The 109,775-nt window shown below is 69.6% G+C and carries 112 protein-coding genes, 2 tRNA genes and 5 pseudogenes (2 of these 119 only partly in view); 56 read left to right on the top strand and 63 right to left on the bottom strand.

Translation table 11 applies throughout. The annotated features are described in order from the left end of the window. The 11 genes from pstB to mshD all read right to left on the bottom strand — a co-directional run. Window positions 1-528: the 5' portion of a phosphate ABC transporter ATP-binding protein PstB gene (pstB, locus tag OG609_RS18985; RefSeq protein ID WP_093899726.1), read on the bottom strand. It extends 249 nt beyond the left edge of the window; only the first 528 of its 777 coding nucleotides appear in the window; it begins with the start codon at window positions 526-528; its stop codon lies beyond the left edge, outside the window. Window positions 529-556: 28 nt separating this feature from the next. After that, window positions 557-1,642: a phosphate ABC transporter permease PstA gene (gene pstA, locus OG609_RS18980; protein ID WP_327273921.1), complete on the bottom strand. Its 1,086-nt coding sequence runs from the start codon at window positions 1,640-1,642 to the stop codon at window positions 557-559. After that, complete coding sequence (pstC, locus tag OG609_RS18975) at window positions 1,639-2,634, bottom strand: phosphate ABC transporter permease subunit PstC (protein ID WP_327273920.1); 996 nt, start codon at window positions 2,632-2,634, stop codon at window positions 1,639-1,641. The genes pstA and pstC overlap by 4 nt, the downstream gene beginning before the upstream one ends. A gap of 184 nt (window positions 2,635-2,818) precedes the next feature. Then, window positions 2,819-3,955 carry a phosphate ABC transporter substrate-binding protein PstS gene (gene pstS, locus OG609_RS18970; protein WP_327273919.1) on the bottom strand — a complete coding sequence of 379 codons (1,137 nt, stop codon included), beginning with the start codon at window positions 3,953-3,955 and terminating at the stop codon, window positions 2,819-2,821. 242 nt (window positions 3,956-4,197) lie between these two features. After that, window positions 4,198-4,596: an NUDIX hydrolase gene (locus OG609_RS18965; protein ID WP_327273918.1), complete on the bottom strand. Its 399-nt coding sequence runs from the start codon at window positions 4,594-4,596 to the stop codon at window positions 4,198-4,200. Between the two features lie 11 nt (window positions 4,597-4,607). After that, window positions 4,608-5,606 (bottom strand): CHAD domain-containing protein, encoded by a 999-nt coding sequence (locus tag OG609_RS18960; protein ID WP_351265352.1) that lies wholly within the window; start codon window positions 5,604-5,606, stop codon window positions 4,608-4,610. Next, on the bottom strand, window positions 5,593-7,848 hold the full coding sequence (locus tag OG609_RS18955) for an RNA degradosome polyphosphate kinase (protein ID WP_327273916.1): 2,256 nt from the start codon (window positions 7,846-7,848) through the stop codon (window positions 5,593-5,595). The genes OG609_RS18960 and OG609_RS18955 overlap by 14 nt, the downstream gene beginning before the upstream one ends. A 276-nt stretch (window positions 7,849-8,124) precedes the next feature. Continuing rightward, window positions 8,125-9,123: an ABC transporter permease gene (locus OG609_RS18950; RefSeq protein WP_327273915.1), complete on the bottom strand. Its 999-nt coding sequence runs from the start codon at window positions 9,121-9,123 to the stop codon at window positions 8,125-8,127. After that, complete coding sequence (locus OG609_RS18945) at window positions 9,120-10,016, bottom strand: ABC transporter ATP-binding protein (protein WP_327273914.1); 897 nt, start codon at window positions 10,014-10,016, stop codon at window positions 9,120-9,122. Before OG609_RS18945 ends, OG609_RS18950 begins: the two co-directional genes overlap by 4 nt. Further along, a complete protein-coding gene (locus OG609_RS18940) occupies window positions 10,013-10,423 on the bottom strand; it encodes a GntR family transcriptional regulator (protein ID WP_093899758.1) in 411 nt (136 codons plus the stop codon). Before OG609_RS18940 ends, OG609_RS18945 begins: the two co-directional genes overlap by 4 nt. A gap of 90 nt (window positions 10,424-10,513) precedes the next feature. After that, the gene (mshD, locus tag OG609_RS18935; protein WP_327273913.1) at window positions 10,514-11,437 is read right to left on the bottom strand and encodes a mycothiol synthase; all 924 of its coding nucleotides are present in this window, start codon (window positions 11,435-11,437) and stop codon (window positions 10,514-10,516) included. Window positions 11,438-11,734: 297 nt separating this feature from the next. Between mshD and OG609_RS18930 the strand changes: the two genes are divergently transcribed. Continuing rightward, complete coding sequence (locus OG609_RS18930) at window positions 11,735-13,573, top strand: bifunctional metallophosphatase/5'-nucleotidase (protein WP_327273912.1); 1,839 nt, start codon at window positions 11,735-11,737, stop codon at window positions 13,571-13,573. A 114-nt stretch (window positions 13,574-13,687) separates the two neighbouring features. Here the strand turns inward: OG609_RS18930 and OG609_RS18925 are convergent, their stop codons facing one another. Further along, entirely contained in the window at window positions 13,688-15,181 is a 1,494-nt protein-coding gene (locus OG609_RS18925; RefSeq protein ID WP_327273911.1) for an MFS transporter, read from the bottom strand. A gap of 259 nt (window positions 15,182-15,440) precedes the next feature. Between OG609_RS18925 and OG609_RS18920 the strand changes: the two genes are divergently transcribed. Together OG609_RS18920 and OG609_RS18915 are read left to right on the top strand one after the other, a co-directional pair. Then, complete coding sequence (locus tag OG609_RS18920) at window positions 15,441-15,812, top strand: YciI family protein (protein ID WP_327273910.1); 372 nt, start codon at window positions 15,441-15,443, stop codon at window positions 15,810-15,812. After that, on the top strand, window positions 15,809-17,029 hold the full coding sequence (locus tag OG609_RS18915) for an RNA polymerase sigma factor (protein ID WP_327273909.1): 1,221 nt from the start codon (window positions 15,809-15,811) through the stop codon (window positions 17,027-17,029). Before OG609_RS18920 ends, OG609_RS18915 begins: the two co-directional genes overlap by 4 nt. Before the next feature lie 328 nt (window positions 17,030-17,357). Here OG609_RS18915 and OG609_RS18910 read toward each other — a convergent pair whose 3' ends face one another. Together OG609_RS18910 and OG609_RS18905 are read right to left on the bottom strand one after the other, a co-directional pair. Continuing rightward, the gene (locus OG609_RS18910; protein ID WP_327273908.1) at window positions 17,358-19,634 is read right to left on the bottom strand and encodes a DUF7507 domain-containing protein; all 2,277 of its coding nucleotides are present in this window, start codon (window positions 19,632-19,634) and stop codon (window positions 17,358-17,360) included. A gap of 258 nt (window positions 19,635-19,892) precedes the next feature. After that, window positions 19,893-20,597, bottom strand: a complete 705-nt coding sequence (locus tag OG609_RS18905; RefSeq protein ID WP_327273907.1) for a DUF6333 family protein — start codon at window positions 20,595-20,597, stop codon at window positions 19,893-19,895. A 234-nt stretch (window positions 20,598-20,831) separates the two neighbouring features. Here OG609_RS18905 and OG609_RS18900 point away from each other — a divergent pair, with 234 nt between their 5' ends. After that, entirely contained in the window at window positions 20,832-23,102 is a 2,271-nt protein-coding gene (locus tag OG609_RS18900) for an LPXTG cell wall anchor domain-containing protein (RefSeq protein ID WP_327273906.1), read from the top strand. Window positions 23,103-23,223: 121 nt separating this feature from the next. On the opposite strand, the gene OG609_RS18895 is transcribed toward OG609_RS18900, so the two are convergent. Next, on the bottom strand, window positions 23,224-23,688 hold the full coding sequence (locus OG609_RS18895) for a hypothetical protein (RefSeq protein ID WP_327273905.1): 465 nt from the start codon (window positions 23,686-23,688) through the stop codon (window positions 23,224-23,226). A 214-nt stretch (window positions 23,689-23,902) separates the two neighbouring features. Between OG609_RS18895 and OG609_RS18890 the strand changes: the two genes are divergently transcribed. After that, on the top strand, window positions 23,903-24,796 hold the full coding sequence (locus OG609_RS18890) for a phosphatidylinositol-specific phospholipase C (protein ID WP_327273904.1): 894 nt from the start codon (window positions 23,903-23,905) through the stop codon (window positions 24,794-24,796). A 224-nt stretch (window positions 24,797-25,020) separates the two neighbouring features. Here the strand turns inward: OG609_RS18890 and OG609_RS18885 are convergent, their stop codons facing one another. The 6 genes from OG609_RS18885 to OG609_RS18860 all read right to left on the bottom strand — a co-directional run bounded on the left by OG609_RS18885 (window position 25,021) and on the right by OG609_RS18860 (window position 30,582). Beyond that, on the bottom strand, window positions 25,021-26,448 hold the full coding sequence (locus tag OG609_RS18885; protein WP_327273903.1) for a sensor histidine kinase: 1,428 nt from the start codon (window positions 26,446-26,448) through the stop codon (window positions 25,021-25,023). Further along, window positions 26,445-27,173 (bottom strand): response regulator transcription factor, encoded by a 729-nt coding sequence (locus OG609_RS18880; protein ID WP_327273902.1) that lies wholly within the window; start codon window positions 27,171-27,173, stop codon window positions 26,445-26,447. Before OG609_RS18880 ends, OG609_RS18885 begins: the two co-directional genes overlap by 4 nt. 60 nt (window positions 27,174-27,233) lie before the next feature. After that, window positions 27,234-27,422: a hypothetical protein gene (locus OG609_RS18875; RefSeq protein WP_327273901.1), complete on the bottom strand. Its 189-nt coding sequence runs from the start codon at window positions 27,420-27,422 to the stop codon at window positions 27,234-27,236. Window positions 27,423-27,432: 10 nt separating this feature from the next. Continuing rightward, window positions 27,433-28,554: a S1C family serine protease gene (locus tag OG609_RS18870; RefSeq protein ID WP_327273900.1), complete on the bottom strand. Its 1,122-nt coding sequence runs from the start codon at window positions 28,552-28,554 to the stop codon at window positions 27,433-27,435. Between the two features lie 159 nt (window positions 28,555-28,713). Beyond that, window positions 28,714-29,757: a LacI family DNA-binding transcriptional regulator gene (locus OG609_RS18865; protein ID WP_327273899.1), complete on the bottom strand. Its 1,044-nt coding sequence runs from the start codon at window positions 29,755-29,757 to the stop codon at window positions 28,714-28,716. Window positions 29,758-29,781: 24 nt separating this feature from the next. Then, entirely contained in the window at window positions 29,782-30,582 is an 801-nt protein-coding gene (locus OG609_RS18860) for a response regulator transcription factor (protein WP_327273898.1), read from the bottom strand. Window positions 30,583-30,896: 314 nt separating this feature from the next. On the opposite strand from OG609_RS18860, the gene OG609_RS18855 reads away from it, so the two are divergent. The 8 genes from OG609_RS18855 to OG609_RS18825 all read left to right on the top strand — a co-directional run bounded on the left by OG609_RS18855 (window position 30,897) and on the right by OG609_RS18825 (window position 36,491). After that, entirely contained in the window at window positions 30,897-31,793 is an 897-nt protein-coding gene (locus tag OG609_RS18855) for an alpha/beta hydrolase family protein (protein ID WP_327273897.1), read from the top strand. 41 nt (window positions 31,794-31,834) lie between these two features. Further along, window positions 31,835-32,089 carry a MoaD/ThiS family protein gene (locus tag OG609_RS18850; RefSeq protein WP_093899708.1) on the top strand — a complete coding sequence of 85 codons (255 nt, stop codon included), beginning with the start codon at window positions 31,835-31,837 and terminating at the stop codon, window positions 32,087-32,089. Window positions 32,090-32,099: 10 nt separating this feature from the next. After that, window positions 32,100-33,560 (top strand): hypothetical protein, encoded by a 1,461-nt coding sequence (locus OG609_RS18845; protein ID WP_327273896.1) that lies wholly within the window; start codon window positions 32,100-32,102, stop codon window positions 33,558-33,560. Window positions 33,561-33,692: 132 nt separating this feature from the next. After that, complete coding sequence (locus OG609_RS18840; RefSeq protein ID WP_327273895.1) at window positions 33,693-34,382, top strand: LmeA family phospholipid-binding protein; 690 nt, start codon at window positions 33,693-33,695, stop codon at window positions 34,380-34,382. A gap of 209 nt (window positions 34,383-34,591) precedes the next feature. After that, the gene (locus tag OG609_RS46205) at window positions 34,592-34,699 is read left to right on the top strand and encodes a putative leader peptide (RefSeq protein ID WP_350983699.1); all 108 of its coding nucleotides are present in this window, start codon (window positions 34,592-34,594) and stop codon (window positions 34,697-34,699) included. A gap of 158 nt (window positions 34,700-34,857) precedes the next feature. Continuing rightward, window positions 34,858-35,703 (top strand): sulfurtransferase, encoded by an 846-nt coding sequence (locus tag OG609_RS18835; RefSeq protein WP_327273894.1) that lies wholly within the window; start codon window positions 34,858-34,860, stop codon window positions 35,701-35,703. A gap of 51 nt (window positions 35,704-35,754) precedes the next feature. Beyond that, a complete protein-coding gene (locus tag OG609_RS18830) occupies window positions 35,755-36,042 on the top strand; it encodes a DUF1416 domain-containing protein (RefSeq protein WP_018490348.1) in 288 nt (95 codons plus the stop codon). Between the two features lie 191 nt (window positions 36,043-36,233). Further along, the gene (locus OG609_RS18825; RefSeq protein WP_093899704.1) at window positions 36,234-36,491 is read left to right on the top strand and encodes a DUF3099 domain-containing protein; all 258 of its coding nucleotides are present in this window, start codon (window positions 36,234-36,236) and stop codon (window positions 36,489-36,491) included. A gap of 19 nt (window positions 36,492-36,510) precedes the next feature. On the opposite strand, the gene OG609_RS18820 is transcribed toward OG609_RS18825, so the two are convergent. Further along, the gene (locus OG609_RS18820) at window positions 36,511-36,873 is read right to left on the bottom strand and encodes a DsrE family protein (RefSeq protein WP_093540233.1); all 363 of its coding nucleotides are present in this window, start codon (window positions 36,871-36,873) and stop codon (window positions 36,511-36,513) included. A gap of 106 nt (window positions 36,874-36,979) precedes the next feature. Here OG609_RS18820 and OG609_RS18815 point away from each other — a divergent pair, with 106 nt between their 5' ends. The 6 genes from OG609_RS18815 (at window position 36,980) to ygfZ (ending at window position 42,363) form a co-directional block, all read left to right on the top strand. After that, window positions 36,980-37,933: a hypothetical protein gene (locus OG609_RS18815; RefSeq protein ID WP_442817978.1), complete on the top strand. Its 954-nt coding sequence runs from the start codon at window positions 36,980-36,982 to the stop codon at window positions 37,931-37,933. Further along, window positions 37,930-38,766, top strand: coding sequence for a hypothetical protein (locus OG609_RS18810; RefSeq protein ID WP_327273893.1), 837 nt, complete (start codon window positions 37,930-37,932; stop codon window positions 38,764-38,766). The genes OG609_RS18815 and OG609_RS18810 overlap by 4 nt, the downstream gene beginning before the upstream one ends. Continuing rightward, on the top strand, window positions 38,763-39,653 hold the full coding sequence (locus tag OG609_RS18805) for a hypothetical protein (protein ID WP_327273892.1): 891 nt from the start codon (window positions 38,763-38,765) through the stop codon (window positions 39,651-39,653). The genes OG609_RS18810 and OG609_RS18805 overlap by 4 nt, the downstream gene beginning before the upstream one ends. 333 nt (window positions 39,654-39,986) lie before the next feature. Continuing rightward, on the top strand, window positions 39,987-40,559 hold the full coding sequence (locus tag OG609_RS18800) for an FABP family protein (RefSeq protein ID WP_114245760.1): 573 nt from the start codon (window positions 39,987-39,989) through the stop codon (window positions 40,557-40,559). Window positions 40,560-40,630: 71 nt separating this feature from the next. Continuing rightward, a complete protein-coding gene (locus OG609_RS18795; RefSeq protein WP_327273891.1) occupies window positions 40,631-41,101 on the top strand; it encodes a Fur family transcriptional regulator in 471 nt (156 codons plus the stop codon). A 296-nt stretch (window positions 41,102-41,397) separates the two neighbouring features. Continuing rightward, window positions 41,398-42,363, top strand: a complete 966-nt coding sequence (gene ygfZ / locus OG609_RS18790) for a CAF17-like 4Fe-4S cluster assembly/insertion protein YgfZ (protein ID WP_327273890.1) — start codon at window positions 41,398-41,400, stop codon at window positions 42,361-42,363. 90 nt (window positions 42,364-42,453) lie between these two features. On the opposite strand, the gene dtd is transcribed toward ygfZ, so the two are convergent. Continuing rightward, window positions 42,454-42,903: a D-aminoacyl-tRNA deacylase gene (gene dtd, locus OG609_RS18785; protein ID WP_327273889.1), complete on the bottom strand. Its 450-nt coding sequence runs from the start codon at window positions 42,901-42,903 to the stop codon at window positions 42,454-42,456. 234 nt (window positions 42,904-43,137) lie between these two features. Here dtd and OG609_RS18780 point away from each other — a divergent pair, with 234 nt between their 5' ends. The 3 genes from OG609_RS18780 (at window position 43,138) to OG609_RS18770 (ending at window position 46,019) form a co-directional block, all read left to right on the top strand. Further along, the gene (locus tag OG609_RS18780) at window positions 43,138-43,674 is read left to right on the top strand and encodes an RsiG family protein (protein ID WP_327278104.1); all 537 of its coding nucleotides are present in this window, start codon (window positions 43,138-43,140) and stop codon (window positions 43,672-43,674) included. 46 nt (window positions 43,675-43,720) lie between these two features. Continuing rightward, window positions 43,721-44,704 (top strand): asparaginase, encoded by a 984-nt coding sequence (locus OG609_RS18775; RefSeq protein ID WP_327273888.1) that lies wholly within the window; start codon window positions 43,721-43,723, stop codon window positions 44,702-44,704. A gap of 64 nt (window positions 44,705-44,768) precedes the next feature. Beyond that, window positions 44,769-46,019 (top strand): GNAT family N-acetyltransferase, encoded by a 1,251-nt coding sequence (locus OG609_RS18770; RefSeq protein ID WP_327273887.1) that lies wholly within the window; start codon window positions 44,769-44,771, stop codon window positions 46,017-46,019. A gap of 51 nt (window positions 46,020-46,070) precedes the next feature. Here OG609_RS18770 and OG609_RS18765 read toward each other — a convergent pair. Beyond that, window positions 46,071-46,241 (bottom strand): annotated as a pseudogene (locus OG609_RS18765) (ABC transporter); the annotation flags it as partial. Between OG609_RS18765 and OG609_RS18760 the strand changes: the two are divergent. After that, complete coding sequence (locus tag OG609_RS18760; RefSeq protein WP_442818079.1) at window positions 46,159-46,599, top strand: TetR/AcrR family transcriptional regulator C-terminal domain-containing protein; 441 nt, start codon at window positions 46,159-46,161, stop codon at window positions 46,597-46,599. The pseudogene OG609_RS18765 and the gene OG609_RS18760 sit on opposite strands and share 83 nt — an antisense overlap. Before the next feature lie 132 nt (window positions 46,600-46,731). Here OG609_RS18760 and OG609_RS18755 read toward each other — a convergent pair whose 3' ends face one another. Next, a complete protein-coding gene (locus tag OG609_RS18755; protein WP_327273886.1) occupies window positions 46,732-47,016 on the bottom strand; it encodes a hypothetical protein in 285 nt (94 codons plus the stop codon). Between the two features lie 41 nt (window positions 47,017-47,057). Between OG609_RS18755 and OG609_RS18750 the strand changes: the two genes are divergently transcribed. Then, entirely contained in the window at window positions 47,058-47,738 is a 681-nt protein-coding gene (locus tag OG609_RS18750) for a TetR/AcrR family transcriptional regulator (RefSeq protein WP_382906902.1), read from the top strand. 137 nt (window positions 47,739-47,875) lie between these two features. Here the strand turns inward: OG609_RS18750 and OG609_RS18745 are convergent, their stop codons facing one another. The 10 genes from OG609_RS18745 to OG609_RS18700 form a co-directional block, all read right to left on the bottom strand. Further along, window positions 47,876-48,772 carry an oxidoreductase gene (locus OG609_RS18745; protein ID WP_327273885.1) on the bottom strand — a complete coding sequence of 299 codons (897 nt, stop codon included), beginning with the start codon at window positions 48,770-48,772 and terminating at the stop codon, window positions 47,876-47,878. Between the two features lie 255 nt (window positions 48,773-49,027). Then, window positions 49,028-49,732, bottom strand: coding sequence for an alpha/beta fold hydrolase (locus tag OG609_RS18740; RefSeq protein WP_327273884.1), 705 nt, complete (start codon window positions 49,730-49,732; stop codon window positions 49,028-49,030). 76 nt (window positions 49,733-49,808) lie between these two features. Beyond that, entirely contained in the window at window positions 49,809-50,432 is a 624-nt protein-coding gene (locus tag OG609_RS18735; RefSeq protein ID WP_327273883.1) for a hypothetical protein, read from the bottom strand. Window positions 50,433-50,538: 106 nt separating this feature from the next. Continuing rightward, complete coding sequence (locus OG609_RS18730; RefSeq protein ID WP_327273882.1) at window positions 50,539-51,774, bottom strand: MFS transporter; 1,236 nt, start codon at window positions 51,772-51,774, stop codon at window positions 50,539-50,541. A gap of 67 nt (window positions 51,775-51,841) precedes the next feature. Then, window positions 51,842-52,756: a LysR family transcriptional regulator gene (locus OG609_RS18725; protein ID WP_327273881.1), complete on the bottom strand. Its 915-nt coding sequence runs from the start codon at window positions 52,754-52,756 to the stop codon at window positions 51,842-51,844. Between the two features lie 14 nt (window positions 52,757-52,770). After that, a complete protein-coding gene (locus OG609_RS18720; protein ID WP_327273880.1) occupies window positions 52,771-53,001 on the bottom strand; it encodes a hypothetical protein in 231 nt (76 codons plus the stop codon). Between the two features lie 133 nt (window positions 53,002-53,134). After that, window positions 53,135-55,525: an excinuclease ABC subunit UvrA gene (locus OG609_RS18715; RefSeq protein WP_327273879.1), complete on the bottom strand. Its 2,391-nt coding sequence runs from the start codon at window positions 55,523-55,525 to the stop codon at window positions 53,135-53,137. Window positions 55,526-55,679: 154 nt separating this feature from the next. Next, window positions 55,680-56,171 (bottom strand): pyridoxamine 5'-phosphate oxidase family protein, encoded by a 492-nt coding sequence (locus OG609_RS18710; RefSeq protein WP_327273878.1) that lies wholly within the window; start codon window positions 56,169-56,171, stop codon window positions 55,680-55,682. Further along, a complete protein-coding gene (locus OG609_RS18705; protein ID WP_327273877.1) occupies window positions 56,168-56,524 on the bottom strand; it encodes a VOC family protein in 357 nt (118 codons plus the stop codon). The genes OG609_RS18710 and OG609_RS18705 overlap by 4 nt, the downstream gene beginning before the upstream one ends. Before the next feature lie 198 nt (window positions 56,525-56,722). After that, on the bottom strand, window positions 56,723-57,403 hold the full coding sequence (locus tag OG609_RS18700) for a class I SAM-dependent DNA methyltransferase (RefSeq protein WP_327273876.1): 681 nt from the start codon (window positions 57,401-57,403) through the stop codon (window positions 56,723-56,725). A 426-nt stretch (window positions 57,404-57,829) separates the two neighbouring features. On the opposite strand from OG609_RS18700, the gene rox reads away from it, so the two are divergent. After that, a complete protein-coding gene (gene rox, locus OG609_RS18695) occupies window positions 57,830-59,269 on the top strand; it encodes a rifampin monooxygenase (protein WP_327273875.1) in 1,440 nt (479 codons plus the stop codon). Window positions 59,270-59,641: 372 nt separating this feature from the next. Here the strand turns inward: rox and OG609_RS18690 are convergent, their stop codons facing one another. Together OG609_RS18690 and OG609_RS18685 are read right to left on the bottom strand one after the other, a co-directional pair. Beyond that, complete coding sequence (locus OG609_RS18690) at window positions 59,642-60,721, bottom strand: MerR family transcriptional regulator (RefSeq protein ID WP_327273874.1); 1,080 nt, start codon at window positions 60,719-60,721, stop codon at window positions 59,642-59,644. A gap of 145 nt (window positions 60,722-60,866) precedes the next feature. Beyond that, a pseudogene (locus OG609_RS18685) lies at window positions 60,867-61,388 on the bottom strand (ATP-binding protein); the annotation flags it as partial. Between the two features lie 263 nt (window positions 61,389-61,651). Between OG609_RS18685 and OG609_RS18680 the strand changes: the two are divergent. The 3 genes from OG609_RS18680 (at window position 61,652) to OG609_RS18670 (ending at window position 63,272) form a co-directional block, all read left to right on the top strand. Beyond that, the gene (locus OG609_RS18680; protein ID WP_327273873.1) at window positions 61,652-62,155 is read left to right on the top strand and encodes a helix-turn-helix domain-containing protein; all 504 of its coding nucleotides are present in this window, start codon (window positions 61,652-61,654) and stop codon (window positions 62,153-62,155) included. Between the two features lie 27 nt (window positions 62,156-62,182). Next, window positions 62,183-62,815, top strand: a complete 633-nt coding sequence (locus tag OG609_RS18675) for a hypothetical protein (RefSeq protein ID WP_327273872.1) — start codon at window positions 62,183-62,185, stop codon at window positions 62,813-62,815. 121 nt (window positions 62,816-62,936) lie between these two features. Beyond that, window positions 62,937-63,272, top strand: coding sequence for a DUF2516 family protein (locus OG609_RS18670; protein ID WP_327273871.1), 336 nt, complete (start codon window positions 62,937-62,939; stop codon window positions 63,270-63,272). Here the strand turns inward: OG609_RS18670 and OG609_RS18665 are convergent. The 3 genes from OG609_RS18665 to OG609_RS18655 all read right to left on the bottom strand — a co-directional run bounded on the left by OG609_RS18665 (window position 63,254) and on the right by OG609_RS18655 (window position 67,037). Then, window positions 63,254-64,618 (bottom strand): PP2C family protein-serine/threonine phosphatase, encoded by a 1,365-nt coding sequence (locus tag OG609_RS18665; RefSeq protein ID WP_327273870.1) that lies wholly within the window; start codon window positions 64,616-64,618, stop codon window positions 63,254-63,256. The two genes, OG609_RS18670 and OG609_RS18665, sit on opposite strands and share 19 nt — an antisense overlap. A 319-nt stretch (window positions 64,619-64,937) precedes the next feature. After that, window positions 64,938-66,026, bottom strand: coding sequence for a C40 family peptidase (locus OG609_RS18660; protein ID WP_327273869.1), 1,089 nt, complete (start codon window positions 66,024-66,026; stop codon window positions 64,938-64,940). A gap of 219 nt (window positions 66,027-66,245) precedes the next feature. Continuing rightward, window positions 66,246-67,037 carry a class I SAM-dependent methyltransferase gene (locus OG609_RS18655; protein WP_327273868.1) on the bottom strand — a complete coding sequence of 264 codons (792 nt, stop codon included), beginning with the start codon at window positions 67,035-67,037 and terminating at the stop codon, window positions 66,246-66,248. A 221-nt stretch (window positions 67,038-67,258) separates the two neighbouring features. Here OG609_RS18655 and mshA point away from each other — a divergent pair, with 221 nt between their 5' ends. From mshA to OG609_RS18640, 3 genes are all read left to right on the top strand, one after another. Then, window positions 67,259-68,611: a D-inositol-3-phosphate glycosyltransferase gene (gene mshA, locus OG609_RS18650; protein WP_327273867.1), complete on the top strand. Its 1,353-nt coding sequence runs from the start codon at window positions 67,259-67,261 to the stop codon at window positions 68,609-68,611. After that, window positions 68,604-69,131 carry a YbjN domain-containing protein gene (locus OG609_RS18645; RefSeq protein ID WP_327273866.1) on the top strand — a complete coding sequence of 176 codons (528 nt, stop codon included), beginning with the start codon at window positions 68,604-68,606 and terminating at the stop codon, window positions 69,129-69,131. Before mshA ends, OG609_RS18645 begins: the two co-directional genes overlap by 8 nt. Before the next feature lie 149 nt (window positions 69,132-69,280). Continuing rightward, window positions 69,281-71,068 carry a glycosyl hydrolase family 28-related protein gene (locus OG609_RS18640; protein WP_442818078.1) on the top strand — a complete coding sequence of 596 codons (1,788 nt, stop codon included), beginning with the start codon at window positions 69,281-69,283 and terminating at the stop codon, window positions 71,066-71,068. 20 nt (window positions 71,069-71,088) lie between these two features. Here the strand turns inward: OG609_RS18640 and OG609_RS18635 are convergent, their stop codons facing one another. Further along, window positions 71,089-72,111 (bottom strand): phosphotransferase family protein, encoded by a 1,023-nt coding sequence (locus OG609_RS18635; RefSeq protein ID WP_327273865.1) that lies wholly within the window; start codon window positions 72,109-72,111, stop codon window positions 71,089-71,091. 182 nt (window positions 72,112-72,293) lie between these two features. Between OG609_RS18635 and OG609_RS18630 the strand changes: the two genes are divergently transcribed. Beyond that, window positions 72,294-73,085 carry a hypothetical protein gene (locus tag OG609_RS18630; RefSeq protein WP_327273864.1) on the top strand — a complete coding sequence of 264 codons (792 nt, stop codon included), beginning with the start codon at window positions 72,294-72,296 and terminating at the stop codon, window positions 73,083-73,085. A gap of 49 nt (window positions 73,086-73,134) precedes the next feature. Here OG609_RS18630 and OG609_RS18625 read toward each other — a convergent pair whose 3' ends face one another. Beyond that, the gene (locus tag OG609_RS18625; RefSeq protein ID WP_327273863.1) at window positions 73,135-73,377 is read right to left on the bottom strand and encodes a hypothetical protein; all 243 of its coding nucleotides are present in this window, start codon (window positions 73,375-73,377) and stop codon (window positions 73,135-73,137) included. Then, window positions 73,374-73,622 (bottom strand): hypothetical protein, encoded by a 249-nt coding sequence (locus tag OG609_RS18620; RefSeq protein ID WP_114245784.1) that lies wholly within the window; start codon window positions 73,620-73,622, stop codon window positions 73,374-73,376. Before OG609_RS18620 ends, OG609_RS18625 begins: the two co-directional genes overlap by 4 nt. 135 nt (window positions 73,623-73,757) lie before the next feature. On the opposite strand from OG609_RS18620, the gene OG609_RS18615 reads away from it, so the two are divergent. The 3 genes from OG609_RS18615 (at window position 73,758) to OG609_RS18600 (ending at window position 75,739) form a co-directional block, all read left to right on the top strand. Further along, complete coding sequence (locus OG609_RS18615) at window positions 73,758-74,402, top strand: AAA family ATPase (RefSeq protein WP_327273862.1); 645 nt, start codon at window positions 73,758-73,760, stop codon at window positions 74,400-74,402. Window positions 74,403-75,046: 644 nt separating this feature from the next. After that, window positions 75,047-75,121, top strand: a tRNA-Trp gene (locus OG609_RS18605). A 165-nt stretch (window positions 75,122-75,286) separates the two neighbouring features. Further along, the gene (locus OG609_RS18600; protein WP_327273861.1) at window positions 75,287-75,739 is read left to right on the top strand and encodes a hypothetical protein; all 453 of its coding nucleotides are present in this window, start codon (window positions 75,287-75,289) and stop codon (window positions 75,737-75,739) included. 60 nt (window positions 75,740-75,799) lie between these two features. Here OG609_RS18600 and OG609_RS18595 read toward each other — a convergent pair whose 3' ends face one another. Then, a complete protein-coding gene (locus OG609_RS18595) occupies window positions 75,800-75,964 on the bottom strand; it encodes a hypothetical protein (RefSeq protein ID WP_385649199.1) in 165 nt (54 codons plus the stop codon). On the opposite strand from OG609_RS18595, the pseudogene OG609_RS18590 reads away from it, so the two are divergent. Further along, window positions 75,960-76,161 (top strand): annotated as a pseudogene (locus tag OG609_RS18590) (replication initiator); the annotation flags it as partial. The gene OG609_RS18595 and the pseudogene OG609_RS18590 overlap by 5 nt on opposite strands. 95 nt (window positions 76,162-76,256) lie before the next feature. Here the strand turns inward: OG609_RS18590 and OG609_RS18585 are convergent. After that, entirely contained in the window at window positions 76,257-76,886 is a 630-nt protein-coding gene (locus OG609_RS18585; protein WP_385649204.1) for a DUF4360 domain-containing protein, read from the bottom strand. Here OG609_RS18585 and OG609_RS18580 point away from each other — a divergent pair. Then, on the top strand, window positions 76,789-77,580 hold the full coding sequence (locus OG609_RS18580; RefSeq protein ID WP_327273859.1) for a ribosomal protein L7/L12: 792 nt from the start codon (window positions 76,789-76,791) through the stop codon (window positions 77,578-77,580). The genes OG609_RS18585 and OG609_RS18580 overlap by 98 nt on opposite strands. Before the next feature lie 19 nt (window positions 77,581-77,599). Here the strand turns inward: OG609_RS18580 and OG609_RS18575 are convergent, their stop codons facing one another. Beyond that, a complete protein-coding gene (locus OG609_RS18575; protein ID WP_266747618.1) occupies window positions 77,600-78,361 on the bottom strand; it encodes a phosphoglyceromutase in 762 nt (253 codons plus the stop codon). A 205-nt stretch (window positions 78,362-78,566) separates the two neighbouring features. Here OG609_RS18575 and OG609_RS18570 point away from each other — a divergent pair, with 205 nt between their 5' ends. Further along, window positions 78,567-79,916 carry an MDR family MFS transporter gene (locus OG609_RS18570; RefSeq protein WP_327273858.1) on the top strand — a complete coding sequence of 450 codons (1,350 nt, stop codon included), beginning with the start codon at window positions 78,567-78,569 and terminating at the stop codon, window positions 79,914-79,916. A gap of 592 nt (window positions 79,917-80,508) precedes the next feature. On the opposite strand, the gene phoU is transcribed toward OG609_RS18570, so the two are convergent. Continuing rightward, window positions 80,509-81,186 (bottom strand): phosphate signaling complex protein PhoU, encoded by a 678-nt coding sequence (gene phoU / locus OG609_RS18565; RefSeq protein ID WP_327273857.1) that lies wholly within the window; start codon window positions 81,184-81,186, stop codon window positions 80,509-80,511. 197 nt (window positions 81,187-81,383) lie between these two features. Between phoU and OG609_RS18560 the strand changes: the two genes are divergently transcribed. Both OG609_RS18560 and OG609_RS18555 read left to right on the top strand, forming a co-directional pair. Then, window positions 81,384-82,658, top strand: a complete 1,275-nt coding sequence (locus OG609_RS18560; protein ID WP_327273856.1) for a sensor histidine kinase — start codon at window positions 81,384-81,386, stop codon at window positions 82,656-82,658. After that, window positions 82,655-83,335: a response regulator transcription factor gene (locus OG609_RS18555; protein WP_003968183.1), complete on the top strand. Its 681-nt coding sequence runs from the start codon at window positions 82,655-82,657 to the stop codon at window positions 83,333-83,335. The genes OG609_RS18560 and OG609_RS18555 overlap by 4 nt, the downstream gene beginning before the upstream one ends. Window positions 83,336-83,411: 76 nt before the next feature. Here the strand turns inward: OG609_RS18555 and OG609_RS18550 are convergent, their stop codons facing one another. After that, window positions 83,412-84,074 (bottom strand): DUF461 domain-containing protein, encoded by a 663-nt coding sequence (locus OG609_RS18550; protein WP_327273855.1) that lies wholly within the window; start codon window positions 84,072-84,074, stop codon window positions 83,412-83,414. A 620-nt stretch (window positions 84,075-84,694) separates the two neighbouring features. Here OG609_RS18550 and OG609_RS18545 point away from each other — a divergent pair. From OG609_RS18545 to OG609_RS18515, 7 genes are all read left to right on the top strand, one after another. Further along, the gene (locus OG609_RS18545) at window positions 84,695-85,177 is read left to right on the top strand and encodes a CarD family transcriptional regulator (RefSeq protein WP_006380568.1); all 483 of its coding nucleotides are present in this window, start codon (window positions 84,695-84,697) and stop codon (window positions 85,175-85,177) included. A gap of 333 nt (window positions 85,178-85,510) precedes the next feature. After that, window positions 85,511-86,257: a 2-C-methyl-D-erythritol 4-phosphate cytidylyltransferase gene (ispD, locus tag OG609_RS18540; protein WP_327273854.1), complete on the top strand. Its 747-nt coding sequence runs from the start codon at window positions 85,511-85,513 to the stop codon at window positions 86,255-86,257. Next, entirely contained in the window at window positions 86,247-86,750 is a 504-nt protein-coding gene (gene ispF / locus OG609_RS18535; protein ID WP_327273853.1) for a 2-C-methyl-D-erythritol 2,4-cyclodiphosphate synthase, read from the top strand. The genes ispD and ispF overlap by 11 nt, the downstream gene beginning before the upstream one ends. Window positions 86,751-86,884: 134 nt before the next feature. Further along, a complete protein-coding gene (locus tag OG609_RS18530) occupies window positions 86,885-87,289 on the top strand; it encodes a PPOX class F420-dependent oxidoreductase (RefSeq protein ID WP_327273852.1) in 405 nt (134 codons plus the stop codon). 82 nt (window positions 87,290-87,371) lie between these two features. Then, entirely contained in the window at window positions 87,372-88,775 is a 1,404-nt protein-coding gene (gene cysS / locus OG609_RS18525) for a cysteine--tRNA ligase (protein ID WP_327273851.1), read from the top strand. Between the two features lie 84 nt (window positions 88,776-88,859). Further along, window positions 88,860-89,816, top strand: coding sequence for a 23S rRNA (guanosine(2251)-2'-O)-methyltransferase RlmB (gene rlmB / locus OG609_RS18520; RefSeq protein ID WP_327273850.1), 957 nt, complete (start codon window positions 88,860-88,862; stop codon window positions 89,814-89,816). Window positions 89,817-89,930: 114 nt separating this feature from the next. Then, on the top strand, window positions 89,931-91,559 hold the full coding sequence (locus OG609_RS18515) for a DoxX family membrane protein (RefSeq protein ID WP_327273849.1): 1,629 nt from the start codon (window positions 89,931-89,933) through the stop codon (window positions 91,557-91,559). A 79-nt stretch (window positions 91,560-91,638) separates the two neighbouring features. On the opposite strand, the gene OG609_RS18510 is transcribed toward OG609_RS18515, so the two are convergent. From OG609_RS18510 to OG609_RS18500, 3 genes are all read right to left on the bottom strand, one after another. Then, window positions 91,639-92,349, bottom strand: a complete 711-nt coding sequence (locus OG609_RS18510; protein ID WP_327273848.1) for a nucleotidyltransferase family protein — start codon at window positions 92,347-92,349, stop codon at window positions 91,639-91,641. Between the two features lie 34 nt (window positions 92,350-92,383). Then, entirely contained in the window at window positions 92,384-92,797 is a 414-nt protein-coding gene (locus tag OG609_RS18505) for a hypothetical protein (RefSeq protein WP_327273847.1), read from the bottom strand. Between the two features lie 225 nt (window positions 92,798-93,022). Next, entirely contained in the window at window positions 93,023-94,159 is a 1,137-nt protein-coding gene (locus OG609_RS18500) for an ABC transporter ATP-binding protein (protein WP_266359268.1), read from the bottom strand. A 179-nt stretch (window positions 94,160-94,338) separates the two neighbouring features. On the opposite strand from OG609_RS18500, the gene OG609_RS18495 reads away from it, so the two are divergent. After that, window positions 94,339-94,412, top strand: a tRNA-Thr gene (locus OG609_RS18495). Between the two features lie 128 nt (window positions 94,413-94,540). On the opposite strand, the gene OG609_RS18490 is transcribed toward OG609_RS18495, so the two are convergent. From OG609_RS18490 to OG609_RS18465, 6 genes are all read right to left on the bottom strand, one after another. Then, window positions 94,541-94,738, bottom strand: a complete 198-nt coding sequence (locus tag OG609_RS18490) for a hypothetical protein (protein WP_327273846.1) — start codon at window positions 94,736-94,738, stop codon at window positions 94,541-94,543. Window positions 94,739-95,067: 329 nt separating this feature from the next. Next, on the bottom strand, window positions 95,068-95,655 hold the full coding sequence (locus OG609_RS18485; protein WP_327273845.1) for a class IV adenylate cyclase: 588 nt from the start codon (window positions 95,653-95,655) through the stop codon (window positions 95,068-95,070). A gap of 16 nt (window positions 95,656-95,671) precedes the next feature. Further along, entirely contained in the window at window positions 95,672-96,319 is a 648-nt protein-coding gene (locus OG609_RS18480) for an SAM-dependent methyltransferase (protein ID WP_327273844.1), read from the bottom strand. Further along, complete coding sequence (locus OG609_RS18475) at window positions 96,237-96,878, bottom strand: hypothetical protein (RefSeq protein ID WP_327273843.1); 642 nt, start codon at window positions 96,876-96,878, stop codon at window positions 96,237-96,239. The genes OG609_RS18480 and OG609_RS18475 overlap by 83 nt, the downstream gene beginning before the upstream one ends. Further along, window positions 96,871-97,284, bottom strand: coding sequence for a hypothetical protein (locus OG609_RS18470; protein ID WP_327273842.1), 414 nt, complete (start codon window positions 97,282-97,284; stop codon window positions 96,871-96,873). The genes OG609_RS18475 and OG609_RS18470 overlap by 8 nt, the downstream gene beginning before the upstream one ends. 77 nt (window positions 97,285-97,361) lie before the next feature. Then, complete coding sequence (locus tag OG609_RS18465) at window positions 97,362-97,775, bottom strand: radical SAM protein (RefSeq protein ID WP_327273841.1); 414 nt, start codon at window positions 97,773-97,775, stop codon at window positions 97,362-97,364. A 59-nt stretch (window positions 97,776-97,834) separates the two neighbouring features. On the opposite strand from OG609_RS18465, the pseudogene OG609_RS18460 reads away from it, so the two are divergent. Next, window positions 97,835-98,479, top strand: a pseudogene (locus OG609_RS18460) (XRE family transcriptional regulator); the annotation flags it as partial. Next, window positions 98,466-98,933 carry an NUDIX hydrolase gene (locus OG609_RS18455; RefSeq protein ID WP_327273840.1) on the top strand — a complete coding sequence of 156 codons (468 nt, stop codon included), beginning with the start codon at window positions 98,466-98,468 and terminating at the stop codon, window positions 98,931-98,933. The pseudogene OG609_RS18460 and the gene OG609_RS18455, both read left to right, overlap by 14 nt. On the opposite strand, the gene OG609_RS18450 is transcribed toward OG609_RS18455, so the two are convergent. Both OG609_RS18450 and OG609_RS18445 read right to left on the bottom strand, forming a co-directional pair. After that, window positions 98,921-99,484, bottom strand: a complete 564-nt coding sequence (locus OG609_RS18450) for an HD domain-containing protein (protein ID WP_327273839.1) — start codon at window positions 99,482-99,484, stop codon at window positions 98,921-98,923. The two genes, OG609_RS18455 and OG609_RS18450, sit on opposite strands and share 13 nt — an antisense overlap. Window positions 99,485-99,662: 178 nt before the next feature. Next, window positions 99,663-99,911 (bottom strand): annotated as a pseudogene (locus OG609_RS18445) (YdcF family protein); the annotation flags it as partial. Between the two features lie 366 nt (window positions 99,912-100,277). On the opposite strand from OG609_RS18445, the gene OG609_RS18440 reads away from it, so the two are divergent. Continuing rightward, window positions 100,278-101,633, top strand: a complete 1,356-nt coding sequence (locus OG609_RS18440) for a hypothetical protein (RefSeq protein ID WP_327273838.1) — start codon at window positions 100,278-100,280, stop codon at window positions 101,631-101,633. A 607-nt stretch (window positions 101,634-102,240) separates the two neighbouring features. Here the strand turns inward: OG609_RS18440 and OG609_RS18435 are convergent. Together OG609_RS18435 and OG609_RS18430 are read right to left on the bottom strand one after the other, a co-directional pair. Next, on the bottom strand, window positions 102,241-102,753 hold the full coding sequence (locus tag OG609_RS18435) for a hypothetical protein (protein ID WP_327273837.1): 513 nt from the start codon (window positions 102,751-102,753) through the stop codon (window positions 102,241-102,243). 454 nt (window positions 102,754-103,207) lie between these two features. Beyond that, on the bottom strand, window positions 103,208-103,954 hold the full coding sequence (locus OG609_RS18430) for a TetR/AcrR family transcriptional regulator (RefSeq protein WP_327273836.1): 747 nt from the start codon (window positions 103,952-103,954) through the stop codon (window positions 103,208-103,210). A gap of 126 nt (window positions 103,955-104,080) precedes the next feature. Between OG609_RS18430 and OG609_RS18425 the strand changes: the two genes are divergently transcribed. The 3 genes from OG609_RS18425 (at window position 104,081) to OG609_RS18415 (ending at window position 106,579) form a co-directional block, all read left to right on the top strand. Continuing rightward, complete coding sequence (locus tag OG609_RS18425) at window positions 104,081-105,580, top strand: MFS transporter (protein WP_327273835.1); 1,500 nt, start codon at window positions 104,081-104,083, stop codon at window positions 105,578-105,580. 241 nt (window positions 105,581-105,821) lie between these two features. Further along, window positions 105,822-106,265 carry an NUDIX hydrolase gene (locus OG609_RS18420; RefSeq protein ID WP_327273834.1) on the top strand — a complete coding sequence of 148 codons (444 nt, stop codon included), beginning with the start codon at window positions 105,822-105,824 and terminating at the stop codon, window positions 106,263-106,265. A 68-nt stretch (window positions 106,266-106,333) separates the two neighbouring features. After that, on the top strand, window positions 106,334-106,579 hold the full coding sequence (locus OG609_RS18415) for a hypothetical protein (protein WP_327273833.1): 246 nt from the start codon (window positions 106,334-106,336) through the stop codon (window positions 106,577-106,579). A 78-nt stretch (window positions 106,580-106,657) separates the two neighbouring features. Here the strand turns inward: OG609_RS18415 and OG609_RS18410 are convergent, their stop codons facing one another. Together OG609_RS18410 and OG609_RS18405 are read right to left on the bottom strand one after the other, a co-directional pair. Continuing rightward, on the bottom strand, window positions 106,658-108,058 hold the full coding sequence (locus OG609_RS18410; protein ID WP_327273832.1) for an NAD(P)/FAD-dependent oxidoreductase: 1,401 nt from the start codon (window positions 108,056-108,058) through the stop codon (window positions 106,658-106,660). Between the two features lie 63 nt (window positions 108,059-108,121). Next, on the bottom strand, window positions 108,122-108,796 hold the full coding sequence (locus OG609_RS18405; protein WP_327273831.1) for a rhomboid-like protein: 675 nt from the start codon (window positions 108,794-108,796) through the stop codon (window positions 108,122-108,124). A 9-nt stretch (window positions 108,797-108,805) separates the two neighbouring features. On the opposite strand from OG609_RS18405, the gene OG609_RS18400 reads away from it, so the two are divergent. Next, complete coding sequence (locus OG609_RS18400; RefSeq protein ID WP_442817977.1) at window positions 108,806-109,732, top strand: aminoglycoside phosphotransferase family protein; 927 nt, start codon at window positions 108,806-108,808, stop codon at window positions 109,730-109,732. A gap of 31 nt (window positions 109,733-109,763) precedes the next feature. Next, window positions 109,764-109,775 carry the 5' end (the start) of a GNAT family N-acetyltransferase gene (locus tag OG609_RS18395; RefSeq protein WP_327273829.1) on the top strand. It continues 477 nt past the right edge of the window, so 12 of the gene's 489 nt are visible here — the first part of the coding sequence; its start codon is at window positions 109,764-109,766; its stop codon lies beyond the right edge, outside the window.

Here is a 109,775-nt window from a genome sequence, read left to right as displayed (position 1 = left end):
GCACGGCTCGTCCATCAGCAGCACCTCCGGCTCGACCGCGATCGCGCGGGCGATGCACAGGCGCTGCTGCTGGCCGCCGGAGAGACCGGAGCCGGGCTTGTTCAGCCGGTCCTTGACCTCGTTCCAGAGGTTGGCGCCGCGCAGGGACTTCTCGACGATGTCCGACAGCTGGTTCTTCTTGTACGAGCCGTTCAGCTTGAGGCCCGCCGCGACATTGTCGAAGATCGACATGGTCGGGAACGGGTTCGGACGCTGGAAGACCATGCCGACCGTGCGGCGCACGGTGACCGGGTCGACGTTCGCCCCGTACAGATTCTCGTCGTCCAGCAGCACCTTGCCCTCGACGCGGCCACCGGGGGTGACCTCGTGCATACGGTTCAGGGTGCGCAGGAAGGTGGACTTGCCGCAGCCGGACGGGCCGATGAAGGCGGTCACGGAGCGGGGCTCCACGGTCATCGAGATGTCCTCGATGGCGAGGTGGGAGCCGTAGTAGGCGGACAGGCCGCTGACGTCGATGCGCTTGGCCATCTGAATCACTGCTTCTTTCGTGCCGCGGTCAGCGGCCGGTCTTCGGGGCCTTCCAGCGGGCGATGCCGCGGGCCACCAGATTGAGGATCATGACGAAGGCGATCAGGACCAGGGCGGCGGCCCAGGCACGGTCGTACGACGGCTCGCTGCCGATCTTGTACTGCTCCCAGATGTAGAACGGGAGCGAGGACTGTGCACCTTGGAAGGGGTTGGGGTTGATCAGCTGGCTGCCGAAGACCAGCAGCATGATCGGCGCGGTCTCGCCGGCGATCCGGGCGATCGCGAGCATCACACCGGTGGTGATGCCGCCGATCGCGGTGGGGATGACCACCTTCAGGATGGTGCGCCACTTCGGGATGCCGAGGGCGAGCGATGCCTCGCGGAGCTCGTTCGGGACGAGCTTGAGCATCTCCTCGGTGGAGCGGACCACGACCGGGAGCATCAGGATCGACAGGGCCAGCGAACCCATCAGGCCGGATGGCTGGAGTTCCGCCATCAGCATGATCGACAGGATGAAGAGACCGGCGACGATGGACGGGATACCCGTCATCACGTCGACGAAGAACGTGACGGCCTTGGCGAGCGCGCCCTTGCCGTACTCCACCAGGTAGACGGCGGTCAGCAGGCCGATCGGGGCGGAGATCAGGGTGGCGATGCCGACCTGCTCCAGGGTGCCGATCAGCGCGTGGTAGACGCCGCCGCCCGCCTCGATGCCGGGGACACCGGCCATGGAGTGGGTCAGGAAGTAACCGTTGAGGACCTTGGCGCCGCGGCTGACCGTCGTCCAGATCAGCGAGAACAGCGGGACGACGGCAAGGAGGAAGCACACCCAGACGACGCTGGTGGCGAGGCGGTCCTTGGCCTGGCGCTGGTTCTCGACGACCGTCGTCGTGACGTACGAGATGACGACGAAGAGCAGGGCGGAGAGCAGTCCCCACTGGGTGTGGCTGCGCCAGCCCGCCGCCGCGCCGATGCCCACGCCCAGCGCGATCGCGACGGCCGCGAAGGCGAGGGGGGCCCAGCGGGGCAGGGCCCGGCTGCTGAGGCTGGTCTTGCGTGTGGACGCCATCGGGGTGGGGCGTTCCTGGATGCCGGTGTTGGCTGCCTGGCTCATGCGTTGGCCCCCGAGTATTCCTTGCGGCGGGCGATGATCAGCCGAGCCGCGCCGTTGACCAGCAGGGTGAGGATGAAGAGCACGAGGCCGGAGGCGATCAGGGCGTCGCGCCCGTACGCGTCGGCTTCGTCGAACTTCGCGGCGATGTTCTGGGCGAAGGTTCCGCCACCCGGATTGAGCAGATGCCCGGAGATGAGGAAGCTCGGCGACAGGACCGTGGCGACGGCCATCGTCTCGCCGAGCGCACGGCCCAGGCCCAGCATCGAGGCGGAGATCACGCCGGAGCGGCCGAAGGGGAGCACCGAGAGGCGGATGACTTCCCAGCGGGTGGCGCCGAGGGCGAGGGCGGCTTCCTCGTTCGTCTTCGGGACCTGGAGGAAGACTTCGCGGCTGACGCTGGTCACGATCGGCAGGATCATGATCGCGAGCAGGATGCCGACGGTGAAGAGCGAGCGGGCGACGCCGACCTCGGTCTTCTCGAAGAGGTAGGTCCAGCCGAAGAACTGGTCGAGCCAGAGGTTCAGGCCCTCCAGGTACGGGACCAGGAAGAGGGCGCCCCAGATGCCGTACACGATGCTTGGCACTGCGGCGAGCAGGTCGACGACGTACGCGAGGGGCGCGGCCAGCTTGCGCGGCGCGTAGTGCGAGATGAACAGGGCGATACCGACAGCGACCGGGACGGCGATGGCCATCGCGATGACCGAGCTGACGATCGTGCCGAAGAGGAGGACCGCGATGCCGAAGACCGGCGGGTCACCGGCCGGGTTCCAGTCGAAGGTGGTGAAGAAGTTGCCTTCGTCCTTGGACACGGCGAGCGCGGCGCGGTAGGTGAGGAACACGGCGATCGACGCCATGATCACGAGCAGCAGAATGCCCGAGCCCCTTGCGAGGCCCAGGAAGATCTTGTCGCCCGCGCGCCCGGTCCTGGGCCTGGCGCGCTTGCGCGCCACCGACGGTGCCGGCGGCGTGTCTATCGGTGTGGTGGAAGCCATGGTCTTTCCGGTCTGTGTGGGGGAGCGGTGGGCTCCCCTGGCGGCGGTGCACCGGATGGGCGGTGGCGGGCCGGTCCGGAGGGGTGCACCGGACCGGCCCGCCAGGTGTTGCTGACGTTGCTACGGGTGTTGCTGGGTGGTGCTTGCGTGGCTTCGGGCTGCGTGCCCCGGCTGCGTGCCTCGGTTACGAGAGGGAGGCGATGGTCTCGCGGACCTTCGCGTTGATCTCGGTCGGGATCGGCGCGTAACCGGCGTCGGTGAGGAGCTTCTGGCCCTCGTCACCGGCGGTGTAGTTCAGGAAGGACTTGACCGTGGGCAGGGTCTCGGCCTTGTTGCCCTTGTCGCAGACGACCTCGTACGTCACCAGGACGATCGGGTACGCACCCTCGGCCTTGGTGGTGTAGTCGAGGTCGAGCGCCAGGTCCTTGCCGGTGCCCTTGATCTTGGCGGCGGCGATGGCCTTGGAGGCGTTCTCCGGGGTCGCCTTGACCGGGGTGGAGCCACCGGTGTTGATGTCGACGGTGGAGATCGACTGCGAGGTGGCGTAGCTGAGCTCGAAGTAGCCGATCGCGCCGTCGACCTGCTTCACCTGGGCGGCGACACCGGAGGAGCCGGACGCGGCCTGGCCACCGGGGGCCGGCCACTTCTTCTCGGCCTCGTACTTCCAGTCGCTCGGGGCGGCTGCGCCCAGGTACTTGCCGAGGTTCTGCGTGGTGCCGGAGTCCTCGGAGCGGTGGAAGGGCTGGATGACCTTGTCCGGGAGCTTCGCGCCGCTGTTGAGCTTGGCGATCGCGGGGTCGTTCCACTTCTTGATCTTGCCGTCGAAGATCTTGGCGAGGGTGGGGGCGTCCAGCGTGAGGCTGTCGACGCCTTCCAGGTGGTAGCCGATGGCGATCGGGCCGCCGACCATCGGGAGGTTGATGCCCTGGCCGCCCTTGCAGATCTTCTTCGACTCGGCGACCTCTTCGGGCTTCAGCGCCGAGTCGGAACCGGCGAAGCCGACCGTGCCCTGGTTGAAGGCGACGATGCCTTCACCGGAGGAGGACGACTTGTAGTTGACCTCGACGCCCGAGCAGCCGGCCATGTAGTTCTTGACCCAGAGGTCCATGGCGTTCTTCTGCGCGCTGGAGCCGGAGGCGAGCAGCTGGCCCTTGGCGTCGTCGCACTTGATGTTCGACGCGGCGCTCGTCTTGCCGCCGTTGCCGCCGGTGGACCCGTCGCTGTTGTTGTCCGAACCGCACGCCGTGAGGACCAGGGCGCCGGAGACGGCGAGGGCACCGAGCGCGGTGGCACGAAGCCGGTTCTTGCGCTGAAGCTTCACTTTTCGGGTGTTCCTTCCAGGAGCCGCCGAGGTCTTTTTCGTTCTACGACGGCGCGCGATGTGGTGGGTGCTTCGGCGTTGCGCCGCGCACCGTGCACTGCCGAAGTTAGGCAGAACAGGTGAAGCGGTTTACGGGGAAGAGTGAACGGGAGGTGAACCGTGTCGTACGGTGCGGTTCTGAGGGCCCCGTCCGGGGCGAGGGGCTTGTCCTCGACGCCGGACGGGCTCGATCCTCGTCCCGGTCAGGTGCTCGGCAGGCCGGCGAGCAAGGCGTCCAGCACATCCCGGTCGTGCGGCCGGGTGAGGCGGGTACGGGCCGCCGCCGGGGAGAGCCAGCTCACCCGGTCGACCTCTGCGTTCGGTACGAAGGCGCCACCGGTCGCCTCGGCCGCCCAGTAGGCGACCTCCTTGGGGCGTCCGTTCACGGCGTACCGGACCGTGGGCAGCGGGGCACCCGGTGCGCAGTGGTGGCCCGTCTCCTCCAGGACCTCGCGCCGGGCGCCGTCCAGCGCGGACTCGCCGCGCTTCAGCTTGCCTTTCGGATGCGACCAGTCGTCGTAACGGGGTCGGTGGACCAGACAGATCTCCAGCTCGCCGGAGTGCTGCGCCCGGCGCCACAGCACACACCCCGCAGCGAGCACAGGCCCGCTCCTCACGGTGCGATCACCGCCGCGGTCGCGTACGGCCAGCTCTCCCGGAACACACCGCGCGCCGCCTCCACCTCGTGCCGCTGATCGGCGTGGAGCACCCCCAGGGCGTACGCGGTCGCGGGCGCGATCCGGGGCGTGCGGGCCGCCGATGCCGCTGCCGCGGCCGCCTCCGACGCATCCCGGTGCAGATCGAGCGCGTGCCCCGGCGCGACCAGGACCGGATCGGGGGCGCCCCGTACCACCTCGTGGGCGTACCGGTGCAGGCGCAGCAGCAGCCGGGTCCGGTGCCAGGGCGCGTCCTGCGCCTCGTTGTACGGCTCGACCGCCTCGTTCGAGGGGAGCGCGGCCACCGCACCGAGCAGCTGCTGTTCGGCCCGGTCGGCGGGCCCGTGCAGCATCTCCTCGGCCGGAGCCGTGGCTGCCGCGGCGAGCGGCACCTCGGAGGCGAGCAGCGCGACGGCGTCGGCCACCGCGTGGAAGCGGGAGGAGCCGAGCGCCTGGAGCGCCGCGGAGTGGGCGCGGGTCCGGGCGAGGGTCAGCTGCCGTTCGAGCAGCGCCCCGGCGCGGGCCGCGCCGACGCCGAGGGCGGCGCGCTCCTTGTCACCGGCGGCATCGGAGCCGGACCCGGTACGGGCGGTGGGCAGTGAGGTGCCGGACAGGGCATGGAGAGCTTCGAGGAGCCGGTTCAGCCGGGTCGCGTAGGCGTGCTCCCGGGCCAGGGTGCCCGACAGCCAGGCCAGCTCGGTGCGCAGCTGCTCGGCCCAGGCCGTGTCCAGCGCCGCCCGGAAGGTGTGCAGCGTGCCGCCGATCCGGCGGGACGAGCGGCGCAGGGCACCGGCGGCCGCCTCGGCGGCGTGGGTTCCGGCGTCCGTGGGGGCGCTGTTCTCGCGGTGCAGGCGCAGGCTGCGCAGGAATTCGGCGGCCTGTTGTTGCAGGTAGGGCGCGAGCACCGCCCCTGCCGTAAGGTCCGCCTGCGTCGTCTGGTGGTCATGGCGTCGCACGCCGGCGCCTCCGGGCGTCAATGAGCATTTCCTGTACGTGCCGCAGCGGTTGGCCGTCCGCGTCCGTGGCGTGCCGGGTCCAGTTCCCGTCGGAACCGAGGTGCCAGGAGGAGGTGGTGTCGGCCATGCCGGTCTCCAGGAGCCGGCTGAGCGCGGCGCGGTGGGCGGGGTCGGTGACCCGGACCAGTGCTTCGATCCGGCGGTCGAGATTGCGGTGCATCATGTCGGCGCTGCCGAACCACACTTCGGGTTCGCCGCCGTTGCCGAACGAGAAGATCCGGGAGTGTTCGAGGAAGCGGCCCAGTATCGAGCGGACCCGGATGTTCTCGGAGAGGCCGGGGACGCCCGGGCGGATCGCGCAGATGCCGCGTACCCAGATGTCCACCGGTACGCCCGCCATGGCGGCCCGGTAGCAGGCGTCGATGATCGCCTCGTCGACCATCGAGTTGACCTTGATGCGGACATAGGCGCTGCGCCCGGCCCGCTGGTGCGTGATCTCCTTGTTGATACGGGCGATCAGCCCGTCGCGCAGTGACTTCGGGGCGACCAGGAGGCGGCGGTAGGTCTCGCGGCGGGAGTAGCCGGAGAGCCGGTTGAAGAGGTCGGAGAGGTCCGCGCCGACCTGCGGGTCGGCGGTCAGCAGGCCGAGGTCCTCGTACAGCCTGGCGGTCTTGGGGTGGTAGTTGCCGGTGCCCACGTGGGCGTACCGGCGCAGTGTGTCGCCCTCCTGGCGGACGACGAGCGAGAGTTTGCAGTGGGTCTTGAGGCCGACGAGCCCGTAGACGACATGGCAGCCGGACTCCTCCAGCTTGCGCGCCCACTTGATGTTGGCCTGCTCGTCGAAGCGGGCCTTGATCTCGACGAGTACGAGGACCTGCTTGCCGGATTCGGCAGCGTCTATGAGGGCTTCCACAATCGGGGATTCGCCCGAAGTCCGGTACAGGGTCTGCTTGATGGCCAGGACGTCGGGGTCGGCGGCGGCCTGCTCCAGGAACGCCTGTACGGAGGTGGAGAACGAGTCGTACGGGTGGTGCAGGAGTACGTCGCGCTCGCGCAGGGCGGCGAAGACGTCGGGCGCGGAGGCGGATTCGACCTCGGCGAGATCGCGGTGGGTGCCCGCGATGAACTTGGGGAACTTCAGCTCGGGCCGGTCCAGGGACGCTATGCCGAAGAGCCCGGTGAGGTCGAGCGGTCCGGGCAGCGGGTAGACCTCGGCGTCGGACACCTTCAGCTCGCGTACCAGCAGGTCCAGCACGTAGGGGTCGATGGACTCCTCGACCTCCAGGCGGACCGGCGGGCCGAAGCGGCGCCGCATGAGCTCCTTCTCCAGGGCCTTGAGGAGGTTCTCGGCGTCGTCCTCCTCGACCTCCAGGTCCTCGTTCCTGGTGACCCGGAACATGTGGTGGGCGAGGACCTCCATACCCGGGAAGAGCTCTTCGAGGTGGGCGGCGATGACGTCCTCTATGGGCACGTACCGCTGCGGCGACGCCTCCAGGAAGCGGGTCAGCAGTGGCGGCACCTTGACCCGGGCGAAGTGGCGGTGGCCGCTGACCGGGTTGCGTACGACGACGGCGAGGTTGAGCGAGAGACCCGAGATGTAGGGGAAGGGGTGCGCCGGGTCGACGGCGAGGGGGGTCAGCACGGGGAAGACGCGCTGCCGGAAGAAGGTGAACAGGCGGGCCTGTTCCTTCTCGGTCAGCTCGGGCCAGCGGATCAGCTGGATGCCCTCCTCGGACAGGGCGGGGGCGACGTCCTGCTGGTAGCAGGCGGCGTGCCGGGCCATGAGCTCGCGCGAGCGGGTCCAGATCTGGTCGAGGACCTCGCGGGGCTGGAGTCCGGAGGCGGAGCGGGTGGCGACACCGGTGGCGATACGGCGCTTCAGTCCGGCCACCCGGACCATGAAGAACTCGTCCAGGTTGGAGGCGAAGATGGCGAGGAAGTTGGCGCGTTCGAGGAGGGGCGTCGCCGGGTCCTCGGCCAGTTCGAGCACCCGTTCGTTGAACGCGAGCCAGCTGCGTTCCCGGTCCAGGAAACGGCCGTGGGGCAGTTCGCTGCCGTCGACGTCGGGTTCGTACGCGTCGACGTCGGCGTCGATGTCGGGATCGAGGTCGGCCCGGGTCGACAGTATGGCGCCGTTGGACGCCGACGAGGCGACGGCGTGCGGCCGGTGCGCGGCGAGCGAGCCGACCGACGGCTGCACGGCGGGCTGGACCGGGACCTCGGAGCTGGGCTGCTGGCTCATGGCCCTATTCTTCCGCGCCGGGGGCTTCGAGGGCGCGCCGGAGGACGCGGAGATCACGGGAAACCCACGGTTCGCGTGGTTCGCACGGTCTCTGCCGGGATTTCTCCCGTTGCGGGGGGTCGGCACAGCTGGCTGCATCCTGAGAGGGTCGCAAGCCCTTCTGAATGGCTGGTAACGGCGACATGACATGCAGGAAGCGGTGTGCCGTGGGCGGATTGGTCATATGAGCAGTGTCCGGGCCCCCCGAAGGCCCGGACACGATGCCTGGAAGCGGTCTCAGCCGTGGCGGCGGCGCAGCACCCGGAAGGCGAGGGCGACGGCGAGCGCGGCGAGGGCGAGCAGGATGCCGGTCTCGACGAGCTGGAGCGGCCAGAAGTGCGAGGTGGGGTGGTAGTCGGCGAAGTACGTGATGCCGCCCTGGTTGCGCAGGCAGCTCGCGGGGTCCTCCGAATGCGTCGTGCCGGCCCTGAAGCAGTCCTTCCAGTAGATCTCCTTGCCGGAGGCGGTGAGCATGCCCCACTTGATGTGCCAGGCGTTACCGCTCGGGCCGTCGTCTCCGAGGAAGCGGGCGGTCGGCCAGAGCTCGTAGCGGCGCTTGCCGAACCCCAGCATGACCGTGCCCAGGACGAGGGCCGTGAGGCCCATGGACAGGACGGTGCGGCGTACGGCCACGGCGCACAGGGCGCCCACGGCCAGGGCCAGCAGGGCGTAGCCGACGGCGGTCGGGCCGAGGGCGGGATGGATACCGTTCTCGTACCAGCCCAGTCCGGAGGCGTGCGGGTTGCTCTGCAAGCCCGACCAGCCCCATCGGTAGACGAGGACGAGCACGGTCGTCCCGGCGGTCACCAGAGCCGCGGGCAGGGCGAGCCGGGCCGCCAGCCACTGGGCCGGGGAGACCGACTGGGCCCAGGCGAGCCGGAACGTACCGCTCTCCAGCTCGCGGGCGATCAGCGGTCCGGCGACGAAGACGCCGATGAGCGCGGCGAGCAGCAGGACGACGGTCCCACCGCCCGACAGGTACGCCTCGGCGGCGGCGCGGGCGTAGGTGGGCTGGTAGGTGTCGTCGCCGCAGCGGGTGATGTCGCCGTCGGCGCAGAGCTCGTCCGAGCTCGCGACCGCGACCCAGATGCGGAGCCCGACCACGATGGCGATGCCCAGCACCAAGAGTGCGCCGGCCGCCCACAGGGAACGGCGGTGCTGGTGGAGAAGGACGCGGATGGGGCCCCGCAGCCCGGCGGCGGGTGCGACGGGCGCACGCAGACTGATGGCGCTCATACGGCAGCCACCTCCATGCCGGCCTCGGCGCTCGGCGTCAGCAGAGCAGGCGCCTGGGGCGAGCGCAGATGCGCCAGCAGCAGTTCCTCCAGCGAAGGCTCCGCGGCTTCCCAGACGGTGGCGTCCACGGGGCCCTGCCTCCGTACCAGCGCGGTCTGCAGACGCCCCGCCGTGCGGGACTCGACGACGGTGTGCGGGGCGGTGTCCCGCACCGGACCGGTGAGCAGGGCGTGTGCGGCGAGGAGGTCGTCCGTCTCGCCGCCGAGGCGGACCCGGCCGCCGTCGACGAGCAGGAGGTAGTCGCAGGCGCCCTCCAGCTCGGTGAGGATGTGCGAGGACATCACGATGGTGGTGGAGTGCTCGGCGGCCACGGCCATCAGTGCGCCCATCAGCTGGTGGCGGGCGAGGGGGTCGAGGTCGGCCATCGGTTCGTCCAGCAGGAGCAGTTCGGGCCGCTTGCCGAGGGCGAGGGCCAGTGCGAGCCGGGTGCGCTGGCCGCCGGAGAGGCTGCGGACCCCGGCGTCGCGCGGGAGCTCCCCGGCGATGCGTTCGGCGGTGTCCTGGTCCCAGGTGGTGGGGTTCAGTTCGGCGCCCGCCCAGAGCGTCGCGGCGACCGTCAACTGCGGGTACAGCGGCTTGTCCTGGGCCACGAAGGCCATCTTGGCCCTTGCCTTCCCGGGCGCCCCGCCCAGCACCCGCACCGTGCCCTCCGCGGGCCGCAGGAAGCCCGCCGCGAGGGCGAGCAGGGTGGACTTGCCCGAACCGTTGGGGCCGACGAGGGCGCACACGCGCCCGGTGGGCAGCCGGAACGAACAGTCGCGCAGCGCCCAGCCCCCGCCCCTGCTCCGGTACTTCATGCCGAGGCCGACGGCCTCGATCGCAGCGCCTGTCATCCGGCCTGATCCCCCTTGAAGGTCTTGTCCAGTACGGCGGTGAAGAGCGCGCTCACGTCGTCCTTCTCCAGTCCGGCCGCGCGGGCCCGGCGGGCCCAGTCGGCGAGCTCGGCGCGCAGCGGCGCGTCGTCGGCGGCCGCAGCGCCGCCGAGGGTCCGCGTGACGAAGGTGCCGAGCCCGCGCCGGGCCTCGACGAGGCCCTCGCGCTCCAGCTCCCGGTAGGCCTTGAGCACGGTGTTCGGGTTGATGGCGGTGGCCTCGACGACCTCGCGTGCGGTGGGCAGCCGGTCGCCGGGCTCCAGCAGGCCGAGGCGGAGGGCCTGTTTGGTCTGCTGGACGATCTGGAGGTACGTGGCGACGCCGCTGCGCCGGTCGATGCGGTACTCGACCGCTGCGGACTCTGCCATGTTCACCCCTTTCACTAATTAAGTAGTGGAAGCATGGCGTAAAGAAAGGGGCGACGTCAAGCGACGCCGCCCCGGGCGAGTTGTGGCTGCTCAGGACTCCGTGCGGTACATCAGGTCCACCTCGTGCGTCGCGAAGCCCATCCGCTCGTAGACGGTCAGGGCCGCCTTGTTGTCCGCGTCGACGTAGAGCATCGCGGTCGGCAGCCCCTCGGCGGCCAGATGGCGCAGCCCGATCGCGGTGAGCGCCTTGCCGAGCCCGCCGCCCTGTGCGTCCGGCCGGATGCCGACGACGTACACCTCGCCGAGGTGCTCATCGGCGTGCACCTTCGTCCAGTGGAAGCCGATCAGCTCGCCGTCGCGCTCGGCCAGGAAGAAGCCCTTCGGGGCGAACCAGGGCTCCGCCTTGCGGTCGTCCAGGTCGCGCTGGGTCAGCGAACCCTGTTCGGGGTGGTGGGCGAAGGCGGCGCGGTTCACCGCGAGCCAGGCGGCGTCGTCCTCGCCGGGCACGAAGGTGCGGACGGTGACGCCGGGCGGCAGCACCGGCTCCGCGATGTCCAGCGGGCTCAGCGGGCGCCGCAGCTGACGCAGTTCGCGGAAGAGGGAGAGACCGAGGACCTGCGAGAGATGCCGGGCCGCGGACTTCCCGCCGTGCGCCCACACCCGCAGCCGCTTGCCCGTAACGGCGAGCAGCGCCGCACCCAGCGCCCGCCCGTGCCCCTGCCCGCGGTACGCCGGATGCACGACCAGCTCGGCGGCCGGCGCCTCGACGGGGTCGGTGTCCTCCAGCTGCGCATACCCGACCAGGGTCGGCCCACTGGTGAGCAGCAGATGCCGCACCCCCTCACGCCGCCCGCCCCGCAGCTGCAGCCGCCCCTGCTCGGACACGGCCTGCCTGCCGTCGGACCGGGCCGCCTCGGCGAGCAGGTCGGACACGGCTCCGGCCTGTTCGGGGGAGAGCACTTCGAGCGTCTGGATCTCGCGTCCGGGGGCGGGGAGAGGTACGTCAGTCGTCATGTGTACGAGCGTACGGGGGGTGCGGGGTGTTGTGGCCCGGGCAGCCCTGCGTGCGTGCTGACGGCCGGGGCCTGGTTTGCACCCCGGCGTGTACTCGGCCGTCGGTCGGCCGCGGCTCTCGGCGATATGTACGCCATGCCGGTGATCTGCGGTGGTTGGCTCCGATACCAACCGCATGGCAACCAGTTCGTAACCCCGGAAACCTGTCGCGCTACGCGCGTTGACCCTAGGCTGCGGCACGAAGTCTCCAGACTCGCCATCACCCTCAAACCTCCCGCTGAACTCACAAGGGGACCGATGTCAGCGACACCACAGAAGAACCGCGCGCCCCGGCGGGTGCTCGCCGCCGCGGCCGGGCTCGCCACCGTCGGCGCGCTCGTCGCCGCGATGCCGGCCGGCGCCCAGGACCGCGGCCATGGGCACGGGCACCACAAGCCGGCCCGTACCGTCGACGTACAGCTGCTGTCCTTCAACGACCTGCACGGGAACCTGGAGCCGCCGGCCGGCTCGGGGGCGGGCACGGTCACCGAGACGCAGGCCGACGGCACGCCCAAGCCGATTCCGGCCGGTGGCGTCGAGTACCTCGCGTCCTCGCTGCGTACCGCGCGCAAGGGTCACCCGTACTCGATCACCGCGGCCGGTGGTGACATGGTGGGCGCGAGCCCGTTGCTGTCCGGTCTCTTCCACGACGAGCCGACCATCGAGGCGCTCAACAAGATCGACCTCGATGTGACGACCGTCGGCAACCACGAGTTCGACGAGGGCGCCACCGAGCTGGCCCGCCTCCAGAACGGCGGCTGCCACCCGGTCGAGGGGTGCTACGAGAAGGGCAAGAAGTTCCAGGGCGCCGACTTCCCCTACCTCGCCGCCAACGTGACGAGCGAGAAGACCGGCAAGCCGATCCTCAAGCCGTACACGGTGTGGAAGAAGAACGGCGTCAGGATCGGCTTCATCGGGGTGACCCTGGAGGGCACGCCGAACATCGTCACAGCCAACGGCGTCAAGGGCCTGAAGTTCCACGACGAGATCGAGACGATCAACAAGTACGCCAAGGAGCTGGACCGCCAGGGCGTCAAGTCCATCGTCGCGCTGATCCACGAGGGCGGGGCACCTGCCTCCGCCTCGTACAACTACGACTGCGACAGCTCCGGCGCCGGTGACGGCATCTCCGGGCCGATCACCGACATCGCCAAGGGCATCACGCCGAAGGTCGACGCACTGGTCACGGGCCACACCCACCAGGCGTACGTCTGCACGATCCCGGACCCGGCGGGCAACCCGCGCATGGTCACCTCGGCGTCGTCGTTCGGCAAGCTCTACACCGACACGACCCTCACCTACGACCGCCGCACCAAGGACATCGTCCGTACGTCGGTGAAGTCGGCCGGAGCCTCGAACCCGAAGTCGGCGAACCACATCGTCAGCCGGGACCAGCACAGGGCCAGGGACATGACGGACCTGATCGCCCGCTGGAACGCCCTCGCGGCGCCCATCGCGAACAAGCCGCAGGGCTACATCACCGCCGACATCGACGGCCGCAGCTCCAAGGCCTCCGAGAAGCCGCTCGGCAACCTGATCGCGGACGCCCAGCTGGAGGGCCTGGCCCCGGCGGACAAGGGCGGGGCGGTCGTCGCCCTCATGAACCCGGGCGGCATCCGGGGGGACCTGGTGTACAAGTCGACCGGCAGTGAGGGCGACGGGGTGGTGACGTACGGGGAGTCGTTCACCGTGCAGCCCTTCACCAACATGATGAACGTCGTCGACCTGACCGGCGCCCAGCTGATCACCGCGCTCCAGCAGCAGGTCAGCGGTTCCAACGAGGCCGGCCCGAAGATCCTTCAGGTGTCCAAGGGCCTCACGTACACCCTGGACATGACGAAGACGGGTGCGGCCCGTGTGGTCACCGACACCATCAAGCTGGACGGTGCGGCGATCGACCCGGCGAAGACCTACCGCGTCGCGATGAACGAGTTCCTGGCGGGCGGCGGCGACGGCTTCGCCGCACTCGGCCAGGGCACCAACAAGCTGGTCGGCGCGTCCGACCTGGACCTGTTCAACGCCTACCTGGCGGCCCACTCCACGGCCGCCGCGCCGCTGGCCCCGCCGGCGACGGACCGGATCACGGTCATCCAGTAACTCCCGTACGCGGGTGAGAGGGGCGGTGGGCCGGCGGGCCCACCGCCCCGCTGCGTGTGACGGGGTGACGGGGGCTTTCGGGCAGGAAAACCACGGCGTCGGCCTCGGCAGGTTCTATGAGCGAGCCGCCTCGTAGTCGGGGAGTGCGGCCGGGGTGGTCCGGGTTGCCGGGCGCATGGTCAGGATCAGTACGGCCAGCCCGGCGAAGATGACCGCGGCGACGACGCCGGTGACGTGCAGGCCGGCGGTGAACGCCTCCCGCGCGGTGTGCAGCAGTTCCGCGCTCCGGTCGGCGGGAAGGTGCCGACCGGCGGCGACCGCGCCGGCCAGCGAGTCGGACGTGCCGTCCGTCCGGCTGCGGTAGACCACTGCGGCCAGCGTGCCGAGCAGTGCGAAGCCGAGCGAACCGCCGAAGTAGTTGCCGGTCTCCGACATCGACGCCGCCGAGCCGGCGCGCTCCGGCGGTACGGACCCGACGACCAGCCCGGTGCCCAGCGCGAAGAGTGGGCCGGTGCCCAGCGCCAGTACGGCGATCCCGGTCATCACCAGCGGCAGGGCGCCCGCACTGTCGACGCCGACGAGCAGCAGGCTGCCCAGCGCCGACCCCACCAGCCCGCCGGCGATCGCGGTCGTCTGCTTCATCCGCCGGGCCAGCGCCGGCGCGGTCATGGTGCCGACCGCCACGCCCAGGCCCATCGGTGCGAACAGCACCGCCGACGCGACCGGCGAGAAGCCCAGCACGCTCTGCAGGTACTGGGTCACCAGCAGGCCCGTACCGGCCATGGCGATACCGGCGAAGACCAGCGCGACGAGTACGGCCGTGAACGGGCGGTTGCGCAACAGCCGCAGGTCCAGCAGCGGCGTCTCCAGTCGCAGTTGCCGGCGTACGAAGAGGAATCCGGTGGCGGCGCCGACGACGAGGGCCACCGCCGGCACGACCGGCACACTCTCGACGGTCAGCTGCTTGATGCCGTAGACCATCAGAAGCACGGCCACGAGCGACAGCCCGACGCTTGCCGGGTCCAGCCGGCCGGCCCGGTCGCTGCGGAACTCCGGCAGCAGGACCGGCCCGGCCAGCAGCAGCAACGCCATCGCCGGCACGGCGACCAGGAACACCGATCCCCACCAGAAGTACTGGAGCAGGAACCCGGCGAGCACGGGCCCGAGCGCGCCGCCGGCGAACTGGCAGGTCGCCCAGATCGCGATGGCCTTCCCGCGCTGCCGTTCGTCGCGGAACATGTTGGTGATCAAGGCAAGTGTGGACGGCGCCAAGGTCGCGCCGGCGACGCCCAGCAGCGCCCGCGCGACGATCAGCATCAGCGGGTCGACCGCGAAGGCGGCCACGACCGAGAACACCGCGAACGCCGCTGCGCCGATCATCAGCAGCCGTCGGCGGCCGATCCGGTCGCCGAGCGTACCCATCGTGATGACCAGGCCTGCCACCATGAATCCGTAGCTGTCACTGATCCACAGCTGCTGGACGTTGGTGGCACCCAGGTCGGCGCTCAGCCGTGGGAGCGCGAGAAGCAACGCCGTCGCGTCGATCGCGACGAGCAAGGTCGGCAGCATGAGGACGACCAGTCCCAGCCATGCCCGGTTGACTCGCATATCCGAAACTCCCTGTTCTCTCGACGTTTCGCCGGTTGGTCGGAGTGGTGGAGAGCTTCTTGACATCGGTACGGACGGACATCTTTCGCGTCTGCCACGGAGGGGATTCACCGGGAATGACGACCTCGCGGTCCGGGCGACGCGACGCCGGAAAACTCCGTGCGAAAGTTCTGGCCGAGGATGTCAAGACGACGACGGCGGCTCCGACCAACCGGTCGAAGGGCCCGATCCGGGGCTCGCGAACCACGAGGAGTACGAGATGCAGTTCCTGATCAGCATGTATATCAACCCGGCCGTGCTGGACGCGCTGACCGACCAGGAGAAGGCGGCGATCGGCAACGGCCACGGCGCGTTCATCGAGGCGCTGAAGACGTCCGGCGAGCTGATCACCACGCAGGCGCTGGTCGACCCGTCACAGGCCGCTGTGGTGTCCGTACGCAACGGCCAGCCGGTGGTGACCGACGGACCCTACCTGGAGGCCAAGGAGTACCTGGGCGGCTTCTACCTGATCGACTGCGAGAACAAGGAGCGGGCGATCGAGCTGGCAGCGCAGATCCCGGACACCGCGATCGAGGGCCTGGGTATCGAGGTGCGGCAGGTGATGTTCGCCGACGGACAATTGGAGGCATGACAGCACCAGACATCGAGGACCTGCTGCGTGAGCTCACGCCGCAGGTCCTCGGCACGTTGGTACGCCGGAACGGCCGGTTCGAGGGGTGTGAGGACGCCGTGCAGGAGGCCGTCCTCGCCGCCACCGTGCAGTGGCCGGCCGAGGGAGTGCCGAACAACCCGCGCGGCTGGCTGGTGACGGTCGCCTCCCGGCGGCTCATCGACCAGATGCGCAGCGACCACGCGCGCCGCGAGCGGGAGTCGGCGACGGCCACCGAGGTGGTGCCCAAGGACGTACCGGACACCGACGACACGCTCGTCCTGCTCTTCCTGTGCTGTCATCCGACGCTGACCGCGGCCTCCCAGACCGCCCTGACGCTGCGGGCGGTCGGCGGCCTGAGCACTGCCGAGATCGCCCGCGCGTTCCTGGTGCCGGAGGCCACGATGGCGGCCAGGATCAGCCGGGCCAAGCAGCGCATCAAGGCCGCCGGAAGCTCGTTCACCCTGCCGGACGGCGCGGAGCGCGAGGAGCGGCTACGGGTCGTCCTGCATGTGCTGTACCTGATCTTCAACGAGGGCTATACCGCCTCCTCGGGCAGCGAGCTGCACCGCGCCGACCTCGCGCACGAGGCGATCCGGCTGGCCGGGATGGTGCACGCGCAGCTGCCCGAGGACGGCGAGGTGACCGGGCTGCTCGCACTGATGCTGCTGACCCACGCCCGCAGAGAGGCACGTACGACAGCGGCCGGTGACCTGGTGCCGCTGGACGAGCAGGACCGTACGAAGTGGGACCGCGGGCTGATCGGCGAGGGGCTGGAGCTGGCCAAGGCGTCACTGGCCGGCCCGACGCTGGGGCCCTACCGGCTGCAGGCCGCCATCGCCGCCACGCACGCCGACGCGGCCACGGCCGAGGAGACCAACTGGCCGCAGGTGCACGCCCTTTACCTGGTCCTGGAACGGATCGCGCCCAACCCGATGGTCACCCTCAACCGGGCGATCGCGCTCGCCGAGACCGAGGGCCCGGCGGCCGGGCTGGCCCTGCTGTCCACATTGGACAGTGACGGGCGGATGGCCGGGCATCACCGGCTGCTGTCCGTACGGGCGCATCTGCTGGAGAAGACCGGCGACACGGCACGGGCGTACGAGCACTACCGGCGCGCCGCGAAGTCCACCGCCAGCATCGCCGAGCAGCGCTACCTGGAGTCCCGGGCGAGCCGGGTGGCACGCCTCGCACCATAGGTGCCGCGATCAAAGCAGTGCCGAGTCACAGCCACTGAGTTGCGAGGGCTCGGTTGCGAGTCCGCCCCGGGCCCGGCGGCCTCCGGAGAAGCCGACCGGTGCCGGCGCGAGAACCGGCCCTGCGGCGAGTGAGCCGAGAGCGACGGCGAACAGGATCGCGCCCGATGACGCCTTCGTGGGCGATGCGACGCCCGACGCGGGGGACATGCCTCGCGCCCCGCTCCGGGCGTTCCGGGGCGGGGCGCGGGGTGAGCGGCCTACGAAACAGGATTCCGCAGGCCGTCGGGCTCACCGGGCCGCCGGACACCTGCTTGCTGCCTGCTTGCTGTCAGGCTTGTCCCTGACCGTTGGATCCCTCCTCGCTGTGCGACCTCTTGTGCACGGGCTTTTTGTGTACCGGCTTCTTGTGCACAGGCTTCTTGTGCGCCGGCTTGTGGTGCGGGGGCTTGGGGGGCCGCGGCTTGCTGATCTCGATGGTCACCCTGGCGGGCGTGCCGGCGATCTGGTTCCCTTGCGGGTCGGTTCCTGCAGCCACCGCCACATTGGTGACGGGGCAGAGCTTGCCGCCGCCGGACTTGGTCTTCTTGCAGGCATTGGCGTCGGCCTGGGTGATCGTGTACGTACCGTGGCAGGTCGTAGAGGCACCCGGCGCCAGCGTGGTCGCGTCGCAGGTGACTTTGGTGACGCGGTCGTCGCTGACCAGCACGTCGTGCAACGTTGTGCTGCCGGTGTTGGTGACGGTGTAGGAGTACTGCACCTTCTTCCCGACGAGGTACGGACCGGGCGTGACAACCCGCTTCTTCAGGGTGATGTGCGGTGCCCCGATCGGCAGTGTCAGCTGGGTCTCCGGAGAGGTGATGGTCTCGCCGTCCGCCGTACCGGTCGCCGTGGCGGTGTTGGTGACGGAACCGGCCGTACCGTCACCCGCGGTGATCGTGTACGTGCCACTGCACGTGGTGCTGTCGCCCGGACTCTCCGCCGGGGCCAATGTGGTCGATCGACAGGTGATGCCGGTGACGTGGTCGTCGTTCACCTCGACGTCGGTCAGCTCCGCCCCACCCGTGTTGCGGACGGTGTAGGAGAAGGTGACCGTTTGCCCGACGGAGTAGGCGCCGGGCGTCTGAGCCTTCTTCTCCACGACGAGACCGGGCGGCCGTTCGATCGGCACGCTCTGCGAGGACGGCGGTGATGTGACCGTCTGGCCGTTCGACATGCCCGTCGCGATGGCCGTGTTGTCGATGGAACCGTGCGTCACATCGGCGGCCGTGACCGTATAGGTGGCGGTGCACGTGACCGTCCGACCGCTCGCGAGCGTCGTCGTGGGACAGGACACCGGGCCGACCTTCGGGTCGTTGACGGCGAGGCCCGTGATGTCCGTCGCACCCGAGTTGGTGACCACGAAGTCGTACGGCACCTTCGACCCGGCCACCAGGTCACCGGGGAGCGGCTGCCTGACCTGCTTGACGAGGTTCAACCGGGGCAGCGGCTGGTCGCTGGTGACGAGCACGTTGCGGATGAGGTGGACATCGGTGAACAGGCCCGTGGAGGCGGCGAAGCCGAACTTGTAGGTGGGGGGCACCGGTTGCGGAGCGGGCGTGCTGAGGACCTGGTGGAAGCCGGTACCGTCGTTGAAGTCGATCGACACGGTGAGCACCGGGTCGGGCGCCGGGGTGAGCTGCACATGGACCCGGCGGCGCGACGGTTCGAGCGCGGCCTCGGCCTGGGCGGGGGTGGCTCCCGGGGGCAGCGCGGTCAGCGGTCCTTGCAGCTTTCCGGGAAGGGTCGACGGCCAGGGCCCGGTGGTGGTGAAGTTGCTGGTGGTGGCGGTCAGGAAGCAGTAGCCCTCGGTGCCGTCGCCGGGACCGCGCACCGTGACCATGTTGGCCCCGGGAGCGGGAACGCGGAACCCCGTCCCGGCGGGCGAGCGGTTGGCGCAGCCGTTCCCGCGGTGCTCCCAGTCGCCGAAGTAGTTCCCGAGGACATCGAGCCCCACGCCCAGGTAGCCACGGTCCACACCGGGCAGGAACGTGGCGGTGGGGTTGTCGTCGGGGAGCTTCTGCGCGTACCCGAGGCTGCCACCGAAGGCGCCCGGGTGAGTCAGCGCGCCGTCACCGTTCACCAGGAAGAACGAGATGCCGTCGGCGGGGGTGGCCGGGGTCGTACTTCCGTACTGCCACTGGTCGAACGTGACGTCGAGGCCCTGGTTGGCGGGCAGCGCGTGATTGTAGAGGACGGCCCCCGTCTGGTCGTTCGAGGCGTCCGTCAGTCGCAGGTATCCGTGCGGCGCGCCGTTGGGGGGCGGCACCGGGCCGACCCCTTCCGGGCAACCGCCGAGCGGGTGGTCCCCCGGACCCGGTGCGGCGGCGGCGGGGGCGCCGGTGAGACAGGCCGAGCCCACACCGGTGAACTCCGGGGCCGTGGCCTGCGTGAACGTCTCATCGACCAGGGGAGAGCCGGCGGCACGCGGCTGGGCTTGGGCGCCGGCGTCCGGCGCCGGCGACGCTCCGGCGCCGACGACGAGGGCCAACGCCGCCGCGGCAAGTCGGGCAGTCCGTGCGCGCGGCGCGCGCCCACCGGACGACGGTGAGTACTTCCTTCGGTTCATGCCCGCATGAATAGCAGTCACCGTATGCCCATCTAATGGTGGCAGACGGTCATGTGCGCCAATGGGCGTCGCGATGGACCTCACCTGGCGGTACGTACCTCCGGGACCGGCAGCGCCAGGTGGGGAGCACGAAGAGGCCACACCCCTTGTCCATGCTCGTCACGCCTGGCGGCGGCCAAGGGGTGGCCCTGGAAACGGCAGCGACCCGGCACCCCGACGGATACAGGGCCACCGCTCGGCACGGGCCGCCAGTCGGTCTCAGTCCTGGAGCCAGACTTCGTCGATGGCTTCTCGGACGTCCTCGGTGCGGGTGACCTTGAAGACCGACACCATCAGGTTCTCTCTGCTGTAGACGGAGTGCAGGCCGCAGGCGAGGAGGTCGAGGTACTCGAGGCCGATGAAGGGTTCGTCCTGGTCGCTGTCGAGGCACTCGGCCCCGGGGGTGCCGGGGCCGACGCCGACGGCCCGCAGGAGCTGCGCGGGGTTGCCGGTGACGTACTGGTCGTCCCAGCCGTCGGCGGAGAGGCGGGGCTGTCCGGGGACATGGGCGAGGTACTTGCCGTATGTCTCGGCCGAGTTCATCTCGCAGACGGCGGTGATGCGGGCCTCGGGGTGGGCTTTGACCTGGGCATCGAACGTGGCGTCGAGGTTGGTGGAGAGGATGCCGTCCTCACCGAGGGCCGGGTCGCTGATCTGAACGATGTCGCCCCAGCAGCCGACGGCGACGTAGTCGAGGTCGTCCATGTGCCGGGGGTGGTCGATGTCCCGGCGGGGCATGGGCTCAAGTTCTTCGGCGACGGTGGAGACGGTGGAGAGTTCGGCGACGACAGCGCGGGCGCGGACCGGGTCGTGGGCCGGTGCGTGGCGGATGGTGTGCTGGTCGTAGGGGGCGTGGTACGGCGGGTGGATGCGGGTGATCCGGAGGGTGGACTGCCGCCAGGCGATACGCGGGTTCGGGCTCATGTGGGGAGCCTAGGCGGGAACCCGCCAGGCGGCGATCGGCGTGTCACTTCCCAAACCCCTTGGCTGACAGAGGAGTTGCGGCCCTAAAGTGCGGGTTGGCGGTGTCATGTCACGGGGGCCTCACACCGCCCCGTACCTGTCCCCCAGCCCCCACGAGCAGGGACAAAGAGTTTGAAAGCGATACGTTCACGCGTCAGGGCGCGTCTGGCTTCCGCTGCGGCTGTTGTCGCGGCAGTGGGCCTTGCCCTCACCGGGGTTCCCGGTCTGACCGGCTACGCGGGCGCGGCCCCCAGGCCGCCGAAGCCGCTGGAGCCGGGCATACCGTGCAAGGAGTACTACGAGCTTGCCGACGACATCCAGGCCATCGCCCAACTCCCGGAGTTCGACGCCTTCCGGGACAAGTCCCGGTGGGACACGTACGAGTACGAGAACCCGGGTAAGAAGTGGGACGGCCTCGGCCCGCCCAGCCAGGCCGACATCGACCGGCTGGAGAAACTCGAGAAGCAGCCGCCGAAGTCCAAGCCGATCGACCGCGTCTACTGGACGTGGCTCAAGGCACGCGAGAGCAACTCGAACGCGTGGGGCGACTGGTCGCACTGGCGCGACGTCCGTCTGATCCGCAACGCCGGCAACGACCCACGCGGCAAGGCGTTCGAGAAGAAGGTCATCAAGGACCACGGGCTGACCGGCCCGGAGTGGATCTGCCAGAAGGAGGTGGAATTCAAGGACCCGGACACCGGCAAGACCTACCGCAGGCAGCTCGATGCCTACAACACCAAGACCGGACAGATCCTGGAGATCAAGTCCAACGGGCAGCCCGACCCCAAGCAGATCCCCAAGGACATCGCGTGGTCCAAGGACAAGAACTGGCGCCACACGTCCATGAAGTACATCTACGCCGAGAAGCAGGAAAAATCGGCGATCGACCTGAAGGAGGAGCTGCGTAGGAACGCGGGCGCCAATCGGGTCACGGAGTACAACTACCGCTCCGACAAGGTCGAGAAGGCCCCCAGCGGCGGCGTGCGCGCGAAGTCGACCAACATGCAGCCCCCCGGCAGGCCCGCCACCACGGGCGGCGGCGCGAACGACCTGATCCGCGAGTCCCGTCCCAACCCCAAGAGCATGGGCGAGTTCCTGAACCGGAAGAACGCCGCCGACCCCAACCGGCTCTCCCCACGCGGTCCGGGCGGCGTGGACTTCACCACCCTCGAACTTCGCTACGTCGGCAAGCCCGTCAAGGGCAAGGGCCTGGACTACGGCTTCTCCGCCAAGGAAGATCCCGAGGAGAAGTCCGGCTGGGGCGGCAAGGAGAAGGCGCAGCTCATCTCGGACGCCTTCCTGACGTGGCTGGCGCTGACTCCGGACAAGTTCTGGGTGAACCTCAACCCGGACGAGCCCAACCGGGTCATGGACGCCCAGTTCGGGAAGACCGACGCCGGCCGGATCCTCCTCGAAGCCGATCTCCGGATGAAGCACGACTTCTTCAGGACGATGGATCCCAAGACCGATCTCGGCAAGCGGTTCTGGGCATCCCTGCCCAAGGTGGACGGCCGCCCGTGCTTCGCCGGGATCCGCAACTGGATCGAGCCGAAGACCGCGACGGTACGCGAGCAGGACGGCGGCATCTACATCCTTGACGCCCCCCTGAAGCTGAAGTCCACCCCGCAGGACTTCGCCACCGACCCCGGCGGCGAGCGGATCTGCAACCCGTCCAAGGCCGAACGGGATCAGGCACAGCAGGTCATCGACCGGATGATCGTCCCCGAGGTCGAGAAGACCATCAACACCGCCCCGCAGTACGCGGATCTGCGCCGCGTCTACACCGCCCGCGTGGCTGCCGAGTGGATCCGTCTCCAGGACGCGAAGACGCCCACCGACTACCGCAAGATCATCAACAGCAACGACGTGAAGGCGTGGCCGCTGCGCGCCCCCAACCAGAACTGGGACAAGAACGAGCTGTTCCAGGAGTACCGGAAGATTTTCCTCAACGGCGAGTTCCAGTACGACGTGGACACCGCCGAAGGCGTGATGGTCTACATCGTCGGCGGCGTCGACTTCTCCAAGCAGCCCAAGCGCGACATCACCAAGACCCGGTTCACCGCCGAGCACCGCTATCTTCCCCGCCAGACCCGAACGTCGGTGAAGACCCTCACCGACAACGCCAAGGACAACGACAGCAACCTGCTGCTCCTGGGCGGCAACACCACCTCAACCGACATCGGCGGAGGCGGTGACGGGCCGGGACCGGACCCGACGCCGACCAAGCCGGGCGAGCCGACCGGCAAGCCGACGGACAAACCAACCACCCCCGGGCCTGCCCACTCCACGCCGCCGGCCACGGGCGGCCACAGCGGCGGCCAGAACGACCCGGACCCGGGCGGCGGCCTCGCCCACACCGGCTCAGACACCCCCATCGGCCTGATCGCGGGCATCGCCGCCGCGCTCGCGGCCCTGGGCGGCGGACTGATCTGGTGGAAGCGCCGCCGGACGGCCGCACCGCAATAGCTGACCGATTCCGCAGAATGCTCCGGCCCCGCACCCGAAGGTGCGGGGCCGCAGTGCTGCCGCCACGTGGACTCCCGACGAACAACGCGCGGTACTGGAGTTGATCAGGGCCGGGGTGGAGCTATGGAACTTTTGCCCAGTGATCGTCAATCCCTGCTCGGGGATCGTCTTGGACGGTGGACCGGCGCCCCGGGCCTGATGAGCGGCACGTCCCGCGTGAACTCCCGGAACCCGACGCTGCCGCTACACCGTCGTACCAGTCGATCACCTCGTCAACCAGCCCGGCGTGGTCGGGATGGACCTGGTACGCCGGATAGGCGCCGGTGACGTCCTTCACCGACCCGTCGCTCCGCCTCACCTGGTGCGGAAGACAGGCCCAGCTCCACGCCACCAGATCCCCGCCGGAGAACCACAGCCGACGCGGCCGGCCTGCGCCGTCGCAGGCGTGCCCCTTGCCCCAGTTCCAGGCCGGCTCGCCGAACGTCGCGTCGCTGTTCACCAGGTCCGGGTGGGTGGCGGTGACACGCTGCGCCAGACCCTGCATGAGCTGCACGTCCGCGGCGGTCACAAGCTCGAAGTTCGGCATGGTGCGCCACTGTGTCAGGACTCGGCAAAGCCGTCGAACCGTTTCCCGGGGCCGCCGATCGGTGCACCCTCCCCTGAGAGAACGTCGAGATCGCGTCGGCTCTCTCCCGGAATCCGATTCGGGGGCGGGCTGCCGTCGAACCCGTTCCGTTGGTGTCGTGCACCCGTCATAATTTGGCGGCTGACCCCCCACAGCAGACGGAGGCACTCCCCGCATGAGTCCGTACACCGCCACTCGCCGGAACTTCCTGGCCGGCGCTCTCGCCGCCACCGCCACCGTTGTCGTCGGCGCGGGCCCCGCCACCGCCGGGGCCCGGCAGGTCCTCGCCACCCAGGACTGGATGGGCGCCGTCCCCGATGGCACCGCGTTGCAACGCCTCACGATCCCCGGTTCGCACGACTCGGGGGCTCGCTACGGTGGGCCGTGGACGGAGTGTCAGAACACCACCGTGGGCGAGCAGTTGATCAGCGGGCTGCGGTTCCTCGACGTGCGGTGCCGGGTCACCGGTGACTCGTTCGCGATCCATCACGGCGCCTCGTACCAGAACCTGATGTTCGGCGATGTGCTCGGCGCCTGTTGGGACTTCCTGGCGGCTCACCCGGGCGAGACCGTGCTGATGCGGGTCAAGCAGGAGTACTCCGAGGAGAGCGACGCGGAGTTCCGGCGGATCTTCGACCTCTACCTCGACGTCAAGGGGTGGCGGCCGTTGTTCCGTATCGGCTCCGCGCTGCCCTCGCTGGGTGAGGCGCGCGGCATGGTCGTACTGCTTGCCGACAACGGCGGTCTGCCCGGGGTCCGTTACGCCGATCCGGAACTCTTCGACATCCAGGACGACTACATGGCGGAGCCGTTCGCCAAGTATCCGAAGATCGAGGCCCAGTTCCGCAAGGCCGCGCAGCAGCCCGGGAAGCTGTTCATGAACTACGTCAGCACCGCCGCCCTGATGCCGCCGCGCTGGAACGCGGACCGGCTCAACCCGCAGGTGCAGTCGTTCCTGGACGGATCGCAGGCGGCGGGCTGGACCGGGCTCGGGATCGTCCCGCTGGACTTCCCCGCCACCCGGTCCGGCCTGGTGGAATCGCTGATCCGGCACAACCCCGGGGTCTGAGTGCTCCCGGCGCCGCGGACCCTTACGAGATCGAGGTGCTCCGGCCGGACGATTTTCTGCTGGACACGCTCGACCTGGCCCCGCTGGATGTGTTCTCCGTCCTGCGCAGGCAGGCAGGAGGCTACCGACGAGAACCCCGTGACCTGCATGGACTGCTTGATCGGCCGGCGACTGGGGGAGCGCCGCAATGCGCAGCGGAGTTCCGCCGACGACTCCGAGCCGCGTCAGAGCCCCGGTGGCGGCTGCGGGGCCCCCGGCAGCCTGATCGACGCCTCGGTGCCGTCTCCCTCCGCCGCCGGGCGCAGGGTCACTTCGCCGCCCGACTGCTGGACCGTGCGGGCGACGATCGACAGGCCCAGGCCCGAACCGGGGAGCTGGCGGGCGGACGGGGAGCGCCAGAAGCGTTCGAAGACGTGGGGGAGTTCCTCGGCGGGGATGCCGGGGCCGTGGTCCCGTACGGTCAGTTCACCGTTCCGTAGCGCGACCTCGATAGTGCCGCGGGGCGGGCTGAACTTGACCGCGTTGTCCAGGACGTTGACCACCGCCCGCTCCAGCCCGGCCGGCTCGGCCCGTACGTACCAAGGCGTCAGGTCCGCCCTGATCGTCAGCTCGGGGCCGCGCAGGCGGGCGCGTTCCAGGGCCGTGTCCGCGATGTCGTGCAGAGCGACGACCTGGAGCGGGCCGGGGTCCGCCGCGTCGGGGCGGGCCAGTTCCTGGAGGTCGCCGATGAGCGAGGCCAGCTCGGTCATCTGCGCCTTGACCGATTTCATCAGGGCCCTGCGGTCGTCCGGCGGGATGGCCCTGCCGGTGTCGTCGCTGCGGGCGAGGAGTTCGATGTTGGTACGGAGGGACGTCAGCGGTGTCCGCAGTTCGTGGCCGGCATCCGCGATCAGCTGGGCCTGACGGTCGCGGGAGCTGGCGAGGGAGGCGGTCATCGAGTTGAAGGAGCGGGACAGCCGGGCGATCTCGTCCTCGCCCTCGACCGGGATGTGGACAGTGAGGTCCTCGGTGCGGGCGACGTGCTCGACCGTCTCGGTGAGCTCGTCGACGGGGCGCAGACCGGTGCGGGCGACCCAGAGACCGGCCGCGCCGGCGCCGATCACGCCGATGCCGGAGACGACCAGGAGGACCCAGGCGAGGGTGGAGAGCGGGTCGTCGACGTCGCTCATCGGGCGGGCGATGGAGACGGCGAAGCTTCCCTGCAGCAGGCCCGGAACCTGGCTGCGGGGCTCGTACGCGTAGGTGTAGACGCGCATCTCCTTGCCGTTCTCGGCCCTGGCCGAGTGCAGGGAGTTGTCGCGCAGGTGGGCCGCCACGGCGATGTCGGCGGCGGTCACTCCGATCGGTGACGTCTTGGCGGCGGTGCACGTGCTCCCGGACACGGTGACGAGCTGCACGGTGTACGTTCCCTGGAGCTGCGGTGCGGTCGCTCGATCGGGGCGCGTACAGGCGACGAGCAGGGTCTGCACATAGTCGTCGCTGACCTGGACGTTGCGCAACGAGTCGTCCATCTGCTGCTCCAGCTGGGCCCGCGTCACAACCCAGCACGCCGCCGCGACCACCGCCACCGCGACCGCCACCGCCGTCGCCACCAGCAGCGCGAGCCGGGTTCGCAGCGGCAGGGCGCGGAGCCGGTGCAGGGTCTCGGTCATCCGTCACCGCCGCCGGAGCGGAGCGCGTAACCGACCCCTCGCACCGTGTGCACGAGCCGCGGTTCGCCGCCCGCCTCCGTCTTGCGGCGCAGGTACATCACGTACACGTCCAGGGAGTTGGAGCTCGGTTCGAAGTCGAAGCCCCACACCGCCTTGAGGATCTGCTCGCGGGTCAGCACCTGCCGCGGGTGCGCCAGGAACATCTCCAGCAGGGTGAACTCGGTACGGGTCAGCTCGACCCGGCGCGTGCCCCGGGTGACCTCGCGGGTGGCGAGGTTCATCCGCAGATCGGCGAAGTCCAGCACATCGTCGTCCGGGACGCCGCCCGCCGCGGCCGCGTACGAGCTGCGGCGCAGCAGGGCCCGGATGCGGGCGAAGAGCTCGTCCAGTTCGAACGGCTTCACCAGGTAGTCGTCTGCGCCCGCGTCCAGACCGGTGACCCGGTCGCCGACGGTGTCGCGGGCGGTGAGCATCAGGATGGGTGTGGTGGTGCCTGCGGAGCGAAGCCTGCGGGCCGCCGTCAACCCGTCCATCCGCGGCATCTGGATGTCGAGGACGATGAGGTCGGGGGCGTACGACTCGGCCTTGGCGAGGGCGTCGAGACCGTCGACGGCGACCTCGGTGCCGTACCCCTCGAACGCGAGACTGCGCTGCAGTGCCTCACGCACGGCGGGCTCGTCGTCGACGATCAGGATGCGTTGGGGATCGTCTTCGGCGGGGCTCATCGCTCGTTGTCCTCTTCTCGTTCCGGGCTGCCGGGGCGGGCCGCGGGGCCTGCCGTGCTCTCAGCCTCGCACGGCCGCGGCACGTCGTCGCGCGGCCCGGCGCTTGCGGCCCGCGGTGGCACGGACCTCCGGGGCGCGCCGGGGCCCGGAGGTCCGGTGCGCGGCCGGGTCGGTGGCGAGTTCCGCTACGAGGGCGAGGGGCAGGGCCAGGTCGGCCGGGCCGGTGGGGGTGTGTGTGGGGTGGTGCATGACTGTCTCCTCAGGAGCTGTTGCCGGACCGCAGGGTGTTGAGATCGGCCTTGAGCGTGTTCACCGGGATCGCGAAGCCGAGGCCCACGCTGCCCGCACCGGCGCTGCTGGATCCGTTGGACGAACTCGCCGAGTACATTGCGGAGTTGATGCCGATGATCTCGCCGTTCATATTGATGAGCGCGCCACCGGAGTTGCCGGGGTTGAGCGAGGCGTCGGTCTGGATGGCCTTGTACGTGGTGGTGGAGTTGCCGGTGTCGCCGTTGAACTGCCGGCCGCCGAACTCGAACGGCCACTGCTCGCCGCCGCCCTGCCCCTGGTTCTGGCCGCCGGTGTCCTCCTTGGCGACTGTGACATCGCGGTCGAGGGCGGAGACGATGCCGCTGGTGACGGTGCCGGTGAGGCCCTCCGGCGAGCCGATCGCGACGACCTGGTCGCCGACCGCGACCGCCGAGGAGTCGCCCAGCGTGGCTGTCTTCAGCCCGCTCGCACCCTGGAGCTTGATGAGTGCGAGGTCCTTGTCGGGGTCGGTGCCGACGACCTTCGCGTTGTACGTCTTGCCCGTGCTGAGCGTCACCTTGATCGACGAGGCGCCGGAGATGACGTGGTTGTTGGTGACGACCTCGCCGTCGGACGTGATGACCACTCCGGAGCCGGTGGACTCGCCCGCGGTCGAGGTCGCGTTGATCTCGACGATCATCGGCGAGACGGCCTGGGCGACACCGGCGACGGTTCCCTTGCTGCTCTGCGAGACGGTGGTGCCGGGGACGACGCCGCTGCCCGTGCTGTTCGTGTCGTTGCCGATGAGCTGGCCGATGACGGTGGCGGTACCGCCACCGACGACCGCCGCCGCGATCGCCACGGCCGCCAGGAGGGCCACCGGCCGCCGGGCCCGGCGCCGGGACGAGGCAGGCTCGGGTGCGGGCTGCGGGAGGTCGGAGCCGTAACCGCCGTCCCCGCCTCCGCCGTGCCCGTCGGCGCCGCCGCCCCGGCCGGGCCACACGGTGGTTCCGGGGCCCGTCGCGATCGGCTGCGCGGGCTGGTAGGACGGCGGCGGCGGGTAGGACGCGTCACCGTTGCCGTACGAGGGGTACATCGGGTACTCGCCGCTCGGGCGCTGGCTCTCTGTCATGTCAAAGAGCGTGTCCGGCGAAGATGAGAGAAGCCTGAGCACGCGCTGAGAAGCCCTGCAGAACCTCGTATGTCCCATATAAGGGAGTACGGCCCGCCGGGAAGTACGGGGGGTACGGCCCGGCAGGGACCAGAGGTACGCGGCTACGGCCCGCCCGGCCTATCGCGCCCCGACCGTGGGCTCCCCGCAGCCGCACGACCGCCGCACCACCAGCGCCGACGGGAACTGCTTCAGCCGCTCCCGCCGCGACCCCGACACCCGCAACGCGTCGTCGAGCACCAGGTCCACGGCCGCCCGTGCCATCGCCGGGCGGTCCGAGAAGACCGTAGTCAGCGGCGGATCTGTCAGACCGGCTTCCTTGACGTCGTCGAAGCCCGCCACGGCGAGATCCCCGGGCACATCGATCCGCAGCTCGCGCGCGGCCCGCAGCACACCGATGGCCTGGTCGTCCGTCGAGCAGAAGATCGCCGGCGGCCTGTCCGGACCCGCGAGCAGCTTCAGCGCCACCTGATAGGCGTCGTAACGGTTGTACGGGGCCTGGAAGAGCCGGCCCTCCGTCGAGCGCCCCGACTCGTGCATCGCACGGCGCCAGCCCTCGACGTGGTCGGCGACCGGGTCGCCGACCGCCGGGGTCGACTCCATGCCGCCGAGGCACGCCACGTACTCGTTGCCGTGTTCCAGCAGGTGCCGGGTGGCGAGCTGGGCGCCGCCGATGTCGTCCGTGACGACCGCGACGTCATCGATCGCCTCGGGCCGCTCGTGCAGCAGCACGACCCGCGCGTCCCATGCCTCGATCTCGGCCGCCGCCCGCTCGCTGGGGCCCTGGCTGACCAGGATCAGCCCGGAGACCCGCATGCCGAGAAAGGCCCGCAGATAGTGGACCTCGCGCTCGTCGCGGTAGTCGGAGTTGCCGACGAGCACCATCTTTCCGCGCTCGGCGGCAGCCTGTTCGACCGCGTGCGCCATCTCCGCGAAGAACGGCTGCCGGGCGTCCGGCACGATCATCCCTATGAGGTCGGTCCGCCGCGAGGCCATGGCCTGGGCAACTCGGTCGGGCCGGTACCCCAGCTCCTTGATCGCGGCGAGCACCCGCTCGCGCGTGGCCGGGGCGACCGGCCTGGGTCCGTTGTTGATGACATAGCTGACGACCGCGGTCGACGTACCCGCCAGTCTCGCCACATCGTCCCGCGTCACCTTGGCCACGCGCGGCAGTCTACGCGGATGGACCTACCGGTTGGCAGGCCGGACCGGGGCTTCTTCGACGACCTCGGCCACGCGCGACTGCTCCGGACGGGTTACGGGTTCGGCGGCCGCCTTCGCCGCGGCCTGCGCCTTGGCCTCGGCGGCACGCTCCACCTTCTCCGGTGCGACGAAGCGGTAGCCGACGTTGCGGACCGTACCGATCAGCGACTCGTGTTCGGGGCCGAACTTGGCGCGCAGTCGCCGCACATGGACATCGACCGTACGAGTACCGCCGAAGTAGTCGTAGCCCCAGACCTCCTGGAGCAGCTGGGCGCGGGTGAAGACCCGGCCCGGGTGCTGTGCCAGATATTTGAGCAGTTCGAATTCCTTGAAGGTCAGGTCCAGGACCCGGCCCTTGAGCTTCGCGCTGTACGTCGCCTCGTCGACCGACAGATCGCCGTTGCGGATCTCCATCGGGGAGTCGTCGGCGCTGATCTGCTGCCGGCCGGTGGCCAGCCGCAGCCGGGCCTCGACCTCGGCCGGTCCCGCCGTGTCCAGCAGCACGTCGTCGATGCCCCAGTCGGCGGTGACGGCCGCGAGACCACCCTCCGTCACGACGAGGATCAGCGGACAGCCCGGTCCGGTGGACCGTAGCAGCTGGCACAGCGACCGCACCTGCGGCAGATCGCGGCGGCCGTCGATCAGGATGACGTCGGCACCGGGGGTGTCGACGAGAGCGGGGCCTTCGGCCGGCGCCACCCGCACGCTGTGCAGCAGGAGACCGAGGGCCGGAAGCACCTCCGTCGACGGTTGAAGGGCATTCGTCAGGAGCAGCAGTGAACTCATCGCCGCCCACCTGCCTGGGTCGTCGGTCGGTGATCGTGCACGGTTCGCTCGCCCATTACGTCGGTCCTCCTCGTTCCCTGCGAGAGGGGCACTCCCGGGCTCGGGCCCGGGGGAGTATGCGGCACTTCTTCGTACGTTTCGTGCTGGCTTTCGCGCTGCTTGCCGTACGACATTCGTCATACGGGTTTTACGGGTGCGGTCCCGCGCCCTGGGACCGCTGAGCTTGTGGAAACGTCGCCGTAACAACGCTTGGAAAGCACAAAAGGACCCGGGGGCTGCTTTGCCCGGATCCTCTTCCCAGCAGAATAGCCCACATGAGTTCAGTGTCCGAGGGGCGATTTCGGAGTTCTTCTGTTCCCTTGATCACGCCGGGTCCACTGCGCACCACATTGCGGACCGATGACGGGGTGCATATCGAGGCGGTGTACCAGCCGTGTACGGCAGACGCCGGGGCTGCTGCGGGAACATCCTTCGACAGTACTGCGATCGTGGTCGCGCACGGTTTCACCGGAGCGGTGGACCGGCCCGCGGTGCGGCGTGCCGCGGGGGTGTTCGCCCAGCGTGCGGCCGTGATCACGTTCTCCTTCCGGGGGCACGGCGGGTCCGGCGGGCGGTCGACGGTGGGCGACCGCGAGGTGCTGGATCTCGCGGCTGCGGTGGAGTGGGCGCGGGCGCTCGGACACCGGCGGATCGTGACCGTCGGGTTTTCGATGGGCGGTTCCGTGGTGCTGCGGCACGGGGCGCTGTATGCGGGACGATCGACGGCCGGTACGGAAGCCGGTGGTGTTGCGGAGCGCGAGGGGCGCATTGAGGCGCGCAACGAGGCGCACGCGGATGCGGTGGTGGCCGTGAGCGCCCCTGCGCGCTGGTACTACCGGGGCACGGCTCCGATGCGCCGCCTGCACTGGGTGGTCACCCGACCCGTCGGCCGGCTGGTCGGCCGCTACGGGTTCCGCACGCGGATCGACCGGAACGAGTGGAATCCGGTGCCGCTCGCGCCGGTCCAGGCGGCCGGGCTGATCGCCCCGGCCCCGCTGCTGATCGTGCACGGCGACCAGGACCCGTACTTCCCGCTGGACCACCCCCGGATGCTGGCGGACGCGGCGGGCGACGGTGCCGAGCTGTGGCTGGAGCGTGGCATGGGCCATGCCGAGAACGCCGCCGACGAGAACTTGCTCACCCGCATCGGCGACTGGGCGGTGGCGCGGTGATTCATGATGGACAGCTGATGCGAGACGAGAGGAACGCCGCCATGCCTGCGGGAACGATCCGCTACTGGGCCGCCGCCAAGGCCGCCGCCGGGACCGCGGAGGAGCCGTACACAGCCGCGACCCTCGCCGAGGCGCTCGACGCGGTGCGTGAGCGGCACCCCGGTGAGCTCACCCGGGTGCTGCAAAGGTGCTCGTTCCTCATCGACGGTGCCCCCGTAGGGACCCGCAGTCATGAGACCGTACGCCTTGCCGAGGGCGGCACGGTCGAGGTGCTCCCGCCGTTCGCAGGAGGGTGAACCGCAGAACATGAGCAGCAACGATCAGCAGCATCCGTACGGACAGGACCCGGTCTACGGGTACGACCCGCTGAACGGCCAGGAGCCGCAGCCCGCGCAGCCGTACGGGGAGCGGTCCTACGGCGACCAGCCCTACGGCGCGCAGCCGTACGGAAATCAGTCGTACGGAAATCAGCCGTACGCGGATCAGTCCTACGGCGACCAGTCCTACGGCGACCAGTCCTACGGTCAGCAGTCGTACGGGGGCGAGTCCTACGGCGCGCAGTCGTACGGTCGGCAGGCCCCGTACGGAGCCCCGCAACAGGCGCACGGCCCGTACAACCCGAACCAGGCACCCCGGGCGAACCCCGGGCCCGCGTGGCCGGCCGGGCACATGCAGGAGCCCGCCGCGCCTGATGGGCACGGCCCGCAGGATCCCGGTGTCACCCAGACCTGGGAGGGCCAGACCTGGGACACCCAGTACCAGCCGGCCATCCGGCCCGCCCAGTCCGCCCAGCCGGTGCAGCAGTCCGTTCCGGCCGCCGCCGAGACCGGATATCCGCAGCCGCCGCTGGGTGCCTCCGGCTCCTACCCGCTGCCTCCCGAGGCCCCGGTCGCGCCCGTCGCGGCCGAGCCGGTCCGGGCGGACGCGCCCGCCGGCGCGACTCCGGCCGCCACCGCATCCGCACACGATGCCGCCGGTTACAGCGCGCCCACCACCCTGGGCAACAGCCGCATCACCGATGCCCAGCGTGCCCGCGCCGAGGGCCGTTCGCCGATCATCGCGCCGGGTATGCAGCCCGCCGGGATCACCGCGGGACTCGGGCTGCTGCTCGCCGTCGGCGCCGCGATCGGGCCGTACGCCCTGGTCGTACCCCTGGTGCTGCTCCAGGCCGTGACCGCGGCCGGCTGGTTCCGGCTCAACGGCATGTGGCCGGCCCGGCAGGGCATCGCGCTCGCGTTCGCCGGTGGCTTCGTAGCCGACATCGCACTGCTCGTCGCGGGCCGTGAGAACGGACCGGCCGCCATCCTCGGCACCCTCGGCATCTGGGTGCTGCTCACCCTGGTACTCCAGCTGCGCAGCCACGCGAGCGCCGACGAGCGGATGCAGGGGCTGATGGCCACCGTCGCGTCGGCCGCCCTCTCCGTCCTGGCCGCAGGACATCTCGCGGCGGTCCCGGACGCGGTGACGGTGGGCGGGGTGGCCGTCGCGGTCGCCGTGCTCGTCCGCGCGCTGCCGCTGCCCGGACCTGTCTCGGTCGTGGCGGCGCTGCTCGCCGCCGCGGGCGCCGGTGCGGTGGCGGGGGCGTTCACCGACTTCGGTACGAAGGGTGCGCTGCTCGGCCTCGCGGCGGGTGGTTGCGCACTGATCGGGCTGCGGGTGGCGAGCTACGACTACCCGTCACGGTTCGTCCACATGACGGCCGGTGTGGCACTGCCGCTCACCGCCGCGGCCCCCGCCGTCTATCTGATCGGTCGTGCGATCGCGTAGCGCGGAACGGTGTCGCCCCCGGGAACCGAAGGGGGGCGACCACTCGTCGATGACCCCGGGCGCGCTGTGCATCCATAGTGGACGCGCGGGCGCCAGGGGTCCGGCCGGATTCAGGGTGGGGGAAGAGCGGGCATGCGTGCACTGCGAATACTGCTGGTGACAGTGGTGGTTCTGGGCGGGATCTTCGTCGCTGTCGACCGGGCGGCGGTGTACTTCGCCGAGTCGGAGGTCGAGGGGCGGGTCCAGGTCACCGGCGCCACGATCGGCTCGACGGACGTCTCCATCAAGGGATTCCCGTTCCTGACGCAGGTCGCCGGAGACCAGCTCGACGAGGTCGACGTCAAGATCACCGGCATCGAGACCGATGCCAACGGCCGCAGGATCCGGATCAGCCGGATGAACGCCGCGCTGCACGAGGTGAAGCTCGCCGACGGCTACTCCAGCGCCACCGCCGCCCGTGCCACCGGCACCGCCGTCATCTCGTACGAGGACCTGACCAAGGCCGCCAGCGACGGCGTCGTCGTCGAGTACGGCGGCAACGGCAAGGTGAAGGTGACCGGCACGGTCGACATCCTCGGCAACCCGCTCTCGCGCAGTGTGCTCTCCACCGTCACTCTGGTCGGCGGCCACACGATCAAGGTGCACGCGGACAAGGTGCCGGGCGAGGGCATCCCGGGGCTGGAGGGTCTGGTGCGCGAGAAGACCGACTTCGAGCGGGAGGTCGGCGGTCTGCCCAGCGGTCTGAAGCTGGAGAAGATCCAGCCGACCGCCGACGGCCTGGAGATCTCGGTGACGGGCACGGACGTACGGCTCGCGGGATAAGTCCGACCGGCAAATGGGGGCCTCAACGACCCTGCGCTCCACATATTGAGACGGCTGTGTCCGATCCGTAGATGGCGACGGGCGCCGACGGCGAGGGGCCGACGCGGGAGAAGCCGTAACGCGATGCGTGTCCCACATCACGGACGATCGTGTCTCACAATGCGACACGGCGGTGACATGCCCGCCCCCACCTCCCTACGATCGGTCCCATGCAGTGCTCTATTGGCGGTCTCCCACAGCGGGGACGGGCGGATCTCACGAAGCGGCGGGCAGTGGACCTGTGCCGCGTCGCCGCCATGCTCTGTCGCACTGTCTGAGCGGGAGCCTTCGGCGCCCCGCATTCCCCGGCCCTTCGACCGATGTCAGGGCCCATCCCGATCGCCTGTGCACGTGCGCCGCACCCTGTGCCGCCGTACGTCCGCATCACGCACCGTCTCGCATCATCTCGCCGCAGACTGCCCCGGAGGAGAACAGAATGAGCCGCAGTGACGTCCTGGTAGACGCCGACTGGGTCGAGGCCCACATCGACGACCCGAAGATCGCTCTCGTCGAGGTCGACGAGGACACCTCGGCGTACGAGAAGAACCACATCAAGAACGCGATCCGGATCGACTGGACCAAGGACCTCCAGGACCCGATCCGCCGCGACTTCATCGACCAGGCCGGCTTCGAGAAGCTGCTGTCCGAGAAGGGCATCGGCAACGACACCACTGTCGTCCTGTACGGCGGCAACAACAACTGGTTCGCGTCCTACGCGTTCTGGTACTTCAAGCTCTACGGTCACCAGGACGTCCGCCTGCTCGACGGCGGCCGCAAGAAGTGGGAGCTCGACTCCCGCGACCTGGTCGACGGCGACCAGATCCCGTCCCGCCCGGCCACCGCGTACAAGGCCCAGCCGCAGGACGAGTCGATCCGCGCCTACCGCGACGAGGTCGTGAAGGCGATCGGCAGCCAGAACCTGGTCGACGTGCGGTCGCCCGACGAGTTCAGCGGCAAGCTGCTCGCCCCGGCGCACCTCCCGCAGGAGCAGTCCCAGCGCCCCGGCCATGTGCCGACCGCCCGCAACATCCCGTGGTCGAAGAACGCCAACGACGACGGCACCTTCAAGTCGGACGACGAGCTCAAGGCCCTCTACGAGGACGAGCAGGTCGACCTGGCGAAGGACACCATCGCGTACTGCCGTATCGGCGAGCGCTCCGCGCTCACCTGGTTCGTGCTGCACGAGCTGCTCGGCCAGGAGAACGTCAAGAACTACGACGGTTCGTGGACCGAGTACGGCTCCCTCGTGGGTGTGCCGATCGAGCTCGGCGCCAACAAGTAACTCCGCACGACCCGGACCAGCACGACCCCCGACCAAGAAGGACAGAACACCATGTGTGGAGCAAAGGCCGGTGGCCCCGACGCTTCGACCATCAAGCCCGGTGAGACCACCATCCAGGGCAGCGTGACCCGCGACGGCGAACCCGTCACCGGTTACGTACGCCTGCTGGACTCGACCGGCGAGTTCACCGCGGAGGTCCCGACCTCGGCGACCGGACAGTTCCGGTTCTACGCGGCCGAGGGCACGTGGACGCTGCGCGCCCTCGTCCCGGGCGGCAGCGCCGACCGCACGGTCGTGGCGCAGACGGGTGGCCTCTCCGAGGTCGCGATCGCCGTCTAGTTCCGAACGCGGCCTCGTGCCGCTTCGCGGGCTTCGAGCCGATGCGCCGGACTGCGTCCGCCGGACCGGCCCGGAGCTCCCGCGACGCCTTACCGGCCGAAGGGCCGTACCCCGGGGGTTGGACGCCTTCTGAAGCGGGGTACGGCCCTTCGCGCCGTTCGCGTGGGCGGGAACGGGCCTACGCTTGAGTTATGTACGCCCGACGCCGTCGCGGCTATTTCCTCATGATGGGCGGCTGCATCGTCCTCTTCGTATCGGCCTGGTCCTTTGTCAGACTGTGGTCGATGCCCGCCGCGATAGCGATGTGCGTCGTCGCCATGGTGATTCCGCCCGTCGCGGCCATGGTCGCCAACCGTCGGGGCCCGGAGGACCGCTGGTGGGACGATCCGTCGGGCGACCCGCAGTCCGACGAGTGGTGGGACGAGCTCGACGGCAAGAAGCGGCGGTAGCGGGTACGGCGCGGGTGCGTCAGTAGACGAGGGCCTGGACGCCGTCGGCCATGATCTCGCTGACGAAGACCTGGGCGCCCGCGATCCGTACGCCCTCCAGGACGTCCTGCTCGGTGATGTCGCGACGGGCCGCGCACTGCGTGCACAGGGTGATCTGCCCGCCCGCCTGGATCGACTCGATCAGATCCGGCAGCGGCGCGGCATGCGGCAGTTCGAACTCCGCGGCGCGCCCCGGCAGAGCAAACCATGAGGATTCGCCGGTCAGCCAGAGCGAGACCTCCACGCCGCTGGCGACGGCGACCGCGGCCACCGTGAACGCCTGCGAGCAGCGCTCGGCTGAGTCGGCACCGGCAGTCACCTTGATCACGAGCTTCTTCGGCATATGCCGAACTGTAATCGCCGGGCGGGCAACCTCATCTCCCCGGTGGCAGTCAGGTGTGTGCGCGGATAACGGAATTCGCGCCTCAGGTCTCGTGGGGGGACCCCTTTTGGAACCGAAAGACACCATTCCTGACGGGCAGGCCGGGCCGCTCGCCGCGGAGGAGATACCGGCCGGTGCCGTAGCGCCATCGTTGGCGGGAGAGACACCGGAGCCGGTGCCGGAGGCGGTGCTCGAGGCCGGACCCGAGCCCGAGCCTCAGCCCCAGCCCGTTCCCGAGTCGGCGCCCGTGGCCGAGCCGGGGGCCGCACCGGTCGCCGCGCCCGTCGTGAAGCGCCCGCGCGGGCGCACGGCGCTGCTGATCGCCGCTGCCGCGGTGCTCGGCATCGCGGGCGGCACCGCCGTGGGCTACGACGTGCAGGCCGGACGCGCCCCGACCCCGCTGCCCGCCCTGTCGCAGCCCGATCTGGCGTACCCGGCGAAGGCACTGCCCGCGGGCAAGGCCCCGGACCCGCTGCCCGCCTCCGAGGACCGGCGGGTCAGGACGGGCGGCGACCTGCGCAAGCTGCTCGCCGACAGACCCGCGGGCTGGAGCGAGGACAAGGCGGCGCCGGGCCTCCGCGACGGCTGGCTGGGCGTGGACGAGTACGCCCGCACCTTCAGGGACAAGGGCGACCAGTACGAGTACTTCCTGGAGTCCGACATGCGCCGGATCGCGGGTGCCGCCTGGAAGCGCGGGCAGTACCGCACCGCCGAGACCCATCTCGTGCAGTTCCGCTCGGGCGTCGTGCAGGAAGCCCAGGTCTTGGCCGAGGGCCAGCGTTCGTACATGCCCGGCACCGAGTTCGGTGCGGGCAACGACGGCGATCCGCTCAAGGGAAGCGGCAACGGCCGCTACTACCTCTACGAGGTCGAGCGGAAGCCGGGCTATCTGCCGTCCTATCGGGCCAGGGCCATCGTGTACCGCGGCGACATCATGGCCGACATCAACATCTACGACACCGTACCGATCAGCAAGAAGGACATCCGGACGCTGGCCGAGCGACAGCTGGAGCGCCTGTGAACGACGTGACCACGCAGGTGACGACGCCCGACGAGAGCGCCGACGCTCCCGGGCCCGCGGCCCCGCTTCCCCCGGCCGCCCCCGGCCGCTCACGCCGGCTGATCCGCACAGCGCTCCCCGTCGTGCTGGTGATCGCCGCGGTCGCAGGTGCGGCCGCCTACACCAGCAGCACGGTGGGCAGCGCCGACCACAGCGTCAGGACCGTCCTCTGGCAGGAGCCCGAGCACGAGCCGGGCAAGGACCCGGCCGGCGACGTGGCCCGGGGCAGGGCCTCCACCGAGCTCAGCAAGTTGCTGCTGCCGGTCCCGATCGGCTACCGGCTCGGCCCCGACATCGGCGAGATGGGCAACGACGGCGAGCAGAGCGGCAGGAAGGCGGCAGCTGCGGTGAAGGAGAGCGCCCGCGGTCTCGCGGGCAAGGAGCGCCGGGACTACGAGAAGCGGATCGACGAGCTCCGTATCGAGGGCACCGCCGTCCGTTCCTATGTATCGGACGGCAACGACCTGCTGGTGGAAACACAGATCATGCGGATGAAGGACAAGAAGGCGGTCCGGAACCTCTACAACGTCAGGTCGGACCTCTCCGAGACCATCGGCATCTTCCGCCGGGGTCCGAAGATCCAGGGACACACGAGGCACGCCAAGTGCTTCCTCCTGCGCAAGGACAGCGAAGCCGACGAGGACTTCATGGTGTCCATGGAGTGCATGGCGTACGACGGCGAGCTGAGCATCGGCGTCTCGGTGTCCGGCACCGTGCCCTTCGACCGGGAGGCCGTCGCCGAATTGCTGAAGGACCAGCTCGACCACATCGCGTCTCCGGGGGAGTACGTATGACCGAGCAGACGACGGAAACGCCCGCCGCGCCCGCCGGGACCGAGCCTGCCGCGCCCTCCGAGGCCACCCCCGTACCGCAGGCGCCCGAGCCTCCGTCGGCCCCGCCGCCGGTGCCCAAGCAGCCCAGGCGCGTCCTGCGGGCCGTCGCCCGGTGGACTGTCGCGGCCCTGGTTCTCGGCGGCCTCGGCGCCGGTACGGCCTTCGGTATCACCTCGATGGAGCGCACCGACGTGCCCGGTCTGGCGACCGAGAGCGACGGCCGCTGGGACTATCCCGAGCTCAGCCTGCCCGCGCTCCCGGCCGGCTTGCCCCGCCCGTACAGCGACGGCAATGTCGCCGAGATCCACCACGCCGACCTGCGGCGTCTGCTGCTGCCCGCCCCGGCCGGAGCAACCGTGGACAAGAAGCTCGATGGCGGCTGGGTGAGTACGGAGCAGTACCTCTCCGAGTATGTGAAGGGCAAGCGCTCCGACATCACACACATACTGAAGGACTCTGCTCCGCGGCACGTCGCCGCCCGCGGCTGGACGATGCCCGACGGCACGTCGTCCCGGATTTATCTCGTGCAGTTCAATTCGACGGCCTTCGCGCAGTACTTCAGGGACGCGATCGTCCAGGACACCCCCTCCGGGGTGCCGCTCGTCGGGACGTCCGAGACGTCCGGGATGGTCCTCGACGAAGGCTGGAACGGCGCGGGCAAGGTGGAGCGCACCGCGTCGTACGCGTACGACGAGGCGAAGCCGTACGGCGAGGCGCAGGTCCGCCAGGGTTACCTGGTCGCCGGCGACACGCTCGCCCTCGTCGTCCAGTCCCGCAAGGGCAAGGAGGGCACTCGGAGCGTTCCGTTCCACCAGACGCTGATCCTGCAGAACCAGCTGCTGGGCTGACCTGCCCCTCGGCGATCCCCGGGCAAACCCCGAACCGACGGGACGGGCCCCAACCCATTAGGCTGGGGCCCGGCCCCGTATTGCTGCCATACCGCTCGTTCCAAGGAGCTCCCGTGCTTGAGGCATTCTTCTCCGCCCTGCTGGTCCTGGTCTGCGTCGGCGTTATCGCCTTCGCCGGCGTGACCGTGAAGAAGCTGTACCAGGGTCAGCGCTGACCCTGGCCGCCCTCGCCTCCGTCCGCGCGGGTACCCCCCGTCACGAACGTGACACTCATGCCCGATGTGTCACGTCCGCAGCCACCCGCCCCCACCTCACAGATCGTCTGAGCCGCTCATGATCGAGATCCCGTCCGACCTCCACCCGGACCTCGTCCCGCTGGCCTTCCTCCTCGGCAACTGGGCGGGCGCCGGTGTCTCCGACTTCCCCGGCGCCGAGCAGTGCAACTTCGGCCAGGAAGTCTCCTTCAGCCACGACGGCCGGGACTTCCTGGAGTACGTCTCGCACACCTGGGTGCTCGACTCCGAGGGCAAGAAGGTCAAGCCGCTGGAGTCCGAGTCCGGCTACTGGCGCATCGACAAGGACCGCAAGGTCGAGGTCGTCATGGTCCGCGACCAGGGCGTCATCGAGATCTGGTACGGCGAGCTGGCCGACAAGAAGCCGCAGATCGACCTGGTCACCGACGCGGTGGCCCGGACCGCGGCCTCCGGCCCGTACAGCGGTGGCAAGCGTCTCTACGGCTACGTGAAGAGTGACCTGATGTGGGTCGGCGAGAAGGCCACCCCCGAGGTGGAGCTGCGCCCGTACATGTCGGCGCATCTGAAGAAGACCGTCACCCCGGAAGAGGTCGAGGCGATGGCGAAGAGCCTCGGCGACCTGCCGGACGACGGCATCGCCTTCTTCAAGTAGTCCCGCCCGTTCACGGGTTTCCCTTCGTACAAAGCTGCGGACAGGTGCTCACCCGGTCCTACACTGGGCCTGTGGTGAGCACCGACTGGAAGACCGATCTCCGGCAGCGCGGCTATCGTCTGACGCCGCAGCGGCAGCTTGTCCTGGAAGCCGTCGACACGCTGGAACACGCGACGCCCGACGACATCCTCTCCGAGGTGCGCAGGACCGCGTCCGGCGTGAACATCTCCACCGTCTACCGGACGCTCGAGCTCCTGGAGGAGCTGGAGCTGGTCAGCCACGCCCATCTGGGCCACGGGGCACCGACGTACCATCTGGCCGACCGCCACCACCACATCCATCTGGTCTGCCGCGACTGTACGAACGTCATCGAGGCCGATGTCGACGTCGTCGCCGAGTTCACCGCGAAGCTGCGGGGCACCTTCGGTTTCGAGACGGACATGAAGCACTTCGCGATCTTCGGCCGCTGCGCCGACTGCACGGCGAAGGTGGCGTCCGAGGGTGCGGCCCGGACGGCCGGCGCGGCCGATCCCAAGCCTTAGACCGACCGGCAAATGGGGGGCGGCGTCGCGGGGCTGGGCGCGCACTCCCCCAAGGCCTTGAGGGCCAGGGGGACCCCCTCCGGCGTGTCGTCAGTCGACAACGCTCCGCGTTGCCTCCCTCCTCCGCCTCGCAGCTGCACGCACCCAGCCCCGCTCCTTCTCCCACCCCCCATTTGCCGGTCGGTCTCAGGGCCTGTCCGGCAGATCATGGTCGGGGGCGCGTCCGATCCGCCGGACAGGCCCTGGGCCGCCCGGCAGCCGGAGGGCGGCCGTAAATCGCGTCGTACGCTGGTCGCATGAAGAGCCCTCTGCTGTCCCTGCCCGGCGCCGTCCCCGCCGAAGGCCGCGACGAAGGCGTCGCCGCGCACTACGGTGACCTGTTCCGCGAGCAGCGCGCCCTCGCCGAAGGCTCCGGCCTCGTCGACCTCTCGCACCGCGCCGTCGTCACCGTCACCGGCAGCGACCGGCTGGCCTGGCTGCATCTCCTGCTCACCCAGCATGTCAGCGAACTCGTCCCGGGACAGGCCACCGAGGCCCTGATCCTCACCGCGAACGGGCACATCGAGCACGCCCTCTATCTCGTCGACGACGGCGAGACCGTGTGGATGCATGCCGAACCGGGCACGCAGGGCGACCTCGTCGCCTATCTGGAATCCATGAAGTTCTTCTACCGGGTCGAAGTCGCCGACCGCACCGAGGACTTCGCCGTGGTGTACCTGCCGGCCGGCTCCATCGCGGAGGTCCCGGACGGCGTGACGGTACGGGAGACGGCGTACGGCCGGGATCTGTTCCTGCCCCGCGCCGACCTGGGGAAGTACGCGGCCGGGCACGGCCCCGTGGCCGGCATCCTGGCGTACGAGGCGCTGCGCGTCGAGGCGCACCGTCCGCGCCTCGGCTTCGAGACCGACCACCGCACCATCCCGCACGAGCTGGGCTGGATCGGCACCGCCGTCCACCTCCAGAAGGGCTGCTACCGCGGTCAGGAGACCGTGGCCCGGGTGCAGAACCTGGGCAAGCCGCCGCGGCGGCTGGTCTTCCTGCACCTCGACGGCAGCGAGGTCGTCCTGCCCGGGCACGGCACACCGGTACGGCTCGCCGCGGATGGCGCCGAGGGCCGTCAGCTGGGCTTCATCACCACGTCGGCCCGCCACCACGAGCTGGGACCGATCGCACTGGCCCTGGTCAAGCGGAACGTCGCGGTGGACGCGGAGCTGCTCGCGGGGGACACGGCCGCAGCCCAGGAGACGGTGGTGGAGCCGTAGCTGTGCGTAGATTCTCTACGCGCGACCGTCTGCACCGACTGCTCGACCTGCCTCAGGCCTGACACGGACCCGACTCGGAACCGACCCGGCTCAGACCTCGATGATGACGGTGAACGGGCCATGGTTCGTGAGCGAGACCCGCATGTCCGCCCCGAACCGGCCCGTCTCCGCCTGCGCCCCCAGCGCCCGCAGCTGTGCCACCACCTCGTCGACCAGCGGTTCGGCGATCTCGCCGGGCGCCGCGGCGTTCCACGTGGGCCTGCGCCCCTTCCGGGCGTCCCCGTAGAGAGTGAACTGCGAAATCACCAGAAGTGGTGCATTCACATCGGAGCAGGACTTCTCGCCCTCCAGAATGCGGACCGACCAGAGCTTGCGGGCGAGCTGCGCCGCCTTCTCCGCGGTGTCCCCGTGGGTGACTCCCACCAGCACACACAGCCCCTCGCCGACGATTTCGCCGACCACCTCGGGCCCGCCCGACGCGCCCGCGCCGTCGGACACCGTGACGCTCGCACCGTCCACCCTCTGTACCACTGCACGCATACAGACCAACCTATCTTGGGCTGAACGGGTACAGAGCATCCACACAGCCCCCACGGGAGTGGCACCATGCTCGGAAGGCGGTGCGCCGACGCACCGGTCGAGGGGATGGACAACAGCATGAGTACCTATGGAACCGGGCAGTCCCCCGGCGCCGTGCCGGGCACGCGCACCGGCACCGTAACCACCAGCACCAGCACCAGCACCAGCACCAGCACCAGCACCAGCACCAGCACCATGCGCCCACCCGTGCAGCGAACCGGCCACGGTCTCGTGGACGGCCCGTCCGCGGGACCGCAGTCCGAGCTGGACGGCCTGCGACTGCCGGAGCTGCGCACCCTGCGCCGCGAATCGCAGCGCGACGAGGCCGACCTCAGCTATGTGCGGCGGCTGGTCCAGGGGCGGATCGACATCCTGCGGGCCGAGCTGGCCCGAAGGCTGGATCCGGAGACACCCGTGGTGGACCGGCTCTCGGAGATCCTCGCCGACACCCCGTCCCGGCACCGCTCCTCCGCCAGGCATGTCACGCTCACCACGCCGCGCAGCGACGAGTACCGCCGGCTGGCGGCCGAGACGCTCGCCGAGGTCGAACTCTCCGACCTCGACGCCCGTACGGACGAAGAGCTGCACGCCGCGATGGGGCGCCTGGTCCGCTACGAACAGCAGGTCTCCCGACGCCGTCACCAGCTGCAACGGACCGCTGACGATTGCAGTGCCGAGATCGCCCGCAGGTACCGTGATGGTGAAGCACAAGTAGACGACCTGCTCGCCTGAAGCGACCCTTCCGAGGGCGGGTCCGCCCCGTCCCCGGAAGGCCACCATGACCTCCAGCGCCGCCCCCGCTGCTCCCTCCGCCATATCCCCCGCCCGCCCCGTCCTGGCCGAGGTCGTACGGTCCGGCTTCGTGGAGGGCCGGCACCGGGGCTCGCTGGTCGTACTGGCCGCCGACGGCAGCGTGGAGCGGGTTCTGGGCGACCCGACGGCGCCGGTCTTCCCGCGCTCCTCCAACAAGCCGATGCAGGCCGCGGCGGTGCTGCGGGCCGGGCTCGATCTGTCCGGGGAGCGGCTGGCACTGGCCGCCGCGAGCCACTCGGGCGAGGACTTCCACCTCGAACTCGTGCGCACGATGCTCGCCGAACACGGACTGACGCCCGGCGATCTGCAGACCCCGCCCGATCTGCCGCTGGATCCGGCGGAGGCGGAGGCGTATCTCGCCGCGGGCCACGTCCGGGACCGGATCACCATGAACTGCTCCGGCAAGCACGCGGCGATGCTCGCGGTGTGCGGGGTGAACGGCTGGGACCGGGCCTCGTACCTCGACCCGTCGCACCCGCTCCAGCAGCTGGTCCACCAGGTGGTCGAGGAGGCTGCCGGGGAGCCGGTCGCGGCGGTCGGTACGGACGGGTGCGGGGCTCCGCTGATGGCGATCAGCCTGGTGGGTCTGGCGCGGGCCTTCCGTTCGTTCGTGCTGGCGGAGCCGGGGTCGGCGGAGCGCCGGGTCGGCGACGCGATGCGGGCCCACCCCGAGTACGTGGCCGGAACGCGCCGCCCCGACACCTGGCTGATGCGGGAAGTGCCGGGCACGCTCTCCAAGATGGGCGCGGAGGCGGTGCAGGCGGTGGCGCTGGCGGACGGCCGGGCACTGGCCTTCAAGATCGACGACGGTGCGACGCGGGCACTCGGCCCGGTGCTGGCACAGTCGCTGCGCCTGCTCGGCATCGACGCCCCGGTGGTCTCCCGGATCGGACGCACGCCTCTGCTGGGCGGCGGCGGCGAGGTCGGCGAGATCCGGGCAGCGTTCTGACCGGATTCCCCGTCGGCGGAAAAATCGGGCGACATTCGGTGAGCCGGTATCTAGCGTGGGGTGTATGCGCCTTGACGTCCGTGCGATCACCGAATCCGAGTTCCCCGGCTGGCGGCAAGCCCTGAACACCGGCTTTCTGCGCCCGCCGGTGGTGACGGCCGAGGAGGTCGCCGACCGCCTCCCGCACACCGACCTGGCCCGTACGCAGGGCGCGTTCGACGGCGGGCGGTGCGTGGCCACGTTCCGTTCGTTCGCGCAGGAGCTCACGGTCGTCGGCGGTGCCACGGTGCAGGCCGACGCGGTCTCCAACGTCACGGTGTCTCCCACGCACCGCCGTCGCGGGCTGCTCAACCGGATGATGGCCACGGACCTGGCGGCGGCGAAGGAGCGCGGCGACGTCGTCGCCACGCTGATCGCCGCCGAGTACCCGATCTACGGGCGGTACGGGTTCGGCCCGGCCGCCTGGACCACCGAGTGGGAGATCGACGTACCGCGGACGGGCCTCGACCCGCGCTGGTCGGGGCCCTCCGCGCAGGACGGCGGCCGGATCGACCTGGTGAGCGGCGCGGACGTACGCAAACTGGGCCCGGCCCTCCACGAGCGGCTGCGCGCCCGGCAGCACGGCGCGGTCAGCCGCGACACGCGCTGGTGGGAACTGAACACCGGCGAGAACCTGTTCGGCCCCGAGACCTGGACGGAGCCCTTCTACGCCGTCTACAGCAACGCGGACGGCGAGCCCGACGGCCTGATCGCCTACCGCGCCGACGACAACTGGGGCGACGCCAAGCAGCCGCTGAACCGGGCCACGGTGCTCGGCCAGATCGCCGTCACCCCGGACGCGGAGCGCGCGCTGTGGCACTTCGTCTGCTCGATCGACTGGATCACCACGGTCCGCACCGGCCACCGCGCCCCCGACGACCTGCTGCCACTTCTCCTTCCGGACCCGCGCGCGGCCCGCATCGTGACCCAGGCGGACTGGCTGTGGATACGCGTCCTGGACGTCGTACGCGCCCTGGAGGCCCGCACCTACGCGGTACCCGGCGCACTGACCCTGGACATCCTCGACGCCACGGGCCTGACCACCGGCCGCTACCACCTCGACGCCTCCCCGTCCGGCGCCACCTGCACCCCCACCACGGCGTCCGCCGATCTCGCCCTGGACGTAAGGGAGTTGGGGACGCTCTATCTGGGCGACGAGTCCCCGGTCCGACTGGCGGCCCTGGGCCGCATCGAGGAACTCACGCCGGGTGCGGTGGCACTGACGGACGGGATGTTCCGGGCGGCGCGGCGGGCTTGGTGCCCGGACGTGTTCTAGTGTGATGCGCCAAAAAGCCTGAAGGTTGGTTGGTGCGGTCGGGGCCGGCCCTTCCGCCTCCTCCAGGTACTGGGTGGTGAGCAGGACCGTGGCGTCCTGGCCGACGGGGTCGCGGACCACCTGCCAGAGCTGCTGTCGGCTGCGTGGGCCGAGGCCGGTTGTCGGCTCGTCGAGGAAGAACACCTCCGGTTGCGGACTGCCGACGAGCCCGGCCGCCGGGTCGAACTCCGTCGCCTGGTGGGAGCAGGGCCTCCAGGCTCTCGAAGGCACCGGCCTGAGCGCGGGCGAGGAGGTCTCCGTCATCCTCCTGGTCAGCGGGTTCGTACGGAACGCGGCGCTGCTGACGGGTGATCTCGCCGCCGCAGTGGAGGCGCGCGGCATCCCGGCGCAGGAAGTGATGGACGGGTACGCCCGCACCCTGGACCGGCTCGTCGACCCCGTACGGCATCCGTCGCTCTCCCGGCTGCTGAAGTCCGAGGTGATGGGGACGCCGGACGAGCCCGACCACGAGTTCAGGTTCGGGCTCGAACGCGTGCTGGACGGGGTCGAGGCCCTGGTGGAGGCGCGGGCGCGGGACTGAGGGGGCGAGGCCGGGCCTCGATGTCCGCGATGCCGGACAGCGAGATGGAGCGCCGTGCCGCCTCCTGCGGGTCGGCGGGGGCGAAGCCGCCGGTCGGGGCCCCGTGGGCGGAGAACCGGCCGCCGTCGGCCGTCAGCGGGGAGGCCGCCAGGCCGGCCTCGCCGCCGACCCCGGCACGTACGGCGTCCGGACCGGGAAGAACTCCCTGAACCCACCCGAACGGATCTGGGTCTCCACGAAGCCGATGTCAACGTTGCTCACCTCGATCACCACCTCACCCGGACCCGCCACCGCTTCGGGCAGCTCCGCCGCCACCAGCACCTGCGGACCACCCAGCTCCCCGACCAGCACCGCACGCGTCCGGACCACAGCGTTCCGGCTGTCGGCGGCCGGCTCGTCCGGCGCCCGTCCGACCACCCTCGGACGTCAAGTCCGGTTGAGGTCAAGGCGTACGCTTCATGGTCATGAGCGGAGAGAAATCATGGCCCGGGGCGGCGGTGCATACGGCCCCCGCAGCCTCTGCGGCCCATGTGCCGATGAGCCTGCGTGAGCGGAAGAAGCAGCTGACGTACCAGGCGGTCTCCGATGCCGCGATCGCGATGTTCCTGGAGCGGGGCTTCGACAAGGTCTCGGTGGCGGAGGTGGCGGCCGCCGCGGACATCTCCAAGCCGACGCTGTTCCGGTACTTCCCGACCAAGGAGGACCTGGCCCTGCACCGGTTCGCCGACCATGAGGACGAGGCGGCCCGTGTCGTCGCAGCCCGCGCGGACACCGAGTCCCCCCTGGACGCCCTGCGCCGCCACTTCCTGGACGGCCTGGAGCGGCGCGACCCGGTGACCGGGCTCTGTGATGCGCCTCAGGTGCTGGCGTTCATGCGGTTGCTGTACGGGACGCCGTCCCTGGTGGCCCGCATGTACGCCTACCAGGGCCGCTCGGAGGCGGCCCTCGCCCGTGCGCTGGGCGACCGGGTACGGGACAGGCTGGCCGCGGGCCAGATCATCGCTGTGCAGCGCATCCTGGGCCTGGAGAACTGGCGGCGGATCGACGCGGGGGAGAGCGCGGACCAGGCTTACGGCAGTGCGGTCGAGGCCGCCGAACTCGCCTTCGTCCAGCTGCGGTCGGGGCTCGGGGAGGAGTAATGGGCGGCAGCGGTGGACGGGCGGTGTCCGGCATGCCGATCTGCTGCGTGGTGTTGAACAGCCCGGATGCGAGTCCGGCGTCGCCGTCCCCCGCCCCCGACATGCCGAGCGCGGTCAGCGCGGGAAGAGCGAGCAGGTTACTGGCGACGCCCGAGCAGTGCCATGTCGGCCTCGTCGAGAGCCAGTTGGCCGGCGGCCATGTTCTCCTCGAGGTGGGCGAGGGAAGCGGTGCCGGGGATCTGCACGATGGAGGGCGAGCGGGCCAGCCCCCACGCGATGGCGATCTGGAACGCAGTCGCACCGTGCCGCTCCGCGACCTTTCGCAGGTTCTCGCTGCCGAGATCGGTGTGTCCGCCGCCGAGCGCGAAGAACGGCATGTACGCGATACCGGCGTCCGCGCACTCGTCGACGAGCGAGGCGTCCGCCTGGTCGAGCACTCCGAACCGGTTCTGCACGGCAGCGACCGGTGCGATCGACCGGGCTTCCGCGAGCTGCCCGGCCGTCACATTGCTGACGCCGAGCTGCCGGATCAGCCCTTCCTCGCGCAGCGCGGCCAGTACGGCGAACCGCTTGCCGAGCGACTCGGCGACATCCGAACCCAGCCGCCCCACGCGCAGATGCACCAGGTCGAGGACGTCGACCCCGAGGTCCTCCAGATTCCGCTCCACCTCCCCGCGCAGCTGATCGGGACGGGCCTCGGCGTACATCTCACCGGTCTCGTCCCGCAGCGGGCCGATCTTGGTGGCGATGGTGACGTCCGCGGGGTACGGATACAGGGCCTCGCGCAGGAGGTCGTTGGCGCGGTGGGTGTCGGAGAAGTAGAAGGCGGCGGTGTCGATGTGCCGCGCCCCGAGTTCGACGGCGCGCCGCGCCACGGCCACAGCGTTCGCGGTGTCACCGGCGGGCCCGCTCCACCGCCCCGGCAGCTGCATCGCGCCGAAGCCGAGCCGGGGGATGGTGACGGTGCCGCCCAGTTCGAAGGTGCCGGGGGCAGGCGCGGAGTCCGAGGCCGAGTCGATCGATGAGGAGGTCATGGGGGCAGCATGGCTGCCGGAGGGCCGGATCACCACATTCTTTGTTGCCGGTCACGGTCACGGCATTCCGAGACCGGCCGGGCCCGGCCACCGTGAGGCAATGACCTCCGCGCCGACGCCCGGAACGAGAGCCTTCCCGCCCCACCCGCTCCGCGGGGTCCAGGCGTCGTACGTCCGTCAGACCAGCTGCCCTTCCGACTACGCACAGGTCGTCGCGGACTTCGAACCCTGGGAGGAAGGGGTCCGGTCCGGGGCTCAGGATTCCACGGCCGACCGGTGCAGGATCCGTGCCAGCTCGCGCGGCTGGGAGAACATCGGCCAGTGGCCGGTGTCCATCTCGACCAGTTCCCAATGCTCGCTGCCGGCCAGCAGCTTGGCCACATCGCCGTTCGGCTCGTCGCCGTCGAGCAGGCATTTGATGTAGGTCGCCGGAAGCTCGCCGAGCGGGCGCGCCAGTACGGCCGGCTCGGTCAGCGTGGTGCCCGGATGAGGTGTCGAGCCGCCCACGATCCGGGCGATCTGCTCGTCGGTGAGGCCCTGGCCGTCGAAGTCGGCGGCGGTGAGCGGGGCCCAGAAGCCGCCGTTCGCGGCGATCGAGGCCTCCAGCGCCTCGCGGCCGGCCCACCAGCCGGAGGCGAACGATTCGCCGTCGACCGGAATCTCGGAGTCGACGAACACCACACGGGCCAGCCGGTCACCGATGCGTTCGGCGGCCTGGCCGACCGGGATGCCCGAGTAGCTGTGTCCGACCAGGACGACGTCGTGGAGGTCGTGGCGCTCCACCTCGTCGACGATGTCCCGGACGTGGGTCTGTTGCCCTGCCTGCACGCCCTGCTTCTCGGCGAGGCCGGACAGCGTCACCGGGTGGGTGCCGTGCCCGGCCGTACGCAACTCCGACACCACCTCGTCCCACGCCTGAGATCCGAGCCACGCGCCTGCCACCAGTACGAATTCAGCCATGGTGGCAACCTAGCGCGGCGGTCCCACCGCTCGCCCCGGTTTTGCCCAGGTGCGGCGGGGCGCATCCGGGTCCGTGTCAGCCGAGCGGGGAGGCGTGGCCCGGCCTGCACCCGGAAGGGACGCTGTTGCCGCTGATGTCGAAGTCCCCGCAGGTGAGAAAGACATCGTTGAATTTGCCGAGCACAAAGGCGAGCCCGCCGACGACCGCGACGGCGCCGATGACCATCTTTCGCTGGCGTACGGAGAGCTCCGATTCCCCGAACAGCAGGAGTTGCAGGAGCACCCAGGTCAGCAGCGGGGTGCCGATGATGCTGAAGACGCCGCCCACCACGAAGAGCGCCTCGCCCTGCCAGTTGCCGCTGCGCGGCACGATGGCGGCGAGACCGAGCCATGCGCTGGGCAGGGCCAGGCAGGCCCAGTACACCCAGCCGTGCCGCAGCCCGCGTTCGCGCATCAGCAGACCGGCCAGCAGCACGGCCGTCGACACCGCCCAGAGGGTGAGCATCTGGTAGTAGAAGATGACGTTGTAGGCGCCGAGCGTGAAAGCGGGCTCCCAGACCGCCAGCGCTCCGCCGCCCGCGATCACGGCGGTCTTCGGTACCACCGAGGCCCCGCGGCCGTCACGTGTACGGCTGGGGGCGGGGGCCGTGCCGTCCCCAGCGCTTGCGTCTGCGGCGCGGGTGCCGCCGTCATCATCCATGGGGACCCGTCTCCGGCATGGGGATATTTCCGCACACATTACCCAGAGTTGAGATCCTGCCGGGCTGTCCGCGCGGTCGGCCGGGCGGAAATGGGCGGACCCGGTGTCAACCGGTACCACCCCGGGTCGTCGCCGGCTTCGTACCGCTCGATGCGAACGCCAGGAGCAGGCCCACGAGTCCCAGCAGCGCGGCGATCCACAGGGGAGCGGTACAGCCGCCTCCGGCAGCGAGAGCCGATCCGGCCAGAAGGGGCCCGCAGGCGTTGCCGATGTTGAAGGCCGAGACATTGGCGGCCGATGCGAGACTGTCCGCGCCCTGGGCCGTGGCCAGCACTCTGGTCTGCAGGGGCGGGATGACGGCAGCCCCGGCCAGTCCGAACAGGAAGAACCCGGCGGCTGCGGCGGGCTTGCTGTGCACGGCTGCCAGGAGCAACAGGGACACACCCGTGACACCGGCCAGCGCCCCGTACAGCGTCGGGGCCAGGGCCCGGTCCGCCAGCCGCCCGGATATCGGGGTGCCGACCGTCATTCCGACGCCGATCAGCACCAGCACGAGAGGCACCGTCCGGTCGCTGAACCCGGTGACCTCCGTGAGCATCGGTGTGATGTAGGTGAGCACGGTCAGGAAGGGTGCCCAGCCGAAGGCCGTCGCGGCCAGGGCCCGCCAGACCCGGCCATGCCGGAATACGGCCAGCTCACGGCGGAAGTCGGTGCCGGTCCCGGCGGGGACGAAGGGCACGAACAGAGCGATCGCCGTCAGCAGGATCACGGCGACCGCGGTCACGGCCCAGAAGGCGGCCCGCCAGCCGAGCGCCTGTCCCAGCAGCGTCCCGCCGGGGACGCCCAGCACGTTGGCAATGCTCAGCCCCATGAAAACGGTGGCGATCGCACTGGCCTTCCGGCCGGGAGCGACGACGCCGGCGGCCACCACCGAGGCGATGCCGACGTAGGCACCGCCGGCCAGTGCGGACAGCACCCGCCCTGCCAGCAGCGCCCCGTATCCGGGCGCCACGGCGCTGAGCAGGCTGCCGGCGATGAACAGGCCGACCAGCCACAGCAGCAGCTGTTTCCTGGGAACCCTCGCGCCGAGTACGGCCAGCAGCGGAGCACCGATCACCATGCCCAGCGCGTAGCCCGACACCAGCAGTCCGGCGGTGGGCAGTGAGACGCCCAGGTCACCCGCGACCTCGGGAAGCAGGCCCGCGATGACGACCTCCGTGGTACCCACGGCGAAGGCACCCAGCGCGAGTGCCGCCAGGGCGGCGCCCGCGGATCGCGGGGGTCCGCCCTCCCCCCGGGACGCCTGGGCGGATGACGGTGCGGCTGACAGATCGTTGCTCATGTCGTCAGCTTCGTGGCCGCAGCGGCCCCGATCAGCTCCCGCCTGCGCAACGATCGGTAAGCCTCATTCACTGATGGCTTGCGGCTCCGTTCCGGTCTGCCGCAAGCTCCGTGGCCACGTCGACGAACGCTCTGATCCGGGCGGTGCTGCCGGCCCTGCGCCAGACCAGTCCGTACTCCAGCGGAGCCGCGTCGCGAAACGGCAGGTAGACGACGTTTCTGGGGGTGAAGTACTCGGCGACATCGGCACCCACAGGGGAGATGCCCTGTCCCGCGCCGACCATGGCGAGCGTTTCGGGCCAGGTTGCCGCGGACCTGCCTCGTCTGACCGGCTGACCGTTCGGCGTGTACGAAGGTGCCAGGTGCTCCTGCCAGTAGTCCGGAACATGGCCGGAGCAGGCGAAGACCCGGTCGCGGGCCAGGTCCTCGACGGTCGCGGTGCTCTGCTTGGCGAGGGAGTGATTGGCGGGCACGGCCAGCATGCGCGGGATGCGCAGCACCACGGGGCCGCGGACCAGGTCGGGCTCCTCCACCGGGAGCTGCGTGACCAGTACGTCCACCTCGCCCGCGCGCAGCGGCTCAAGCATGGTCCTGACCTGCGTCTCGTGAATCCGGACGTCCGTCCCCCGATGTCGAAGGGTGAAGACACGGATCACATCGAGTACGAACTCTCCGGCCGCGCTGCCCAGGTAGCCGACGACCAGGTTCCCTTCCACGCCCTTCGCCGCGGCCTGTGCCGCCGCAAGGCCGCGCTCGATGCGACGGTAGCCGGGCTCCACGTCGTCGAGCAGGCGTCGGCCGAGCGGTGTGAGGCCTACTCGGCGACTGGTGCGGTCGAAGAGCGGCGCGCCGACGCGGCGCTCCAGCCGCTGGATGGTCTGGCTCACCCTGGCCCGCGACACCTGAAGTCGCTCGGCCGTGCGGCCGAAGTGCAACTCCTCGGCGAGGATCAGAAAGCTCTCGATCTCCAGTCGCTCCAGCATGTGAGCAACGGTACTCAGTCGGCTGTGCCCTTCTCCGCCCCGATCGTGTCGTTCGCGCCACAGCCGTGGTCCGGCGTCCGGTACGGGGCGGGGCCGGTCGACACGGCGCTGAGCTGTGACGGTCCGATGTGGGGCAGGGCGGTGACATCCCGGGCCGCAGCACGCGCCCCGGTGCCGCCGATGACGGACGCGCCGTCGCGATCGCCGTCACCGACGACTGCGAGGCCTGCTTGCGCGGCAGTCATGGCCGAAGCCCTCGGGTGCTACCCAAGGCGGTCGTTCCTGCTCGTCCTGCTCGAACACGTCTCGCCATCGGCCGAGTGGGACGAGTCGAAACAGATGAGAGAACTCGTCCCACGGCGTCCGCGAGGGCCTCGGTCAGGTGCCGACGTAGGCCGCGAGGTGCTCGCCGGTGAGGGTGGAGCGGGCGGCGACGAGGTCGGCGGGTGTGCCCTCGAAGACGATCCGGCCGCCGTCGTGGCCGGCTCCGGGGCCGAGGTCGACGATCCAGTCGGCGTGCGCCATGACCGCCTGGTGGTGCTCGATGACGATGACCGACTTGCCCGAGTCGACGAGCCGGTCGAGCAGGCCGAGCAGGTGCTCGACGTCGGCGAGGTGGAGGCCCGTGGTCGGCTCGTCGAGGACGTAGACGCCGCCCTTCTCGGCCATGTGCGTGGCCAGCTTGAGCCGCTGCCGCTCGCCGCCGGACAGCGTGGTCAGCGGCTGGCCGAGGGTGAGGTAGCCGAGCCCGACGTCGGCGAGCCGCTCGAGGATCTTGTGCGCGGCCGGCGTGTGCGCCTCGCCGGCGTCGAAGAACTCCTCGGCCTCGGTCACCGACATCGCGAGCACCTCGCTGATGTCGCGACCGGCGAGGTGGTATTCGAGCACCGATGCCTGGAACCGCTTCCCCTCGCACTCCTCGCAGGGGCTGGAGACGCCGGCCATCATCGCCAGGTCGGTGTAGATGACGCCGGCGCCGTTGCAGGTGGGGCAGGCGCCCTCGGAGTTGGCGCTGAACAGCGCCGGCTTCACGCCGTTGGCCTTCGCGAACGCCTTGCGGATCGGGTCGAGCAGTCCGGTGTACGTCGCCGGGTTGCTCCGTCGCGAGCCGCGGATCGCGCCCTGGTCGATCGAGACCACACCCTCGCCGGCGGGGATCGATCCATGCACGAGCGAGCTCTTGCCGGAGCCGGCGACGCCGGTGACGACCGTCAGCACCCCGAGCGGGATGTCGACGTCGACGTTCTGCAGATTGTTCGCCGTCGCGCCGCGGATCTCCAGGGTGCCGGTGGGCTTGCGCACCGTCTCCTTGACAGCGGCCCGGTCGTCGAGATGGCGGCCGGTGACGGTGCCGCTGGCCCGCAGCCCTTCGAGGGTGCCCTCGAAGCAGACGGTGCCGCCCCCCGTACCGGCGCCGGGGCCGAGGTCGACCACGTGGTCGGCGATCGCGATCGCCTCCGGCTTGTGCTCCACGACGAGCACCGTGTTGCCCTTGTCCCGCAGCCGCAGCAGCAGGTCGTTCATCCGCTGGATGTCATGGGGGTGCAGCCCGATCGTCGGCTCGTCGAAGACGTAGGTGACGTCGGTGAGCGAGGAGCCGAGGTGCCGGATCATCTTGACGCGCTGCGCCTCGCCACCCGACAGCGTGCCCGCCGGCCGCTCGAGCGAGAGGTAGCCGAGCCCGATCTCGACGAACGAGTCCAGGGTGTGCTGGAGCGCGGCGAGCAGTGGTGCCACCGAAGGCTCCTTGAGGCCGCGGACCCATTCGGCCAGGTCGCTGATCTGCATCGCGCAGGCGTCGGCGATGCTGATCAGCTTGATCTTCGACGACCGGGCCCCCTCGCTGAGCCGGGTGCCCTCGCACTCGGGGCAGGTGGTGAACGTGACAGCACGCTCCACGAACGCCCGGATGTGCGGCTGCATCGCCTCCTTGTCCTTGGACAGGAACGACTTCTGGATCTTGGGGATCAGCCCCTCGTAGGTGAGGTTCACGCCCTCGACCTTCACCTTGGTCGGCTCCCGGTGGAGGAAGTCCTGCATCTCCTTCTCGGTGAACTTGCGGATCGGCTTGTCCGGGTCGAGGAAGCCCGACTCGGCGTAGACCCGCACGGTCCAGAAGCTGTCCGACTTCCAGCCGGGGATGGTGAACGCGCCCTCGGCGAGCGACTTGGAGTCGTCGTAGAGCTGGGTGAGGTCGATGTCGGAGACGGCGCCCCGGCCCTCGCAGCGCGTACACATGCCGCCGGTGCGGTTGAAGGTCGCTTTCACCGCCTTCTTGGCGCCGCGCTCGACGGTGATGGCACCGCTCGCCCGGACCGAGGGGACGTTGAAGGCATAGGCGCTGGGCGGGCCGATGTGCGGCTTCCCGAGCCGGCTGAAGAGGATGCGGAGCATCGCGTTGGCGTCGGTGGCGGTGCCGACCGTGGAGCGGGGGTCGGCACCCATCCGCTGCTGGTCGACGATGATCGCGGTCGTCAGCCCGTCGAGTACGTCGACCTCGGGCCGCGCCAGCGTCGGCATGAAGCCCTGCACGAAGGCGCTGTAGGTCTCGTTGATCATCCGCTGCGACTCCGCGGCGATCGTGTCGAACACCAGCGAGCTCTTGCCCGAGCCGGAGACTCCGGTGAACACCGTCAGCCGGCGCTTCGGGATCTCGATGCTGACGTCCTTGAGGTTGTTCTCGCGCGCGCCGTGCACGCGGATCAGATCGTGGCTGTCGGCAACGTGCAGCGCAGGCGACTGCGTGTCCATCCTCGCGGCCATGCTCATCGTGTCTCCATCTGTTGGGCGGGGCCGCCTTCGCGGTCTCCGTCGGCGTCGCCTGGCTCGATCCGACCAGCTTCGAGCGTACGTGTGGTTGTTCTTCGCTTCGGCCCGTGGAGCCTCTGGGCCCCGGCGGCCGTGCGGCGTGCCCGTCGAGGCGTCAGACCAACCAGCGGCCCTCGCGCATCAGCTCGCGGTCGGGCAGCTCATTCACCTCGCGCCAGGCCTGGATGCGGCGTGGGGAGATGCGGAACCAGCGGTACGGGGTGGCCGGCGCAATGGGGTCTCCCCTGCTCGAACGAAGTTGAGAGCTTGGGGAAGGGTCGAAGCCGGTGCGCGCGGCGAACCGGTCACCTGCGGCTGCCGGCAGCGCGTCGATCTCGAGGACCTCGACTTCGCCCTCGATCATGGACACGTCGCGGGTGTGGCCCAGTCCCGGCCGAACGGTTCGGGTGGCGGCCAGGTTCCTGCCGGTCGGGCTGTCCGTCGGCGTGGCCATCAGCAGCGTCTCGCCGTCCCAGTCGAAGGACAGCGGTACCAGGTACGGCGCACCGTCCGCCGAGGCACTGGCCACCCAGAGATCGATGTCGTGGCTGAGCCGATGCTCGGTGTCGCGACGACGCCGAGCGCGGGAGCGGGGGTCGGCAGTCATCGGTCCTGAAGCAGCCCGAGGACGTTGCCGTCGGGGTCGGTGAAGGTGGCCACCAGGCGGCCGCCACCGACGTCGTGTGCGGGCTCCTTCACGGTGGCACCCGCGGCGGTCACCTCGGCCAGCTTCGCCTCGATGTCCGGCACGTGCCAGTAGGCCACCGGTGAGGTCATGCCCTGCTGTCCACCGCCCGGCACCAGCCCGATGTGCTGGCCCGCGGCCTCGAAGCCGACGTAGTAGGACTCGTCGGCCTGCGGCGCTACGCCGAGCAGGGCGGCGTACACCGCCTTGGCCCTCGCCAGGTCGGAAACGGGATGCAGCACGGTCTTGATTCCCTGGGTGGAAGAGCTGGTCATGGGTCACTCCTGCAAGTCGTGGGTCCGGTCACCGGTCGGGATCGTCCGGCTTGAAGACGAACGGGAAGTGTGGAATTCGACAGTCCGATCGCCCCGGATGGCGATTTCGCCGTTGGCCACGCTAGCTGCGGCTCGGGGGCCGGCGCTTCTCGATTCCTGATCAGGTTGAACGAGACGCCGGATGTTCGTCCGTCTCGCTCAACCTGAGGTGTCCCGTCGTGATCCCTTGGGCTTGTGGGTGAGGAAGAAGGCCTGCCGGCCTTGCCGGGGCTTCTCGCTCTCGTCGGGTTCGCGGATCATCCGGGCGTCCAAGACGAGGCCGGCCTCGCTCATCAGGTCGGCGACGCGGTCAGGAGACATCCAGTAGACGTCGAGCGACAGCTCGTGGCCGTATGCCTGGTCCAGGTGGCGACGCTGGTCCCCGACCTTGAATGCCAGGAGTATGTGGCCGCCCGGGGCCAGCACCCGGTGACACTCCGCGAACACGGTCGGCAGCAGCTCCGGTGGGGTGTGGACGGTTGAGTACCAGGCGACGATGCCGCCGAGAACGTCGTCCTCCAGGTCCAGCGCGGTCATCGATCCTTCGTCGAACCGAAGACCCGGGTGTGTCCGACGGGCGACCGCGATCATCTCCGGTGACAGGTCGATGCCGAATGCGTCCACTCCTTGTGAGTGGAGGTGGGCCGTGATGCGGCCGGGGCCGCAGCCGAGGTCGGCGACTGGTCCGATGCCCGGTGCCTGCACGAGTTCGGAGAACGCGGTGAGCATGGCGCGGTCCAGCGGTTTGGCGTTCAGTTCGTTGCGGAGGAGTCTCTCGTAGTCCACGGCGACGGTGTCGTAGGCCGTCCGTGTGGAGTGCAGGTAGGTCGCTTCGGTCATGGTCGATGACGGTAGCTCCAGTCGTCCCTTTCTCGTCTCTCGATATCGATATCGAGAGCGGCGGCATCCGCAGGCCCATGGGAAATCCACCTGGACCGGAGGAGCTTGTCCGTCCACAGCGGACGACAAAAGGCAAAGGCAAGGAGGTTACTCACTCCTTGCCACTCTCAACGTATAGCGCACCGGGGGGCTTGCGGCAAGGCCCGGGTCGTGCCGCAGAATCGTCGGCCGAGGACAGAACCTGCGGAAATCAGAGATTCGCGAAGTACGTGTTCTGTTGTCGACGTATGGGTCTCGCGGGACGTCGAACCGCCGATGGAAATCGCGGTGCGGTTGCGGGGACTCGGCGCGGAGGTGCGGGTGTGCGCGCCGCCGTACTGCGCGGAGCGGCTGGCCGAAATCCAATCTCGTTGAATGGGTGTTTTGATGATTGACGTGATCGTGGTCGGCGGCGGACCGACCGGCTTGATGCTGGCCGGCGAGTTGCGGCTGGCCGGAGTGCACGTGGTCGTGCTGGAGAAGTTGGCGGAGCCGACCGGGGAGTCCCGCGGGCGCGGTCTGCACGTGCGCAGCGTCGAGATGATGGACCAGCGTGGCCTGCTTGGCCGGTTCCTCGCGGTCAGCGAGCGGTTCTCGGCCGGTGGTTTCTTCGGCGGCATCATGAAGCCGTGGCCGGACCGGTTGGACACGGCGCACCCGTACGGCCTCTCCACCTTGCAGCCGGTCACCGAGCGGCTGCTCAATGAGCATGCGCTCGAACTCGGTGCCGAGATACGGCGCGGCTGCGAAGTGGTCGGGTTGAGTCAGGCCGAAGACGGGGCCGGGGCCGGGGTGACCGTCGAGCTGGCGGACGGCACGCACCTGCGCTCGCGCTACGTCGTCGGGTGCGACGGCGGCCGCAGCGTGGTGCGCAAGCTGCTCGGTGTCGGTTTCCCCGGCGAGCCCGCCAAGGTCGAGACGCTGCTGGGCGACATGGAGATGACCGAGGATCCGGCGACGGTTGACGCCATCGTCGCGGAAGTCCGCAAGACCCAACTGCGGTTCGGCACCATCCCCAACGGGGACGGGACGTACCGCGTCGTCGTTCCCGCCGACGGCGTGGCCGAGGACCGTGCGACCGCGCCGACGCTCGAGGAGTTCAAGGAGCAGCTGCGGGCGGTCGCGGGCACCGACTTCGGCGTGCACTCGCCACGCTGGCTGTCCCGGTTCGGCGACGCCACCCGGCAGGCCGAGCGCTACCGGGTCGGCCGGGTGCTGCTGGCCGGCGACGCGGCGCACATCCACCCGCCGACCGGCGGGCAGGGGCTCAACCTCGGCGTCCAGGACGCGTTCAACCTCGGCTGGAAGCTGGCCGCCGAGGTCAACGGCTGGGCGCCGGAGGGGCTGCTGGACAGCTACCACGCCGAACGGCACCCGGTGGGCGCCCGCGTGCTGGACAACACCCGCGCGCAGATCACGCTGCTGGGGACCGATCCGGGTGCGACCGCGCTGCGGGAGCTGCTCTCGAAGCTGATGGACTTCGAGGAGGTGAACCGGTACGTGACCGGGATCATCACCGCGGTCGAGGTCCGCTACGACTTCGGCGAGGGCCACGAACTGCTCGGCCGGCGGATGCGGGACGTGGGGCTGGAGCGGGGGCGTCTCTACGAGCTGATGCACGGCGGCCGCGGGCTCCTGCTCGACCGGACCGGCCGGCTCTCGGTGGCGGGCTGGGCAGACCGGGTCGACCACGTCGTCGACCGCAGCGAGGAATTGGACGTGCCTGCGGTACTGCTGCGGCCGGACGGCCACGTGGCGTGGGTCGGTGAAGATCAGCAGGATCTGCTCGGTCAGCTGCCCAAGTGGTTCGGCGCTGCTGCCGGCTGAGCGCGCAGTTGTGGCCCGAAAGGGTGGGCCGTTGTGATCGCGTGAGACGGGGCACGACAGGTGTCCTGCACATGCGACACCTGTTGTCCTGTCCCAGATAACTGTGGGCAGGGTGATGCTCTGACCTGCGGTGCCTACGGTTCAGTGGGACGGATCGGTGGTTGGTGTCCCGCTCAACCGTAGGCAGCGTGAGCGTTCATCCGCGGAGCCGGGCCAGCAGGCGACGTGGAGTCGGTTGCGAGGTGCTGGCTGCCCTGCCTCGGGGAGCCGGCTCGGGTCCCTTGGCCTGTTGGACGAGACGGTATTCGTCGACTTCGCGGATGAGTTCCTGAGAGCGGATCTGGGGCAACTCGAAGTGCATGCCGCTCGTTCCTACTGCTGGAGCTCCACGACGTCGGCGACCACGCAGCTGATGTTGTCGGGGCCGCCGGAGCCGTTGGCGAGGGCGATGAGTTCGCGGACGGCCCGCTCAGGCTCCCTGACATCGGAGAGCACCCGTCGGATTTCTTCGGTCGGCACGACGGTCGACAGGCCGTCGGAGCAGAGCAGGTATCGGTCTCCCTGCTGGGCGTCGTGAAGGCGCATGTCGGGGATGACATCGGCTCCTTGACCCAGGGCTCGTATCAACAGCGACCGCTGGGGATGAGAGGCGGCTTCCCCCGGGGTGAGGCGTCCTTCGTCGACCATCGACTGCACCATGGTGTGGTCGTGCGTGATCTGGAACAGCTCTCCGTCGCGCAGGAGGTGGACGCGGGAGTCGCCGATGTGGACGAGGGCCAGTTGCGATCCGGTCCAGAGCATCGCAGTGAGTGTGGTGCCGGCCCCTTCGGGTGATGAGCCGGATCCGGCGACGCCGTTGACGGCCTGCTTGGCCTGCTCGATGGCGTCTTCGAGGACGTTGAGGAGATTGCCCGCCGGGATGCTGTCCGTTTCGAGATGCTTGAGCGCGTCGACGGCGGCAGCGCTCGCGGGGGCTCCTTTGCTGCCGTAGCCGTCGGCGACGGCGAGCAGGCGTGACCCGGCGTAGGCGGTGTCCTGGTTGCTCTCGCGGACCAGGCCCGTGTCGGAAAGGGCGGCGTAACGGATTCCCAGGGGCTTGGTGATCGGAGACATAGCGGGGTCCTTCCAGGAAAGATGGTCGATGAGGAACGAAGCGAGGTCCCGCCGCGCGGCGGTGTCGGCCTCGACCTGGGCCCAGAACGCGCGGATCTCCTGTGCCGCCGCGGCTGACTCCAGCGTGCAGACGTGCTGGATGCGGGCCAGGGGCATCCCTAGGCGCCTGAGCCAGGCGACCAGCCGGGCGTGGTCCAGTTGTTCCGGTGTGTAGAGGCGATAGCCGCTCACCGGGTCGACGCGAGCGGGGGTCAGCAGTCCGAGCTCGTCGTAAAGACGCAGCGCCTTCGGTGACAGGCGGGACGCCTTCGCGAACGTCCCGATGGTCAGCAACCCCATGCTCGCTCCTCCTCAAGCCGAGCACATCGCCCGGCCCCACCGATGCTGTGGCTTCCCCCGGGGTGAAGGTCAACCAGTGTTTTCGCTTCGGCCGCAGGACTGGCAGGCCCGCGTAGGGGTGCCTGGCTTTGCTGGGCGGACCACAACTCTTGACGGCCTCCGCGATCTGCAGGGCGGCCTGGGCGGGCGTGAGGTGCGTGGTGTCGACGACCTCGGCCTCGCCGTGCAGCCACGTGCGTGCCGCCTCGGCGTAGGGCTCAAGGTATTGGAGACGGAAGGGGGAGTTGGGGCCAAGAACGGTGTCGCCCGCGATGCGCGCGCGGAGGGTGTCCTGGTCGGCATGGAGGACGAAGTGCCGGACTGGAATGGCATGCTCGGCAAGGCCCGAGCTGATCTCGCGCCAGTACTGCTCGACCAGGACGGTCATGGGCATCACCAGGGTGCCGCCGGTGTAGTCGAGTACGCGGCGGGCGGTCTCGACCACGAGCGGCCGCCACGGCGGCCAGTGCTGGAAATTGCCCGTCCAGGGCAGCCCCGGCGTGATGTCCATGAGTGTCTCGCCGACCTTCTCGGCGTCGAACACCCGTGAATCCGGGATCAGCTGCTGCACGAGTGCACTGGTCGTCGTCTTGCCTGCGCCGTGGGTGCCGTTGAGCCATACGATCATGGGGTCCAACGCTAGCGCTGTGCGTGCCGCGGGAACGGGCACAGCAGAGATCCGGTACGGCTTCGGCGTTTCTCAGGGTGACGTCAACCACCAGGATCAGGTGTCACCTATCTCGAAAAGTCGCACCCGCGCCAAGCCCACACGACAGATGGCTCGCCGACACGACACCTGGCGTGACGAGTCACAGGGCCATGCGAGTGGTGTGGCGCACTTTTGCAAGCAGGTGCTTGCAAAAGTTAGCAAGGGTGGCGCACCATCGAGGTATGGCATCACTCAACGTCGGCAATCTCGGTGAGTATCTGCGTGAGCAGCGGCGCAATGCGCAGCTGTCGCTGCGGCAGCTCGCCGATGCCGCCGGGGTGTCCAATCCCTACCTCAGCCAGATCGAGCGCGGGCTGCGCAAGCCGAGCGCCGAGGTGTTGCAGCAGGTCGCCAAGGCGCTGCGGATCTCCGCCGAGACCCTTTACGTACGGGCCGGGATTCTGGATGAGCGGGAGCGGGAGGAGCTGGAGACGCGGGCGGTGATCCTGGCCGACCCGTCCATAAACGAGCGGCAGAAGAATGTTCTGCTGCAGATCTACGACTCCTTCCGCAAGGAGAACGGGTTCGAGCCCGGACCGGAATCCGGCGCCGAAGCCGGATCGGCGACCGGCCACGAGTCCGGATCGGGGGCCGGTGCGGACGGCCGCCCCGGTGCCGACGGCCCCCGCGCGGCCGGCGGCAGCGATGCCGGCACAGCTTCAAAGCCTTCAAAACCCTCACACTGAGTCTGATGATCCGGGAGGACCACAGTCATGGCCATCACCGATGACCTGCGCAAGACCCTCACCGACCCGACCCCCCTCTACTTCGCCGCCGGTACGGCCGATATCGCCGTCGAGCAGGCGCGCAAGGTCCCGGCGCTGATCGAGCAGCTGCGTGCCGAGGCGCCGGAGCGTATCGAGGCCGTGCGCAACACCGACCCCAAGGCCGTGCAGGAGAAGGTGACCTCGCAGGCCAAGGAGGCGCAGGCCACCGTGCAGGCCAAGGTCACCGAGGTGATCGGGTCGTTCGACAGTGATCTGCGGAAGCTGGGCGAGAGCGCCCAGGACCTGGCGCTGCGCAGTCTGGGCGTGGCCGCGGAGTACGCGGTGCGGGCCCGGGAGACGTACGAGAAGGTCGCCGAGCGCGGCGAGCAGACCGTGAAGACCTGGCGTGGCGAGACGGCCGACGAGATCGTCGAGATCGCCGTCGTCGTCGAGCCGCGCAAGGAGTCCAGGCCGACGGGCACCGCGAAGACGGAGCCTGCCGCGAAGCCGGGGCCGGCAAAGGCGTCGCCCGCCCCGAAGACCGTCAAGCCGGAGAGCAAGGCCCCGGTCGCGCCCGCCAAGAAGGCGCCCGCGCGCAAGCCCGTCGCGAAGAAGACCACTCCGCCGACCGCGAAGTAGGGGCTCGGCTCACAGCCGGAGTGTGTACCGGGGCGCGGGGCGGGCACCTTGGAGGTGCCCGGCGCGTTGTCCCGGTACCTTGGCCGCGAGGCGCTCATCCACTTATTAGGCGGTGCACACCATGTTGCTCACAGGATTCAGCACACTCGTCTGGCTGCTCTACATGGCCATGCTTGTCCTGGCCGTGGTCGCACTGGTCATGGCCGCGATGGCCCGTGAGGACGCCTACCGGGCCGCGGACAAGCAGAAGAAGTCCTTCTGGCTGATCATCCTCGGTATCACCGTCGCCGTGAATCTCTTCGTGCCGATGCTGTTCCTGCAGCTTGCGGGCGCGGTCGCGTCCATCGTGTTCCTGGTGGACGTACGGCCCGCGCTGAGGGCGGTCTCGGGTGGCGGCGGCCGGCGCGGTGGCTCCAGCAGTGACGGGCCGTACGGGCCCTACAACGGCGGGCGCTGAGCGCTCGCGGGGTTTGCCGGGGCCGTGGGTGATGCCGGTTCGGGGCGGGGGCGCGGGATGCTCCGGCCCCGGTTGGCGTTCAGGCCCCGTCGGCGTATGTGTTCCTGGTCGCGGTCGAGCAGCAGGACCGCGACGTCGTCGGTCAGTTCGCCGCCGTTCAGCTCCCGCACCTGGGTGACCGCGGCCTCCAGGAGATCCTCGCCGGTGAGCCCCTGAGTCAGCTGGCGGTTGATCATCGCGACCATGCCGTCCTGGCCGAGCCGCTGAGTGCTGTCCGGCCCCACGCGTCCCTCGATCAGCCCGTCCGTGTACATCATCAGGCTCCAGGAGCCGCCGAGATCCACCTGACGGCGAGGCCAGCGCGCACGCGGCAGCAGACCCAGAGCCGGGCCGCCGTCCTCGTACGGGAGAAGGTGCGCGGCCCGTCCGTGCCGGGCGATCAGCGGGGCGGGGTGGCCCGCCAGGCAGAGGCCGGCGCGCCGGCCGTCGGGGGTGATGTCGACGGTGCAGAGCGTCGCGAAGATCTCCTCGCTCTCCCGCTCGTGCTCCAGGACCTGCTGGAGCGTGGAGAGCAGTTCGTCGCCGCAGAGCCCGGCCAGTGTCAACGCCCGCCATGCGATGCGCAGTTCGACGCCGAGCGCCGCTTCGTCCGGGCCGTGCCCGCAGACGTCGCCGATCATCGCGTGGACAGTGCCGTCGGGCGTACGGACCGTGTCGTAGAAGTCCCCGCCGAGCAGTGCGCGGCTGCGGCCGGGGCGGTAGCGGGCCGCGAAGCGCAGATCGGAGCCTTCGAGCAGCGGGGTGGGGAGCAGGCCGCGTTCGAGGCGGGCGTTCTCCTGGGCGCGCAGCCGGGACTCGGTGAGCTGGTGCTGGGCGACGTCGGCGCGCTTGCGTTCGACGGCGTAACTGATGGCGCGGCTGAGCAGCCGTCCGTCGAGTTCGTCGCGGAAGAGGTAGTCCTGGGCGCCGACCCGTACCGCCTCGGCGGCCAGCTCGGCGTCGTCCTCCGCCGTGAGGGCGAGGACGGCGTGGCGCGGGGCGATCCGCAGGACGTGCTTGAGGGTGGCGAGCCCGTCGGCCCCTTCGGCGGGGGCGGAGCGGGCCTCGCTGCCGGTCGGCAGAGCCAGGTCCAGCAGGATGCAGTCCACGTCGTCCGTGAGGAGCCGGCCCGCCTCGGTCAGGTTGCGGGCGGTGCGGATACGGACCCGCGTGCCGGCTGCGGCCGGGAGCTCGGGGACGGTGAAGGTGTCCGCCGGGTCGTTCTCGATCACCAGGAGGGTCAGGTCGGCGCCGTGGGAGGTCTCCGCAGCGGAAACGGCGCGCTGCTGCGGTACGGGTACGGGCATCGGTTCGGGTTTCCTTCCCTCCCCCCGAGGGCGCGGCGGAACGACGATCGACGATCCGCCAGACGGGGACCATAGCGGTCCGCGGTGGGGGAACGGAATGGCGTTCCGTAATTGCCCGCTGTCATATGCACCGCCATAAGCCGCGTCAGGTCACGGATCCGGCGTGATGTGCGGGGGTGGGTCGGGTGCCGGGGCATGACGAAGGTCACGCGGGATGGTGGGGGGTGGGTGGTGCGGGTCACTCCCGTGGGGGCGCCCCGGCGGGCGCTTTGTCCTCGATCCCCGGACGGGCTCGATCTGCCCGTCCGGGCAGCGCCCCCTACTTGTCCGGGCGGACCACGCCGAGGATCTGCATCGAGCCCGCGCCCGCCAGTGTGACGTTCCGGCCGGGGCGGGGGGCGTGGATGATGGCGCCGTCGCCGATGTACATGCCCACGTGGCTGGCGTCGCCGTGGTAGATGATCAGGTCGCCGGGGCGCATGTCCTTGATGGCGATGTGGGGCAGCAGCCGCCACTGCTCCTGCGAGGTGCGCGGGATCGGCCGGCCCGCCGCCGCCCAGGCCTGTGACGTCAGCCCGGAACAGTCGTACGAACGGGGGCCCTCGGCCCCCCAGACGTACGGCTTGCCGATCTGCTCGGTCGCGAAGGCCACCGCCTTCTTGCCGCTCGCACTCGCCTCGCGGTTGATGTCCTTCAGGGCGCCGGAGCTGAGCCAGGCCGTCTGCAGCTTGTACTCGGCCTCCTGCTCCAGCTTGAGCAGGCGGGCCCGCTCCTTCTTCTCCAGCTGGTCTTCCAGCTTCTTCGCCGCGGCGATCTGCGCGTTTATCTTCTTCTTGGCCTCGGCCTGCTTGAGACGGTTGGCTTCGAGCTTCTCCCAGTTGGTGCTCGCGTCCTGGGTGTACGTCTCCAGGTCCTGCTGGGTCCTGGTCAGTTCGCCGAGAACGCCCTGGGCGGCCTGCTGGCCCTCCCTGACCCGGCCCACCCCGTCGAGGAACAGCTGCGGGTCGTCGCTGAGCATCAGCTGGGCGCCCGGCGGCAGTCCGCCGGTGCGGTACTGCTCCCGGGCCTGGGCGCCGGCCTGGCTCTTGAGCTCGGCGATCTTGGACCGGCCCTCGACGATGGCCCTGGCCAGCTTCACGATCTCGCCGGACTGCTTCTTGGCCTGCTCCTCGGCGAGGTTGTACGCGTCGGTGGCCGCCCCGGCCTTGCGGTAGAGGGCGTCGATCTCCTGGCGTACCTCTTCGAGGCTCTTCTTCGGCGTCTTCGACCCGGAACCGGACCGGGTGTCGGGCTGCGTCGCCGAGGGGGAGGGGGGTGCGGGCGCGGCGAAAGCCTGGCCCGGCGCGGTGAGTACGGTCAGCGCACAGGCCAGAGTGATCGCGGCTGCGGCAACGTGACGTCGGTTCACGAGATTCCCCTCCGAATGAATCTGATTTACCGTCAGTAACTTCTTGCCGATGACGAGATCGTGCCATGCCGTACCGAAAAGCAACAGAGGTACACACCTGCTGTCCTGACGGTCACACGGGTCGACCGACGCCCCGGGAATTGCTCCCCATCGTCCTGACGAACGATGCCCTGTCCGCGTTCCCGCCCGCCTCCCCGCTTGCGGGCCCGGCGGGTCTGTTCAGTACGTGTTGGGCTGTCGGTTGGGCTGGAGGGCGGTCCACTTCACCGTGACTTCGCCCTGGCGCCACCGCCGTACCCCGTCCGTCAGCGGCCAGTCGCCCGACAGCGCCCGCACCGCCGTGATCCAGCGCTGCCGGGCACCCAGTGACGCGTACGGAGCTGCCGCGGCCCACGCCCGGTCGAAGTCCCGCAGGAACGCATGGACCGGTTCGCCCGGCACATTGCGGTGGATCAGCGCCTTGGGGAGGCGTTCCGCGAGGTCGGAGGGGCGGTCCAGGGAGGCGAGCCGGGTCGCGAACGTCACGGTGCGCGGGCCCTCCGGGCCGAGCGCCACCCATACGTGCCGACGCCCGATCTCGTCGCAGGTGCCCTCCACCAGCAGTCCGCCCGGTGCCAGGCGCGCGCAAAGCCGCTGCCAGACCGCGGCGACCTCGCCCTCGTCGTACTGGCGCAGCACATTCGCTGCCCGGATGAGGTCGGGGCGCTCGGGGAGCGGGATCTCGAAGCCGCCGTGCAGAAAGGTGAGGCCCTCGCGTTCGTACGGTTTCGCCGCCGCGACCCGCTCCGGGTCGATCTCGATGCCGACCACCGTCGTGCGCGGCTCGGCGGTACGCAGGCGCTGCAGCAACTCGACGGCGGTCCAGGGGGCGGCGCCGTACCCGAGGTCGACGGCGACGGGGGTGTCGGCGCGGCGCAGGGCCGGGCCGTGGGTGGCGGCGATCCAGCGGTCCATGCGGCGGAGCCGGTTCGGGTTGGTGGTCCCGCGGGTCGCGGTGCCGATGGGGCGCATGACAGCGAGCGTAACGATCCCACGGGGGCGGAAGGCGGCGCGGGTGCCCGGCCCCGGTGCGGTGGGCGGCGCGGGGTGCCCGGACCACCGACCCGCCATGCGGCCGCCTCACTGCAATGATTTGGTAAAGCGGAAATGAAAGGAGAGATTCCGCTGTTGCAGCCCTCGAAGGGGCTCAGGTCCCTTCGATGCCATGCCCTGAGTGAGGAGGACCGGACGACGTGAGTCAGTACGTCTCCCGGCTCGGCAGCAGCCGTGTCGCGCCGCGCCTCAGGTTCCCCGCCGCCTTCCCCGGCGGTCACCGCAAACCTCGCCGCATCGCGATGCTCTCCGTGCACACCTCGCCCCTGCATCAGCCGGGCACGGGTGACGCGGGCGGCATGAACGTCTACATCGTGGAGCTGGCCAAGCGCCTCGCCGCGATCAATATCGAGGTCGAGATCTTCACCCGGTCCACCACCGGCGGGCTGCCCCCGGCGGTCGAGCTGGCGCCCGGTGTCCTGGTCCGGCATGTCGACGCGGGGCCGTACGAGGGTCTGGCCAAGGAGGAGCTGCCCGCCCAGCTCTGTGCCTTCACGCACGGCGTCATGCAGGCATGGGCCGGCCAGCGCCCCGGCTACTACGACCTGGTCCACTCCCACTACTGGCTCTCCGGTCATGTCGGCTGGCTCGCCGCCCAGCGCTGGGGCGTCCCGCTCGTCCACGCCATGCACACCATGGCGAAGGTCAAGAACGCGGCGCTCGCGGCGGGCGACACCCCCGAGCCCGCCGCCCGCGTCATCGGCGAGACCCAGATCGTCAGCGCGGCCGACCGGCTGATCGCGAACACCGCCGAGGAAGCGGACGAGCTCATCCGCTTCTACGAGGCCGATCCCGGGTCCGTCGCCGTCGTGCACCCCGGGGTCAACCTCGACCGCTTCCGCCCCGCCGACGGACGCGCCGCGGCCCGGGCGCGCCTCGGACTGCCGAAGGACGCCCTGATTCCGCTCTTTGCGGGCCGCATCCAGCCGCTGAAGGCCCCGGACGTGCTGCTGCGGGCCGTCGCCGTCCTGCTGGACCGCGACCCCTCGCTGCGCCGCCGGATGGTCGTACCGGTCGTCGGCGGTCCGAGCGGCAGCGGGCTCGCCAAACCGGAGGGGCTGCAGAAGCTGGCGGCGCGGCTGGGCATCGCCGATGTCGTACGGTTCCAGCCGCCGGTCGGGCAGGACCAGCTCGCCGACTGGTTCCGGGCCGCGTCCGTGCTGGTCATGCCCTCGTACAGCGAGTCCTTCGGCCTGGTCGCCATCGAGGCCCAGGCGGCGGGCACCCCGGTCGTCGCGGCGGCCGTGGGCGGTCTTCCGGTGGCGGTGCGGGACGGGGTCAGCGGCTTCCTGATACCCGGGCACGACCCGCAGGCGTACGCGCAGGCGCTGGGCCGGTTCGCCGAGGCGCCGGAGCTGGTCGCCCGAATGGGTGCGGCGGCCGCCGCACACGCCCGGGGTTTCGGCTGGGACACCGCCGCGTCCGCGACCGCCGACGTGTACACGGCCGCGATGCACGAACACCGCCGTCGCGTACGCTCGCACCATGGCTGACGTACCCGATGAAGCGGTGACGACGCAGGTCGCGCAGGTCGCGCAGATCATCGAGGCGACCCTGAAGGACGCCGAGCTCGAATGGGAGAGCCCCGAACCCGGCAGCTACGTCGTCAAGCTGCCCGGCACGCGGAAGCTGTCCACCACCTGCTCGCTGCGCGTCGGCAAGCACTCGCTCTCTCTCAACGCCTTCGTCGTCCGTCACCCGGACGAGAACGACGCGGCGGTGCACCGCTGGCTGCTGGAGCGCAACCTCCGCCTCTTCGGCGTGAGTTACGCGATCGACCAGCTCGGCGACATCTATCTGGTCGGCAAGCTGCCGCTCTCCGTGGTCACCCCGCAGGAGCTGGACCGGCTGCTAGGCACGGTCCTCGAAGCGGCCGACGGCTCGTTCAACACCTTGCTGGAGCTGGGCTTCGCGAGCGCGATCCGCAAGGAGTACGAGTGGCGGGTGTCGCGCGGCGAGTCCACGCGGAACCTGGACGCGTTCACACACCTGACCCAACGCCCCGTCGGCTGACCTCCGGGTCGAGTCTCGATCGACTGGTCCGAGAACTGGGCCGAGGCTCGATCCGCTGGCTCAACTGACCGACCTCCCCTGGGGATTCCCCGGTGCACGACTCTTTCGCCGTGCCGGGGCGCCGTGGCATGCTCGCCGCCGACGCAGACATGAACGTCATTCACGTACATGAAAGGCGGATCGGATTCATGGCGACCATGGGGAACATCAGCAGACGTGGACTGCTCGGCAGCACGGTGGCCGTCGCCGCAGCGGCGGCCACCGGCATCACCGGCAGCGGGACGGCATCCGCCGCGAGCCGGTCGACTGCGGCCGGCACCGCCACCGCCACCGGCGCCGCGCTGCCGGCCCCTGCGGGGGCGGCCGAAATCCCCACCCTGTGGACGGAGTTCCTGCGCAACCGCTACAACCACCCGCAGATTCCCTGGGTCGGGACAGCGGGATACGGCCACGGCAGCCGCAAACGCCCGCACCCCCGCGTCCGGGCCAACGTGCTGCACGACGGCGCCCGGCCGGACGGCTCGGCCGACGCCGCACCCGTGATCAACGCAGCGATCGAACGAGTCGGCCGGGCCGGCGGCGGAACGGTCCTGATCCCGCCGGGCACGTACCGCATCGACGACATCATCCGGATCGGCCACGACAACGTCGTGCTCCGCGGTGCGGGCAGCGGGCGTACCGTGCTGCACGCGACACGCTCCCTCGAAGAGATCATCGGCATCAACCGCAGCCGGTACGGGAACAGCCCCAACTCCTCGTGGAGCTGGTCCGGCGGCCTCGTCTGGCTCTGCCCCAAGGACCGCTACGAGGCGCTGACCGGGGCGATCAAGGCACAGAACTGGCCGTTCGAGGGCTGGACCGGCAACGACGCGAACGAGGCGGTCCCCCTCACCGACATCGTCGTGCCTGCCGCGCGCGGCGACTTCACCGTGACCGTCGCGGACGCCTCGCGACTGCGCCCCGGCGCCCGGGTGATGCTCCAGCTCGACGACGACACCGAGCACTCACTGCTCGCCGCGATGTGCGGGGACGTCGACGGGACAGCCACGTACACCTGGTCGGACAAGACCAAGCTGCTGTCCTACGCCCCGTTCAACTGGCCGGTCCGTATCGCCTCGGTGCACGGCCGCCGGGTCCGCCTCGCCCAGCCGCTGCCCCTTCCTGTGCGGGCCGGCTGGCGGCCGCGGATCTCCGGCGTACCGCATCTGATGACCGGGTCGGGCGTCGAGGGGATCACGATCGACCTGGTGAAGACCGTCCGGCCCAAGCACCTCCAGGACAAGGGCTACAACGGCCTGGTGATGCAGTGCACCTGGGACTGCTGGGCGGACGACATCCATGTCGTCAACGGCGACAACGGCTTCCTGCTCGTCTCGGCGAAGGGCTGCACGATGAGCCGCACCCGGGCCTCGGGGCGCGGCTACCACCACTCGTACGCCTGCCGCGAGCAGTCGCACGACAACCTGGTCACGGACTTCGCGATCGACGCGTTCACCGAGGTCCCGACCCCGGGCTCCGGCCACCACGGCATCAATGTGGAGGGCCTGTCCTGCGGCAATGTGTGGTCCAGGGGCAGGATGGACGCCGGTACGTTCGACAGCCACCGGGGCCTGCCATTCGGCAATGTGCGCACCGAGGTGACGATCCTCAACGACGGGGCGCACGGCGGCAGCGCGGACGCGGGGCCGCTGTACGGGGCGCGGTTCGCGCACTGGAACGTGACGGTCACCAACGAGCGGGCGGGCTGCGTGAAGATCGACGAGGTGGCCCCGTACAGCGCGACGGTCGCGATCAGTACGGTCCGCCCGTTCGGCCAGATCGACAAGTCGGACTTCACGGGCGATCTGCACAGCCGCCTGGAGGCGTACGGAACTCCGGGGGCGGGGCCGGGGCGGCCGCGGAATCTGTACGAGGCACAGCGGGCGCTGGTCGGCTGAGGGGGGAGGCGGCGCTGCGGTCAGTCCCGGGCCCGCAGTGCCGCTTCCACGTCCGCCAGTGCCGTTTCGAGCTGCGGACCGACTTCCTTCCACACCTGGTCGAGGTGCTCCTGGGGAACGCGGCGCGGAACGGTCTCCACCAGCATGATCAGGTAGAGATAGCAGCGGTAGAGCGCGAGCCGCAGCCGCACGGACGCGTCGAACACCAACGGCTGCCCGCTCCCGCTCCCGTACCCGGCGAGGAAGTCCTCGTCCTCCTCCACGTTCGCGAACAGGGCGAGCGATACGAAGTCCGCGACCGGGTCGCCCCAGAACATCCGCTCACCGTCGATGATCCCGCCGATGGTGCGCGCGCCGGGCTCCCCGTCGACGAGCAGGTTGCCCTGCCACAGGTCGAAGTGGACCAGGGCGGGCCGGGTGACGTCGCCGAGTACGGGCGAGGCGGCGGCGATCAGCGCGCGGATATCGGCTGCAGGGCGCGGCAGCCGGGCGCGGTAGGTGTCCGCATCGGCGAGTACGGCGTCCGTCATCGCTGTGAACGCCTGCCGCCAGGTCGGGGCCGGTGGGCCCAACGCCCCGGCCGGATAGCCGAATCCGCCGGTGCCCGTGACGGAGTGCAGCCGGGCGACGATCCGCCCCAGTTCGTTCCTGAGCCGGCGCTCCTCGGCGTCGGACAGGACGCGGTCGCCCCCGGCGCCGGAGATGTCGTACCAGGGCCGGCCCGGGCAGGCCGACATGATCACGTACGGACCGGTCGGGGCGTCCGGGTCGAGTTCGCTGTGCAGGACACGGGGAACTGCCGCCGAATCGCCCGCGCGGCTGTAGAACTCGACCTCGTTGACCAGCAGATCGCGTTCGTAACTCATCAGGGTTCCGTCGGTCGTGGGCGGCGGTATCTTCACCACCCAGTCGCTGCCGTCGGTGAGAGAAACCCGGGTGACGGTGTTGAACGTGCCTCCGGCGAGGGGTGCGACCGAGGCGATCCGGTCCTTCGTCACGCCAACGGACCGCAGAACGGCCGAGGTTGTGTCTTCTGACTGCATGGGATGAATTGCCCTCTGTATCGGTATTCGATCCGGCTCGCGGCGACGGACAGCGTTTTCACAGGATGATCACGGCGCCATCACGATCACATGCCGTGCCCTGGTTGATTGATCGTCAAACCAACTGCCGCCCATAGAGTGAGCAAAACCCGAAGACCCAGCTCAGAGAGACGGACCGGACCATGCGATCCACCGCCATACGCCGTACCGCCGTTGCCGCCACCGCGGTGTCCCTGGCCCTGCTCGCCACCGCCTGCGGCGGCGGATCGGACTCCGGTTCCGGTGACAAGGGGGCGGATGCCAAGGGCAAGGAGTCCGCCGCCGCGAAGCCGGCCGCCAAGGCACTGACCGCCGCCGAGCTGGAGAAGGCAGCGCTGGCCCAGGGCGACGTCAAGGGGCACAAGATCGCCAAGGCTGCGGCCAAGGACGTGATCTCCGGCGACGACATCAAGGTCGAGAAGGAGGTCTGCGCCCCGTTCGCCGACGCGCTGATGGGGGCGCAGGTCGGTGAGCCCGCGGCGTTCACCAAGCGGACGGTCGTCAGCGAGCCCAAGAAGGGCAGCATGGACAAGCAGGACGGCGCGGATGCCGAAGACGCGTTCAAGGCGGCGTTCGACATCACGACGACGCAGTTGGCCCTCGGCTCGTACGACGGCAAGGGCGCGGAGGAGTCGGTCGCCTCGCTGCGCACCGCCGCCACCGACTGCGCGGGCGGGTTCGACTTCACGGCTGCCGGTGAGAAGCAGAAGGTCAGCAAGATCACCGAGGAGCAGATCAAGGGCGGGGAGGACGCGGCCGCCTGGACGGTGCAGGTGGAGCAGGGCGGCGAGAAGATCCAGTTCAAGCTCGTGGCCATGCGCCAGGGCCCCTCGTTCGCCTCGTTCTCCTCGATGAACCTGGCCGCGATGGGCGGGGGCGAGAGCTTCGAGCTGCCGACCGCGGTGGTCGAGGCCCAGGCCGCGAAGCTGGCGTAAGGGGCCGGGCGCGGCTCGCCCCGAGGCATCCCCTCGGTTCGGTGATGGTTCAGGGCAGCGGGACGAGCCTCACCACGGTGACGATCAGGACGGACCCGGAGACGTAATAGAGCACGATCGCCCCGGCGACCGTCGCCTCGCGGCGGTCGCGCTCGCTCTTGACGGCCGACGACCCGTGCCCGTACGGGTCGAGGCCCAGGGTGCGCGCCATCTCGTCCCGGAAGACCGCGCTGTCGCGCATCTTGGCCAGGGTGTCGTCGGCCGGCGGGGCGTAGGAGATGCGGAAACTCAAGCGACGGTCCGCCTCTCGGCCTCGTCCTGCGCCAGCCGGTCCAGGATCTTCTCGGCCTCCGGATCGGGTACGGCCTCCAGCATCCAGTGCCGCATGACCGCCTGGATCTCGCTCACACCGGCGTCGTTGATGGCGCGGTCGAACTCCTCACGTCTCTCCTCGGGCAGGGTGGCCCGGATGTCCGGAATGCTGTTGGGCACGTCGACTTCGGCGCCGCCGACGAAGGTCTTCAGGGGCTCGCCCATGATTGCTCTCCCCGCTCTCCTTGCTCTCTCCGCACGGCCCGTCCGATCGGCTCCGCCCATGTGCGGGCCGGTGCTCGGGCCACGGTAGCGCCAGGGCGCGCGACCGACGCGGAGCCCACGCGATACGTTCGCCCCGTGACAGGAACATCGTGGGACATATTGCTTCTCGGCGGGGCGTCCGGCGTCGGCAAGAGCCGGGTCGCCGCGCAACTGGCCGCTGAGGCAAAAGGATTCATGGTCGAATTCGACGACGTCGTCAGCGCCGTCGAGGCCATGACGACGGCTGAACACCACCCCGCTCTCCACCACTTCGACGACATCACTGACACTGCGCAACTCGCCACCGAGCAGGTGCTGGACCTTCAGATCGCGACCGCCAGGGCGCTGGAGCCCGCGGTGTTGGGAGTCGTACGCAACCGCCTGACCGTCGACGTACCCGCCGTGATCGAGGGCGACTACCTCACCCCGGCCGCCGCTGCGGCGGCGATCCACGAGGGCCGGGCGGCCGGCCGCCGCGTGCGGGCGGTGTTTCTGCACGAGGGGGACGTGGACCAGATCACCGCCAACTACCGCTCCCGGGAGCCCGGAAGCGGAGAGCAGCGGCATCGGGCGCAGGTCAGTGCGGAGTACTCGCGATGGCTGGGCGACCAGGCGTCTTTGCACACACTGCCGGTGGTTGCGTGCCGCCCCTGGGACTCGCTGGCGGCGCGCATCGGGCGGGTGTTGGGTGCGGAGGGCAAGGGGCGGGAACGAGAGTTGTCCGAGCTGCCGGGGGTGTGACGAAGCGCGGGGGCGGGGGCGCTGCCCCCACAGTCAGGGACGGCGAATCAGGCCCCCTGACGCAAACCCCAGGCAGGGGAGGCTCGTTCAGGTCGGGCCCTACTACTTGGCCCAAGGTCTTGCCGCCGCTCCTGGCGACCTGGGTCTTCGCTGGTCCGGGCCTCGCGCGGCCTCGTCCGAGCAGTCATCATCGGCCGCTGCCGAGTGGCCTTGGACGGCCCTCGACGAGGCGTGCCACACGGCGATGAAAGCCCTGCGCCCGGCGGCGGCCGTCAGCTCGCAGCAAGTCGTCGGCCACCTCCGGGAGTTCTGCGAGCGACTGGAGCCCTTCCGCCGGGAGGCCGGCCGCGGTGGCGTTCGAGTCCCGGCTCCGGGAAGTACTGCCCCGCCAGATCAGCGGATCGCCTCATCCACGAGCACGTGGAGCAGCCCCACGAGGCGTCGTGGCAGCGATGTCACCGTGGGTTCAAAACCCACACCCACCGCAGATGAACGGCCCCTGACCAGGTGAATCGGTCGGGGGTCATTCTCTTGCGGGCTGTCCGTCAATCACCGTGACCACCCGTCAGTTCCTGTCCGACCGGGCACGGCAGGGGCACGGGCACCTTGGCAGCAGCGGGAGTCCGTAGGATGGCGGACGGGGCGGAGCCGTAGCGCAGAGGTCGTCGCGCGCGGTCTCCAAAATCGCGAGGACGCCGGTTCGAATCCGGCCGGTTCCACCTTCCCGCCCCGTCGTACTTGGCGTGTCTGCCGCGCGGTACCAGGACCTGTCCGGGCGAGCATGGCCAAAGGCGACGTCGTTCTCAAGTGCTGCCCTGATTCGACTTCTGACCTGCAGTAGATCTCAGTTGCGGTGCATCCGTGGTTCACGGTGGTATTCCGGCATGAGCAGAATTGCTGAGGTCATCGTGCTGGCGCAGGACGCGGACGAGGTCATGGAGCCACTGACGCGGCGCGACGACACACGCACCTGGAACGGAGCGTTCTTCGAGATGCTGCCCGGCGGAAACTGGGGGTTCGGCTGGGGTGCGGAGTTCGTGCGGATGGGCAGTAGATCCGGGTTGTTGAAGCACCTGGAGGCCTTGCCGTGGCCCCGGCCGGAGACGGTGCAGGTCCTGATCCATGACGAGGAGGACGACTGTTTCGGGCTGTGGATGATCCACGACGGCAAACTGGTGGAGATACCCCTTCCGCGCACGCGGCGGGCCTATTGGTCCGGACCGCACGACGAAGAGTTCCCACCCGACCCCGGGATCCTGAGCAGGACGGACAGCCGCCCCATTGACTGGCCGAAGGAGATCGAGGGTGGCGACCAGTCTCGGCCTCCGGCCTGGTGAGGGCGATCAGGCTCGAAGCCGGATGACGACGGCTGCTGCGGTCGCGGTGCCGAGGAAGGCTTACCCGCGCTTGTCGTAGCGAGTCGCCACGGCCCGTGCGTGATTGAACTTGTTGATGGCCCGCTCGACGCTGTCGCGTTTCTTGTACCGCTCTTCGTCGAAGCCCGGTGGCCGTCCGCCGCGCGATCCTTTGCGGAGGCGGGCGGCCTGGCTGTCGCCCTTCACCACTCGCCTCCGACGGGAGATCGCGGCTCGCGCCGGACTCACGCAGGTGGAACTGAAGGAATCGGCCCGGCTCTCATACGGCAAAGTCGCGGAGTTCCAGAAGCGCGGGGCGATCCACTTCCACGCCGTGATGCGGATCGACGGGCCGGACGGGCCCGGTACTCCTCCTCCGTCCTGGGCCACCGTCGACCTGCTCCGCCAGCGCACTCCCCCCAGCGATCACCACACAGTGCTACCACCGATTACGAGAGCCGTCGGCCTGGACGCACCCGCCGATCGCAGCGCCAGGAGATCACCGACACCGCTTCCAGGCCAGGTGGTGCACGGTTTTGATCCTGCCGTCCGTCGAGTCCATCTCCATGAAGCTGGTGGCGCTCGGGCTCGAAGTGCCGCGCTCGACCCGCAGTTCAGTGTTGATGTCGAGGTTGCGCTCCTCCCCGCAGGGGGCGAAGACCCGGGAGGCGACGTCCACGGTGTCGGTCGTCTGCCAGTTGCCGTTGAACCCGCCCTTGAAGTGATGGGTCGAGTTGGTGGTGTGGGCGTTGCCCTGGAAGTGGTAGCTGGCCCGCTGGGTCCCGGACGCACCCGGCGCCAGTGACGCGAAGCCGCGGTAGTCGGCGGACACGATCGCGTAGGTGTAGCCACCGGGGACGTGCACTCGCAGGTTGAGCTGACAGTCCTTCTTCCGGTCGGTCGGCGCCGACCCGGGCCCCACCTGGGCGAGGTAGTTACTGTAGGTGACGGTGAAGGCGGTGTTGTCAGGGGACACGGTCACGGCGGCCGTCCCCGCCGGGCAGCCGGAACCGTTGACCGCCACGGTGTCGATGACGATCCGGTCCGGCGGCGGGAACGGGCTGCCGCCGAAGGCCGACGAGCCGAACAATGATGTGGCGACACCAGTCGCGGCCAGCACACGGAGCACCATGGGCTTCCCTTCGATCGTCCACGGATCCAGGGCGGGCGTCGCTTTCCGAGCCCGACCCCCGGATTTCACGTGGGCATCGCACCACACGTTGCGTGTCCGCGTGCAGAAGGTGACGCTCCAGTCACTCAAACGGCCTTCAGGGTGGAGACCTCGTTCACCCACGCACGGGACAGAGCGGCGCGCGAGCTCGAATACATCGGCAGACTCAATCTGCTCTACCGCTACATCACCCAGGGGGCGCGCCGAGGGTGACAAGCCGGTGGCTCTCCACCAAGCGGTCATAGATGCGCTGGGTAGTGTGCCGCTGTTCGGGAGGAGCGTCCAGGTCAGCCCGCAGCATGCCGTCGATCAGCGACTTGTAGGGATCGAGCCGGGACTCCTTGCCCCGCTGCTTCTTCCGCGGCTGCGGCCACTGGCCCAGGTCGTACGCCGGATGACTGGACTGAGCCTCTGGCGTAGCAAGGTCCTGGTGGATCAAGCCCCTGTCGTGATTCTCGACCGCATTCCGGAAGAGACCGCCGAGAAAGCGGTCGCGGCCCTGCGCGATGCAGGAGAACAGGCAGAGCTGAGGCAGCAGCCGGAACCGCATTCCCCTGGTCCTGTCGCCTGGCGGCCCGGTCGAGCAGCTCACGGCCCAGAGACGGCCCCAGCACAGCAGCAAGCCCCCTACCGGCGGAGAACTCGCAGATAGGGGGCTTGATCAGTCCGTCTTACTTCTTCTTGCCCTGGTTCTTCACGGCCTCGATGGCGGCCTTCGCCGCGTCCGGGTCGAGGTACGTGCCGCCCGGCTTGACCGGGCGGAAGTCGGCGTCCAGCTCGTAGGCGAGCGGGATGCCGGTCGGGATGTTCAGGCCCGCGATGTCGGCGTCGGAGATGCCGTCGAGGTGCTTGACCAGGGCGCGGAGGCTGTTGCCGTGGGCGGCGACCAGGACCGTGCGGCCGGCCAGGAGGTCCGGGACGATGCCGTCGTACCAGTACGGCAGCATGCGGACGACGACGTCCTTGAGGCACTCGGTGCGCGGGCGCAGCTCCGGCGGGATCGTCGCGTAGCGCGGGTCGTCGCTCTGGGAGAACTCGGTGCCGTCCTCGAGGGCGGGCGGCGGGGTGTCGTACGAGCGGCGCCAGAGCATGAACTGCTCCTCGCCGAACTCGGCGAGCGTCTGCGCCTTGTCCTTGCCCTGCAGGGCACCGTAGTGGCGCTCGTTCAGCCGCCAGGAGCGGTGGACGGGGATCCAGTGGCGGTCCGCGGATTCCAGCGCGAGCTGCGCGGTGCGGATGGCGCGCTTCTGGAGGGAGGTGTGCAGGACATCGGGGAGCAGGCCGGCGTCCTTGAGCAGCTCACCGCCGCGGACTGCCTCCTTCTCGCCCTTCTCCGTGAGGTTGACGTCCACCCAACCGGTGAACAGGTTCTTCGCGTTCCATTCGCTCTCGCCGTGGCGGAGGAGGATCAGCTTGTACGGTGCGTCGGCCATGGGCCCGAGCGTAATCGAAGCCGTACGGGCGCTGCGCGGCCGGTCACAGGGCGGACAGGCGGGGCGGGTGAGAGGCCGGGGGCGTGACGATTGACGGCCGGCGTCAATTGACTGGCGGACCGGAATCCGGGATTCGTAATGTTCGGATTGCCGACGGGCCTCTTACCGTCGGTGTCCGTTCCGTACTTCCCTGGGGGGATTCCGTATGTCTGTCGCCGGTCTCAGACGGGCCGCACGTGAATCCGTGTCCGGTCTCCCCAGGGAGTTCTGGTGGCTGTGGACCAGCACGCTGGTCAACCGCCTCGGGGCGTTCGTCGCCACCTTCATGGCGCTCTACCTGACCCTCGACCGGGGCTACTCCGCCTCGTACGCCGGTCTGGTCGCCGCGCTGCACGGGCTCGGCGGGGTCGTCTCCTCGCTCGGGGCGGGGGTGATGACCGACCGGCTGGGCCGCCGGCCCACCATGCTCATCGCGCAGACCTCGACCGCCGTGTCCGTGGCCGTGCTCGGGTTCATGGTCCATCCGGTGGCGATCGCGGCCGTCGCCTTCGTCGTCGGCATGGCCAGCAACGCCTCGCGGCCCGCCGTACAGGCCATGATGGCCGACATCGTCCGGCCCGAGGACCGGGTGCGGGCCTTCTCGCTCAACTATTGGGCGATCAATCTGGGCTTCGCCGTCTCCTCGGCCGGGGCCGGGTTCGTCGCCGAGTACAGCTACCTCGCCGGGTTTCTCGGGGAGGCCGCGATGACGCTCGTCTGCGCCTTCGTCGTCTTCATGAAGGTGCCCGAGTCACGGCCGGAGAAGTCGGCGCCGGCCGGGCATGCGGTCACCGGCGCCGACGAGGTCCGACTCTCCACCGTGCTGCGCGACGGGCGGTTCATGAGCGTCGTCGGACTGTCCTTCGTCATCGCCCTGATCTTCCAACAGGGGTACGTGGGGCTGCCGGTGGCCATGGGGGCGGATGGGTTCTCCAGCTCCGACTTCGGCACCGCCGTCGCCGTCAACGGTGTGCTGATCGTGCTGCTCCAGATCCCGGTCACCCGCTTCATCCAGCACCGTGATCCGCGTCGGCTGCTCATCGTGTCGTCGCTGCTGGCGGGGTACGGATTCGGGCTCACCGCGTTCGCCGGTTCGGTCGCCGTGTACGCGCTGACCATCTGCGTCTGGACGGTCGCCGAGATCGTCAACTCGCCCGTCCAGACCGGTCTGGTGGTCCGGCTCTCGCCCGCTCAGGGCCGCGGCCGCTACCAGGGCATGTACACGATGTCCTGGTCCGCGGCGGCGCTGGTCGCACCGCTGATGTCGGGTGTGGTGATCGACCGGTTCGGAGCCCAGTGGCTGTGGGGGACGTGTGGGGTCCTGGGTACCGGGGCCGCGCTCGGGTACTGGCTGCTGATGCGGAATCTGCCGGGGGAGGACGGGGCGGCGGCGCCGGAGGGCAGCCGGGTGGCGGAGAGCGGCCGGACGGTGACGACAAGTGGCCGGGATGCGGGGGATGTCGTCCCGGTCGGTCCCGGGGTCGACGCCGATGCCGGGCCCGGGCCTTCCGTCTAGGAGGGTGCTGAAGATCTTGGCCGGGCTCGCGACGCCCGGCACGCACATCTGCGGCGTTGCCGAAACGCCCTAATAGCTCCGCTATGTGGGCGCTCCGGCGCCTTGCAGCTGCACGCACCGAACGCCGCTCCCTGATCCGGCCAAGATCTTCAACACCCTCCTAAGGGACGCGCGGACGCCGCCCGGCGCCGCATCGGCACACGAAGGGCGCCCCGCGCGGAGCAGTCCGCTCCGCGCGGGGCGCCTTTTCGGCTCCGTGCAGGCCCGCCGGTCAGCCGCAGCAGCCACCGCACTGGCACGGGGCCCCGGACTGGCATCCGCATCCGCAGCCCGAGCCGCAGCCGCAGGCGCCGAGCACGGTCAGGTGCACCACTTCAGCGGGTGCCTCCTGCTGGGGGTCGGTCGTGGGGGAATCGGCCATGGTTCCTCCTCATTGCGCACGACAGGGCCGCACGCCACGACGACGCGCGTACGACCGGGGCGTACGGACAAGGCGTGCCGCCCCACCCCATTGCATGCCCAACCGGGCGGGCGCATCAACGGCGCACACGCGCAGAGACACATGTGCGACGGGATGCGACGGCGTACGCCGCTACGCGCCCTCCACCGTTGTCTGCTGCTGGATCTCGTCGGCGTGCTCGCCCGTCACCAGGTAGACCACGCGCTTGGCGACCGACACCGCATGGTCGGCGAAGCGCTCGTAGTAGCGGCCGAGCAGCGTCACGTCGACGGCCGTCTCGATGCCGTGCTTCCAGCGGTCGTCCATCAGGTGCTGGAACAGCGTGCGGTGCAGCAGGTCCATCTCGTCGTCGTCCTGCTCCAGCTGGAGCGCCAGATCGACGTCCTTGGTGATGATCACCTCGGCCGCCTTGGCCATCAGGCGCTGCGCCAGCTGCCCCATCTCCAGAATGGTGGCGTGCAGGTCGTGCGGCACCGCCGATTCCGGGAACCGCAGCCGGGCCAGCTTGGCGACATGCTGGGCGAGGTCGCCCGAGCGCTCCAGATCGGCGCTCATCCGCAGCGAGGTGACCACGATCCGCAGATCCGTCGCCACGGGCTGCTGGCGCGCGAGCAGGGCGATGGCCCGCGCCTCCAGGTCGTGCTGGAGGTCGTCGACCTTCTGGTCCGCGGCGATCACGCTCTCCGCGAGCTTGAGATCGGCATCGAGCATGGACGTCGTCGCCCGGCCGATCGCCGACCCGACGAGCCGGGCCATCTCGACCAGTCCCTCGCCGATCGAGTCGAGTTCCTCGTGGTACGCGTCACGCATGGAAGTCCCTCTCCAGTCCTCACTAAGGCCGGGGCCAGGTTATGAACCCCACGCTGCCACCATGGGCGGCGTACGCGTCGGCTTCCGGCCGCCCAAGTGAACCAACCCTTGCTCCTCGGTGAACTCTGGGCGACGAGTGTTCGGATCCGCACTCGGATGGCTGGGAGAGTCCTCCCGGACCCGCATAACCTTGACGTATGGACGTGAACGCGGCAGTCGCCGCAGCTGCGGCGATCGGCGGTGCGTGTACCGGCGTGATCGCCATGCTGGCGTTCCGCTGGAGCGAGCGCGACCAGAAGAAGCCGACGCGCACCTCCCTGCGGCCCGACAGCAATGCCCCGCTGCCCCCGGGGGTGGACACGGTCCTGTCCGTGCTCAGCTCCTCCGCGGTCGTGCTCGACGAGAGCGACAGCGTGGTCAAGGCCAGCTCCGCCGCCTATGCGCTGGGCCTGGTCAGGGGCGGGCGGCTCGCTGTCGACGCGATGCTGAACATGGCCAGGGACACCCGCCGGGACGGTGAGATACGGCAGGTCGAACTAGACCTCCCCAGGCGCGGTACGGGCCGCGGCGAGGCCCTCGCGGTCTCCGCCCGGGTCGCCCCGCTGGGCTCCCGTCTGGTGCTCCTGCTGGTCGAGGACCTCACCGAGGCCCGCCGCATAGAAGCGGTACGGCGCGACTTCGTCGCCAACGTCAGCCATGAGCTCAAGACCCCGGTCGGCGCGCTCTCCCTGCTCTCCGAGGCCGTGATGGACGCTTCCGACGACCCGGAGGCGGTGGAGCGGTTCGCGGGGCGGATGCAGATCGAGGCGACCCGGCTGACCAACCTCGTACAGGAGATCATCGACCTCTCCCGGGTGCAGAACGACGACCCGCTGGAGGACGCCGAGCCGGTCCGGGTGGACGAGCTGGTGGCCGAGGCCATCGACCGCTGCCGCCAGCAGGCCGGCTCGAAGCAGATCACCATGGCAGCGGGCGGCACCGCGGAGCTCCGCATCTGGGGCAACCGCGGCCAGCTCGCAGCGGCGCTCGGCAACCTCGTCGAGAACGCCGTCAACTACAGCCCCGCCCGTACCCGAGTGGGCATCGCCGCCAGGCGACTGTCCGTACCCGGCGGGGACCAGATCGAGATAGCCGTGACCGACCAGGGCATCGGTATCTCGGAGAAGGACCGCGAGCGGGTCTTCGAACGCTTCTACCGCGTCGACCCGGCCCGCTCACGGGCCACCGGTGGCACCGGCCTCGGCCTCGCCATCGTCAAGCACGTGGCCGCCTCGCACGGCGGGGAGGTCACGGTCTGGAGCTCGGAGGGCCAGGGCTCCACTTTCACCCTGCGGCTGCCCGAAGCGGGCTCCGTACGGGAACGGGACCGCAGCTCGGGCGGACCGCTCATCGTCAACGGCGACGAGGGCCCCTGCGGACCCGCTCACCCCGACACCCTTGATCCATTCCCTGCCCCGGAGGTCCTTCCGTGACCCGAGTGCTTGTCGTCGAGGATGAGGAATCCTTCAGCGACGCCCTGTCCTACATGCTCCGCAAGGAGGGTTTCGAGGTCGCCATCGCGGCCACGGGCCCGGACGGGCTTGACGAGTTCGAGCGCAACGGCGCCGACCTCGTGCTGCTCGACCTGATGCTGCCGGGCCTGCCCGGTACGGAGGTCTGCCGTCAGCTGCGCAGCAGGTCCAACGTCCCCGTGATCATGGTCACGGCCAAGGACAGCGAGATCGACAAGGTCGTCGGCCTGGAAATAGGAGCCGACGACTACGTCACCAAGCCGTTCTCCTCGCGGGAACTCGTCGCCCGCATCCGTGCGGTGCTGCGCCGCCGCGGCGAGCCGGAGGAGGTCACGCCGGCCGCACTGGAGGCGGGCCCGGTCCGGATGGACGTGGACCGCCACGTCGTCACGGTCTCCGGCGGCAAGGTCGACCTTCCGCTCAAGGAGTTCGACCTGCTGGAGATGCTGCTGCGCAACGCGGGCCGGGTCCTGACCCGTATGCAGCTGATCGACCGGGTCTGGGGCGCGGACTACGTGGGCGACACCAAGACCCTCGACGTCCACGTCAAGCGTCTGCGCGCCAAGATCGAGCCCGACCCGGGTGCACCGCGCTACCTGGTGACGGTGCGGGGCCTGGGGTACAAGTTCGAGCCGTAAACCGGCCCGTATGCGACGGCGGAGGGCGCCCCCCGAAAAGGAGGGCGCCCTCCGCCGTCCGCGTACCCGCGTACGGTCAGCCGGTCTGCGCCGAGGCGGACGCGGCGTCGCTCGGGGCGGTCGTGTCGCTGTCGGACTCCGACGTGCCCGGGGCCCCCGCGGCCGGCGAGGCGGAACCGGACGGCGTGGTGGAGGCCCCGGGCGACTGCGACGGCGCCACCGGCAGCGAGCTCGGGCCGAAGCCCTGGAAGTAGCTGGTCGCCGGAACCACGAACGCGCCGAGCGAGATCTCACCGGTCGAGCTGAACTTGAAGGCGACGGGCTGCACATTGCCGGCCTGCGCGGCCTCGCGGCCGTTCTCGATGACGGCGGACGCATTGCCCTTGCCGCCGAGAACCACCCTGCCGCCGGCCGGGACCACGACCGGTCCGGCGCCCTTGGCGGCGTGCAGCTTCACCGCGACGCTCGTACCCGGCAGGGTGACGGAGTCCAGGGTCTGCTGCTTGGTGCCTTTGTTGAACAGCGTCGCGGAAACGACGGCCGGGCCCTCGGCGTTGCGCTCGGGCTGGGTGATGACGTTCGCGTTCTGGATGCTGATGTCGCCGGAGGCGGCGGCAGCACTGTCCGGCCTGACCTTGAGCGTCGCTGCGTCATTGCCCGCACCGCACGCGGTGAGCGAGGCGATCGAGAACACGATGGCTGTGGCGGCGAGGGCGCCGTGTCGAAGGCTGCGGCTCACGGCGGCGGCAACTCCTTGAACGTGTCGGACTGCGGACGGGAGGGGCGGGCGACGTAAAGCCGCCCTAAGGGTGTGTCAGCGGCCTTAGGCTACCGAGCCGCCCGTCCCGCCCCGCACCCGACCCGCCCCTTCGCGCACCGGCACTTCCCGGGGCCGGTGCGGTTCGGGGTCCGCACCCGGCCGAGGTTCGCGGACCGGCACATCCCGAAACCGGTCGACACGCGCCGTTCACATATCGCCGGTGATCAATTCATGGAGCGTGGCGCATTCCGCGCGCATAACCGATCGCATCGGGGCGTTGATCAATTCCATTGATCCATCACACTTACATCCGTACGGGTGATCGATGTCCGAACGGAGTACGGAAAGTTCATCATCCGGAATCCGGCAAAACGGGACGTTCGGCCACTTTGGAGAGGGGGTCGGATGTGTGTAACGTGCGCGTTTCGCCTCGCCCGTACAGCCGCTCCGACCTGCGAATACCGTCTCCCGTGAGCCTTCCGCAGCACGTACGTGTTGCTGTTGTCAAGCCCCGAGATATGCCCTGACCTGCGAAAACGCCATTCAGGAGAAGCTGTTCTCGTGTTACTCTTGATAGCCACGGAAGGGGTACCTGTCACATGACGTTCAAGGTTGGCGACACCGTGGTCTATCCCCATCACGGGGCCGCGCTGATCGAGGCTATCGAAACTCGCCAGATCAAAGGCGTGGACAAGACCTACTTGGTGCTCAAGGTCGCCCAGGGCGACTTGACGGTTCGTGTGCCGGCGGACAATGCGGAGTTCGTGGGTGTGCGCGACGTGGTCGGGCAGGAGGGGCTGGACCGGGTCTTCGAGGTGCTGCGTGCACCGTATGCCGAAGAGCCGACGAACTGGTCCCGGCGCTACAAGGCAAATCTGGAGAAGCTCGCCTCCGGCGATGTCATCAAGGTCGCCGAAGTTGTTCGCGACCTGTGGCGTCGTGAGCGCGAGCGTGGACTCTCCGCAGGCGAGAAGCGCATGCTCGCCAAGGCTCGCCAGATTCTGGTGAGCGAGCTCGCTCTCGCGGAGAACACGAACGAAGACAAGGCCGAGGCTCTGCTCGACGAGGTACTCGCGTCCTGAACCGGCTTGCGCCGGTCGTAAAAAATGTGCCGCGGTGCCCGCTGACAACCGTATTCACGGTATGTCGTCGGGCGCTGCGGCATGTCCGGATTCGGCCATGCCGTGTCTGGATTACGTTCTGACTCACCGATGCGTTGGCTTCATCGGCGATCCCCCCGATACGTTGCTCGCGATCTTGTGTAGCCGATCCCGAGCGACCGGTGCGGCTTGTCCGACTTCGACCGGGTGTCACGGAAAGGGCCCGGTCGAGTCATGGCGTGGCGCCCGGCTCGCTTGTGGCCATACCCATGTCGGCTGTGGAAACAAACATGCCGAAGCTTCGGAGTGCAACCGATGTCTGATCAATCGCGTCCGTACCGCACCGCCGCCGTGATTCCCGCGGCCGGCCGCGGCGTACGGCTCGGCCCGGGCGCCCCCAAGGCGCTCCGCGCGCTGGGCGGGACGCCCATGCTCATCCATGCGGTACGGGCCATGGCGGCGTCCCGTTCCGTGTCCCTGGTCGTCGTCGTCGCGCCGCCGGACGGCGCCGCCGAGGTCAAGAACCTGCTCGACGAGCACGCCCTGCCCGAGCGCACCGACTACCTCGTCGTGCCCGGCGGCGAGACCCGGCAGGAGTCGGTGCGGCTCGGTCTCGACGCCCTGCCCGAGGGCATCTCCGTCGTCCTCGTCCACGACGCGGCGCGCCCGCTGGTGCCCGTCGACACCGTGGACGCGGTGATCGAGGCGGTAAGGGACGGGGCGCCCGCCGTCGTTCCCGCGCTGCCGCTCGCCGACACCGTCAAGGAGGTCGAGCCCGGTCCGCCGGGGGAGCCGGAGCCGGTCCTCGGTACGCCCGTACGTGCCAGGCTGCGCGCCGTGCAGACTCCGCAGGGCTTCGACCGCGACACGCTCGTACGCGCGCACAAGACGGTCGCCGTCAGCGGCGAGGGCGCCACGGACGACGCGGGCATGGTGGAGCAGCTCGGGGCGCCCGTCGTGGTCGTACCCGGGCATGAAGAGGCGTTCAAGGTGACCCGGCCGCTGGACCTGGTGCTGGCCGAGGCGGTACTCGCACGCAGGAGGGCGAACGATGGCTTCTGAGGACCGGACCGGGCCCGTGATCCCGCTCGTCGGGATCGGCACGGACATCCACGCCTTCGAAGAGGGCCGCGAGCTGTGGTGCGCGGGACTGCTGTGGGAGGGCGAGGGGCCGGGCCTGGCGGGGCACTCCGACGCCGATGTCGTCGCACACGCCGCGTGCAACGCGCTCTTCTCCGCCGCCGGGCTCGGCGACCTCGGGCAGCACTTCGGCACGGGGCGGCCCGAGTGGTCCGGCGCCGCCGGAGTCACCCTGCTGACGGAGGCGGCGCGGATCGTACGGGCCGAGGGTTTCGAGATCGGCAATGTCGCCGTTCAGGTCGTCGGCGTACGGCCGAAGATCGGCAAGCGGCGCGACGAGGCGCAGAAGGTGCTGTCGGCCGCCGTGGGGGCGCCCGTCTCGCTTTCCGCCGCCACCTCCGACGGGCTCGGCTTCACCGGGCGGGCCGAAGGCCTCGCGGGGATCGCGACGGCACTGGTCTACCGCACGGGCTGACCTGCTGGTGGGTGGGTCGGAGCCCTCGCGCCGGTCCCCGAGGCCCACGAACGCAGGAACGGGAAGCGGGAGCGGCGACGCGGGGTTGGGGTACGGGTAGAGGCACCATCGACCCCACTTGGAGGACGTACGCCATGACCGCCGCACTCTCCGCAGAACTCAAGGCGCTTCTCGACACGCCCGTCTTCGTCACCGTCGCCACCGTCCAGCCCGACGGCAGCCCCCAGGTCTCCCCGGTCTGGGTGAAGCGCGACGGCGACGATCTGCTCATCTCCACGACGGTCGGCCGCCGCAAGGAGAAGAACCTGAGCCGCGACCCGCGGGTCTCCGTCGTCGTGCAGCCCTTCGACGCGCCGTACACATACGCGGAGATCCGCGGCACCGCCACGCTCACCACCGAGGGCGGTCAGGAGCTCATCGACGAGCTGTCGGCGAAGTACACCGGCAAGAAGTACGCGGAGTTCAACCCCGAGTCCGGCGCCGACGACGAGCGGGTGGTCGTCCGGATCACCCCGCGAAAGGTCGTCGGACGCATCTAGGAGGGTGCGGGCCGGCACAAACTTTTCCCCGCGATTCCCAAGGGGTCGCGGGGCACTGGTGCGCGCCCACTACCCTTGAGGCGTGACTATTCGCCTGTACGACACCAGCGCCCGGCAGATCCGTGACTTCGTACCGCTCACAGCGGGCTGTGTCTCGATCTACCTCTGTGGCGCGACTGTCCAGGCCGCCCCGCACATCGGGCACATCCGTTCCGGGCTGAACTTCGACATCATGCGCCGCTGGTTCGAGTACCGCGGCTACGACGTCACGTTCATCCGGAACGTCACCGACATCGACGACAAGATCATCGCGAAGTCGGCCGAACAGGGCCGCCCGTGGTGGGCCATCGGGTACGAGAACGAGCGGGCGTTCAACGCCGGCTACGACGCGCTCGGCTGCCTCCCGGTCACCTACGAACCGCGCGCGACCGGCCACATCCCCGAGATGATCGAGATGATGCGCGGCCTGATCGAACGCGGTCACGCCTACGCCGCCGACGGCAACGTCTACTTCGACGTGCGCTCCTTCCCCGGCTACCTGGAGCTCTCCAACCAGGACCTGGACGATCTGCGCCAGCCGTCCGGCGAGGGCGAGACCGGCAAGCGCGACCAGCGCGACTTCGCGATGTGGAAGGCGACCAAGCCGGGCGAGCCCAGCTGGGAGACCCCGTGGGGCCGCGGCCGGCCCGGCTGGCACCTGGAGTGCTCCGCCATGGCCCACAAGTACCTCGGCACCGCCTTCGACATCCACGGCGGCGGCATCGACCTGATCTTCCCGCACCACGAGAACGAGATCGCCCAGGCCAAGGCGTACGGCGACGACTTCGCGAAGTACTGGGTGCACAACGGCTGGGTCACCATGTCCGGCGAGAAGATGTCGAAGTCGCTCGGCAACTCCGTGCTGGTCGGCGAGATGGTCAAGCAGTGGCGTCCGATCGTGCTCCGCTACTACCTCGGCACCCCGCACTACCGGTCGATGATCGAGTACAGCGAGGAGGCCCTGCGCGAGGCCGAGTCCGCGTTCGCGCGGATCGAGGGCTTCGTCCAGCGCGTCACCGAGAAGGCCGGCGAGACGGTCGAGCCCGCCACCGAGGTGCCGCCCGCGTTCGCCGAGGCGATGGACGACGACCTGGGCGTCCCGCAGGCGCTCGCGATCGTCCACACCACGGTCCGCCAGGGCAACTCCGCACTCGCCGCCGACGACAAGGAAGCCGCCGTCGCCCGGCTCGCGGAGGTCCGCGCGATGCTCGGCGTCCTCGGCCTCGATCCGCTCGACGAACACTGGGCGGGCGAGAGCGACCGCGGCGACGATCTGCACGGGGTCGTCGACACGCTCGTACGCCTCGTCCTGGACCAGCGCCAGTCGGCCCGCGAGCGCAAGGACTGGCCGGCCGCCGACGCCATCCGCGACCAGCTCAACCAGTCCGGACTCGTCATCGAGGACAGCCCGGCCGGACCACGGTGGACACTCGGCCCGCGCCAGTAGTCCCCCCATGTGCCGCCCGGCGATCCGGGCGGCACACTTCACTTATACGAACGCACGTCTGAGAAGCAACGAAACAGGTAGGTCATGGCCGGGAACAGCCAGCGCAGGAACCGCCGCACGTCCAACAAGAAGGGCATGCAGGTCGGCAGCGGCGGGCAGCGACGCCGTGGCCTCGAAGGCAAGGGCCCGACGCCGCCCGCCGAGGCCCGCAAGAAGCACAAGAAGAACCGCATCGCGACCGCCAAGGCCAAGCAGGCCGCCAACCGCCGCCCCGCCCCCCGGCGCGGCGGCGTCAAAGGCACGTCCGAGATGGTCGTCGGCCGCAACCCGGTCTACGAGGCCCTGCGCGACGGCGTCCCGGCGACGACCCTGTACGTCCAGCAGTACATCGACAACGACGAGCGGGTCCGCGAGGCCCTCCAGCTCGCCGGCGAGCGCGGCAACATCAACCTGATGGAGGCCCCCCGCCCCGAGCTGGACCGGATGACGAACGGCCTGAACCACCAGGGCCTCGTCCTCCAGGTCCCGCCGTACGAGTACGCGCACCCGGAGGACCTCACCGCCGCCGCTTACGACAAGGGCGAGGACCCGCTGATCGTCGCCCTCGACGGCGTCACCGACCCGCGCAACCTGGGCGCGATCGTCCGTTCCGTCTCCGCGTTCGGCGGCCACGGCGTGGTCGTGCCGGAGCGGCGCGCGGCCGGGATGACGGCGGGCGCATGGAAGTCCTCGGCGGGCACGGCGGCCCGTACGCCGGTCTCCCGGGTGACGAACCTGACCCGGGCCCTGGAGGGCTACCAGAAGGCCGGTATCACGGTCGTCGGTCTCGCCGCGGACGGTGAGCACACCGTCGAGGACCTGGAGGCCCTCGCCGGCCCCGTCGTCATCGTCATCGGCAGCGAGGGCAAGGGCCTGGGCCGCCTCGTCGGCGAGACCTGCGACTACCGGGTCCGCATCTCGATGCCGGGCGGCGCGGAGTCGCTGAACGCGGGTGTCGCGGCCGGGATCGTCCTGTACGAGGTTGCGCGGCGCCGGGGCTGAAAGTCACCCGGCCGGGGGGCGGCCGACCGGGGCGCCCTCTGCCGGACCCATTGACGGGCCTCGGACACTTCGGGCCCGTCAAGGCAGTGTCCTAAACACACATCACTCGGTTAGATGAGTGTGGACACCAGAACGCCTCGGTTCGACGAACAACCCGCCCTGAGCATGGCCAAGGTGGACTGCGACCCTGCGCAGGTCATCGTCAACCACGCCAGCTTCCGGGTGCGGCTCGCCCCCGGCCAGCGCCCGCGGCTGCGCGGTCTGGCCCCCGCCGGCGCGCCCAGGATCCCCGCCATGAGCGGCTCCGCCGGAGCTGTACGCGGCAGGCGCTCGCCCGTCGTGTGGAGCGGCCGGTCCGCCCCCGGCGACCCCGGCGCCACCGGACTCCTCCAGGCCGTACGGAACTCCACCGCGGGCCGCCCGGCCACCGCATACGACCCCTACGCCGGCCACGAGTCCGACGGCGGGCTCGGTGCGCGCGGCACCCAGGTCATCGAGCGCCTCGAAGATACCCAGCCCAACCCCGTCATCACCGCGCCCCAGCAGCCGGGCCGCCACGGCAGCGGCCCCCTGCTGCCGCCCATGCGCCGGGCGGTCGGCGCCTACGACCCCGTCGACACCGGGCCGTACGGCCGAGAGGCGTACGACGAGGGCGAGTACGAGTACGACGACATCACCGAGGCCCGGGGGCGGCGCCACAGCGGCGATTCCGTACGGCACGCGTACTACCCCGGGCGCCGGATGAACCTCGGCGTCGTGCTGCTGCCCATGCGTGTCTTCCTCGGCTTCATCTCCATCTACGCGGGCATGGGCAAGCTGTGCGACCCCGTCTACTTCGACGGCGGCGAGCGCGGCTCCATGGTCAAGTGGCTGACCTCGCTGCACCCCTGGGGGCTGGCCGAGCCACTGCGCGACTTCGCGCTCTCACACCCGGTGGGTGCCGGACTCACCGTTGCCTTCCTCCAGGTCGTCGTCGGTGTCCTCACCGTCCTCGGTCTCTGGCAGCGCGTCGCCGCCTCCGTCGGCGCTCTCCTCTCCGCCGCCCTGCTGGTCACCGTCACCTGGCGCACCGTCGCCGTCTACGACGCGCCCGACATCATCTACCTCGCCGCCTGGAGCCCGCTGATCATCGCGGGCGCCCCCGTCTACTCCGTCGACGGACGGCTAGCAGGTGAGGCCTGGCGCAGGCTCGGCCCGCGCTCGGCGATCTGGGACCTCCGCCGCCGGGTGCTGCGCCGGGGTGCCGTCGTCGCCACCGTCGTCGTCGGCCTCACCCTTCTCGTGGGCTCCATGCTCGGCGGTGCTGTCCGCTCCTCCCAGGTCGTCACCGTGCCTGGTCCGAACGGCGACCCGACCAACCAGCTCCCCGGCTCTCCGCTCCCGCAGGAGTCCGGTAGCGGCCGGGCCTCCCACACGCCCGACGGACGGCGCCCCTCGCCCTCCCGCAGCAGTGCCTCCACCACCCCGTCCGCCAAGGCGTCCACGCCCGCTGCGGAAGCCGTCCGCGAGTCCGGCCAGGCGGGTGCCGGTGCCGGACAGCCCAGCCAGACCCAGGGCACCGCCCAGCAGCCCCCGCAGCAGACGACCCCGCAGCAGCCGCCGTCCAGCAGCTCCGGCCCGAGCTCTTCCGGCTCCACCGGCACCGGCGGCGGTTCCACGGGCGGCGGCTCGGACAGCGGCGGCGGCTCCACCGGCGGAACGTCCGGCGGCGGGCAGAACCCCATCGGCGGTCTGCTCGGCTGAGACCCCCGGACCGCAGCAGACGAAGGGCGGTCACCGGAACGAACCGGTGACCGCCCTTCGCGTACTGCGCCGCTCTTTCCTACTGCCCGTCGAGTTCCTTGGCGGCCTCGGTCAGGTCCTTCGCCGTGTCGATGGCCCGCCAGTACGCCCCGTGCGGCAACGGGTAACCGGCCAGCCTGCGCTCACGGGCCAGCCGCGGGAACGTCGTCCGCTCATGGTCGCCCCGGTCCGGCAGCAGCGTCGTGAACGTCGGCGAGAAGACGTACACACCGGCGTTGATCAGGTACGGCGACGGCGGCGACTCGATGAAGTCGGTGATGTGCCCGAACGCGTCCGTCTCCACCGCACCCCACGGGATACGGGGGCGGGCCAGGGCCAGTGTGGCGGTCGCATCGCGCTCGGCGTGGAACGCGGCCATCTCGCGCAGGGAGAAGCGCGTCCAGATGTCGCCATTGGTGGCGTACCAGGGCTGTTCCGGATCGGGCAGCCGGGCGGCGGCGTACTTCAGCCCGCCGCCCCGTCCCAGGGGCTCGGACTCCACGACGGTCGTCACTCGCAGCGGCAGCACTGCCGAGTCCAGCCACTCCTGCAGTACCTCGGCCAGATGACCGCACGACACCACGGCGTCGGTCACGCCCTCGGCGGCCAGCCAGGACAGCTGATGGCCGATGATCGGAGTCCCGGTGCCCGGGATCTCGACCATCGGCTTGGGGCGGTCATCGGTGTACGGGCGCAGCCGCGATCCCTGGCCACCCGCCAGGACCACGGCCTGCGTCGGATACGTATGCATGCCAGGCACGATATGCGGTGCCCGGACCGGCGGGTCAGCTGAACTGTGCGACGCCCGAGGCGAACGACGTGTCGCAGACGGGGCGCGAGAACCGGTGGGCGCGCGTCGGACCGTACTGCTCGACCGCGGCGCGGCCCAGCGCCTTCGCGATCGACATGCAGTGCTGGGCGAGCGAGGGGCGGCCCTCGACGGAACGCTGCAGGTCCGTCAGCGCGACACCCGGGTCCTTCTCCCGAAGCTCCACGAGCAGCCGGTCACGGAGGATGTCCTGCGGAGTGCTCGCCTTGGCACGCTTCGAAAGATTGTGAGCCGATGCGGTCAGGACCTGCGACTCGGAATTGTGCGCTGCCCACGGCACGCTGGTGACGGCGAGAGTCCCGGAGAGGACCATCACGACGGGCAGTACGAAAGCGAGGGTTCGGCCGATGCGGCGCGCGGTGTGGGTCACGCAGCGAGCGTAGCGGGCAGTGATGATTTGGCGACATTTCGTCACCCTTGAGGGGGATGGTTCGAGGAAGCTTTTCGAATCGTGTGTTGACGAGCCGCGGCGAAATGACCGGTGTGCCGGGGATTTCGGCGCTGTACGGATCCAAACCCAAGCACGCCCCACGGCGCGCGAACGGCCCCGCACGGAGAACGTGCGGGGCCGGCTGCGGTGCGGGTGCGCGGGGCGTCAGTCGGTGAGACGCGCACCCGTCGAGGTCGAGAAGACGTGCAGCTCGTCCGGGCGCGGCACGACGTGCAGCTTGGTGCCCTTCTCCGGAACGGCGCGGCCACCGACGCGGACGACCAGGTCCTTGTCCTCGCCGCCGACCCGCGCGGAGCCGTAGACGAAGCCGTCGGCGCCGAGCTCCTCGACGACGTTGACCGAGACGGCCAGGCCGGCCGGGGCGTCGGCGCTGTCCTTGGTGAGCGACTTGGCGGCGGCGCCACCGTGCTCGACGATGTCGAAGTGCTCGGGGCGGATGCCGACCGTGACGGTCGTGTCGCCCTTGTCCGCGGCGGCGGAGAGCGCCTCACGGGAGACCGGGACGACGCTGTTGCCGAACTTCACACCGCCGTCGGTGATCGGGACCTCGACCAGGTTCATGGCCGGGGAGCCGATGAAGCCGGCCACGAAGAGGTTCGCCGGCTTGTCGTACATGTTGCGCGGCGAGTCGACCTGCTGGAGCAGACCGTCCTTGAGGACCGCGACACGGTCACCCATGGTCAGGGCCTCGACCTGGTCGTGCGTGACGTACACGGTCGTGATGCCCAGACGGCGCTGGAGCGAGGCGATCTGCGTACGGGTGGAGACACGGAGCTTGGCGTCGAGGTTCGACAGCGGCTCGTCCATGAGGAAGACCTGCGGCTCACGCACAATGGCACGGCCCATCGCGACACGCTGACGCTGACCACCGGAGAGCGCCTTCGGCTTGCGGTCCAGGTACTCGGTGAGGTCCAGCATCTTGGCGGCCTCTTCGACCTTCGCCCGGATCTCGGTCTTGTTGACACCGGCGATCTTGAGCGCGAAGCCCATGTTGTCCGCGACGCTCATGTGCGGGTAGAGCGCGTAGTTCTGGAACACCATGGCGATGTCCCGGTCCTTCGGGGGCAGGTGCGTGACGTCGCGGTCGCCGATGCGGATCGCGCCGCCGTTGACGTCCTCAAGACCCGCGAGCATGCGCAGGGAGGTCGACTTGCCACAACCGGAAGGACCGACGAGGACGAGGAACTCGCCGTCCGCGATGTCGATCTCGAGCTGGTCCACGGCTGGCTTGGTGGAGCCGGGGTAGACGCGGGACGCCTTGTCGAACGTGACACTGGCCATGCTGAATCTTCTCCTTCACCGGCAGGAACGTGCCGGACGATCCGAGTAAGGGAGTGGTCTGGTCCACTTGGGTGAATCCTCAGCGACGCTACCCGGCCATTTGAAATCTGTCAGTAGTTCGAGGGGCGCGAAATTTTGGGACCGCGCAGGGAGCAGTGTTGGTTACACTGCTCCGGCATGCCTCCTTAGCTCAGCTGGCCAGAGCAACGCACTTGTAATGCGTAGGTCGTCGGTTCGAATCCGACAGGGGGCTCAGAGAAACCCCAGGTCACACAGCCCGTGACCTGGGGTTTTCTTATGCATGAGGCGTGGCGGGGCGTGTGGTCGCGGTGTCGTGGGAGGACTTGCGTGAGCGACGCGTGAGCGGAGGGGCTCTGGGCCCTACTTCCCCGGCTTCTTCCGCTTCGCCTTCTTCTTGCCTGCGGCCTCGGCTTTCTTGGCGCGCTGGGCCTTCTTCCGGGCTTTCTCCGCCTTGCGGGCGGCGTCCTCCGCCTCGGCCTTCCGCTGGAGCGGGACCAGCTTGGCGGTGGCCTCGGCGGCGCTCTTCCCGACGTGGGGGAGGACTCCGACGTCCGCCAACCGGCTCTGCCTGAGTGGGGATCCCGGGCCGCGTCGAACGAACCGGATCATCGTTGAGAAGGATGGATTGCCAGACCTGCTCCTGAAGTGCCCGGATGCAGGGACCGCAGGCGTACATCGCTGCTTGGGCACCGGCCACGCTCACGGGACCGATCCACAGGACACGGGTCCACTTCTGGCCGCAGTAGAGCCAGCAGAGCCCATCGATCCAGTGGTTGCCGTCGTCGGTACCTGCCGGTGCGGGCAGACCACCGCGAGCGAACTCGGCGATCCCGGGTGTCACCCGGTGTGGTACGGCCAGTTCCATCAGCACAGCTCAGCCCTCAACGTCAGTGGCCATGGGCGGCCACTGGGGCTGCCTCACTCTTGTCGGCGTCCGCGAAGAGGAGGGTGGGTTCGGCCAGGATGTCGCGGCCGGATTCGCTCTTGTAGATCTCATCCACGCTGCCGAACCGGGCTTCCGAGTAGTCGAGTTCGAGCAGTGCAGCTGCTTGTCGGACCGATGCCTCGTCAGGCCCTTCGATTTCCACGAAGGTGGGGAGGTCCGGCCAGGTATCGAAGTCGAAGGCGACCTCGCCGAGGCTCCACTCCTCGCGGTAGTTCTCCTGATACCGGACCTCGCGCATGCCGAGGCTGCGGAGGATCTCGGCCATGGCGTGCAGGTCCGTTACCTCGGTTTCGATCTCGGTGGTGCCGTCGATCGTGGTGGCGTCGGTGACCTGCTTGAGTGTCAGCGTCGATCGGGTGCCCTCGTCGCGCAGTCGCACCCAGGCACCTCCTTCGAGGGCGTCGTTCTCGAAGATCTTGCGGGTGAGAAGGGTGCGCGGGAACGCTTGGGCGGCGCCCAGAGTGGTCAGCTTGGCCTGAAGGCCGGCGACGTCGATGGCGAGGAACTTGGCCTCGTACTCGTGCTTCATGGGCTTTTCCTTTGCGCTACGAGGGGCTGCGGGCCGCGAGGAGCAGACCCATCCGGTGGGTGTGGTCCTGGAGCTGGCCGATGTGGGCTTGCTCGGCGAACTCATTCGTTCGCAGGGTCAGCAGAGCGTCCCAGTCGCCGATGAAGTGACGCCTGAGCTTCTCGGGGGACGTGTAGTGCTCGATCAGGTGTTGGCGTTGGGTGACAGGCATCATGAACTCCGCGCCGAACAGACCGTCCTGGCGTACGGACGACTGCATGCGGGTGATGAACTCGGCGAGCGGGCGATGGTGGTTGGCACTGTAATGCCACGAGCAGCTCGTCCAGATGGCGTCGCAGGGCATGTCCAGAGGCTCCCATTGAAGGAAGTCCTCCTCCACGACCTGCACTCGGTCGTATAGCGATTCGAGCTTGAGCCGGTCGATGAGGCCCATGGCGTGAGCCTGGTTGTCACCCGGGAGCGTGACTTCACCACCGTGAAGAGCAAGCGGGTCGCGTTCTACGGCGATCACTCGGTAGCCGGCGGCAGCCAGCGGCAGGATGAACTTGCCGTCGCTCGCGCCGATGACCGCGACAGTGGCGTCAGGAGTGGCACGCTCCTTCAGCGCGGCGAGGAACTGGGGAAAGAAGGTGAGGGTGTGCTCCCACAGGCTCTGCGTTTGCACAGTGGTGGGCTCCTTGCGTGTCGGTGGCGAGGATCGCCTGGAGGACCTCGTCGGGGTCCAGGCGCGTGGTGTCCACGCGGTGCATCGGGAACTGGGCATAGGCGTCGGTAACCCGGTCGCCAGAGCCCCCGACGAGGGTGTCCCAGCGGGAGACCGGCTTGGTCCGCTCAGCGAGCCGACGCTGGCGCTCGTCTTCGCCGCACGTCAGCTGGTAGGTCACGGGCTGCGGCAGGTCGGGCGGCAGACTGACCCCGAGACGAACACCGAGAGCACGGTGGGTGGCGAGGCAGCGAGCGAAGTAGCTCTCCACGACGACCGGGGTGCCCGAGGACAGGTGGCGGCGTATCTCATCAGCCGCGGTGAACAGCGCGGACAGGTAGAAGCACATCCTGGCCTCGGCATTCGCCCGCAGGTCCACCTCGCGCCGCAGAGGCTGGTAGAAGAGCGGCACGGTCGGGACCAGAACGGCTTCACGGGCTGCTGCCAGCATCGGTGCGATGGTCGACTTGCCGGTGCCGCGAAGTCCTTCGAGGCTCTCGAACAGCGGGGCGTCAGACACGGCCGTACACGACGTCCGGTACCGCGAGCGTGAGTTCGTCGGTGGCGGATGGCCGGTGGTCGATGTGGTCAGCGAGCTTGTCGTACCAGAAAGCGTGGGAGTCCTTGCCGACGGCCTTGCAGGACATGGTGAGTGCGCCGCGCGGGTCGGCCTCGATCCGATCGATCTGTGTCGGGCCACCTGCAGGAGCGCAAGTCTCCGGGGCACCGTTCCCGGACAAGTCCTCGTCGACGATCACTTCGATGGTCAGGTCGGCGGTCTGGAGCTGTTCACGTAGGCGGATGTAGGCGGCGGAGTCGGTGATGAGGAGCTCGGGGTGATCTGCTGCGTTGCCGACCGGTCGGAGGCAGTGAAGCTTCAACTGCTCTGCCCCGTAGTTCTGGAGGGTGCGGGCAAGCGGGAGCACCTCGCCGATGTTGCGAGACGTGACCGTCAGGGTCGCTCCGGTACGGACACCGAGTCCCCGGGCGATATCGAGGGCGCTCAGCGCACTCCGATAGCTCCCGAACTTGCGGACGTGGTCGTTGGTCGAGCCGATGCCCTCCAGCGATACCCGCAGCAGGTCCAGGTGGGGGGGGCGATCTCGGTGAGCCGGCGCTCGATCCGATAGCCGTTGGTGCAGATCTCGACCTGCATGCCCAGTTCCTGCTTGGCGTACCGGACGACGTAGGCGAGGTCCTTGTAGACGAACGGCTCGCCGCCCAGCAGGGTGACAGCCTCGGTGCCGTACTGGGCGCGCATGAGTGTGAGGAGGTTGATGGCCTCGTCTGCCGTGAAGGCATCGGCGTGCTTGAGCCTCTTGCCATGGAAGCAGTGCAGACACTCGAAGTTGCAGCGGTACAACAGCTGCAGGTACAGCATCCGGATCCTGCGGATCCCGGTGACTTCCCCGATCACGTGGGCCTCCTTCGGGCAGTTGCCTGGTGGGAGACCTGATGCTGGCGGAACGAGTAGCTGCCCAGCACTTACGGGTGGAGGAACTGTTCCTCTGGCCAGCCCCAACCCCAGCCTCAGCGCCGAGTGCCGGACACCCCAGTGCCGGGTCAGGCTCGGAGCTCGTCGGGACCTACCAGAACCGGGCCAGCGTTCCCCGTGACATGTGGCTCTCGCTGCTGAAGGGAGCCCAGGAGCAGATCAGCGTTCTCGTCTTCTCAGGCACGTTCTTCGCCCAGTCCAACCCCCACGTCGCCAGGATGCTCGCCGAGCGCGCAGCAGACGGCGTTCAAGTACGGCTCTGCTTCGGCGACTCGAACGGCCAGGCAGTGGCCGTCCGCGGCCGCGAAGAAGGCATCGGCGACACACTCGCCGCCAAGATCCGCGCCTCCCTGACCTACTACCGACCCTTGTTGTCCGAGGCAGACTGCGAGGTCAGGCTGCACGACACCACGCTTTACACCTCCCTGTTCCGCTACGACAACGACCTGCTGGTCAACCCGCACGTCTGGGGTCAGCCGGCCAGCGCCAACCCTCTGCTCCATCTCAAGAGAGTTGACGCTGCTGGGTGGTTCGACAACTACGCTCAGAGTTTCGAAGCTGTCTGGGCCACCGCACGGCCCTGGACGCCAATCCAGGAAGGGCCCTCGTCACATGGGCAGGACTGAGTACTACAACGATCCCAAAGCCCCCAAGGCGAACACGCTCATTCCCGCCAACAACCTGCTCGTCGTCGACGACAGCGGCGCCATCCTGCTCCAGCGCCGTCGAGACACAGGCCAATGGGCCCTGCCTGGTGGCGCCCAGGATATCGGTGAGACGGCGGCACAGTGCGCGGTGCGCGAATGCCTGGAAGAGACCGGCATCATCGCCGAGATCACCGGCTTCCTGGGGGTCTACACGAACCCCAACCACATCGTGGCCTACACCGACGGTGAGATCCGCCAGCAGTACGAGAACACATACATCGGCCGCCCAGTGAGTGGCGAGCCCACCATCAACGACGAAGCTGACGGCGTCCGTTACATCCAGCCATCCGACCTGGACCAGTACGACATCCACCCCAGCATGCGCCAGCAGATCGGCGACTACCTGGCCGGCACCTACCCCTACCTGGGCTGAGCCGCCAGCGCCGTTTCCACCCGCTCCACAGAGGCCAGGATCTCCGGCGACGCTCGACGGATGAATCGCCCCACCAGGCTGTCGGAGCCATAACGGGCGGTGATCTCGGCCAGCCGAGCCTCGACGGAAGTGATCTCGCCATCGGGCGTTGTCGTCATATCGCAGTAGACCAGGGCGTCCACAAGCCGCTGGTCGTCGAGCAGCGGAAACTCGGTCTCCAGCGTGTCCCGCAGCCCGCGTTCCTCAGCTTCCAGCAACGCCAGCGAATGGTTCGCCACCAATCGAACCAGCCGTTCGTCTACAGCGTGGATGTCACGAAGAAACCGAGCGCCATCCAGCGGATGAAACCCGGGCACGGCCAGCCGCGGAGCGTAGCCCACATCGTGCAAGACAGCCGCAGAGGTCAGTAGCTCCGTGTCGTCTCCCAGAACCCCAGCGACTCCGAGTGCGCGCTGGGCGACCCCTCGCGAGTGCGCCCATCGACGAGGAAGCGGCTCACTCAACTCAGCCTCGGCCACCCCGCATGCCCACTTCACGATCGATCCATCCATGGGTTGGTACTTGCCCAGGTACAGCCCGGCACAGTCTGAGCCGCACAGATCAACGCGTCGCCCCTCGCCTCGGCTGAGCGCGGAGCGGGACAACACTCGTCACCGGCGGACCTCGGCCAGCGAAAATGCGAGCTCCTAACGCCATTCCCTGGGCAAGCAGAGCGTCGGCAACCTCGACGACCGCCTCCCTACGACTGGGACAGAAGACCTTGGCGGTGGTGGGGCTGTTGCCGCCGGTGAAGACCAGGGCCGGGAACAGCCCGGAGCGATACAGCTTGGCGGAGTGAGTGGCAACGCCGAGGTCGTGGCTGCCCAAGCCGATCGCCGGGTCGACGGGACGCAGTTGGTGGTGCATCTGGTGGTAGTCCCAGATCAGCGCGGCCCGGCGCCACCGGTCCTCGGTTGTGGCCTGCTGGTTGTCGCTCACGCGTCTCTCCCTGGTCACCGCTGCCGGGGCCGGTCGGCCCCTCGCTCATGGCCTTGATGCTCTCGTTACTGCGCAGTTGGTGTACGCGTCCGTCCTGCGCGGCCGTGCGGATGGCCTGATCGAGGACGAGGAGTCCTTCATCAGGCTCGCCAGGCCGCCGACACCGACTTGTCCGGACGCGGTCTGGCCCTGGTGGCCGCGCTCGCCGACGGCTGGGGAGTGCGGGACCGCACACCGCTCGAACGTTCCTCGAAGGGGGCTGGCCGAATACCGGCCTGCGCCCCTCGTGCGCACTTGATTGCGCTCCCCTGTCCCGTCCTACGGTCCTCCAGCTCACGCCGCACCACATCGACAGAAGGGCTGCCGGTGAACAAGGACGAATCCAAAGCCGTCGCCGAGATCCTCCACGAGCTGAGCACCACCTCCCACGTCCAGGTCCGCTCATCACCCGAGCTCGCCGCCCAGGTCGCCAAGGCTGCGGCGGACGAGGACGAGAAGCGGATAGAGGACGGGCGGGGCTCCCTTCGCCGACGCACCGACTACAGGGCCGTCCGGACAGCGCCGCGATCACTGACACTCACACCCTGGCAGGTCATCCACGCCATCGGCCTCGGAGCCGCTTCGGCCCGCCAAGGTGCGGGGCGAGGACTCGCCGAGCACTGGGGCAGCCTGCGCTACAGCCAGGCACTGGAAGCCAACCGCGGCCGTTACCTGCAGCTGTCGTCCGAAGGGGGCGATCTCCTGCGCTTCTACAAGGCCACCCAGTCCGGAGAAATCGGCACCGGCTTCGCCTCTCTTTTGGCCGAGAAGCTGGTCAGGTCCCGCTACCCCGACCACTCGGTCTCCGTGATCCCGGCGGACATCGCTCTGAAGGCCGGCTGGACCCTACGCAGCTCCGGTACCGGCACTCGCCCGGAGCCGCTACAGCGACGGCCCCACTTCTTCGTCGAAGCCTGGCAACCAGGCCAGCCGTCCAAGGTCCTCCTCCTCTCCTCCAAGGGCACCCACAGCAGCGTTCACCAGGTACAGAAGCAGCTCGGTACGGCTAGCGCCCACGTTGAGTCCGTGCACATTGGGCCGTACGGCACAGTCCCGTACCTGCTCATCGGAACCGAGATCCCCACCACGGAGAGCCTTGCCGTGCACATCCTGGAGGCGCCGGGTACGACCGTCCTCCGCCCGTCCGGAGAGACATCAGAAGCCGGCCTGGATCTCGCCCTGGAGCAGGGGAACCGTATGGCCGACGTCGTGCGGCCCACGGACCGCGGAGAGACGATCGTCCCCGGGTTCCAGGTACTGCCCGACTCCTTTGCCTGGTTCAGCGTCGTGCTGGCACGGACGGAAGCAGCCACGCTCACGGCCTTCACCGGAGGTGGCAAACCCACCGCCCAGTACCTGACCAAGGAACAAGGCCGACGCCACTTCCAGCACGATGTCCACGCCAACACGGCCGGGCTGCGAGATGCGGAGCACCGCATCCACGACATCGACTTCGTCGGTACCGACCACATCTACCGCCTCAATGGCACCCGCATAGAGGCATTTTCCGGACTCAAGAGGAGCCTCTACACGCACCTCCACCACGGGCGCGTCAATGAATACCGAAGTGAGGTACACGCCCTACGAGGGCAGTGGCCGGACCGCAGCACATCAGAGCAGTGGAACGCGGTGTCCATCCGCCCCGACGGAACCGTGATGGCGATCCGACTCCGGGACGAGTGACCCAGCAGCCAGCGTCAACTACCGATCGGTCCTGGTAGCGCCTACTCGGGGGCACACAAAGCTGCAGCGGGGCTGGTCAAGAGGCGGCCGTGCCGACGGGGCGGCCTCGGCGGCCCTGCCCTGATGGTCTCAGTTCTGGTCTCGTTCGCCCCCGTCCAGCAACGTCCACCGGACGCCCCGCCTCTCATTCCGGCGCAGGTCAGGACGCCGATGGCTCACCCCGGACCCCCGGACGAACATTTGGAAAGCGTGTTGGGGGTGCCGTAAGTACGACCCAATCCGCTTGACATGGTTAAACCGTCGTGAGGTGATCCACCCACGCTGGTCCACTGGGGGGAAGTTCTTGTGTCGTACGTAACCGTGACGCTTGCCGGCGCCGACTCACCGAGTGAGCATCTTCAACTTGCCGCCTTCACGGCGATGGTCGCGGTCGTCTTCATATGGTTGGGGCGGAGACAACGCCGCACCGGGCGCAGCCTGATCGCCCCGAACGAGACGGTGAGAGTGGGGAATCAGCTGATTCCACCGCCCCCGCCGACCCGGGGCCGCCGCGTCGCCGGGACTGGATGGATTGTGGTCGGGAGTGTCTTCGCCCTGCCGGCGGTGTTCAACTTCGTGGCGGCGATCCACGCTCTCGTCGGCTAGAGCGTGAGGCTGCATGCTCCAGCCACTTGTCCACCACGTCGTGGGACTCGTCCAGGGCAGGATCGCGCCTTCCACCAGGTGCGTATGCCGAAGACCGGTCCGCGCGCAACGGTACGTGGGCGCAGTACCAGGCCCGCCTTGCGCCCGCCTGCTCAGCGTCTGTGCCTGTCTGTGCATAGTTGAGCAGTGCTGTCATGACCCGACGGCGCCCGAATACGTAGACCGCTGGCTCGATGAACCAACGGCAGAAGCTGGGGTCAGGGTCGTAGACGGCTGCAGTCATCAACGTTGGGAAGAACTCCTCGGGCAGGCTGATGCGTTCGAGCAGCGGCTTGCGCACTGCATGCGCCAGGTGCCGCGCACGTTGGTCCTCCGGCACGCTGGCCGCGTTGTCGAGGTCCATCAGCCGAGCCACCTCGGCTGCAGCTGACAGGAACGTGGGTGCTTCTGTCTCATCACGCTCTTTGTCGACCATGGGCAGCATTCTGAGCCGAGCCCGGGCCGAGAGGCACCCACGTTGGGCAGATCCGTGACTCATGTGCCCGAGACCGCATACGGGCTGCTGCTCGTTTTCAGCTATCCGGATCACTGCCCGTGGCCAACTTGTGGCCAGGGAGTTTGCTCCACTCTGCCTCGGCGGACTGACTGAGTTGGCGCGCGCGCCGGTCTCAGTTGTGGTCTCGATAGCCGACCGATCCGGAGCGGTCCGCCACCGTCCGTGACAGTACGAATCACCCCCTGACCAGCCATGTGGGCAACGCGGCGGACGACGGCGGACAGTTGCGGACCGAGATCGGACAACTCGTAATGCGTAGGTCGTCGGTTCGAATCCGACAGGGGGCTCAGCGAGAAGCCAGGCCAGACCGCGTCTGACCTGGCTTCTCTTGTCTTCTGCCGGCCGACCCGGTGGGCCTCGCCGGACAGAACAGCTAGCGCGGGAGCCGCATCGACAGGCCGTCGAGGACGACCTCCAGGCCGTAGGCGAACTTGGTTTCGCGGATCTCTGCGGGGTTGACGGCCGGGGGTTCGGCGTAGGCGTCGGTGAGGTGGTCGTGGCCGGCCGCGGCCTGCTGGGCGGCGGGCATGAGGCGGGCGATGAAGGCGGCCTCGGTCTCGCCGGAGCGGGCGACCGTGGTGAGCCAGGCCGCCTCCGTGGTGCTCATGCCGATGACGTAGGACAGGACGGTGTCGATCGCGCGGCTCGGCTCGGGAAAGCCGGCGGCCGTGAACAGGGCGGCCAGTCGCTCGGAGAAGGACATGAGGTTGGGCCCGAGGTAGGCGAGGCCCGCCTGGCCGAGGACCGAGGACAGCCACGGGTGGCGCAGGGCGGTCGCCCGGAAGGACCGGGCGGCCTCGGTGGCGGCGGCGCGCCAGTCGGGGCTGTCGGCCTCGGGGTCTGCCCGGACGATGTCCGGGGAGGGGACGACGATCTCGGCGGCGACCTCGTCCACCGCGAGTTCCATCAGCTCGTCCTTGGTCGCGACGTGCCGGTAGAGGGAGGTCGCGCCGGCGTTCAGGCGGGCGCCGAGCTTGCGCATGCTCAGCGCCTCGATGCCCTCGGCGTCCAGCATGGCGATCGCCTCGCGGACGATCGCGGCCCGGCTGAGTGCGGGCTGGTCGGGCGCGGGCTGCTGCCGGGCCCACACGGACGGGATCGGGTTCGTCTTGGCGGCCATGATCCTCCTTCAAGGCGTACAGCGTTCGCATTCAGCGTACAGGAATAGGTTCTTGCGAACGCTGTACTCGCATGCGTACAGTGTTCGCAACGAAGGAACGTCGTGCGCAGGTCGAGAGGAAACCCCATGGAAACCCGTAATCCGCGCCGCTGGTGGATCCTCATCGTGCTGTGCCTCAGCACGCTGGTCCTGGTGGTCGACAGCATGGCGCTGACCGTCGCGGTGCCGTCGATGACCGAGGACATCGGTGCGAGCGCCCAGGACATCCAGTGGATCCTCGACTCCTACATCCTGGTCTTCGCCGGGCTCCTGCTCACCTCCGGCAGCCTCGGCGACCGCTTCGGCCGCCGGAAGATCATGATCATCGGCCTGTTGCTCTTCGGGGCGGCGTCGCTGGCCGCGACCTTCTGCACGAACCCCGGCGAGGTGATCGCGGCGCGGGTCACGATGGGCGTGGGCGGGGCGCTGATCATGCCCTCGACGCTGTCGATCCTCATCACCGTCTTCGACGAGGAGGAACGCCCCAAGGCGATGGCGGCGTGGGGCTCGGTGTCGATGCTCGGCCTGGTCGGCAGCCCGGTGCTCGGTGGCGTGCTGATCGACCACTTCTCCTGGCACTCGATCTTCTTCGTCAACGTCCCGGTCGTCGTGCTCGCCGTCCTGGCAGCGCTCGTCCTCATGCCGGAGTCGAAGGGGCCCTGGCAGAAGCCCGACCCGATCGGAGCGGTGCTGTCCGCGGTCGGTATGACCGCCCTGATCTGGTGGATCATCGAGCTCCCGCAGCACGGCGCCTTCGGCGGCCGCTCGGCGATCACCCTGGCCGCCGCGGTGATCGCCCTCGGCGGGTTCGTGGTCTGGGAGAACGTCACCCCCGCGCCGATGGTGCCGCTAGTCCTGTTCAAGCACCGCAACTTCAGCGGCGGTTCGCTCTCGCTGACCCTCGTGCAGATCGGCAACGGCGGTCTGCTGCTGGTGCTCACCCAGTACCTGCAGTTCGTGCTCGGCTATTCGCCGGTCAAGGCGGGCCTCGCGTTCGTGCCGCTGGCCGTCGCCGCGCTGATCGGCAACGGCGCCAGCGCCGGGCTCGCCGCGAAGATCGGCAACCGCTTCCTGGTGCTGGGCGGGATGCTCGTCATGGCTTCTTCCTTCGCGCTGCTGACCACCGTCTCGGCAGACTCCGGTTTCACCGTCCCGGCGGTCGCGCTCGGACTGCTCGGCCTCGGCGCCGGTCTCGCGATGCCGGCCGCGGTCGGCGCGCTGATGGGCACCATCCCGGCGGAGAAGGCCGGCGTCGGCTCGGCGCTGAACGACACCATCCAGCAGGCCGGCGCCGCGCTCGGCATCGCGATCCTCGGCTCGCTCCTGACGAGCGGTTTCCGCAGCGAGATGCCTGCCGACGCGCCCGAGCAGGCCAAGCAGTCGATCGTCGGCGCACTGGCCGCCGCCAACGGCGACACCGGACTGGTCCACGCCGCCCGGGAAGCCTTCACCGCCTCGATGTCGACCACCTTCACCATCAGCGCGATCGGCGTCCTCGCCGCGGCCCTCCTGGCCACCCTGGTCATGCGCGACACCAAGCCCGAGCCCGCCGCAGCCCGGGCCGAGGAGCCCGAACTCATCGTCTGACCCCGTGAAGAAGGCCGGTGCCCCGGGAGGGCGCCGGCCTTCTTCCGTTGCCGGTGCGCCGACCGGACCGGTAGTTGGCGGTCGGCTCGCAGCCAATCAACGCGCCGTCTACGACGGGTGGTTCACTTCGTTTCCCTGCGGAACCTGCCGCACCCTCTCGGTGCACGGTCGATAGATTGCCCCGCACGGGGCGGTCGAGGCCGCAGAGCCTGAGAACCGGAGGGACACAGTGAACAGTCACGTGCGTTCGCGCGTATCGGCGTATGCCGTTGCCGCTGTGCAGGACCAACTGCTTTTGACTCAACTCTCCGATGCCTCACCGGTCTTCGAGCCCGGGCTGTGGCACCTGCCCGGCGGCGGAATCGATCCGGGCGAGCAGCCACGGGAGACGCTGGCACGCGAGTTGTACGAGGAGACCGGCCTCGAACTCCTTGACGCCCGCCTGGCGGACGCGCGGGCGTATACGGCCACCCGGCTCGGGATCAGCTGGAACCTGGTGGGGCTCTTCTACATCGTCGAACTCAAGCCCGGCCCGCTGACGGTCACCAAGGCCGATGACTCCACGAGCGCGGTGACCTGGATGCCCCTGTCCGGCCTGGAGGACTCGATCCTGTCCCCGGCCGCGATCGACGGTCTCGGGATGATCGGTGCACAGCGGGGCATCGGTCGGCCGGGGCCCGATTGAGGCCGGGCGCCGGGGCCTCGGGCGCACCGGTCGGGCAGGCGGGCCCGAACGCCTCGAATCCCGCGATCGTGTCGGCCCCGGTGAACGTCTCGTCCACCAACGGCACCGTCCGGTCGAACCAGGACCAGGCCCGCATCGCCGTCGAGAAGAAGGCGTGCAACGACAAGCACTGCAAGCCGAAGCCCAATCCGAAGCCCAAGCCGTGCCATGACAAGCACTGCTCCAAGCCGAAGCCCAAGCCGTGTCACGACAAGCACTGCTCCAAGCCCAAGCCGAAGCCGTGTCACGACAAGAACCCCTGCCACTCGAAGTGACACGACCCCCACACAGGTGACCGAACGGACCGCGGGCACCCGCCACCACCCGGTGGCGGGTGCCCGTCCGTTTTCCGGTCAGTGTCGTCCGGACAGCCGGTCCGCGGCCTTCGCAATGGGGTCCGTGCCGGGGCGGGGCGAGGTGAGTTCGCGGCGGTCGGCGGTGCGGTAGGCGGCGTACATGCCGTGGACGCCGAGCCAGCGGAAGGGTTCCGGTTCCCAGCGGCGGACCCGGTGGTCGACCCAGGGCAGTGCGGTCAGTTCCGTGGGGCCGGACTGACCGGAATCCTGCTGGATCAGGTCGCGCAGGGTGCGGGCGGCGAGGTTGGTGGTGGCGACGCCGGAGCCGACATAGCCGCCGGCCCAGGCGAGGCCCGTGGAGCGGTCGAGGGTGACGGTGGCGCACCAGTCGCGGGGGACGCCGAGGACGCCGGACCAGGCGTGATCGATGCGGGCGGCTCCGGTGGTGGGGAAGAGGCGGACGAGGATGTCGCGGAGGGCCTCGATGGTGGCGGGCTGGGTGCGGCCGTCATTGTCGGTGGCGGAGCCGTAGCGGTACGGGACGCCGCGGCCGCCGAGCGCGATGCGGTCGTCCGCGGTGCGCTGGGCGTATATGTAGGCGTGGGCCATGTCGCCGAGGGTTTCGCGGCCGTCCCAGCCGATGGTGTCCCACACGGACCGGGGGAGCGGCTCGGTGGCGATCATCGAGGAGTTCATGGGGAGCCAGGTGCGCCTCTGGCCCTTGAGGTTTGCGGTGAAGCCCTCGGTGCAGCGCAGGATGTACGGGGCGCGGACGGTGCCGTACGGGGTGTGGGCGTGCTTGGGCTTGATCTCGGTGACGGGGGTCGACTCATGGATGGTGACGCCGAGCGCCTCGACTGTCGCGGCGAGGCCCTTGACGAGTTTGACCGGGTGCAGGCGGGCGCCGTGCGGGGTCCAGGTGGAACCGACGGCTCCGGTGACGTTGATGCGTTCGCCGGTCTCGCGGGCGCCGCGCAGGACGCGGTCCTTCTCGCCGAAGGCGATCTCGACGGAGTGGAAGTCCTTGAGCCGGGCGAGCTGGGCGGGGGTGTAGGCGACTTCGAGAACACCGCCCTGGTGGATGTCGGCGTCGATGTTCTCCTCGGCGGACACGCGGACGACCTCGTCGACGGTGTCGTTCATCGCCTGCTGGAGACGGACGGCGGCTTCGTGGCCGTGGAGCTTGGCGTAGCGGTCGCGGCCCGCGATGCCGTTGTACAGCCAGCCGCCGTTGCGCCCGGAGGCGCCGTAGCCGCAGAACTTGGCTTCGAGGACGGTGATGTTGAGGAAGGGGACGGCCTTCTTGAGGTAGTAGGCGGTCCACAGTCCGGTGTATCCGCCGCCGACGATGCAGATGTCGGCGGTTGCGTCGCCGGGGAGGGGTTCCCGGGGGATGGGGGTTCCTTGGTCCGCGTACCAGAACGATATGCCGCCGTTGACGGTGCTGACGGTGCTCATGTTGCCCCTGCTTTGTCCGGTGTGAAGCCGTGCCTGAGGTCGTGCTTTCTCTGGGGCGGGACGTTACTGCGCCGGAGGGGTTTTCGTCTTCGGCCGGGATCGGGTCAGTGGGTAGCAGGCGAGGCCGATGAGTACGGAGGTCAAGTGGCCGAGGTCGGTGAAGGTGCGGCCGGTGATGAGCGGAATGCCGTAGAAGACGAGGACGGCGAAGAGGTACACGTACCGCCAGGGCGCCGGGACGCGGTACGTGAGGACCGCGACGACGCCCGCAAGCGCGTAACTGACCCCGACATCGAGCGTGTTGGCGGCGGCCGGCGGTACGTGTCCGTGCCGGATGGCCCAGGCCAGGACGCCTTCACTGACGAGGGTGGCGAGGACATGGGCCGCGAGGGCGACGGCGAGCCAGCGCAGGGTGCCGAGCCAGCGTTCGGCGGGGGCGTGGAAGACGGTGTAGAGGACGGCGTAGGGAACCCAGTGGCCGCCGTCGATCCAGAAGGCGCTGGTGATCAGTACGTGTACGGGGTCCCGGGAGAGTTCGTGGATGTTGGTCGAGCGCTGGCGCAGGAAGTCCTCTTCGAAGTCCGGTGACATCTGGTGGACGATGACGGCGGTGACGAAGAGTGCGGCCAGCCAGATGTAGGTGCCGGGTGCGCTGCGAATCCATGAGCCGACGCTGCGGATCCACGAGCCGGCGGTGGTGCGCGGCCGGGTGGGCGGGTCGGGGCTGCTCGGAGTCATATCCGATTGATGCACGGCTCTACGATCGTCCGCGTGATTGACATTCCGGACGAGCTGATCGGCACCCAGTCCAAGTACAACGGGGCGGCAGGGCGGGCCTTTCTCGCGGCGCTGCCGGGGCGGGCCGCCGAGTTCCTGGAGCGGTGGGGGCTCCGGCGGGACGGTGCGGCGTTCTACGGGGTGTGCGCGCTGGTGCTTCCGGTGGTGCGGGTGGCGGACGGTCGCCGGGCGGCGTTGAAGCTTCAGCCGGTGGACGAGGAGACGGTGGGGGAGCCTGTCGCGCTGCGGGTGTGGGGCGAGGCGGGCGCGGGGGCCGTGGAGCTGCTGGATCACGACGCGGCGACGGGGACGCTGTTGCTGGAAAGACTGGAAGGTCACCGCTCGTTGACGGGGATGGCGGACGGGCGGGAAGCGGTGCGGATTCTGGCGGGGCTGCTGGCCCGGCTGTCGTCCGTACCCGCTCCGGCGGGTTGTGGGCTGCGGGGGCTGGGGGACATGGCGGCCCGGATGCTGGCGGCGGCGCCCGGGGCGGTGGCGGCGCTGGCGGACGGGGAGGAGCGGCGGCTGCTGGCGGACTGCGCGGCGGCGGTGCGGGAGGTCGCGGGGGAGCCGGGGGACCGGTTGCTGCACTGGGACCTGCATTACGGAAATGTGCTGGCCGACGGGGAGGGCAGGTGGGTGGCCATCGACCCGAAGCCGCTGGTCGGCGATCCGGGGTTCGAGCTCCTTCCGGCGCTGGTCAACAGGTTCGACGCGGTGGCGGTGCGCCGGCGGTTCGATCTGATGACGGAGGTGCTGGGGCTCGACCGGGAGCGGGCGCGGGCCTGGACGCTGGGGCGACTGCTGCAGAACGGTCTGTGGGCTGTGACGGACGGGGAGCGGCGGCTGGAGCCGGATCAGGCCGAGATCGCACGGCAGTTGCTGGGGCGGGGTTAGTGGGGCACGAGCCCGTGCTTACGCTGCCCTCATGATTCGTACC

Origin of the sequence: Streptomyces sp. NBC_01224 (assembly GCF_036002945.1) — a bacterium.
Taxonomy (GTDB): Bacteria; Actinomycetota; Actinomycetes; order Streptomycetales; family Streptomycetaceae; genus Streptomyces.
This window is presented reverse-complemented; position numbering and strand designations above follow the sequence as displayed.

What these genes read in the sequence shown, in the direction of transcription:
- OG609_RS18640 (WP_442818078.1), top strand. Translation starts at nt 69,281, where the DNA reads ATGAACGTCATTCACGTACATGAAAGGCGGATCGGATTCATGGCGACC.
- OG609_RS18710 (WP_327273878.1), bottom strand. Translation starts at nt 56,171, where the DNA reads ATGACTGCCGACCCCCGCTCCCGCGCTCGGCGTCGTCGCGACACCGAG.
- pstA (WP_327273921.1), bottom strand. Translation starts at nt 1,642, where the DNA reads ATGAGCCAGGCAGCCAACACCGGCATCCAGGAACGCCCCACCCCGATG.
- OG609_RS18905 (WP_327273907.1), bottom strand. Translation starts at nt 20,597, where the DNA reads ATGAGCCCGAACCCGCGTATCGCCTGGCGGCAGTCCACCCTCCGGATC.
- OG609_RS18950 (WP_327273915.1), bottom strand. Translation starts at nt 9,123, where the DNA reads ATGAGCGCCATCAGTCTGCGTGCGCCCGTCGCACCCGCCGCCGGGCTG.
- OG609_RS18700 (WP_327273876.1), bottom strand. Translation starts at nt 57,403, where the DNA reads ATGACCGAAGCGACCTACCTGCACTCCACACGGACGGCCTACGACACC.
- OG609_RS18715 (WP_327273879.1), bottom strand. Translation starts at nt 55,525, where the DNA reads ATGAGCATGGCCGCGAGGATGGACACGCAGTCGCCTGCGCTGCACGTT.
- OG609_RS46205 (WP_350983699.1), top strand. Translation starts at nt 34,592, where the DNA reads ATGCAGTGCTCTATTGGCGGTCTCCCACAGCGGGGACGGGCGGATCTC.
- OG609_RS18745 (WP_327273885.1), bottom strand. Translation starts at nt 48,772, where the DNA reads ATGACCTCCTCATCGATCGACTCGGCCTCGGACTCCGCGCCTGCCCCC.
- OG609_RS18840 (WP_327273895.1), top strand. Translation starts at nt 33,693, where the DNA reads ATGCGTGCACTGCGAATACTGCTGGTGACAGTGGTGGTTCTGGGCGGG.
- OG609_RS18735 (WP_327273883.1), bottom strand. Translation starts at nt 50,432, where the DNA reads ATGGATGATGACGGCGGCACCCGCGCCGCAGACGCAAGCGCTGGGGAC.
- phoU (WP_327273857.1), bottom strand. Translation starts at nt 81,186, where the DNA reads ATGCGTGACGCGTACCACGAGGAACTCGACTCGATCGGCGAGGGACTG.
- OG609_RS18780 (WP_327278104.1), top strand. Translation starts at nt 43,138, where the DNA reads ATGCGCCCACCCGTGCAGCGAACCGGCCACGGTCTCGTGGACGGCCCG.
- OG609_RS18800 (WP_114245760.1), top strand. Translation starts at nt 39,987, where the DNA reads ATGATCGAGATCCCGTCCGACCTCCACCCGGACCTCGTCCCGCTGGCC.
- ispD (WP_327273854.1), top strand. Translation starts at nt 85,511, where the DNA reads ATGTCTGATCAATCGCGTCCGTACCGCACCGCCGCCGTGATTCCCGCG.
- OG609_RS18825 (WP_093899704.1), top strand. Translation starts at nt 36,234, where the DNA reads ATGTACGCCCGACGCCGTCGCGGCTATTTCCTCATGATGGGCGGCTGC.
- OG609_RS18830 (WP_018490348.1), top strand. Translation starts at nt 35,755, where the DNA reads ATGTGTGGAGCAAAGGCCGGTGGCCCCGACGCTTCGACCATCAAGCCC.
- OG609_RS18635 (WP_327273865.1), bottom strand. Translation starts at nt 72,111, where the DNA reads ATGCAGTCAGAAGACACAACCTCGGCCGTTCTGCGGTCCGTTGGCGTG.
- OG609_RS18690 (WP_327273874.1), bottom strand. Translation starts at nt 60,721, where the DNA reads ATGGGGTTGCTGACCATCGGGACGTTCGCGAAGGCGTCCCGCCTGTCA.
- OG609_RS18740 (WP_327273884.1), bottom strand. Translation starts at nt 49,732, where the DNA reads ATGGCTGAATTCGTACTGGTGGCAGGCGCGTGGCTCGGATCTCAGGCG.
- OG609_RS18930 (WP_327273912.1), top strand. Translation starts at nt 11,735, where the DNA reads ATGTCAGCGACACCACAGAAGAACCGCGCGCCCCGGCGGGTGCTCGCC.
- OG609_RS18730 (WP_327273882.1), bottom strand. Translation starts at nt 51,774, where the DNA reads ATGAGCAACGATCTGTCAGCCGCACCGTCATCCGCCCAGGCGTCCCGG.
- OG609_RS18435 (WP_327273837.1), bottom strand. Translation starts at nt 102,753, where the DNA reads ATGGTCGACAAAGAGCGTGATGAGACAGAAGCACCCACGTTCCTGTCA.
- OG609_RS18850 (WP_093899708.1), top strand. Translation starts at nt 31,835, where the DNA reads ATGCCTGCGGGAACGATCCGCTACTGGGCCGCCGCCAAGGCCGCCGCC.
- rlmB (WP_327273850.1), top strand. Translation starts at nt 88,860, where the DNA reads ATGGCCGGGAACAGCCAGCGCAGGAACCGCCGCACGTCCAACAAGAAG.
- OG609_RS18410 (WP_327273832.1), bottom strand. Translation starts at nt 108,058, where the DNA reads ATGAGCACCGTCAGCACCGTCAACGGCGGCATATCGTTCTGGTACGCG.
- OG609_RS18500 (WP_266359268.1), bottom strand. Translation starts at nt 94,159, where the DNA reads ATGGCCAGTGTCACGTTCGACAAGGCGTCCCGCGTCTACCCCGGCTCC.
- OG609_RS18860 (WP_327273898.1), bottom strand. Translation starts at nt 30,582, where the DNA reads ATGAGTTCACTGCTGCTCCTGACGAATGCCCTTCAACCGTCGACGGAG.
- OG609_RS18600 (WP_327273861.1), top strand. Translation starts at nt 75,287, where the DNA reads ATGAGCAGAATTGCTGAGGTCATCGTGCTGGCGCAGGACGCGGACGAG.
- OG609_RS18570 (WP_327273858.1), top strand. Translation starts at nt 78,567, where the DNA reads ATGTCTGTCGCCGGTCTCAGACGGGCCGCACGTGAATCCGTGTCCGGT.
- dtd (WP_327273889.1), bottom strand. Translation starts at nt 42,903, where the DNA reads ATGCGTGCAGTGGTACAGAGGGTGGACGGTGCGAGCGTCACGGTGTCC.
- OG609_RS18925 (WP_327273911.1), bottom strand. Translation starts at nt 15,181, where the DNA reads ATGCGAGTCAACCGGGCATGGCTGGGACTGGTCGTCCTCATGCTGCCG.
- OG609_RS18920 (WP_327273910.1), top strand. Translation starts at nt 15,441, where the DNA reads ATGCAGTTCCTGATCAGCATGTATATCAACCCGGCCGTGCTGGACGCG.
- ispF (WP_327273853.1), top strand. Translation starts at nt 86,247, where the DNA reads ATGGCTTCTGAGGACCGGACCGGGCCCGTGATCCCGCTCGTCGGGATC.
- OG609_RS18875 (WP_327273901.1), bottom strand. Translation starts at nt 27,422, where the DNA reads ATGCACCACCCCACACACACCCCCACCGGCCCGGCCGACCTGGCCCTG.
- OG609_RS18775 (WP_327273888.1), top strand. Translation starts at nt 43,721, where the DNA reads ATGACCTCCAGCGCCGCCCCCGCTGCTCCCTCCGCCATATCCCCCGCC.
- OG609_RS18400 (WP_442817977.1), top strand. Translation starts at nt 108,806, where the DNA reads ATGCACGGCTCTACGATCGTCCGCGTGATTGACATTCCGGACGAGCTG.
- OG609_RS18910 (WP_327273908.1), bottom strand. Translation starts at nt 19,634, where the DNA reads ATGAACCGAAGGAAGTACTCACCGTCGTCCGGTGGGCGCGCGCCGCGC.
- OG609_RS18675 (WP_327273872.1), top strand. Translation starts at nt 62,183, where the DNA reads ATGGCCATCACCGATGACCTGCGCAAGACCCTCACCGACCCGACCCCC.
- pstC (WP_327273920.1), bottom strand. Translation starts at nt 2,634, where the DNA reads ATGGCTTCCACCACACCGATAGACACGCCGCCGGCACCGTCGGTGGCG.
- OG609_RS18630 (WP_327273864.1), top strand. Translation starts at nt 72,294, where the DNA reads ATGCGATCCACCGCCATACGCCGTACCGCCGTTGCCGCCACCGCGGTG.
- OG609_RS18845 (WP_327273896.1), top strand. Translation starts at nt 32,100, where the DNA reads ATGAGCAGCAACGATCAGCAGCATCCGTACGGACAGGACCCGGTCTAC.
- OG609_RS18750 (WP_382906902.1), top strand. Translation starts at nt 47,058, where the DNA reads ATGGTCATGAGCGGAGAGAAATCATGGCCCGGGGCGGCGGTGCATACG.
- OG609_RS18945 (WP_327273914.1), bottom strand. Translation starts at nt 10,016, where the DNA reads ATGACAGGCGCTGCGATCGAGGCCGTCGGCCTCGGCATGAAGTACCGG.
- OG609_RS18915 (WP_327273909.1), top strand. Translation starts at nt 15,809, where the DNA reads ATGACAGCACCAGACATCGAGGACCTGCTGCGTGAGCTCACGCCGCAG.
- OG609_RS18820 (WP_093540233.1), bottom strand. Translation starts at nt 36,873, where the DNA reads ATGCCGAAGAAGCTCGTGATCAAGGTGACTGCCGGTGCCGACTCAGCC.
- OG609_RS18720 (WP_327273880.1), bottom strand. Translation starts at nt 53,001, where the DNA reads ATGACTGCCGCGCAAGCAGGCCTCGCAGTCGTCGGTGACGGCGATCGC.
- OG609_RS18890 (WP_327273904.1), top strand. Translation starts at nt 23,903, where the DNA reads ATGAGTCCGTACACCGCCACTCGCCGGAACTTCCTGGCCGGCGCTCTC.
- OG609_RS18655 (WP_327273868.1), bottom strand. Translation starts at nt 67,037, where the DNA reads ATGCGCCCCATCGGCACCGCGACCCGCGGGACCACCAACCCGAACCGG.
- OG609_RS18450 (WP_327273839.1), bottom strand. Translation starts at nt 99,484, where the DNA reads ATGGATGGATCGATCGTGAAGTGGGCATGCGGGGTGGCCGAGGCTGAG.
- OG609_RS18680 (WP_327273873.1), top strand. Translation starts at nt 61,652, where the DNA reads ATGGCATCACTCAACGTCGGCAATCTCGGTGAGTATCTGCGTGAGCAG.
- OG609_RS18880 (WP_327273902.1), bottom strand. Translation starts at nt 27,173, where the DNA reads ATGAGCCCCGCCGAAGACGATCCCCAACGCATCCTGATCGTCGACGAC.
- OG609_RS18560 (WP_327273856.1), top strand. Translation starts at nt 81,384, where the DNA reads ATGGACGTGAACGCGGCAGTCGCCGCAGCTGCGGCGATCGGCGGTGCG.
- OG609_RS18805 (WP_327273892.1), top strand. Translation starts at nt 38,763, where the DNA reads ATGACCGAGCAGACGACGGAAACGCCCGCCGCGCCCGCCGGGACCGAG.
- OG609_RS18955 (WP_327273916.1), bottom strand. Translation starts at nt 7,848, where the DNA reads ATGAGCCAGCAGCCCAGCTCCGAGGTCCCGGTCCAGCCCGCCGTGCAG.
- OG609_RS18530 (WP_327273852.1), top strand. Translation starts at nt 86,885, where the DNA reads ATGACCGCCGCACTCTCCGCAGAACTCAAGGCGCTTCTCGACACGCCC.
- ygfZ (WP_327273890.1), top strand. Translation starts at nt 41,398, where the DNA reads ATGAAGAGCCCTCTGCTGTCCCTGCCCGGCGCCGTCCCCGCCGAAGGC.
- OG609_RS18940 (WP_093899758.1), bottom strand. Translation starts at nt 10,423, where the DNA reads ATGGCAGAGTCCGCAGCGGTCGAGTACCGCATCGACCGGCGCAGCGGC.
- OG609_RS18725 (WP_327273881.1), bottom strand. Translation starts at nt 52,756, where the DNA reads ATGCTGGAGCGACTGGAGATCGAGAGCTTTCTGATCCTCGCCGAGGAG.
- OG609_RS18670 (WP_327273871.1), top strand. Translation starts at nt 62,937, where the DNA reads ATGTTGCTCACAGGATTCAGCACACTCGTCTGGCTGCTCTACATGGCC.
- OG609_RS18645 (WP_327273866.1), top strand. Translation starts at nt 68,604, where the DNA reads ATGGCTGACGTACCCGATGAAGCGGTGACGACGCAGGTCGCGCAGGTC.
- OG609_RS18855 (WP_327273897.1), top strand. Translation starts at nt 30,897, where the DNA reads ATGAGTTCAGTGTCCGAGGGGCGATTTCGGAGTTCTTCTGTTCCCTTG.
- OG609_RS18580 (WP_327273859.1), top strand. Translation starts at nt 76,789, where the DNA reads ATGACGATCCGGTCCGGCGGCGGGAACGGGCTGCCGCCGAAGGCCGAC.
- OG609_RS18870 (WP_327273900.1), bottom strand. Translation starts at nt 28,554, where the DNA reads ATGACAGAGAGCCAGCGCCCGAGCGGCGAGTACCCGATGTACCCCTCG.
- OG609_RS18455 (WP_327273840.1), top strand. Translation starts at nt 98,466, where the DNA reads ATGGGCAGGACTGAGTACTACAACGATCCCAAAGCCCCCAAGGCGAAC.
- OG609_RS18405 (WP_327273831.1), bottom strand. Translation starts at nt 108,796, where the DNA reads ATGACTCCGAGCAGCCCCGACCCGCCCACCCGGCCGCGCACCACCGCC.
- OG609_RS18895 (WP_327273905.1), bottom strand. Translation starts at nt 23,688, where the DNA reads ATGCCGAACTTCGAGCTTGTGACCGCCGCGGACGTGCAGCTCATGCAG.
- OG609_RS18620 (WP_114245784.1), bottom strand. Translation starts at nt 73,622, where the DNA reads ATGGGCGAGCCCCTGAAGACCTTCGTCGGCGGCGCCGAAGTCGACGTG.
- rox (WP_327273875.1), top strand. Translation starts at nt 57,830, where the DNA reads ATGATTGACGTGATCGTGGTCGGCGGCGGACCGACCGGCTTGATGCTG.
- OG609_RS18770 (WP_327273887.1), top strand. Translation starts at nt 44,769, where the DNA reads ATGCGCCTTGACGTCCGTGCGATCACCGAATCCGAGTTCCCCGGCTGG.
- OG609_RS18885 (WP_327273903.1), bottom strand. Translation starts at nt 26,448, where the DNA reads ATGACCGAGACCCTGCACCGGCTCCGCGCCCTGCCGCTGCGAACCCGG.
- OG609_RS18485 (WP_327273845.1), bottom strand. Translation starts at nt 95,655, where the DNA reads ATGAAGCACGAGTACGAGGCCAAGTTCCTCGCCATCGACGTCGCCGGC.
- OG609_RS18575 (WP_266747618.1), bottom strand. Translation starts at nt 78,361, where the DNA reads ATGGCCGACGCACCGTACAAGCTGATCCTCCTCCGCCACGGCGAGAGC.
- OG609_RS18430 (WP_327273836.1), bottom strand. Translation starts at nt 103,954, where the DNA reads ATGGCCGCCAAGACGAACCCGATCCCGTCCGTGTGGGCCCGGCAGCAG.
- OG609_RS18835 (WP_327273894.1), top strand. Translation starts at nt 34,858, where the DNA reads ATGAGCCGCAGTGACGTCCTGGTAGACGCCGACTGGGTCGAGGCCCAC.
- OG609_RS18665 (WP_327273870.1), bottom strand. Translation starts at nt 64,618, where the DNA reads ATGCCCGTACCCGTACCGCAGCAGCGCGCCGTTTCCGCTGCGGAGACC.
- mshD (WP_327273913.1), bottom strand. Translation starts at nt 11,437, where the DNA reads ATGACGACTGACGTACCTCTCCCCGCCCCCGGACGCGAGATCCAGACG.
- OG609_RS18510 (WP_327273848.1), bottom strand. Translation starts at nt 92,349, where the DNA reads ATGCATACGTATCCGACGCAGGCCGTGGTCCTGGCGGGTGGCCAGGGA.
- OG609_RS18515 (WP_327273849.1), top strand. Translation starts at nt 89,931, where the DNA reads ATGAGTGTGGACACCAGAACGCCTCGGTTCGACGAACAACCCGCCCTG.
- OG609_RS18425 (WP_327273835.1), top strand. Translation starts at nt 104,081, where the DNA reads ATGGAAACCCGTAATCCGCGCCGCTGGTGGATCCTCATCGTGCTGTGC.
- OG609_RS18545 (WP_006380568.1), top strand. Translation starts at nt 84,695, where the DNA reads ATGACGTTCAAGGTTGGCGACACCGTGGTCTATCCCCATCACGGGGCC.
- OG609_RS18705 (WP_327273877.1), bottom strand. Translation starts at nt 56,524, where the DNA reads ATGACCAGCTCTTCCACCCAGGGAATCAAGACCGTGCTGCATCCCGTT.